Raw genomic sequence first — 115,343 nt, 5'->3', positions numbered from 1 at the left:
CTGCTCGACCTCGCCCCGCCGGAGCGACGCCTGCGCGCCCAGACCGTGGCACTCGCCGCCAACATGGGCGGTCTGGCCGGCGGCACCCTGCTCTCCGGCCTGCTGACCACCTGGGTCGACACCGACGCGCCGCTGCGCCTGCCGTGGACGGTGACGCTCGCCCTGACCGCTGTGGCCCTGATCGCGCTGCCGGCCGTGCCCGAGACCGTGGGCTCGCCGGCGGGCTTCCGCCTGCGCTTCCAGCGGCTGCGCGTCCCGGCCGACATCCGGCCCGCCTTCCTGCGCGCCGCGCTGACCGGCGGTTCGGGCTTCGCCGTGCTCGGCGTGCTGACCTCGGTCAGCGGCCTCTTCCTGGCCACCGTCCTGGACATGCACAGCCCCGCGCTCACCGGCCTGGTCGTCTGCCTGGCGTTCGCCACCACCGCCGTGGGCCAGCTGCTCGCCCGGGTGCTGCCCGCGCCCCGCGCGCTGCCGACCGCCTGCGCCGGACTGGTCCTGGCGTCCGCACTGATCGCGACCGCGCTGCTCACCTCGACGCTCGCGCCGCTGCTGATCGGCGCCTGCGTCAACGGCCTCGCCACCGGCACCGCCGTCGGCACCGGGCTCGGCGCGGTGAACACCGGCGTCGCACCGCAGCGGCGCGGCGAGGCGATCTCCACCTTCTTCGCCGTCCTCTACACGATGCTGTCGGTGCCGGTGGTCGGGGTCGGCATCCTGATCCAGGCCACCGACCTGCGCACGGCCGGCGTCACCTTCAGTGCGCTGGTCGCCGCGCTCGCCCTCGTGGTCGCGGCCGGCCTGCTCCGCCACCGGGCGCGGGCGGCGGCCGACGCCCCCCGGGCGTCATGAGTGGGGCGTGAGAGGATGGCCGCGACCGACCTGCCCGACCGCCGTGCCGACCCCGCACGGCTCGCACCCGAGGACGCCAGTACCATCGCCGCCCAGCCCAGCCCAGCCACCGGCAGCACCGGGAACGCCCGGACCACCGGCAGCCCCGCCACCGGTAGCACCGGCAGCCGCAGCGCCGGCAGCCGCCGGAGCGAGGCCGCGCGCCTGGCCGTGCTGAACGCCGCCGACGACCTCCTGGTCGAGCACGGCTTCGAGGGCCTCACCATCGAGGGCATCGCCGCCGCGGCCGGGGTCGCCAAGCAGACGATCTACCGCTGGTGGAAGTCCAAGGTCGACATCCTCTTCGACAACCTCGTCCTGGACGCCGGGACCGCCCTCGGCTGGCCCGAGCACCCGTCCGGCCCCGCCGACGTGCGCGCGTACGTCCACCGATTTGCGGCCTTCCTCGGCGAGGACCCGGCCGGCCGGGTCCTCCAGGCCCTCCTCGGCCACGCACAACTCGACCCGCGGACAGCGGAGTTGCTGCACAGCGGGTTCCTCGACGAGCTCCGCGCCCGGGACGTCGCGCACGTCCGCACCTGCCTGGGCCTGGCCGACGACGACCGGGCCGCCGTCGTCCTCGACGCCGTCCTCGCCCCGCTCTACCACCGCGCCCTGGTGCTGCGCCGCCCGCTCGACGCCGCGTTCGTCGACGCGCTGCTCGACCAGCAGCTCGACGAGCAGCCCGCGCGCTGACCCCTTCCCCTCCCACCTCCGGCCCGTGTCACCCCCGGGCCGGCTCTGGAGCGACCATGTTCAAACGCCCCCGTCCGACCTTCGACGTCGAGGTCACCGCGGTTGCCCCGCTGACCTCCACCCTCGTCCGGCTCACCCTCGCCGGCCCCAAGCTGGCCGAGCTCGCGATCGAACACCCCACCCAGTGGGTCAAGTTGGCGACCCCTGAGGGCCCGTCCCGGGCCTACACCATCCGCCGGCACCGGCCGGCCGAGGGGGAGGTGGACATCGACGTCGTCCTGCACGGCAACGGTCCCGCCGCCCGCTGGGCCGCGCGGACCCGCCCCGGCGAGCCGGTCCGGCTGGCCGGCCCGCGCGGCCGGCGGCCCACCTTCGACGGCGCCGCGCACATCCTCCTCGCCGCCGACGAGAGCGCACTGCCCGCCGCCTTCACCATCCTGGAGCAACTCCCGCCCGGCATCCGGGTGTCCGCCTACTTCGAGGTGTCGGAACCGGCCGACACCCTGCCCGTCGACACCGCCGCCGAGCTCACCACCACCTGGCTGCCCCGGTCGGGCGCCCACCCCAAGGGCGAGCTGCTCGCCGACACCGTCCGCGCCGTGGACGTCCCCGACGGGACCCACGCCTGGCTGGCCGGCGAGGCGGGCTCCGTCGCCGCCGTCCGCCGCCACCTCCTCACCGACTGGGCCCTCCCCCGCGAGCACGTGCAGGCGAAGGGCTACTGGAAGCACGGCGAGGCCGACCACAAGGGCTGAGGCCGGGGTCCGGGCCGACCGGCCCGCGGCGGACGGCCGTCGACCACGGGTCGGGCGGGGGTAGCCGGGCGCCGCACCTCAGCGGTCCGCCCGGCCCTCCTGCCGGGCCACCGCGTCGGTGTACAGATCGGTGGTGAAGTCGCCCTCCTCCAGGCCGAGTTCGGCCATCACCCGGCGGACGGCGGCGAGCGCGACCGGCAGCCCGTCCACCGCCTCGACGGCGGTCTCCACCTCCAGGAAGACCCCGTCCAGCCGCGCCACCCGGACGAGGGTCGCCAGCATCCGCCGGCCCTCGAACCCGAAGGCGTAGCTGCGGCAGCGCTTCTCGAACGCGAGCCGCTGGACGAACCCGAGGCCGCGCACGATCCCGTGCGCGGCCCGGACGTCCGCCACCTGGGTCTCGTGCTCCGGCTTGGAGGCGGAGGCGGCGTCCACCCGGGCGCCCTTGTACGTGAGCAGTGCGCGGCTGCCCCCGTCCGAGCCCTCCACCACCCGGATCCGCAACTCCCGGTCGGCGCCCATCAGTCCGCCGTCCGGCGCGTCGTAGTAGGTGTCCCGGTACAGCTCGGAGCACCCCGGCCCGTACGCCGCCTCCAACCGGCGCAGCACCGCGCGCGGCTCCCGCACCACGGCCTTCAGCTCGGCCTCGATCACCTCACGGCCTCCTCGGCGGCGCTCCCGGACCTGCCCCGCCGGCCCGCCCGGGCCGTCCCGGCGGCCGCGAGGCCCGGCATGACGCCACTTTAGCGGCGCCCGGCGCCGGAGCGGTGTCCGGCGACACGGCGCCGCCGCGGGGAAACCGGGTGCCGCGGAACGGCCGGCCTTCTACCGTGGCCGGCATGTGCATCCGCCCCCGGACCACCCGCCGTCACTTCGTCTGCCCGCCCTGCCGGGCGTCCTGGAAGCGGCGTCCCGCCCCCGGGCGGGACCGGTGCCCGCACTGCCGGGGCGAGTTGATCGACGCGGGACAGGACCTGGCCGTCCCCCGGAAGCAGGACGACGCCGGGTGGCGGGCGCTGACGGCGGTTCTGGCCGCCGGGGTGACGTTCCACTCGCGCTGCTGCTACGGCCCCGGGTGGCGCCCGCGGACCCCGCGTCAGGTGCGGGAGCGGCTGGCCCTGGCGCGCGACAGCGGGGTGCCGGTGGCCGAGGCCCTGACCACGCGGGACCTGGACGAGCTGCGGGCTTAGGTCCGAAAGAGAGGGCCCAGGTCAGTGCGCGGCGGGTGCCGGCGCCAGGCCGGTACAGCCGCGCAGGCCGTCGCGGCGCTTGAGCGCGGCCTCGGCGGCGGCGCCGGTCTGCGGGACGGGCACGCCGCGGTCGTCGACGGTCGCCGGGGCGAAGCTCTCGCCGGTGACCTTCCCCTCCTTGGAGACGGTCAGCGTGGTGACGCCGGTCTCGTTGGAGAAGGCGTAGTTGGACGTCCCGTACCAGAGGAAGTTCCCGAAGCCGTAGCCGACGTAGGTGTTCCCGAGCATGCCCGAGCCGAGCATGGTGTGGGCGTGCGTGCCGACCACGGCGGTGGCTCCGACCGCCGCGAGCTTCTTCGCCACGGCGGTCTGGGCGCCGGTCGGACAGGCCTTGCCCTCCTCGCCCCAGTGCAGGTAGACGAGCACCACGGGGGCCTGCTTCTTGGCCGCCTCCACCGCCTTGACCAGGGCGGGGGCGTCCAGGGCCGAGGCGATGCCCGGCTTGTTGGCACCGGCGCGCCACTTCTGGTTGGTGAGGTCCTCGACCTGGCTGGCCGCCACCACGGCGACCTTCACCCCGCGCACCGTGGTGACGTACGGGGCGTACGCCTCCTTGGCGTTGCGGCCGAAGCCGACGACCGGGATCGGCGAGGACTCCTTGGCGGCGAGGGTGTCGGCGAGGCCGTCGGCACCGAAGTCCACCGCGTGGTTGTTGGCCATCGAGACGACGTCGACGCCGGAGTCCTTGAGGGCGTCGAGCGCCTTGGGGGAGGTGCGGAAGGTGTAGGTCTTCGGCTCGGGGGCGCCGCGGTCGGTGATCGCGGTCTCCAGGTTGAGGACCGAGAGGTCGGCGTCGGCCAGTGTCCCGGCGATCGGGCCGAGCGCCTGCTCGGGGGCCTTCACGGCGAGCCGGGCTTCCGTCCGGCCCTCGAAGTGGACGTCGCCCGCGAAGGCCACGGTGATGCTGCCGTCCGGCCGGGGCGCGGCCGCGGCACCGCTCGGCGCGCCGGCCCCGGTGGGACCGGTGGCGGCGCCCGTGGCCGCGGCGGTGGGGGCCGGGGCGGCGTCGCCCGCCTTGGCGGGGGCCGGGTCCGGGTCGTCGGGACCGCAGGCGGCGAGCGGGACCAGCCCGAGCAGCAGTGCGACGGCAGCCGCGGCACGGCGCATGAGTGTTCCCCCCGAGGTCGGTCCAAGAGCGGTCAGCCTACGCCACTCCCCCGCGGCTCCTTCGCCCCGCGTCCACACCGCGTTCGACCGCCGGGCGGCCACCGGACGACCGCCGGACGGCCATGGACGACCGCCGGACGGCCACCGGGCGGGACCGCCCGGCCCAGCAGTGACATGCTGGTCCCGGACCCACCGCTGCCGGCCGGCCGCAACGGCCCCGGCGACGGCCCGGGACTGCCCCGGCCGCGCGGCCCCGGCCCGCCGGCAACGGACGACGAGCAGATGACGGGTGACGGACAGCAGATGACAGACTCGGCCGGCCCGGCTCCGGGCGCCGCTCCCCCTCCCACCCCCGCGACGCCCGCCACCGGCGACTTCACCCCCGCCGAGCGCGCCCGCGGCCGGGCACTGCGCCGCGCCCAGCTGCCGTGGGCCCTGGGCGGGCGGCTGGCCGGGCTGGCGCTCGTGCTGCTGCTCGGACTGACCCCGGCCGGCGCGGCACTGGTGACCGCGGTCGGCGGCTGGTTCGGCGGCTCCCGCACCGCGGAGGTGCTGGCCGGGGCGGCCGCACTGGTGGTCCTCGGCCAGGCGGTGCAGTTGCCGTTCGGCGCCGGCGTCCGCACCGTCCGGACCCGCTTCGGCCTGGTGACGCAGGGCTGGGGCGGCTGGGCCGTGGACGCGCTGCGCGGTCTGGCGCTGGGCCTCGTCCTGGCCCTGCCGGTGGCGCTCGGCCTGTTCGCGCTGACCGCCCGGTCGCCCCGGTACTGGTGGATCCCGGCCGCGGGCGCGGCGGCACTGCTCACCGCGGCGCTCTCCTTCCTCTACCCGCTGCTGGTCGAGCCGGTGTTCAACCGGTTCAGCCCGATGCCGCCCGGCCCGCTGCGCACGGCCCTGCTCGGGCTCGCCGAGCAGGACGGCGTCCGGGTCCGGGACGTCCTGGTGGCGGACGCGTCGCGGCGGACGACGGCGCTCAACGCCTACGTCTCCGGTCTGGGCGCGACCCGCCGCATCGTCGTGTACGACACGCTGCTGGCCACCGCCGAGCCGCGCGAGGTGGAGCTGGTGGTGGCGCACGAGCTGGGTCACGTGAAGCACCGGGACGTGCTGACCGGCACGGTCCTGGGCGCGATGGGGGCGGCCTTCGTGGTGGCCGTGCTCGGGCTGCTGGCCGACTGGGAGCCGCTGTTGTCGGCCGCCGGGGCCACGGACGCCGCGGATCCGCGCGCGCTGCCGCTGCTGGCCGCCTGCGCGGCCCTGCTGGGCGCGCTGTCGGGCCCGGTCCAGTGCGCGGTGAGCCGGAAGGTCGAGGTCCGGGCGGACCGGCACGCCCTCGAACTCACCTCGGACGCCGAGCAGTTCATCGCGATGCAGCGCAGACTGGCAGTGACCAACGTCTCGGACGTCGACCCGCCCCGGGTGCTTGGGCTACTGTTCGCCACTCACCCGAGCGCGACCCGCCGGATCGCAGCCGCCCGCACCTGGCAGGCGTCGGCGCCCGGCCCGGCCGCCGATCCCGGCAAATCCGTTGTATAGTGCAACAAATTTCCGAGGAGGCAGGAAGCCGTGCCCGGCCGCGAGACGTCGATCGACACCATCCAGCGCGAGCTGACCGCCTTCGCCCGGCGAGCCCGCCACAAGGCGAGCCAGCTGCACCCGGACCTCTCCCTGGTCACCTACAGCATCCTCGACCTGATCAACGAGCGCGGCGGCTGCCGGGCCGCCGACGTCGCCTCCCACTTCATGCTGGACAAGTCCACCGTGAGCCGCCAGGTCACCGCGCTGGAGAAGCTCGGCCTGCTGCGCCGCGAGACCGACCCGGACGACCAGCGCGGCCAGATCCTCGGCACCACCGAGGCCGGCCTCGCCCTGCTCCGCGACGCCAACGAGCAGCGCCGGGCGGCCTTCACCGCCCGCTTCACCGACTGGTCGGACGAGGACGTCGCCCGGTTCGCCGACTACCTCGCCCGCTACGGCGCCGAGGGCTGACCACCCCCGCGCCGGGGTGTCCGTCGGGCGCCCCGGCGCGGCCGGGCCCCGCCCGGGGCCGCCGAAGTGCGCCCCACCTCCCGGACGGTGTACAGAGGAGAGGTGCCACTTCGGCAGCGCCCCCGCGACCGCCGCCCGTCGTGGCGGCCCGGCCGCCGCGCGCTGACGGTGCTGCCGCTCGCGCTCATCGCGGTGATCTCGATCGTCGACGTCCTCGCGCCCTCGAACATCCACCTGGGCCCGCTGCTGATCGTCGCCCCCGCCATCACCGCCTCCTTCGCCGGCGCCCGCGCCACCACCGTCGTCGCCCTGCTCTCACTGGCCGCGCTGACGGTCATAGGGCTCCTGCGCGAAGGCATCACCACCGCCAACCACGAGACCCAGCTGGGCGCCCTGATCGCCGTCTCGGCGCTGATCATCGGCCTGCGCGTGCTGCGCGACCGGCACGAACGCGAGCTGGCCCAGGTCCGGACGGTCTCCGAGGCGGCCCAGCGCGTCCTGCTGCGCCCGCTGCCCGAGCGGATCGGGCCGCTCCACCTCGCCTCCGTCTACCTGGCGGCCGAGGCCGAGGCGCAGGTCGGCGGCGACCTGTACGCGGCGGCCCGCACGGCCGGCGGCACCCGGCTGCTGGTCGGCGACGTCCGCGGCAAGGGCCTCTCCTCACTGGGCGACGCGGCGCTGCTGCTCGGCGCCTTCCGGGCCGCCGCCCACCTCCACGCCGACCTCCCCGAGCTCGCCGGATACCTCGACGGCAGCGTCTGCTGGGACCTCGACCAGCTCGGCGAGCAGGACCGGTACCAGGACGGCGGCCGGGACGGCGGACCGGCCCACGGCCGGGAGCGGGGGCACGGCCTGCAACGGAGCCTGGACCGCGGGCTGGACCTCGGCCTGGAGAAGCTGGGCCGGGGGCTGGAGCGCAGCGCGGGGGCCGCCGCCGGCCTCGGCCGGGACGAGTCCGGCCCGGACGGCGGCGGCGCGGCCGCGGACGACCGCGGCGAGTCCTTCATCACCGCCGTCATCCTGGACATCCCGGACGACGGCCCGGTGCTCCGCCTCATCGACTGCGGACACCCGCCCCCACTGCTCCTGAACGCCGACGGCATCACCGTCCTGAACGCCCGCCACCCGGCGCCGCCGCTCGGCCTCGGCGAGCTCGCCCCCACCACGTACGAGGTGGAGGACTTCCCCTTCCTGCCCGGCGACCGGCTGCTGATCTACACCGACGGCGTGATCGAGGCCCGCGACCCGGAGCGTCGCTTCTACCCGCTCACCGAGCGCGTCGACGCCTGGCGCTCCGAGCGCCCGGAGGTCCTGCTGAACCGCCTCCGCCGCGACCTGCTCGCCCACGTCGGCGGCCGGCTGGACGACGACGCGGCGATGGTCGTGGTGGAGCGGCTCCCGCGCCGCGGCTGAGGCCGGCGACGACCCGGGACCGCCTCCGGCGGACCGGGCGGCCGGTGGCCCGTGGCACCCCCGACAGGCCGGGCGGCCCCGTCACGGCCGGTACGGCAGCTGCGGCACCTCGAAGCAGGTGGAGGTCATCGACGCCACCTGGGTGACCCAGCCGCCCTTGCCACCCTGCCCGGAGTCCTGCCAGCGGGCCGCGTTCAGGCAGGCCCGGGTCGGCCCGCTCGGCGGGGGCTGCGGGACGAAGGAGGCGGGCAGGATCTGCCCGTGCGCGTCGTACGGCTCCGGGCGGTTCATGAACCGCTCCACGCAGGCCCGGGTGAGGTCGGCGCCGCAGGAGTCCATCGCGTCGGTCAGCCACTGCGCGCCCGCCCAGCCCTCCAGCTCCCAGGCCGAGAGCAGCGGCTCCCGGTCGGGGTAGTACTTGGCCATCGCGGCGCGGAACTCCGCCACCGGCGGGTGGTCGACGTCCTCGTAGTTGAGGCTGGACGAGGTGGCCCAGAGCACGTTCCGGCAGTTGGGCGAGGCCTGGTAGTCCGTCCGCACGGTCTCGGACCAGTTCTGCACGTTGGTCACCTTCGCCTCGACCCGCACGCCCGCGTCGTCCAGCGCCCGGCAGAGCGCCGCGTTGCCCCGGGTGTCCATCGCGTCGAAGAGCAGCTGTGAGCCGTCCGCACGGACGGCCGCGGCCACCGCCTGGAAGTTCGGCAGCGCGAAGTCGACCGTCTGGGTCAGCACCCGGTAGCCCTCCGCCTCCAGCCCTTCCCGCAGCTGCGCGGCGTAGCGCGCCGAGTCGGCCTGGTTGTAGGCGACCACGGCGGCGCTGCGCGCGCCCAGCCGCTCCTTGAAGAAGCGGTACACCTCGGTGGTCTGGTAGAGCATGCCGTTCCAGCCGACGGCGTTCCCGTCGCGCGGCGCGCTGTTGCCGTAGATCTCGTACAGGTGCGGCCAGCGGTCGTACGCCGTGCCGATCGGCTGGCCGCCGACGTCCGGCACGCCCTTCTCGCTGACGTACGGGGCGCCCGCGTAGTCGAGGACGCTGCCGGAGACGAAGGCGAAGACGTGCGACTGGTCGATCAGCCGGTGGACGCAGTCCTGGTTGCCGATGCCGCTGCCGCCGTCGTCGCAGGTGACCACCTTGACCGTGCGCCCGTGCAGGCCGCCGCGGTCGTTGAGGGCCTGGACGAAGGCCAGCGCGCCGTAGCGCGGGCCGCTGAACACCTCGCTGCCGACCGGGCTGGTCAGCGAGGTGACGATGCCGATCCGGATCTCGGAGGCGGTGACACCGGTGTCGGAGGCCGGGTTGCCGCCCGCGGAGGTGCCCGGGCCGGAGGCGGGGCGGGAGGTGAACGCGCTGTCCGGCAGCCGGGTGCCGCAGCCGGTCGCGAACAGCACGACGGCCGCCAGCAACCCGGCGACGAGCCGTGCGGCCCCGCGCCGCCGGGCGTCGGGGCGCCGGGCCGGCCCCGGGCCGACGGCGTCGGGGCGGCGCGGGCGGGCGGGCCGCCGACGACCGGACGCGTCGGCGGCCCGGGGGAACGGCCCCGCGGTCAGCTGCATCCGGGGATCGGGGTGCCGCTCGCGCCGCCGGCCTGGGTGAGCAGGCCGCAGAGGGTGGAGCGGGACACCTTCCAGGTGCCGTTCTCCAGCACCGCCTGGCCGGTGGCGCTGGGCTCGACCACGTTGCCCTGGAGCGAGAGCTCGTACGTGACGGTGGCCTCGGTCGCCGAGTTGAACGACACGTCCGTGACCCTGGCCTTCACCTGGCCGACCCGCGGGTCCTGGGAGAAGCCCTGGAGGACGGGCAGCAGCTGATCACCGTTCTGGAGCAACGAGGCCTTCTCCGGGATCGGGGTGGTGGGGTCGAAGAACTTCTCCCAGTTGGCGGTGACCTCGTTCTTGGCGGTGGCCACGTCGGCGGGCGCGGTGGCACCGGCGGTCGGACCGGTGGTCCCGCCGGCGGTGACGGTCGCCGAACCGGTGACGGCCGTGGGGAGGGTCGGCGAGGGGGACGAGGAGGAGCCGGACCCGCTGCTGCACGCGGCCACCACGCCCACCAGGAGCAGGGCCAGCAGGACGCTCACCCAGCGCCGGACCGGGCCGCCGCGCCGGACCGGGCCGCCGTACCGGACCGCGGCACCGTGCCGGACCGCGGCGCCATGGGTGTCGTGGGGGTCGTGAGTGTCGTGGGGGGCGCTCTTACTCACGTGCATGGTGTTCCTCTCGACGGCGGCGGGTGGAGTCCACACGGCCCGCTCTGCCGATGTCCGGATGCTGTTCCAGGCCGATGCTGGAAATGTCGCAAGTGACACCATCAAGGCGGATCCATGGACGAATCGCAATCCGAGGGGGAAATCCCCCACCGCGCCGCACCGGGAACGCCCGGCGGACGCGGCTCCGGGCTGCGGCGACCGGCCGCGCGGATCGTCCGGGACGCGCGCGAGTGGTTCGGCTGGATCGTCGCGGCCGCGGGTGCCGCGCTCTGCGTCCTCGGCTGGTACGGGGTCTCCGGGGAGAGCTTCGCCGAGCAGCAGATCCCCTACCTGGCGTCGTCCACGATCCCGGGCGCCGCACTGATCGTCGCGGGCGCCGTCCTGGTCGCCCTGCGGCCGTCCGGCGGTCCCGCGCAGGAACCCCGGGAGCCGCCGGAGCCGCAGGGACCGCGGGGCACGCCGTCCGCGACCGGCCGCCCCGACCTGACCGATCTGCGGGTGGAGCGGCTGTACGCCCTGCTGGTCGAGCCCGCCGACGGGACCACCGCGGACGGGACTGCGGACGGGACTGCGGACGGACCGGCCGACGCGGCGGCCCCGCGTCCGTCCGGCGCTGCCGCACCGCGCGGCGCCGTTCTGCTGGCCGTGCCCGAGGGAACGCTCTACCACCGGCCGGGCTGCCCGCTGGTGGCCGGCAAGTCGCGGGCCGGACCGGTCGACGCGGCCACCGCGCGGGTGCGCCGGCTCACGCCCTGCCGGATCTGCGAGCCCGGCGACCCCGGCGACCCCCACCGCCCGGACGGGCCCGACGCCCCGCCGGCCGGCTGAGGCGGTCCCCGTGCCGAACGTCCCCGCCCTCGACTCCCTCGGCCTCACCGTCGACCTCGCCCTCGCCGGGCTCACCGTCGGCAGCGCGGCCGCGCTGAGCGGTATCGGCCTGGTGGTCTGCCACCGCGCCACCGGCGTGCTCAACATCGCCCAGGGCGCCCAGGCCATGCTCGTCGCCTACCTGCTGCGCGACCTCGTCGTGGTGCGGCAGTGGCCGGTCTGGCCGGCCGTCGCGTGCTGCCTGCTGCTGGTCGCGCCCGCGCTCGGGGTGCTCCTGGACGTCCTGGTCTACCGGCCGCTGCAGCGGCGCGGGGCGGGGGTGGCCGAGACGACGGTGGCCGGGATCGGCGTGTTCGTGCTGCTCATCGGCCTGGTGGTGCTGGTCTGGGGCAGCGCCCCGCTGAGCGGCGCGCCCTCGCCGTTCGGCGGCACGCCGATCCCGCTCCCCGGCGGCCACGGCCTGCGCCCGGACACCGTGGCACAGCTCACCGCCATCGCCGTCCTCTGGCTCACGGTGGCCGCGATCACCCGGTTCACCCGGTTCGGCCTCCGGCTGCGCGCGGTGGTGGACGACCGCCGGCTCGCCGGGCTCGCCGGCGTGGACGCCGACCGGGTGTCCGCGGCCGGCTGGGCGTTCGGCTCGCTCACCGCGGGCCTGGTCGGCATCGCCCTCGCCCCCTACCTGCTGCTCGACCCGTACGGGCTGCCGCTGCTGGTGATGGAGACCATCGCCGTCGCGGTGGCGGCGCGGCTGCGCAGCATCCCGGTCGCGGTGGCCACCGGTCTCGCCCTCGGGATCGCGCAGGCCGAGCTGACCAGGGTGCGCCCGTCCGGGCAGCTGCTGCCGCTGGTCCAGGCCCTGCAGGCCAACCTGTTCGTGGTGGCGCTGCTGGCCACCGCCCTGCTGGCCGGGCCGGGGATCGCGGGCGAGTACGGCGACCGCGCCCCGCTGCCCGCCCGCCGGGCCGGGCGGGACGGCGCGGCCGCCGGGGGCCGCGCGGCCGGGGCGGTCTGCCTGGTGCTGCTCCTGCTGCCGCTGGGCTTCCGCGGCAACGACCTGCGCAGCGCGCTGCTGGTGCCGGCGCTGGCCCTGGTGCTGCTCTCCATCGTGGTGGTGACCGGCTACGGCGGGCAGATCTCGCTCGGCCAGGCCGGGTACGCGGGGCTGGGCTCACTCGGGACGGCGCTGCTGATGTCGGGTCGGATCCCCGGTGTGCCGCCGCTGCCGGCCGCGCCCGCGCTGCTGTTCGCCGTCCTGGCCACGGCGCCGCTCGGGCTGCTCACCGGCTGGCCGGCGATCCGGCGCCGGGGGCTCGCCCTGGCGCTGGTGACCTTCGCCGTCGGCACGGCGATGAGCCGGTTCGTGTTCCAGCAGCCGTACGCGACCACCGGGCTGACCCTGGACCGGCCCGGCTTCCTGGCGGGCGACCGGGCCTTCTACCTCGCCGAACTGCTGTTGCTGGGGCTGGGCCTGGCGGTGGTGCACGGGCTGCACCGGGGGCGGCTGGGTCGGGCGCTGACGGCGATGCGCGACCACGAGCCGGGCGCGGTCGGGGCGGGGGTCAACGTCCCCGGGCTCAAGCTGTTCGCCTTCGTGGCGGGGGCGGCGCTGGCGGCCCTCGGCGGCGGCCTGATGGGCCTGGCCGGGCGGGCCTTCGACGCCGCCTCGTTCGACCCGGTGCGCGGGCTGCTCTGGTTCGCGGCGGTGGTCGTGGCCGGCGCGGACAGCGCGCTCGGGGCGGTGCTGGCCGCCGCGCTGCTGATCGGGCTGGACGCGGGCACGACGGCCGGGGTGTCGGCGGTCGCGGTGGGGCTCCTCGCGGCGGCGATCGGTCGGCTCCCCGGCGGCCTCGCGGGCCTGGCGGAGCGGCTGGCGGTCCGGCGGCCGCAGCCGCCGCCGGGCACCGCCGGGGCGGCACTCGCCGGGTCCGGGGCGGCACTCGCGCCCGGGCGGCTCACCCCGGCGGGGCGTCGGGTCCGCGCGCTGATCGCGGCGCGGCAGGCGGGCGGGCCCGCGGAGGGGGCCGACCCGTGAGCCGGGGCGTCGCCCGTCCGGCCGCCGGGGCCCGGCCCGGCGCCGCCGCCCGGCTGACGGCACGCGGACTGGTCCGCCGCTACGGCGGCATCGAGGCCGTGGCCGGCGTCGACCTGACCGCGCCGCCGGGGCGGATCACCGCCCTGATCGGGCCGAACGGCGCCGGGAAGAGCACCCTGTTCGACTGCCTGGCCGGAACGGTCCGCCCGGACGCCGGCCGGGTGCTGCTGGGCGGCCGCGAGGTGACCCGACGGCCGGCCCACGCCCGGGTGCGGCTCGGCCTGGCCCGGACGTTCCAGCAGATCGCCGTCTTCCCGACCCTCTCGGTCGCGGACAACGTCCGGGTCGGCGCCGAACAGCGGCCCGGCGCCCGGCGGGACGCCCGCGCGGTGGACGCGGCCACCGGACGCGCCCTGGCCCTGGTCGGCCTGCAGGAGCTCGCCGCGCAGCCGGCCGGCGAGCAGCCGACCGGGGTACTGCGCCTGGTCGAGCTCGCCCGCGCCCTGGCCGGCGACCCGCGCGTCCTGCTGCTCGACGAACCGGCGGCCGGCCTGGACACGGCGCAGACCGCCCGGCTGGTCGCCGTCCTGCGCGGGCTGGCCGACCGCGGCATGGCGCTGCTGCTGGTCGAGCACGATCCCGACCTGGTCGCCGAACTCGCCGACACCGTCTACGCGATGGCCGACGGCCGGGTGGTGACGCACGGCCCGGCCGGCGCCGTGCTCGCCGATGCCCGGGTGGCCCGGGCCTGGGGGCCGGACCGGCAGGGAGGGGACCCGCACCCGTGACCGTCGAAGCCGCCCTGCACGGCGCCCGCGTCCGCTACGGCCCGCTCGAAGCGCTGCACGGCGTGGACCTCCCCTTCCCCGCCGGCGCGGTGACGGTCCTGCTCGGCCGCAACGGCGCCGGGCGGACCAGCGCGCTGCACGCGCTGGCCGGGGTGATGCGCCTGGCCGCCGGGCGGGTCGAGTGGCAGGGGCGGGACGTCACCGCGCTCTCCGTCCACCGGCGCGTGCGGCTGGGGCTGGCGCTGGTGCCGGCGGAGCGGGCCGTGTTCGCCTCGCTGACGGTGGCCGAACACCTCGGCCTCGCCGGGAGCGGCACCGGGCCGGCCCCCGTACCCGCCGCCACCGACGAGGCGCTGGAGCTCTTCCCCGAGCTCACCGCGCTGCTCCCCCGCCGGGCCGGTACGCTCTCCGGCGGGCAGCAGCAACTCGTTGCCGTGGCACGGGCGTTGAGCACCGGCCCGCGCCTCCTGCTGCTCGACGAGCCGGACCGCGGGCTGGCACCCGCCGTCACCGCCCGGCTGCACGCGCACCTGCTCGCGCTGGCCGCGGCCGAAGGCCGGACGGTCGTCCTCACCGCGCAGTCGCTGCCGCACGGCCTGGCCGGAGCGGCCGTCGTCCACGTGCTCCACCGGGGCGAGGTCGGCTTCTCCGGCGAGCCCGCCGAGCTGGGAGCGCAGCAGGCCGCGGAGCGGCGACCGACCGGCCCGGGGCCGTGAGCCCGCCCGGGGCCGGTGCTCGGGACCGCCGCTACTGGGCCGGTGCTCGGGACCGCCGCTACTGGGCCAGGTAGCCGCCGTCCACCGGCAGGACGGCGCCGGTGATGAACGAGGCGTCGTCGGAGGCCAGGAAGAGCACCGCGGCGGCCACCTCCGCGGGGTCGCCCAACCGCCCCATGGGGTGCAGCTTCTCGATCGCCGCCAGGTACTCGGGGCCGCCCGGCTCGTCCTGCAGCCGGCGGACCCGCTCGGTGGTGATGGTCCCGGGAGCCACGGCGTTGACCCGGATGCCGCGGGAGGCCCACTCCACGGCGAGGTGCTTGGTCAGCCCCGACGCGACGAACTTGGCCGGCCCGTAGACCGCCTGGCCACGCTGGCCCGCCTCGCCGGAGATCGAGGAGACGCAGACGATCGCGCCGCCGACACCCCCGTGCCCGGCGGCGCCCGATCCGTCCGCCCCGACCATCGCCTCCACGGCGTACTTGCAGGTCAGGAACATCCCGCGGCCGTCCACGGCCATCACCCGGTCCCAGTCCTCGGCGCTCGCCTCGGTGATCTCCATCAGGGGGATCACGCCCGCGTTCGCCACCAGGACGTCGAGCCGGCCGTGCCGCTCGACGGCGGCCTCGATCATGCGGCGGGCGTCGTCGTCCCGCGAGACGTCGCCGACCACCGTGGTGACGGCCTGCGGCAGCCTGTCCGCCAGCCGCCCCAGGCCGTCCCGGTCGACGTCGGTGGCCACGACCGCCGCTCCCTCGGCGGCGAAGCGCTCGGCCACCGCCCGCCCGATGCCGCTCGCCGCACCCGTCACCACGCACACCTTGCCCGCCAGCCGTCCGGCCGCCGGCGCACCGCCCTGCGAGACTCCGCTCAGCTCAGTCATGGCACCGGACCATACCGACCGGGCATCAGAAAGGCGCGTAGGCAGCACAGTTGGTGCGCACGCCGAGCCGGCCGGCACCGATCTGTTCGGCGAACCGTTCGGCCGACCCCCGTTCGGCCGAGCCGTTCACCCGATCGCGAGGACGATCTTGCCCCGCAGGTGCCCGTGCTCGCTCACCCGGTGCGCCTCGGCCGTCTCGGCCAGCGGGAACACCCGGTGCACCGGCAGCTGCAGCTCCCCCGCCTCGTGCAGCGCGAGCGCGCCCGCCAGGGCTTCGCGGTTGTAGTCCTTGGCTTCCGTCCCCCCGCTGAACCGCACCCCGTAGCGGGCGGCTCCCTCGAAGTCGGCGATGGAGAGCACGTTCTCCGCCCCGCCGGCCAGCTCGATCGAGAGGGGCAGGACGTCCCCCTGGCCTGCGCCGTCCAGCACCCGGTCCACCCCCTCCGGCGCGACGGCCCGCACCCGGTCGGCCAGGCCCTCGCCGTAGGTGACGGGCACCGCGCCCAGCGCGCGCAGGTGCTCGTGGTTGGCCTCGCTCGCCGTGCCGACCACCCGGATCCCCCGCGAACGGGCGAACTGCAGCAGCACCGTGCCGACCCCGCCCGCCGCGCCGTGCACCAGCAGCGTCTGCCCGCTCTCGACACCGAGCAGGTCCAGCACCCGCCAGGACGTCTCGGCCGCCACCGGGATCGCCGCGGCCTCCGCCCAGCCCAGCCCAGCCGGCTTGCGGGCCAGCTTCTCCGCCTCCACCAGCACGTGCTCCGCGTGCGCGCCGCCCCAGGTCGGGCCGAACACCTCGTCACCGACCCGCCAGGCGGTGACGCCCTCGCCGACCGCCTCCACCACACCGGCCGCCTCGTAGCCGGTGACGACCGGGAAGGTGACCGGGATGAGCTCGGTCATCGCACCGGCGCGCAGCTTGTGGTCCAGCGGATTGACGCCCGCGGTGCGGACGGTGATCCGGACCTGGCCCGGGCCGGGGGCGGGCAGCTCGACCTCCATCGGGCGCAGCACCTCCGCGCCGCCGAACTCGGAGAAGCCGATGGCCCTGGTCGTGAGGGTGCCGGAGCTGCCGTCGGTGCGTGCGTTCGTGGTCATGAGGATCCCACCGTCCTTCGTGTATCGGGGAGTTCGCCGTGGCGACGGGTTCCATCCTGGGGTGGTGGCGGACCGGGACCGGCCCGCCGTTCGGCCGGTTCCACCTGTCCGAACGGCTGGGCCGGTCCGGTGACCGCGCCACTACGCTGGACGCCATGGGCGGCACCACGGACACGACGAGCAGCGCAGACACCACGGACACTACGGACGGGGCGAGCGGGGCGCACGGGGCGGGCGGGACGGACTCCGGACGGCCGCGGCCGTCCTGGGAGCGGGCCGAGGACGCCCTGGCGCACGCCGTGGAGGTACTGCGGACGCCTCGGCCCGGCATGCTGCCCCGGCTGTCCGAGGTGCTCGCGGACCTCGTCCCGCACACCGCGGCCGCCCAGCTCAGCGGCGTCTGCACGTACTCCCCCACCATCACCTCCGGGCCCGCCGACCTGGCCGGCCGGATCACCGCTCTGGAGCTGGCCCACCTGGCGGAGAGCGTCGAGCCCGGCCGCCCCTGGCAGGGCGAGGCGGTGCTGGCGGGGCGGCCCCGGCCCGCCGTGGCGGTCGCCGCGGCACCGGCCGGCACGAGCGGCGCGCTGCTGGTACTGGTCCGGGAGGCCACCGAGCCACCGGGTGCGGCACCCGGTGCCCGGCGCCGACCGGGCCGGGACGCCCGGCCCGCACCGCTGCCCGCGCCCCCGTCCGCGCCGCTCCCCGGCCGCACGCTCGCCGTGCTGCAGCGGTTCTGGGAGCTGGTCACCATCCACTCGCACCACCGCGCGACCGACGCGGCCCCCGTGCACGCCGCCGCCTCGCGCGCCTCGGCCGGCGCCCGCGCCCGCGCGATCGCCGAGCTCAGCGGCGCGCACGCGTCCGCCCTCACCGCGATCCTCGCGCCGCTGCGCTCGACCGCCCTGGACGACGCCACCGCCCGCCGCAGCGCCACCGAACTCGCCGTCGACGCCCTGCTCGACCTCCGCGCCGGCGCCGAGCTCGACCGCGAGCTGAGCGAGGAGCCCGCCGCCACCGCGTTCGCCCGGCTCGCCGACGAGCTGCGCCCGCTGCTGCGGCACAGCCCCGTCCGGCTCGATCTGCTGCCCCCTGCCGCCGGCGAGCGCTCCGTGCCGGCCGACACCGCGCACACCGCCCGGGCGGCGGTCCGCTCCGCGGTGCTCGTCATGCTGGAGCAGGACGCCCTGACCCGCCTGCACGTGAGCTGGCAGTGCACGGCGGACTCCGTGCGCGCCGTGGTCCGCGACGACGGCCCGGGCCTGCTCGCCCCCGACGCCCTCGCCGTCCACCGGACCACCGACCGGGTCACCGCCCTGGCCGGCCGGCTGACCGTGGAGCCCGTCCCCGGCTGGGGCACCACGGTCACCGTCGACCTGCCGCTGCACCTGCCGACGGCGCCCGTCGCCGTCGACCCGCTCGCGGCCCTGCAGCCACGGGAGTTGGACGTCCTCGACCAGCTGGCCCGGGGCCGCCGCAACCGTGAGATCGCCGGCGCCCTGCACATCAGCGAGTCCACGGTGAAGTTCCACGTCGCCAACATCCTGGCCAAGCTGGACGTCACCTCGCGCGGCGCGGCGGCCGCCCTGGCCCACCGCGCCGGCATGCCGTCCTCGCCGACCCTCCACGCGGCCTCCTGAGACCACCGACCCGCGGACCCGGCCGGTGAACGGGACCGGACAGGACAGGACCTGGCTAGTAGAAGTGCCGCAGCCGGGGCCAGAGGACCGACCAGGGCGCGGTGGGGCCGGAGCAGAGCAGGACCGGCGCGTGCTGCTCCTGGTTGCGGACCCCGTGGCCGTTGTCGACGCGGGCGACGACCCGGCAGTCGGTGAAGTAGGCCTCCACGCCCGCGTGCCCGTCCGGGTGGACCAGCACCACCGGGCCGTCGTGGGCGTCGTCCGGCGGGCCCCAGTCGGCGAAGCTCATGTGGCCGGAGTACGGGCCCGGCAGACCGAGCCGCGGGCCGTACTCGGCCAGGGCTCCCGCCTCGCCGTAGTTCGAGGCGAGGACGACCGCGCGGTCGCGGCGCTCGGGCGGGACGGCGGCCCAGCCTTCGGTGACGGCTGCGGCGAGTTCGGGCCAGCCGACCTGTTCGGCCTGCTCCCGGTAGATCCAGGTCACCGCCGGGAGCAGCCGGGGCGGCAGCACGGGGAGGGTGATCACGACGTTCACCGCCGCGCCGAACGCCAGCCAGGCCGCGAAGCGGATCCATCGGCGGCCCGGCCCCTTCGGCGCGCCCGGCCCCGTCGACATGCCCGCCCCCGCGGGCTCGGAAGCCCCCGCTCCGCCCGCCCCGGAGAGGCGTCGCACGGTCGGCTCGCAGCCGGCCGCCGTGAGCACCAGGAGCAGCGGCATCGCGTAGTACGGCTTGCCGCCGGCGACGACCACCACCAGGCAGAGGGCCGGGTAGGCGACGGCGATGCCGCGGGCCCAGCGCAGGCCCGGGTCACGCAGTAGTCGCCGGATCCCCTCGACCCAGACCGGCACCAGCACCGGCGAGAGGTAGAGGAGCTGCATCGGCACGAACATCAGCCGGTTCTCCGGGCCGTCCTGATCGCTGATGCCGCCCGCCACCGTCAGTTCGGGCCAGCCGTGCGCCGCCTGCCACCACAGGTTCGGCAGCGCGATCCCCACCGCGACCAGCAGCCCCGCCAGCGGCCACCGCCCCCGCAGCGCGCGCCGGGGACCGACGGCCGACACGGCGGGGACGACGGTCCCGACGAGCAGCAGGACCAGGTCCTTGTTCAGCAGCGCGACCCCGGCCGCCGCGCCGATCGCGGGCCACCAGCGGCCGTCGCCGGTGCGCAGCAGCCTCAGCGCCAGCAGGGACACGGCCAGCCACGCGAGCAGGTCGAACGTACTGGTGAGCAGCATGTGCCCGGTCGCGAGCACGAACGCCGAACCGGCCGCGGCGCACGCGGCGAGCAGCTGGCCGCGCCGCCCGGCCCCCAGCTCCCGCGCGGTCAGGGACACCAGGGCGGTGCACGCCGCCGTGATGAGGGCCGGGAGCACCCGCAGGCCGGTCGGGCCGGCACCGAACAGCGCGGCCGACGCCCGGCCGAGCAGCGGGGTGAGCGGCGGCTGGTCGGCGTAGCCCCAGGCCGGGTGCCGGCCGGCGGCGAGGAAGTACAGCTCGTCGCGGTGGAAGCCGTAGCGGCCCGCCAGCAGCACCAGCATCCCGGCGACCGCTGCGGCCACGGTCCCGACCGGGCCCCACGCGAACGGTTCGAGCGGGTCCGGCCCCCGCCCTGCCGGCTCGGCCACGGCCGGCCCCGGTCCCGCCGACTCCCTGACAGCCGGCCCCGGCACGGCGGCAGGCGGGTCCTCCGGTCCATCCCCCCGAATGTCCATGCGACGAGTGTGGCACTCACCACGCCGGAGAGCGCCCGGCCGGGAACGGGAAGTCGGCACCTTCGACGTCCTGCCTCCCCGCGGAGCCGGCGCCGGCCCGGACACCGGTGTCCTGGCGGCGCCGGCCCCTTCCGCGTCAGGACGTCGGGCGCGCCCCGCCGTCGGTCAGCGGGGAGAGGCGGAAGTCGACGGCCCGCCAGGCCGTCTCCGCCCGGGTGACGGCCTCCTCGCGGTCGGCGCCCACGGCCAGGACGTACCCCTGGCGGCTGCCGGATCCAGTCAGCGGGCCGAGCCGACGGCCGGGCTCCGCCGCGGCCTTCACGGTGACGACGCCCGGGAGCCCCCGGGCGGCGTCGATCCCGTCGACGGCCAGCACCTCGGCGTTCTCGTGGGCGAAGAACCTGATCGCGGCGGCGGCCCCGGCCGGCGTGCGGCGCACCTGCCCGTCGAGGCCGAGCATCCCGGCGGCCGTGGCGGCGGCCAGCGGCACGCCGGTGACCAGTTCCACCATCTCCCAGATCTGGTCCCCGCCGAAGCGGGTCTGGGTCTCGATCACGACCGGCGAGCCGTCCGACCGCAGCATCACCTCGGTGTGGGCGGGCCCCCAGCGGTGGCCCAGCGCGTCGAGCAGCGCGACGACCGTGCCCTCGACGGCCTGGGCCGCGCCGGTGCCGAGGCCGGCCGGGAGCTGGTGACCGGTCTCGACGAAGGAGGGCGCGCCCGAGGTCAGCTTCTCGGTGACCGCCACCAGCTCGTGCTTGCCGTCCAGGGTGAGCGTCTCGACGCTCAACTCCCGTCCGGTGACGAACTCCTCGGCGATCACCGCACCGCCGGCCGCCGCGGCCCGCCGCCACGCCTCCGCGGCCTCCTCGGGGCTGCGGGCCAGGGTCACGCCGCGGCTGCCGGAACCGTCCGCGGGCTTGACGATGACGGGGGCGTCGAGCTCCCGCTGGAAGGCGGCCGCCTCCTCGGCGGCGCCGCACGCCCGGTAGCGCACGGACGGCAGGCCGTGCTCGGCGAGCAGCCCGCGCATCCGGGTCTTGTCCCGGCTGCGCTCGACCGCCGGCACCGGGTTGTGCGCGATGCCCAGGCTCTCCCCGATCCGTGCGGCGGTGAGCAGGTGCGGCTCGGCGAAGGAGACCACGGCGTCGAAGGGGGCGCCCGCCCCGTGCAGGAGCTCCGCCAGCGAGCGGGCCCAGGCGTCGTCCAGCTCCTCCTGGACGAACAGCCCGTCCGCCCGCTCCCGTTGGAGCCCGCTCAGGTTGGCGCGCTGCTGGAGGAGCGTGATCCGCGCGTCGAGCCCGGCCATCGAACGGAAGCCGGAGTCCTTGCCGCCGATGACCAGGAGGTGCGGCCGGTCGCGTCGGCGCTCCGCGGCTCCCCCCTGCGGGCGGGTCAGGACGAGGTCGGCCATCTCCCAGACCGCCTCGATGTCCCGCTGCAGGTCGTCCGCGCCGTCCGCGGTCAGCTCGGCGGAGAGGACCTGCCAGTGGCCCTCCGCCGCCGTCCCGGCGATCACCCCGGGGGCGTGGTAGAGGCTGTGCCGGGCGTACGTCGGCAGGGCGGTGACCCGGTCGAACCCGTTCAGCCCGGTGAAGACGCCGGTGACGCGCGGGAACGGGGTGACGATGCCGAAGGGCCGGTCGAAGCGGGCCTCCAGGTCCGGCCGCTCACCGCGCAGCACCGCCGCGTAGGCGGCCATGAAGGAGATGCCGTGGGCCTGGTGGAGCACCCGCGCCCGGTGGCCACCGGGCCGGACGCCGACCTCCAGGAGCCGGGGCCCCTTCACGGTGAGGATGAACTCGACGTGCGCCGCGCACAGCCGCAGGCCCATGGCCCGCACGGCGGCCACCGCGAGGTCGGCCATCGTCCGCCGGTGCTCCTCCCCGGCGAGGCTGGGGGCGAAGCGGGCGAAGTGGTGGAAGTCGTCGCCGCCCAGGTCCGCCCCGGTGAGGACGTCGACGACCGGGCTCGGCCACGGCGTGCCCTCGCGGTCGACCACGAGGTCGACCGAGTGGTTGCTGCCGGCCAGGAACTCCTCGACCTGCAGGGCCGTGAACCGCTCGGGCAGCCCCTTGCCCCGGACGTGGTCGGCCACGCCCCTGCGGATGTGCTCGAAGGTCTCGGCGGCGGCCTCCGGGCCGGGCACCGTGAGCACGAACAGGCTGGAGTAGAGCGCCGCGGGCTTGACCACGACCGGCCACCCGTGCGCCTCGCCGAAGTCCAGGACGTCCTGCACCGACCCGGCCGGGCCGAACCGGCCGGTGCTGTCCGCGCCGATCCGCTCGGTGAAGAGCCGGCGCATCAGCTCCTTGGAGCGCAGGCCCGCGACCTCCTCCTCCGGGAGCGCGGGCAGCCCGAGCACCGTCAGCAGCCGCGCGTAGGGCTCGACGTACGCCTCGCGCAGGTTGAGCACGCAGACCCCCGGCTCCTCGCCGAGCCGGGCGGCGAGCGGCTCGACGCCCTCGGTGGGATCCCACGGGACGACGACGTCGAAGGCCTCGTCGTCGGCGCACCAGCCGTGCGAGCGCACGTCGCGGATCAGACCGACCCGGTAGCCGGCGTCCCGGAGCGGCTCGAACTCGCCGTACCGGGCGTTGCCGAGGAAGAGCACCAGGTCCTGTGCGGTCATCGGGCGACCTCCATCGCGTCCGCGTCGTCGAATCCGTAGGCCACCGAGGAGAACGATCCGGCCAGGACGGCCACCTCCTCGGCCGTCTCGCGGGCCGCGCCCCCGGCCGAGGCGCGCGCCATGAGGTCCGCCAGTCGCCACATCTCGGCGGGCCCCATGCCCCGGCGGGTCACCTCCTGGACCCCCAGCCGCAGCACGATCCGCCCCTCCACGGGCCGGGCGTTGAGCATCAGCCCGGCCCGCATCAGCGCGCCGGCGAGCTCGTAGCCGCCCGCCCGCCCCGGCCGCTCCGGCGCCTCGACCAGGAGGACGTGGCTCGCGCTCTCCTGCTCCCGCCCCGGCGGGCGGTACACGGTGAAGCCCGACTCGCCCAGCGCGCGGGCCAGCGCGGCCCGGTTCGCCAGCATGTCCCGCGCGTACCCGGCGGCGTGCACGCCCATCTCCAGCGTGGTCACGTAGTTGGCGAGGGTCGGCCCGGTCTGCTGGGACGAGATCAGGGACGTGCCCAGGCGGTCGGAGAAGTCCCGGCCGGCGGCCGCGTCGGCGAAGGCGACCAGGCCCTTGTGCGCGCCGGGGAAGCTCTTGTGGGTGTTGCCCTGGACGATGTCGCAGCCCTCGCCGATCGGGTCCTGGAACTCTCCGCCCGCCACCAGGCCGAGGGTGTGCGAGGCGTCGTACACCAGCAGGGTTCCGGGGCCGACGACCGCCCGCAGCTCGCGCAGCGGCAGCGGCGCCAGCGGCACGCCGTGGTCGAGGAAGACCATGGCGCCCGGGTTCTGCCGCCAGAGCGCCGCGAAGGCCGCGAGGTCGACGGTCCCGTTCTCGCGGGACCACGGGAGGCAGGCGCTGCGCCGGCCCATCGACTCCAGCAGCGGTCCGGTCGCGAAGTGGCCGCCGTTCTCCGGGGCGATGGACCAGACCGTCCCGCCCGGCTCGGTGAGCAGTGCGAAGACCGACATCGTGGCGTGCAGCCCCGACAGCGGCCGGAAGTCCACCCAGGCGGCGCCGAGCAGCCGCTGGGCCGTCTCGGCGGCGGCCTGCTCCAGCCGGTCGACGCCGGGGTAGGCGGCCGACAGCAGACCGGAGCGCAGCAGCGGGTCCATGCCCCGGCGCTCCCGCTCGTGGCCGATCAGGTAGCGGTTCGCCAGGGGGCTGTGCAGCATCCGCTCGGCGGTGCGGGAGAGCACGTTCTCGAACGCGGCGAGGTTGACGGTGGAGGAGATCCGGTCGGCGTCGGCGCGCACGGCGGCGAGCAGGCCGGCCGCCGGGGCGGCGGGGGCGCCGGACCGGCGCGCCTGCGGCGCCGGTCCGGCGACGGCCAGGGAGGCCGTCATCCCTCGCCTCGCAGCCGGGCGCCCTCGGCGTCCCAGCGGCTGCGGAACTCCAGGGCCTTCTCCAGGTAGTCCTCCGGCTTGTAGCCCTTGGCGAACTCCTCGACGATCGCGGCGCCGCCGAAGCCGTACTCGCCCAGCTTCTCCAGCGACCCCCACAGGTCGAAGTCGCCCTCGCCGATCGGGATGTGGGTGTGGTCGGCGCCCTTGATGTCGGCGATGTGGGCCGTCTGGACGTACGGCGCGACGGTCGCCAGCGCCTCGTCGTAGTCGCCGCGCGGCAGGTGCACGGTGGCCAGGTGCGGCACGTCCAGGGTCAGCCAGGTGCCGGTGCTGCGGCACAGCTCGACGTGCTCCTCGGGGGAGAACACCACGTAGCGCGGGCGGTTGGCGCCCATGTTCTCGATGCAGAGCTGGATGCCGGTGCTGGAGATCAGCGGCTGCACCTTGTCCAGCGAGGAGCGCAGCACGTCGAGCAGCACGTCGTTGCTGCGGCGGGACATGTAGCCGGGGTGGTAGGTGACCCGCTCCACGCCGAGGTCCGCGGCGAAGTGCACGGCGCGGCGCAGGTAGTTGACCGACTCCGCGCGCTCGTCCTCGTCCGGCGAGACCAGGTCGGTGTGCGGCCCGTACCAGGCCGCGTGCACCGACACGTCCAGGCCGTGGGTCGCGATGACCGAGCGCATGCCGTCGACGATCTTCTCGTACTCGGGCGCGGTCGCCCCGAAGAGGACCTCCTGCGCCTCCTCGGCGATCTCGAACTCGATGTCGGTGAAGTGCCCGGCCAGGAACTCCATGTGCTCCACGATCTCGGCCGGGTTGTCCCAGATGTTGGTGGAGAACCCGATGCGCGGGCGGACCAGCGCCTTGCTGTCGAGGATGTCGGTCACAGGGCTACCTCTTTCGTGGAGTCGAAGCTGGCGAAGAAGTCGACGAGCAGCATGTCCCGGACGCCGATCGCGGCACCGGGGGCGGAGGTGATCGGCGAGACGTCGTGCAGGACCCGGCGGTCGTCGAGGACGATCGACTCCAGCGGGTCGGTGAGCAGCGCCCGGTGGATCTCGCACCGGTCGAGGTCGTACAGGCGCGACTGCGCGCCTTCGACCCCGTCGCGGCGGATGAGCACCTGGGCGACGTAGCTGTGGCCGTCCTGGTGGATCCCCTCCGGCGCCGGGTCACCCTCGGCGTCGGGCAGGGCGACCACCCGGATCTGGTGGACGCCGCAGGTGTCGACGGTGTGCCGGGGGCCGGGCAGGCGGTCCCGGAAGGCCCGGACGACCGCGCGCAGCGCCGGACCGGCGGCGACGGCGTCGTGCAGCGGCGCGAACAGCCGGGGCACTCCCCCGACGAGGCTGTTCACCGCCCGGTCCTGGAGGAACGTGCCGTGCGGCAGCGGCTCCAGGCCGTCGTCCAGCAGCCGGAACCTGCCGTACCGGCGGAAGCGGTAGGGCCGATCGGTCCCGAGGTACTCGTCGGCCGGGAGGTCGTTCCAGGAGTCCAGGAAGGCCGCCAGGGCCGGCGCCGGGACGCCGTCGAGGGCCTCCCGCAGGACACCGGAGGGGAAGTGGGTGAAGGGGGCCGGCTCCGGGGCCCCGGCGGGCACCGGGCTCCGGCCGTCCGCCGGCAGATCGGGCGCGACGGCGGAGTCCGGCGTGGTCATGGGTGTGGTGGGCATGGTTCCTCGCTTGTCGTGCTGCCTCAGGTCTGGCTTTCCGGCAGTCGGACGACCAGGGCGCCGAGCCCGTCGCCGACGGTCAGCTGGCAGCTCAGACGGCTCTCGGGGCGGCGCTCCACGGCGGTGTAGTCGAGCATCTCGTCCTCGTCGTCGTCGGGCTCGGGCGGTGACTCGCCCTCGACCTCCTCGACGAACACGTGGCAGGTCGCGCAGACCATGCGTCCGCCGCACTGGCCGACGATGCCGCCGATTCCCTCCTCGACCGCGGCGTCCATGACGGTCACGCCGACCGGCACGTCCAGCACGGATCGGGATCCGTCGGGTTCAACATAGGTGATCTTGGCCATGATGCCGGCAATTCACTCTCGGTATGACGAATCGTCAAATGACTTTCCCCCGGCGGGCGAGGGTGCCGGGAGTACCGCGACGCGGCACCGGCGAAAGGGACTTGCAGGCCGGCCGCGGCCGGCCCGCGTGAATGCACACCCGGCCGCCGGAGTCCGGCTTCTGACAGGCAATCGGTAATCAGGAACGACTGGCGGCATCGCCCGCCCCCACGGGACGACACCCGGCCCGGTGCCCGAGGATTCGACACCGGCCTCAATCACGCGAGAAGCGGCGCCAATTCGGCACCGACTCCATCAGGCGTCATCTCACGGACCCCCCGGTTCCGCTCGGTAACGCGGCGCCACGCTAACCGCCCCTGAACTGGCGTGTCAACGGTTCCACGACGGGTAATTGACGATCCGCCAGACAACGGTGGGCACGTACCGGTCGGACCCGATCGGTGTCAATTGTCGGCTGCGTCACAGCCATTTCGCAGGGGTCGGGGCGGCGGTTCCGGGACTACTTCGGGTGCGAAGCGGCCCGCTCGGCCGCCGCCCGCCCCCCGCCCGCCGGAGCGGCCCCGTCGGCGGGCGCCCCCTCGGCGGCCCGGCCGTCGGCGGGCACCGCCACGACGACCGGACCGTCGGCGGGCGTCCCCTCGGCGACCGGCCCAGCCACCGGCCTCCCGGACCACACCGCGCCCACCGACGCCGCCGCGAACAGCGCCGCCAGGACCACCCAGGCCCAGGACCCCAGCGGCAGCAGGGCCGACACCAGGAGGGTCGGCCCGACGATCCGCTGGGCCGTCATCCCCATGCTGAAGGTGGCGAGGTAGCGCGCCCTGGCCGCGGCCGGGGAGAGCACGTACGACAGCTCCCAGCCCGCCACCGACTGCAGGTTCTCGCCGACCGTCACCGCCACCACCGCGCCGATCGTGCACACCAGGCAGACCCACACCGGCACCCGCTCGGCGACGGCGAACAGCCCGCAGCCGACCACCAGCGACAGCGCCGTGGCCCGCAGCAGCCGCACGGAGCCGTCGACGCTCGTCGCGAAGCGGTGCACCCACGCCTGGAGCAGGACCGTGAGGACGGTGTTGACGGCGAGCAGGAGGGAGAGCCAGGCATGGGGCAGTTCGGTGCGCTGCACCACCCAGATCGGCAGCAGCACGACGATCAGCGAGTCGAAGAGCGAGAGCACGCCGTTGGAGACGGTGAACACCATGAACCGCGGGTCGCGGTACGGCGCGGCGCCGGACCGCACGTCCGCGGCGGGCGCCGTCGGGATCCCGTCCGAGGCCCGCACCGCCCACAGGGCCATCCAGGCGATCACCAGGAAGGACACCGCGTCCACCAGGAACACGGCCCGGAACGCGGCGGTCACGTGCAGGCCGAGCACGAGCCCGGCCACCAGCAGACCGCCGGTGAGGCCGGCATTGCGCACCGCCCGGATCGAGGCGAGGGTGCGGGTCCGCTCCTCCTGCCCGGCCACGCCGGAGACGATCACCTGGAGCAGGGGCGAACAGGCACGCTCGGCCGCGAGGAGTGCACAGGTGAGAACGGCGTACCCGGCGAAGCCGTGGATCAGCGCGTAGGCGGCGAATCCCGCCCCGCGCAGGCACATCAGCGCGACGTAGGTGCGGACCACGCCCCACCGGTCGGCGACGTGCCCCAGGGGCAACGGACTGAGCAGACCGAAAATCGCGGCGACCGAAAGGGTCGTCGCGACCTGCGCCGCGGGAAATCGAAGCACGCCCACGAAGTAAAGCGTGGACGCGGCCAGGAAAAGCCCGTTGCCGAACGAGTCGACCAGCGCCCCGGCAACCAGCATGCGGCTTCCGCGCTTTGCGGGGACGACCTCCGCCACGACACGAGCGACAATTCCCACCAGCCCGAACCCCCGTCGCCGCGCACACCCCCGTGACCGCGGCCAACCCTAGTGGACCGCCCATCGACCGGCAAGTGACCGGAAGGCCGCCGATTTCACATAATTCGGAAAGGAGTTGACGTCCCGTCTGGTCCGCGCGGTTCCCGTCGATTCCACCGTTGACCGCTGCCGACCCCGTTGTGCAGACTCTTCGAAAACCGATCCCGATGTTCCGGAGAGTCCGTTGCCCAGCACCACACCACCGCCCCGCGCCCTCCTGGTCGGATGGAAGCCGGTGGCGATCGAGGCCCTCCGGGCGGAGGGCTGCTCGGTCGTCTGCGCGGTCAGCGCGACCGACGCGGACCGGGCCCGCAGCGGCACGGACGCCGGCATCGTGGTGGCCGACCAGGCCGGGGACGTCGAGTCGGTGCTCTTCGCGCTGGGGCGCGCCGGGCTCTCCCCGAGCGGCTTCGACCTCGTCACCAGCGGCCAGGAGTACTCGCTCGTGGCCGCGGCGGCCATCGGCGCGATCGGTGGCGCGCGGTCCCTCCCGGTCGACGTCGCGATCGCGCTCCGGGACAAGTTCGTGCAGAAGGAACGCGTCCGCGCGGCCGGCGTCGCCACCGCCCGGTGCGAGGCCTTCGACGACCCGGCGGGCGTCGAGCAGGCGGCCCTGCGGGTCGGCGGGTTCCCCGTCGTGGTCAAGCCGCTGGCGGGCGCCGGAGCGCGGAACACCGCGCGGCTGGCCTCGCCGGGCCAGGCCCGGTCCTGGGCCGCCTCCGCCGCGGTCGGCCCCTGGCTGGTCGAGGAGTTCGTCCCCGGAGCCGAGCTGCACCTGGACGGCGCCGTGCGCGACGGGCGGATACGGCTGCTGGGCGCCTCCCGCTACCTCCGCAACGTGATCGACGTGCACAGCGGGGCGCTGGTGGGTTCGGTCTCCGTCACCGCCGCGGAACAGCCGGAGCTGTACGAGCGGTCGCACGCCCTGGTCGAGCGGGTCCTGACCGCCCTGGGCCACGCCGACGGCGTGTTCCACATCGAGGTGTTCGAGCAGCCCGACGGTTCGCTGGTCTTCGGCGAGTGCGGCGGCCGGGTCGGCGGCGGGCGGATCGACGAGGTCACCCGCCGGGCGTTCGGCGGCGACCTGCACCGGCACTGGGCCGCCGCGACGCTGGGCGCACCGGCACCCGGGGCGACGGAGACCACCGGCGGGTCGTTCGGCTGGGCCTTCCTCACCGCCCCGGCCGGACTGGTGCGCTCGGTACCTTCTCCGGACGAGGTCCGCACCCGGCCCGGCGTCGTCGACGCCGGTGTGAAGCTCGGCCCCGGCGAGCTCTCCAAGCCCGCCGTGAAGTCCTTCGACCGCGCCGGGGACGTCGTGGTGACGGGTGCCGACTCCACGGAGGTGGCCGCGCGGCTGACCGCCTGCGCGGAGTGGTTCGCCTCGTCGGTCGCGATCGCCGCGGACGCCGAAGCCGCCGGATGAGCGCCCCCGGCGCCGCCTGGGACCCGGCAGCGCCCGGGGTGCTGCCGCTGCCCTCCGGCCGACTGGTCCGGGGGCGCGGACTGCGCCGGCCGCCGCTGCCCGGGCCCGAACCCGGCTTCGGGCTCTACCTGCTGGGCCGCCGGCCCGCGGGCCAGCCGTGGGAGAGCCGCTGGCTCTGCTGGCCGGACTTCCGGCTGCCCGCCGACCGGGTCGAGGCCGCCAAGGCCCTGCGCGACGCCTGGGAGCGGTCGGCCCGGCAGCGGGTGGAGGTCGGCTGCGCCGGCGGCCGCGGCCGGACCGGAACGGCACTCGCCTGCCTGGCCGTCCTGGACGGCGTGCCGGCCGGCGAGGCGGTGGCGTACGTCCGGGAGCACTACGACCGGCACGCCGTCGAGACGCCCTGGCAGCGCCGGTTCGTGGAGCGGTTCCGCTGACGCCCACGGCCCCGACTCCTGCCCCGGCCCCGGCCAACGGCGCCGCACCGACGCCCCGGCCCACGGCGCCGCCCCGGTCGCACCGGCGGCGACGGCCCACGGCGCGGCACCGGCCGCCCCGGCCGCACCGCCGACCCGGGAAATCTCCTGCGCCCCGCTCGGCGGCCGTGTTACGGTCGGCCCGCCCTTGTGCGACCGGAAACCGAGAGAGACGGGGAAGGTGAGATGGTGGCCGCGGTGAGATCCGCTGCGCCGGCGATGCCGCGCGGCGACCGGACGGCTGTTCTCCGTTCCCGGGCCCTGGTCTGACCTTTCCGCACCTGCCGCGCGCTCGTCGCGCCCGCGGTGCGCCGGGGCCCTTCCTCGAAGGGTTTCACCATGCGTTCCACTTCCTCCGCCCACGCCCGTTCCTGGCTCACCCGTGCCGAGACCGCCGCGGACGTTCCGACCGTCCGGGCGCTGACGCTCGCAGCGTTCGGGCGGCTCCACGAGGCCGACCTCCTCGACGGGCTGCGCCGGGACGAGGCCTGGATCGACGGCCTCTCCGTCGTGGCCACCGACCCGGCCGACCCCGCCGGCACGCCCGTCGGGCACGTCGTGCTGACCCGCGCCTTCATCGGGGACGTCCCGGCGCTGGCCATGGGGCCGGTGTCGGTGCACCCGGACCACCAGCTGTCGGGCGCCGGGTCCGCGGCCGTGCGGGCCGGACTCGACGCCGCCCGGAGCATGGGCGAGCGGTTCGTCGTCCTGCTCGGGCACCCGACGTACTACCCGCGGTTCGGCTTCGTCCGGGCCTCCGCCCACGGCATCCGCCTGAGCATCGACGAGCCCGACGAGGCCTGGATGGCGCTGGCCCTGGACGACCGGCACCCGCTCCCGTCGGGCCCGGTCCGCTGGGCCACGGCGTTCGGCATCTGACCGGCCGGTACTCCGGCGGCGCCCAGCCGCTCCCGTTGCTCGACGGGTCGGGAGTCGGGGGACGCCATGGTGGCGGGGCGGTCCTTGCCGGATCGTTCCGCCACTGGCCGACCGCGCCGCGAGGAGGTCGTCCGCCCTGCAGACGACGGAGATCCTGGGCTGGAAGGGCGCGGTCGCCCGCTTTCCATGATCAATCTATAGCCCACCACGGGGCTTGCGGCAAGGCCCCGGTGGTGCCGGAGAATCACCGCTCGTAGTCAGGACCTGAGGAAACGGGTGGGAGTTCTGATGATCGACGTGATCATTGCCGGCGGCGGACCGACCGGGCTGATGCTGGCCTGCGAGCTGCGGCTGGCCGGGGTGCGGACGGTCGTGCTGGAGAAGCTGACCGAGTCGGCCGGGCAGTCCCGCGGGCGCGGGATCCAGGTGCGCACGGTCGAGATGCTGGACCAGCGCGGCCTGTTGGACCGGTTCCGCGCGGTCAGCGAGCCCTACCGGACCGGCGACTTCGGCGGTCTCGTCAAACTGCGACCGGACCTCCTGGACACCGCGCACCCGTTCGGGCTCGCGGCTCCGCAGACCGTCACCGAGCAGCTGCTGGCCGAACGCGCCACCGAGCTCGGTGCCGAACTCCGGCGCGGGTGCGAACTGGTGGGGCTGAGCCAGGACGAGGACGGGGTGAGCGTCGAGCTCGGCGACGGAACACGGCTGCGTTCGCGCTACCTCGTCGGCTGCGACGGCGGCCGCAGCACGGTGCGCCGGCTGATCGGCGTCGACTTCCCCGGCGAGCCGGCGAGGGTCGAAACACTGCTGGGCGACATGGAGATGACGGAGGATCCGGCGACGGTCGCCGCCGTCACCGCCGAGGCCCGCAAGGTGCACGTCCGGTTCGGCACCGTCCCCATGGGCGACGGCGTGTACCGCGTCATCGTGCCCGCCCACGGAGTGGCCGAGGACCGGACGACCGGGCCGACGCTGGAGGAGTTCAAGGAGCAGCTGCGGGCCCACGCGGGTACCGACTTCGGCGTGCACTCCCCGCGCTGGCTGTCCCGGGTCGGTGACGCCACCCGGCAGGCCGAGCGGTACCGGGTCGGCCGGGTGCTGCTGGCGGGCGACGCGGCGCACATCCACCCGCCGACCGGCGGCCAGGGTCTCAGCCTCGGCGTCCAGGACGCGTTCAATCTCGGCTGGAAGCTCGCCGCCCAGGTCAACGGCTGGGCGCCGGAAGGCCTGCTCGACACCTACCACGCCGAGCGCCACCCGGTGGGCGCCGGCGTGCTGGCCAACACCCGCGCGCAGATGGCGCTGTTGGAGAACACTCCCGGCGCGGTGGCGCTGCGGGAGCTGTTCTCACGGCTGTTGGACTTCGAGGAGGTGAACCGGTTCGTGACCGGGATGACCTCCGCGGTCGGCGTCCGCTACGACTTCGGCGACGGACACGACCTGCTCGGCCGGCGGATGCGCGACGTGCAGCTGACGCGGGGGCGCCTCTTCGAGCTGATGCACGCCGGCCGCGGACTGCTCCTCGACCGGACCGGCCGGCTGTCGGTGACAGGCTGGGAGGACCGGATCGACCACGTCGTCGACACCGGCGAGGAGCTCGACGTGCCCGCGGTGCTCCTGCGCCCGGACGGCCACGTGGCCTGGGTCGGCGACGACCAGCAGGACCTCCTCACCCACCTGCCCACGTGGTTCGGCCCCGCCGCGGGGCACAAATCGGTGGACGGCCCCGGACGCGCTGGCTAGGTTGCCGAGCATGGCGACCACTTCGGACCCGACCGACTGGCGCGCGGCGAACCGCGCGAACTGGGACGAGCGCGTCCCGATCCACGTGACCGGCGCCTTCTACGACGTGCCCGGTTTCGTCGCGGGCGACGACTCGCTCCGCGGCTTCGAGCTCGCCGAGGTCGGCGACGTCGACGGGAGGACGCTGCTCCACCTCCAGTGCCACATCGGGCTGGACACCCTCTCCTGGGCCCGGCGCGGGGCCGCCGTCACCGGCCTCGACTTCTCCGCGCCCGCCGTGGAGACGGCCCGCGACCTCGCCGCGAAGATCGGCGCCGACGACGCCCGGTTCGTCGTCTCGGACGTGTACGACGCCGTCGAGGCCCTCGGCGGGCGGACCTTCGACGTCGTCTACACCGGCTTCGGCGCCCTGTGCTGGCTCCCGGACGTCGACCGCTGGGCGCGGACGGCGGCCGCCCTGGTCGCCCCGGGCGGGTTCCTCTACCTCGCCGAGTACCACCCGATCACCGACGTCCTCGGCGAGGACGGCCGCACGATCGAGGAGGACTACTTCCGGCGCGAGCCGACCGTCTGGGACGAGCCCGGCACCTACGCCGACCCGGGCGCCGCCACCACGGCCACGGTGACGGTCGAGTGGCGGCACGGCCTCGGCGACGTGGTCAGCGCGCTCGTCGCGGCGGGCCTGCGCCTGGAGTTCCTGCACGAGCACGACCACGCCCACTTCCGGCTCCCCGACGGCGGGGGCGTCCCGAAGGTGTACTCGCTCCGCGCCACGAAGCCGGCGTAGGGCGGGCGCCGGCGTACGGCGGGCGCCCGCGCAGGGCTGGCCGGAGCGGAGCACTGCGCAGGAAGTCGGGCGGGCCGACTTCCTGCGCGCGGTTGAGTATCCGTACTCATGCCCGGCACTCCACCGACCGGGCAGGCTTGCCGTCATGAGCGAGATCAACACGGCCGTGGCCGGCGTCGGGTGGTACCAGCGGATCCGCGACTGCGACTTCGTGGTGGCGACGCTGGTCGGCGTCGGCAACCTGCTGCTGGGCGGGATGCTGTTCATGATGTGCCTGAGCTCGTCGATCACCTTCGGCGGACCGACCGCGGCGGACACGGCCCGCATGCACGACACCAGCCGACTCGCCCAGTCGGTGTTCTTCGGCTGGCTGCTGGTGGGGCTGCTGCTCTTCGGCGTGTTCCGGATGACCCGCTCGGTGATCACCCACCTGGCCTGCATGATCGTTCCCCTGATCGGGCTCGTCGTGGTCTCGGCCGCGAGCAGGTAGGCACAGCCGCGGTCGGGCGGCGGCCGTACGCGTCAGAGGCGGACGCGCCGACCGAGGGTCGCGGCGCCGCCGACGGCGGTCGCGGTCGCCGTGATGGTGGAGGGGGTGCCGAGGGAGTCGCCCATGTCGACGCCGATGCGGCCGCCGGCGCCGCCGGCGCCCACGAGCCGGCCCTCGCGGGCGAGGTGGGCGGCGAGGCACGCGGTGCTGTTGGCGTTGGCCACGTCCTCGGGGACGCCGATCGACGGCGCGAACATCCGGGCCGCGAAGCGGATTTCGGCCGCGCCGGACGCACCGGATGCGCCGGACGTACCCGACGCGCCGCTTGTGCCCGACGCACCCGGCGCGCCCGTCTCGCAGTGGACGTAGCAGCCCAGCAGGCCCAGCCGGTCGCAGGCGGCGCGGAGCCGGTCGAAGTCCGGCGCCAGCGCGGCCAGGGCGGTCGGCGTGGTCACCGGGAGGAGGAGCCGCGGCCGGCCGAGGGTGGCGATCCGGCCGCCGGGGGCGACGGCGTCCGCCGGGATGCCCAACGCATCGAGGACAGGCTGCAGTTCGCCCGGAGCGGGCTCGCGCAGGGTGACCGGTCCCGGCTCGAACGCGGCCTCGTACTCGCCGTGCGCGCGGGTGACCCGGCCGGAGAAGGAACCGCCTCTCGTGCGGAGGGTGGCCCGGTAGTCGGACCGCCCGGCGCGTGCGGCGAGGAAGGTCAGGGCCGCGACGGTCCCGTGACCGCAGCCCGGGAGCTCCCCGGTGGCGGTGAAGAAGCGGAGCGAGACGTCGGCGCCGACCGAGACGAAGACGGCGTGCGAGGCCCCGGTGAGCCCGGGGACGGTACGGCGCTGTTCGTCGCTGAGGGAGCCGAGGCCGCGGAGGCCGCCGAGGGCCGACTCGTCGACGACGGCCGTGGGGCTGCCGCCCCGGCCGTCGCGTTGGCACGCGTGCACGAGGGTAACGGGCAGGCCGCTCACGTCCGCGGCGACGGTGGCATCGAACACGCGGCAATCCTAGGCCGCATATGCCCGTTGCGGGGAGCCCGAGTTGAGGCGGCGGGTGAGCCGCACCCGCCGCCTCCTGCCTGGGTCAGCCCAGGCGGTCGGGGAGCGGGGCGAGCGTGAAGTTGTCCCAGATGAAGTTGTCCATCTGGTGCTGGTCCCCGCTGAGGTTGATCACGCGGTCGATCTTGCCTTCGGCGTTGAAGTGCCACACCAGCGCCCAGAGCGTGTCGACCTTGCCGACGCCCTGCGTGCTGTAGCCCCGGTGGACGTCGACGACGTACTCGTCGTTGGTGCCGAAGAAGACCGGCTCGGCCTGGAAGCCGGCCTTGCCGAGCTGGTCGAAGAAGCTGCGGACCTCGGCGATCCCGTGCTTGGTGCCGGAGAGCGGGTGCCGGCCCGGAATGGTCCACGCGATGTCCTCGGCGAGGACCGCGCTCATGGCCTCGACGTCGCCGGCCGCGTAGGCGGCGAAGAAGCGTTCGATGACCTCGGCCTTCGGGTCCTTGGTGCTCATTTCCCGTTCCCCCCGTGAATGTTGAGCAAGTTGTGACGAGCCCATGAAAGCACGTTCGGGGCCGCGAAGCCCATCAGTGATCCGAAGTTTGAGATGTGGGAGCGCGCAGGAAGTCGGAGGGGCCGACTTCCTGTGTCGCCTTCAGTGGGAGGGAGTTGGGGCTGCGGTCGGGGTGGTGGTGGCCGGAGGAGGCTGCCAGTGGGAGTGGGTGCCGGACGGAAGGGCCCAGACGATCAGGGCGAGGAGGAGCGCGAGCGGGAGGACGGTGAGCGCGGCGGCCCTGGTGGTGTCGTCGTGGCGGCGCTCAGGCGACGTGGACGGCGGAGGTGACGGCGGGCAGGTCGATCTCGGCCCAGACGGTCTTGCCGCCCGGCGGACGGGGGACGGTGCCCCAGCGGTCGGCGAGGGCGTCGATGAGCATCAGACCGCGCCCGGACTGGGAGTTGGCGGAGGTGATGGCGGGCGGGGCGGGGTGGCGGTCGCCCCGGCAGTCCGAGACCTCGATGCGCAGCAGGGCGTCACCCGCGGTGGTGGGGATGAGGGCGAGGCCGAGCTCGAACATGCGCCCGGGGACGCGACCGTGGGTGATCGCGTTGGCGGCCAGTTCGGCGACGACCAGCCGGGCGGAGTGGAACGGCTCCGCGGCCGCGGATTCGAGTCCCCAGTCCGCGAGTTGGCGGCACGCGGTGCGCCGGCAGAGAGCGGCCCCCTTGGGGGTAGCGGGGAGGAGCGCGACGAGGGAGCGCGGCACTGGTGTGTCGAGGGCAATTTCGGACTTCATGAGCCAAAGCGTGGTGGGACGGACGTAGGCTGACCAGGCATTCGGCGAGTACGCACGGTATCTGTCCGAGTGCGGAAGGTGGCCTGTTCGGGCCGTTGGGCGTGACCTGGATTCAGGGGTGGTCGCAATGGGTGACGTACGGCGTGGCGGGGCGAGCGGTGAGGCCCGACCGGAATCGGCGGAAGACCTCACGGAGGTGTCGGACTTCTTCCGCGCCCTGGGCAAGCAGATCAAGCTGCTGCGCGAGCGGGCCGGGATGACGCAGAAGGAGCTGGCCGGCCACGTCGGCTACACCGAGGCCCTGATCGGCGCGGTGGAGCGCGGGAAGCGGACGCCTCAGCCGGAGTTGCTGGACGCGGCGGACAAACTGCTGGACGCAGGCGGGCTGTTGAGCATCGCGAAGGAGGACGTCCAGCGCGCGAAGGCCAAGGCCCGCGTGCGGCACCCGGCCTGGTTTCGGGACTATGCGGGGCTGGAGGAGGAAGCTATCGAGCTCCACGACTTCAGCATGGTCGACGTGCCCGGTTTGCTGCAGACCGAGGCGCACGCCCGGGCTGTCTTCGCCATGCGCCAGCCGCTGCTCACGGAGGAAGTGATCGAAATGCGGGTGGCTGCCCGCATGGCGCGGCAGGAGATCCTCACACGCTGGCCCCGGGCCATCTTCAGCTGGGTCATCGACGAGGGCGTGTTGCATAGGCCGCTAGGCGGCGCGGACGTGCACGCGGCACAGCTACGTCGACTGCTGGAAGTCGGTCAGACGCGCGGAATGGTGATCCAGGTGCTACCGCTCGACAGAACGGAGCACGCGGGAATGGACGGTCCATTCATCCTGATCACCCCCAAAGGGCGCCCCCAGAACGCCTACATCGAGGTTCAGACGAGCAGTAGGCTGATTTCGGATCAGGAGGAGGTACGTATCCTCAACGCGCGATACGGCACCCTCAGGGCCCAGGCGCACACCCCGCAGGAGTCCCTATCCTTGATCGAGAAGATGCTGGGAGAGCGATGAGCACGAAGCTGGACTGGTTCAAGAGCAGCTACAGCGGCAGCGAGGGCGGCGCGTGCATCGAGGTCGCCTGGCGCAAGAGCAGCTACAGCGGCAACGAGGGTGGCGAGTGCGTAGAGGTCGCCGATACCACCACCGCCATCCTCGTCCGTGACTCCAAGGACAAGAGCGGCCCCCACCTCACCTTCGACCCCACCGCCTGGCAGGCCTTCCTCACCTACGCCACCACCGCCAAGGTCTGAGCACCACCCCAAACGGCCCGCCGCTGTGCAGCGACGGGCCGTTGGCGTACCGTCTAACCGTTGTCCCCGAGCAGGGAGAGCCATGAGCCCCGAACTGGACTGGTTCAAGAGCAGCCACAGCAGCAACGAGGGCGGCGAGTGCATCGAAATCGCCTGGCATAGGAGCAGCTACAACACGAACGAGGATGCCAACTGCGTCGAGGTCGCCGAAACCACTACCGCCATCCTCGTCCGCGACTCCAAGGACAAGAGCGGCCCTCACCTCACCTTCGACCCCGCCGCCTGGCAGGCCTTCCTCACCTACGCCGCCTACGTCGCGATCTAAGCCGCCAGGCACAGCCAGCGCGGCGAGGTGACACCTCCCTACGCAACACCCGTGCGCGCGGCGAGCTCCCGCACCCCGGCCACGGTCACCGGTGCGTACAGCAGGTCCGCCGTCAACGCCCGTAGTGCAGGCCGACGCACCTCCTCCGGCGCCACCTGCTCGGTGAACCGCGGTCACCGCGTCCGCGCCCATCGACGCCCCGGCGCCCCGTACCCTGCTGGAGCGGGACGACGAGCCGAGCGCCCGCATCTGCCCGGTCTGCGGATCGGGCGCCACCTACCAGACGATGGACGGCCGGTGGGGCTGCACCCAGTGCGGTTCCACGTGGCCCTGACACCCGGGAGGACCCGATGGCGAACTGCGCGCAGTGCTACGTCGCACCTGCGGTGATCGAAGACCTCGACGTGCAGCCGCCCCAACCCTGGTGCCTCGGATGTGCCACCGCCCTCGTACGGGCAGGCGATCCCGTGCTCACCTATCGACCGCTCGACGGCCGGGATGAGTACGGGCGAGTCCTTGCCGGCGGCAGCACGGAGGCACTGCCCTTCCGCTGACACACAACATTGCGCCCCTGCTCGGCCGGAGCCGAGCAGGGGCGCGGTGTTCAGCGGGCCCTACGGGCCGCAGCCGACCTCGTGGGCCTGCTGTTCGAGGTCACCCGTGGAGCCGTACGGAGTGCTTCTGTACGGGGGCGACGGCTCACCGGTCGGGCTCTGTGCGGCTCGGTCGCCTGCGCCCCGGGGCGGGCCATCGCGAACGACAGCAGGGGCGGAAGTCGAAACCGACTTCCGCCCCTGCTCTTTGGAGCGCCGGGCCCGAATTGAACGAACCCCTCCCACTGAAAGTGGGCGTGCTACCGCTGCACCACCGACGCCTGACCGCCGGTCCTCGACCGCTTCCGCGCTCTCGTCCCGTCGACGAGGTAAACCTACCAACAGCTGATCAGTACGTGAAATCGGGCCTCGATCAGGTCCGGATCTCCCCCGCATTACCTGGCAGGTAATCGACGCTCACCTCCCCGTCCGCGAAGGTTCTGTCCGTGCCCGGGCAGCCCCGCCCAGGCCCCCTGACCAGCGCAGACGAACGAGGTATCACCATGCCCGCCACCACCGCCCGCACCAGCCTGATCGTCGCCGCCGCGGTCGCCGTAGGCCTCTCCACCGTCACCGCCGTCGCCACCGGGGCTTCCGCCGGCCCGCGGGACACCGGCGTGGAGTGCGCAGAGGTCCGCGCGAAGGTCGACCGCGTGGAGGGCCGGATCACTCCCAACGCCTGCGCCTTCATGAAGCGCCAGCTCGCCTTCGGCGAGGTCCCGACCGGTACCCCGCCGGCGCCCGGCGACCTCTCCCACCCCCGTGTCCAGGCCTACCTCGACATCTTCGACGACGAGGCCACCCTCTGGGAGGCCGGCAGTGCACCGCAGCGCGGCCGCACGGCGATCGGCACCTCGATCACGGGCTCCCTCCGCCTCGCGCCCGACTTCCGCTACCGGGGCACCGAGATCGTGGCCGAGGGCGCGTCGATGATGTTCGGGCAGTGGAACGAGGTCACGCTCAAGGGACACAAGGTGGCCTACCCGCAGGTCGCCCGCAACGTCCTGGGCGACTACGGCAAGACCATCCAGGCCCGCCGCTACTACGACCGGTACGAGCTCTTCCGCTACGCCGCCCCCGAGCTGCGCAGCCCGTTCGCCGACATCGCCGATGCCGCGCCGGCCCAGCCCCAGAACAGCCGCAACCGCACCCCTGAGCGGTTCCGCGCCGACGAGATCTCCGACCGCCTGACCGCCTGGAACGCCCACGACGCCAAGACGCTCGTCGCCCGCATGGCCGGGGCCTCGCTCACCGCGCCGGGACTGTCCACCCCGCTGACCACCACCGAGGCCAAGGCCGCCTACCTCCAGCGGCTGTTCACCGACGCCCAGGTCACGTTCAAGCCCGGCCAGGCCGCGTTCGGCAGGTCCACCACGTACCTGGAGTGGTACGGCACCGCCACCGTCCTCAAGGGCCGGCCCGACGCGCCCGCAGGCACCGAGATCCCGTTCGGGATCGTCGAGCGCATCGGCCCGGACGGCACCTGGGAGCTGTTCTTCGACTCGCTGCCGATGCTGGCGGACAAGAACCAGATCGGCGGCCTCTTCCAGCGCCTGATGCAGCCCTGACTCTGGGGGCACCGACCTCCACGCCCGTGCTGAACGGCCGCGCCGGAATGTCCCGGCGCGGCCGTTCGTGTCCGCCCCGCCCTCTATGATCACGGCCCGGGGGGAGGCCGCAAGGCCGTCGTGGCACTGCTCTGCCGCCATGCCCGCGCCCCGCCCCGGCGGCGCACCCCGCGTCCGCCGATCCGACGACCGGGAGACGAAGACTCGGTGATACTCACCCAACGACTGGGCCGGAGCCTGCTGGCCGCAGCCTCTGCCCTCGCGCTGGCCGCGGCGCTGCCCGCCGGCCTCGGAGCCGCGCCCGCCGCGGCCGCCGCGGCCGCCGACGGCGTTCCGCCCGTACCGGTGGACCTCAACACCTCGCGCGCCTTCTCGGACACCTTCCAGCAGGACACCTCCCGCAACACCGACCCCCTGTACGGGCTGAACGTCGGGCTCGACGCCCGGCAGGCGCTTCCGGCCGGGAAGCACGGGGTCTCCTACACCCGGGTTTCCGGCCGCTGGGACACCGTGGCGCCGCCGGCCCCGTGGTTCGTCCAGGCCAGCCACCCTGACCACCCCAACAAGCTGCTGTTCACCAGTGGCATCTCCGGCGTCATGCTCGGTGCTCCGGCCATCGCCGACGACACCGGGCACTACACCGTCTCGACCGTGATCGACCCGGTGGTGGGCGACACCGGCAGCGGCGACTGGGGATCGCTGGTCCTCAGCCGCAGCCACCGCAGCACGGGCTACGTCACCGGCGGCGACGTCGACCTCGGTCTCACCGTCACCTCGGCCGGCAAGCTCGCCCTCTTCCACGGCGGAGGCGGCGAAACGCCGTTCTGGACCGGCACCGTGGCGCCCACCGCCCAGTACGCCGTCTCGCTCACCGTCTCCACCGGGGCCGACCGCGCCGTCACCCTCACCGTGAACGGCACCCCGTTCACCGTCTCCGCGCCCGGGACCGTCAACCAGTGGCCGAGCAGCGCCTTCCTCTTCCTCGGCGCCTACCTGTCCGACTCCCACCGGGTGACCACCTTCGGCGACGGCGCCGGCCACGGCCTGAACGTCAGCAACGTCGACACCAGCTCCAACACCAGCGCCAAGCCCCTCGTCGACACCTTCGACGGCGCGCCCAACGCCACCGCCGACTTCGGGCTGAACCAGGACCTCAGCGCCCGCCAGCCCAGCCTGATCTCCGCCAACTACACCGCCGTCTCGGGCGTGAAGGGCGTGGCCGGCGACCCGGCCCCCGGCTCGGTGCAGGTCAACAGCCCGGCCCACCCGAACGTGCTCTCCTTCCCCAAGAGCACCGCGGCCGTCCGGCTCAACAAGCCTGCCACCGCCGACCTTTCCGGCCAGTACACCGTGCACGCGGCTCTGACCCCGGTGGTCGGCAGCACCAGCGGCCAGGACTGGGCCTCCCTCGCCGTCAGCAACGCCTCCGGGGCCACTGGCGCCGTGGACGCCGAGGACGTCGCCCTCGGCCTGCGCGTCCAGGCCGACGGCGGGCTCGCCCTCTACCAGGGCGGCACGCCGACCGCACTGCCGACCGTCCCCGCAGCAGCCTCGTACGACGTCTCGGTCACCCTCGCGACCGGCGACAGGCAGCAGGCGACCGTCAGGGTCAACGGCTCCACGGTCTTCGCCGGCCACACCGCCGCCCAGCTGCCCCGCGACGGCTACGTCTCGCTCGGCGCCCACCACTCGGCGCCCGGCCAGGTCACCACCGCGGACGACCTGCGGATCTCGATGCTCGGCGGCCTCGGCTACTACGGGTACTACGACATCCGCGACCCGGACCCGAACGACAACAACGGCGTCAACCACGCGCCCGAGGTGGCACCGTGGACCAACTTCAACGGCTACATCCGCGGCAATGACCCCCGGGTCGACTTCCTGGACAACTGCCTCCCGGCGTCCTGCACCATCGACGTCAACAACGAGGTGGTGATCCAACGAGCCACCGACCACGACAGGTTCGACCCGAACCCGGACGCAAGGACGAACCTCGACGCGCTGGTCGAGCGCATCGGCTCGAACATGGACAAGATCGCTGCCGTCGACCTCACCGACGAGGCCTACTGGCGGGGTCTGAGCGCCGCCCAGGTGCAGGCGCAGGCGAAGCTGATCAAGGACGTGTTCCCGGGCAAGATGCTGATCCTCAGCTATGCCTACACGGACATCTCGCCGGGGCATCCCGCCCCGCCGGAGGTCGACATCGTCGGCCTCGACGACTACTGCGTGGGCCGTGGCAGGATCCATGACGAGCTGGACGAGTTGAAGCGCCTGCTGTCCTCTCCGGACCAGCATCTGATGCTCTTCCCGGAGTCCATCCAGGTCTACACCTACTGCAAGACGGATGCGGACATCGCGGCGACCAACGCCGAGTACCGCGCGATCGCCGCGCAGGACCCGCGCATCGTCTACCTGCAGAACTTCCGGTGGCTCGGCCCGGACCAGCCGAACCAGTACCCCCGGACCGTGGCCACCGAGCGGGCGATCGGCACGGCCGTCGTCAACGCCACGCCCACGCCGCGGCCCGCCTCGGTCGGCGTGTACCGGCCGTCGGACGGCAGCTTCAGCCAGGCCGCCCACAACGGCGTGTTCACCGGCTCGACCGTCCTCCCCGGCACCCACCAGACCGACGACGTCCCGCTGACCGGCCACTGGAACGGACCGGGCACCGACACCCCCGGCGTGTACCACCCCGCCACCCGGACCTTCGAGCTCTCCAACGGCAACGGCACCACCGCCACCCACCAGTTCGGCGACACCGGTGACGTCCCGCTGGTCGGCGACTGGAGCGGACAGGGCCGGACCACGATCGGCGTCTACCGCCCCAGCGACCAGACCTTCTACCTCTCCGACGACAACGCCACCACCAAGTACCGGATGAAGCTGGGCAATCCGGGCTGGAAGCCGCTGATCGGCGACTGGGACGGCAACGGCACCACCACCGTCGCCGTCTACGACCCGGCGACCCAGAACTTCTACCTCAACGACTCCAACGAGACGGAGAACGTGCGGCCCGCGATCAGGTTCGGCAACCCGGGCGACGTCCCGATCAAGGGTGACTGGGACGGCACCGGCAAGGAGACCATCGGCGTCTACCGACCCGGTGACCAGACCTTCTACGGCGCCGCCGAGAACAGCAACCTGGTGATCTACAGCGCGAAGTTCGGCAACTGGGGCGACCGCCCGCTGGTGGGCAACTGGGGCTGACACCCCCCGACCCACTCCCGAACGAACGAGCGGCCGCGTCGGAATCTCCGGCGCGGCCGTTCGTATCCACCCTCTATGATCCCGCCCCGGGGGAAGGCCGCTGAGCTGGTGCGACACCGCCGTGTCCGCTCCCCTCGGCGATGCACACCCGTGCCGCCGACCCGACGACCGGGAGAAGAAGACTCGGTGACACTCACTCAACGCCTGGGACGCGGGCTGCTGGCCGGCGCCTCGGCGCTCGCGCTGGCCGCTGCGCTGCCCGCCGGCCTCGGAGCCACGCCGGCCGCGGCCGCCGACGGCGTTCCGCCCGTACCGGTGGACCTCAACACCTCGCGCGCCTTCTCGGACACCTTCCAGCTGGACCCGTCCCTGGACACCGATCCGCTGTACGGGCTGAACGTCGGGCTCGACGCCCGGCAGTCGCCGCCGGCCGGGCAGCACGGGATCTCCTACACCCGGGTCTCCGGACGCTGGGACACCGCGACGCCGCCCGAACAGTGGTTCGTCCAGGCCGGCCACCCGGACCACCCGAACCGGATGCTCTTCGCCAAGGGCGTCTCCGCGGTCATGCTCGGCGCGCCGGCCGTCGCCGACGCCACCGGCCGCTACACCGTCTCGACGGTGATCGACCCGGTGGTCGGGGACACCGGCAGTGCGGACTGGGGCTCGATCGTGCTGAGCCGCAGCCACCGCAGCAACGGCTACGTCACCGGCGCGGACGTCGACCTCGGCCTCACCGTCACCTCGGCCGGCAAGCTCGCCCTCTTCCACGGCGGGGGCGGGGAGACCCCGTTCTGGACGGGCACCGTGGCACCGACCGCCCAGTACGCCGTCTCGCTCGCCGTCTCCACCGGGGCCGACCGCGCCGTCACCCTGACCGTGAACGGCACGCCCTTCACCGTCTCCGCGCCGGCCGGGGTGACCCGGTGGCCGAGCAGCGCCTTCCTCTACCTCGGCGCCTACCTCTCCACCGAGGACCGCGTCACCACCTTCGGCGACGGCGCCGGCCACGGTCTGAACGTCAGCAAGGTCGACACCGGTGCCACCCACAGCGCCAAGCCGCTCGTCGACACCTTCGACGGCGCACCCAGCGCCACCGCCGACTTCGGGCTCAACCAGGACCTCAGCGCCCGCCAGCCCAGCCTGATCTCCGCCAACTACACCGCCGTCTCGGGCGTCAAGGGCCTGGCCCTCAACCCGCCGACAGGCTCGGTGCAGGTCAACAGCCCGGCCCACCCCAACGTGCTCTCCTTCCCCAAGGGCACCACGGCCGTCCGCCTGAACAAGCCGGCAACCTCGGACGTCCCGACCGGCGCCTACACGGTGCACGCCGTCCTGACCCCGGTGGTCGGCAGCACCAGCGGCCAGGACTGGGCCTCCCTCGCCGTCAGCAACGCCTCCGGCGGCACGGGCGCCGTGGACGCCGAGGACGTCGCCCTCGGCCTGCGCGTCCAGGCCGACGGCGGGCTGACGCTCTTCCAGGGCGGCACGCCGACCGCACTGCCGGCCGTCCCCGCAGCGGCCTCGTACGACGTGTCGGTCGCGCTGGCGACCGGCGACAAGCAGCAGGCGACCGTCAAGGTCAACGGCTCCACGGTCTTCTCCGGCCACACCGCCGCCCAGCTGCCCCGCGACGGCTACGTCTCGCTCGGCGCCCACCACTCGGCGGCCGGCCAGGTCACCACGGTCGACGATCTGCGGGTCTCCATGCTGGGCGGGCTCGGCTACTACGGGTTCTTCGACATCCGGGACCCCGACTGGCCGAACTACGGCGCCAACCACGCGCCCGAGGTGTCGTCGTTCACCAACTTCAACACCTTCAACCGCGGCACCGACCCGCGGCTGGAGTTCCTGGACCAGTGCCGACCGGCCTCCTGCGTGATCGACCTCAACCAGGAGACCGTCCTCCCGCGCGACCCTGCGACGGACACGTGGACCTTCAAGCCGAACCCGAACGCCGCACAGAACCTCGCCGCCCTGGTGCAGCGCATCGGCTCGAACATGGACAAGATCTCGGCCGTCAACGTGAGTGACGAGCCCTACTCGCACGGTCTGACCCCCGCCGAGGTCCAAACGCAGGCGGACCAGATCAAGGCCGTCTTCCCGGACAAGCTGATGGTCATGAGCCTCGACCACTGGAACGTCGAGCAGACGGCGCCGATCCCCGCGGCCGTCGACATCGTCGGCTTCGACTACTACTGCGTGGGCCGGGGCGAGATCCAGCCGCGGCTCGCCAATCTCAAGACCTTCCTGTCCTCGCCCGACCAGCACCTGATGCTCTTCCCGGAGTCCACCAACCAGCAGGGTGTCGCCGACGGCTGCTACGGCGGCAAGACCGACGCCGAGGTCGCGGCGTTCAACGACGAGTACCGCGCGATCGCCGCACAGGACCCGCGCGTCGTCTACCTGCAGAACTTCCGCTGGCTCGGCCCCGACCAGCCGAACAAGGTGCCGCTGACCGTCGCCGCGCAGCAGCGGATCGGCAAGGCCGTCGTGAACGCCACGCCCACGCCGCGGCCCGCCTCGGTCGGCGTGTACCGGCCGTCGGACGCCAGCTTCGGCGAGGCCGCCCACAACGGCTGGTTCACCGGCCGGACGGTGTTCGGCGGCGGCGGCAACGCCGTCCCGCTGACGGGCCACTGGAACGGACCGGGCACCGACACCATCGGGGTCTACCACCCCGCCACGGCGACCTTCCAGCTCTCGAACGACAACGCCACGGTCGCCGCCACCTTCCCGTTCGGGGTCCCCGGTGACGTCCCGCTGGTCGGCGACTGGAGCGGCCAGGGCCGGACCACCGTCGGCGTCTACCGCCCCAGCGACCAGACCTTCTACCTCTCGGACGACAACTCGTCCGTCAAGTACCGTATCCCGCTGGGAAATGCGGGCTGGAAGCCCCTGGTCGGCGACTGGGACGGCAACGGCACCACCACCGTCGCCGTCTACGACCCGAGCACCCAGCTGTTCTACCTGAACGACTCCAACCAGGCGGAGAACGTGCGGCCCGCGATCAAGTTCGGCAACCCGGGCGACGTCCCGATCAAGGGCGACTGGGACGGCACCGGCAAGGAGACCATCGGCGTCTACCGACCCGGTGACCAGACCTTCTACGGCGCCGCCGAGAACAGCAACCTGGTGATCTACAGCAAGAAGTTCGGCAACCCGGGCGATATCCCGCTCGTGGGCAACTGGGGCTGACGCCCCGCCCGACCGTGCACCCGCCCCACCGTGCGCCCTCCCGATCGCGTCACGGCGATCGGGAGGGCGCTCCTCGTCCGGGTGGGCCGCCGCTACTCGGCGACCACCGTCGTGGGCGTCCCGCCGGTCAGCCTCAGCAGCTCGTCGTAGGTCATCGGCACCACGGTGTGCGGGTGGCCGGCGGCCGCCCAGACCACCTCGTGACCGGCCAGCGCGACGTCCACGACGGTGCGCAGCGGGGCCGGGTGGCCGGTCGGGGCCACGCCGCCGATGGCCTGGCCGGTGGCCTCGCGGACCTGGTCGGCGCCGGCCCGGGTGATCGGGCCGGTGCCCAACTGCCCGGCCAGGTGGGCCGGGTCGACGCGGTGGGCGCCGCTGGTCATGACCAGCAGGGGCGCACCGTCGCACTGGAAGACCAGGCTGTTGGCGATGGCGCCGACCTCGCAGCCGAGAGCGGCGGCCGCTTCGGCGGCGGTGCGGGCGGAGTCCGGGAGGACGCGGATCCGGCCGGTCAGGCCGGCGGCCGCGAGGGCGTCGGCGACGGCCCGGCTGCGGGCGGGCAGGTCGGAGGGGCTGGACGTCATGCCGCCATCCTGCCCCGGGCCGGTGTACGGGATCGACTTCTTCCCCGTGTTCTTCACGGTGCCCGGCGCCGTGCCTGCGGCCGGAGCCGGGCCGGACCGCAGTGCAGCTGACCGCGCGCGCCCGACGGCACTCAGGACCGCCCGTACCCCGGCCGCGAGGACGGAGGAGTCGCGTCCGGCGCCCCAGACCACCTGGCCGCCGACCCCGCCACCCCCGCCGGCCCCACCTTCCCCGCCGACCCCGCCGGCGCCGCCGACCCGGGCCTCCACGTAGGCGACGGCATCCGCGTCCGGTCCGGTGCGGACGGCGTGCTCGGTGAAGCGCAGGATGTCCACGGGCGTCCCGGCCGCGGCCAGGGCCGCCGTGACGGCGTCCAGCGGGCCGTTGCCCCCGCCCCGGTGGACCGGGCCGCCCGCCAGGGACAGCTCCGCCCAGTGCCGGCCGGGCCCGTCCTCCCCGGTGCGCCAGACCGCGGGCGGCGCCGCGTCCAGGTAGGCCGCGCGGAACAGTGCGTACAGCTCGTCCGCGGTGACCTCGCGCCCGCTGTCGTCGGTCGACTCCTGGACCACCCGGGAGAACTCGATCTGCAGCCGCCGGGGCAGCTCCAGGCCGTGCCCGCTCTGCAGCAGGTAGGCGATGCCGCCCTTGCCGGACTGGCTGTTGACCCGGATCACCGCCTCGTAGCCGCGGCCCAGGTCGGCCGGGTCGATCGGCAGGTAGGGGACGTCCCACGGGGCCCGGTCGGCCGGGACGCCGAGGTCGGCGGCGCGCTTGGCGTGGTGGGCGAACCCCTTCTTGATGGCGTCCTGGTGGGTGCCGGAGAAGGCGGTGTGGACGAGGTCGCCGACGTAGGGGTGGCGCTCGGGCACGGGCAGGCGGTTGCAGTGCTCGACGGTGCGGCGGATCTCGTCGATGTCGGAGAAGTCGATCATCGGGTCGACGCCCTGGGTGTGCAGGTTGAGGGCGAGCGTCACCAGGTCGACGTTGCCGGTCCGCTCGCCGTTGCCGAAGAGGCAGCCCTCGATCCGCTGCGCGCCGGCCAGCAGGGCGAGTTCGGCGCAGGCGACGCCGGTGCCGCGGTCGTTGTGCGGGTGGACGGAGAGGATCACCGAGCCGCGGCGGTCCAGGTGGCGGTGCATGTACTCGATCTGGTCGGCGTAGACGTTCGGCGTGGCGATCTCCACCGTGGCGGGCAGGTTGTGGATGACCGGGCGGTCGGGGCTCGCGTCCCACAGGGCGGTGACGGTGTTGCAGACCTCCAGGACGTAGTCCGGCTCGGTCAGGTTGAACACCTCGGGCGAGAACTCGAAGCGCAGGCCGGGGCGATGCTCGGCGCGCCGGGCGATGTGCTCGGCGGCCCCGGTCACCAGCGCGCGCACCTCGGCGCGGTCGCGGCCGAGCACGACGTCGCGCCAGGCCGGGGCGGTGGCGGTGTAGAGGTGGACGACGACGCTGGGCAGGCCCTCGACGGACTCGAAGGTGCGGTCGATCAGGTCCGCCCGGGCGGCGGTGAAGACCACGACGGTGACGTCCTCGGGGACGGCCCCGGGGGTGGTGGCCAGGCGGCGGACGAAGTCGAAGTCGGTGCGGCTGGCGGAGGGGTAGCCGACCTCGACCTCCTTGAAGCCCATGGCCAGGAAGAGGTCGAACATGCGCTGCTTGCGCGCCGGGTCCATCGGCTCGGCCAGCGCCTGGTTGCCGTCCCGCAGGTCGACCGGCACCCAGAGCGGGGCCCGCTCGATCCGGCGGGAGGGCCACTGCCGGTCCGCCCCGGACGGCAGGGGGACGCGCTCGTGGGCGGGTCGGTAGCGGTGGCTCGGCATGGCGCTGCCGCGCTGCGGGTTCCAGGCGGGCGCGGCGTCCGGGACGGGGCCGGCGGGCGTGCGCAGGGTGGGGAATCGCATCGGTGGGGTCCTTCGTACGAGGTGGTACCGAGGACGGACCGGCAGCACGGCGCCCCGCAGCGGGGCGCCGATCCGGTCAGACCCCGCTGCGGCCACCAAGGAGGAGACGCCACGTCTGCATGGGCGTACCGTACCCCGGGCCCGTCGCCGTCCGTACCGGCTTCCACGGAGCGGACACACCCTCCGGCGGTGACTACCACATCACCCGTACATGATCACCAAGGTTACGCCCCGTCACGCCCGCACCGGTCGATACCTGGCCCCCGTATGAGTTTTTGACGTGCCGTGGGCCGCCTCAAGGGTGCTTCGGAGGCGGACGATTAACCGGAGCATGACATTCTGTCAAGGAAGTGTGTGCACCTCGCCCAGACACCGAACAGGCTTTCACTCCTATCACACGGTATGACTAGTATCGCCTCGTCATATAGCCCGTGCCCGGACGGTCCGGCTCCACCAGGCCGACCGCCAGCCCCTAGGAGTCTGCTCTGCGCGCGCGTGCGAATCGGCGTTCCCGGACGCCGAAGGCCCCCCGCAGGCGTCCGCGCCTGTCACTGCGGACGGCACTGCTCGTTCTGGCCATCGTCCCCAGCATCGCCCTCACCGCCATCTGGGCGGCCACCAGCGGCCACACCTTCCTGGACTTCCGGAGACAGGCGGACCAGGGCACGCTGGCCAAGAAGGCCGGAAAGCCGTCCAACCACGTCTACTACAACCTCCAGGAGGAACGCCGACTCACCACCGAGGCGCTCGCCCGGCCCGGCAGCGTCACCGACGCGTTACGCCGCCAGCGCCAACTCACCGACGACGCGGTGCGGGAGTTCCGACGGGTCTCCGACGAGATCGCCGACGGCGCGCCCGCCGAGATCCGCACCGCCGCCGCCGAGGCGCGGCAGGCGATGGACAAGCTGGCCGACCAGCGCGCGGTGGTCGACCGCGCCGCCGTCGACCAGCAGGCCGTCTACACGTACTTCACCGACCTGATCGCCGTCGACCTGCGGATGTTCACCGAGCTGAGCCGCATCGACAACGGCGAGGTCACCTGGACCTCCAGGGCGCTGGTGAGCTCCCTCTGGGCCAAGGAGATGCTCTCCCGCGAGGACGCGATCCTGGCCCGCGGCTGGCCCTCCGGCAAGCTCGCCGTCGCCGACTACCAGCAGGTGCAGCAGGCCATCAGCACCCAGGACTACCTCTTCAACCTGCAGATCGTGCCGTTCGTCCCGGCCCAGGAGGTCGACGCCTGGCACGAGGTGATGAACAGTCCGGTCTGGCGCAACAAGATCGCCGTCGAGCAGGCGCTGCTCCGCCCGGTCACCGCCGACGCCTCCGGCTCGGTCAAGCTGCCGGCCTCCCAGGAGCAGTGGCGTCAGGCCGTCGACCAGATCAACCCGCAGCTGGTGATCGTCATCGACACCCGCACCGACGACGTGGTCGAGGTCAGCAGGAGTTCCTTCCTCTCGCTGCTCTCCCGCTTCGTGCAGACCACCATCGCCGGCCTGCTCGCCGTCATCGTGGTGGTCATCACCAGCTGGCGGCTGACCCGCTCGATGCGCCGCCGGATCAAGGACCTCCAGGGCCAGGCCCAGGAGCTGGAGCTCACCCTGCCCGAGGTCGTCGAGCGGCTCTCCAGGGGGGAGCAGGTCGACGTCGAGGCCGAGACCCGCGCCATCACGGCCGGGGAGCACGGCAAGGGCAACGACGAGCTCGCCCGCCTCGGCCAGGCGCTCAACCTGGCCCGCACCTCGGCGCTGGCGACCTCCGTCCGGCAGGCCGAACAGCACCGCGGCTTCGAGCGGCTGCTCCAGCGCATCGCCCGCCGCACCCAGCTGCTGATCGGTCAGCAGCTGCGCAAGCTGGACGAGTTGGAGCGCAAGTACGACGACCCAGAGGTGCTGGAGGGCCTGTTCGACCTCGACCACCTCACCTCGCGCCTGCGCCGGTACGAGGAGAACCTCGTCATCATGGCCGGCGGCCAGCCGCAGCGGAAGTGGCGCAAGCCCGTCCCGCTGCTGGACGTGCTGCGCGCCGCGCAGGGCGAGGTGCAGGACTACCGGCGGATCATGGTCGACGTCGAGGGCCACCCGTGGATCTCGGAGCGGGCGGTCGGCCCGGTCGCGCACGTGATCGCGGAGCTGATGGAGAACGCGGCGACCTTCTCCAAGCCCCCGACCCCGGTCGAGGTGCGCGCCGCCATGGTCGGCCGCGGCCTCGCCGTGGAGATCGAGGACCGCGGGCTCGGGATGGACCCCGAACAGTACGACGCGGCCAACGAACTGATGAGCCGTCCGCCCCGGATGGACGTGCTCGCCCGGGCGAACGACATCCGGCTCGGCTTCTACGTGGTCGCCCGGCTGGCGGCCAACACCGGGCTGCAGATCGAGTTCCGGCCGTCGGCCTTCGGCGGCACCCGGGTGGTCGTGCTGGTCCCCGCCGAGCTGGTCATCGACGGCGATGCGGGCCTTCCGGACGCCACACCGGTGGAGCCGATCCCGCTCGCCCGGCGCACGCGCAAGGCGGCGCTCGCCGCGCTGACGGCGGGCGCGGACGCGCCGGCGGCCGGCGGTGAGCCGATGGGGAGCCTGGCAGCAGGTGCTGCGGCGGGCTCCGAGGCCGGCACCGGTCACGGACCGCTGGGCGGACCGGGCGACGGCCGGCTGTCCGACTCCGCGGTCGAGCCGCCGGAGACCGTGCTGGGCCCGTCGGCCGCCGCGGTGGCACCCGTCGAGGCCTTCGCGCACGTCGAGTACATCCAGCCGCTCGACTCCGAGCCGGTCGAGCACCGCTCCCCGGCCGACACCCCGGCCGCGGGCCCGCACGGCGGGTACGACCGGGTGGACGGGTTCGGCGGTGACAGGTTCGGCGGTGACGGATTCGACGGCGACGGGTACGACTCGGTGTTCGACGCCAGGCGCGCCCCCGTCCCGGCCCTGGCCGGGCACGACACCCCGTCCGACGCCCTCGCCGGCTACGGCGGGACGGCCGGGCAGTCCGTGGAGCCGGACCGGTCCGGGCAGTCCGAGCAGGGGTTCCTGCCCGCTCAGCCCGGGTACGCCGGCACGGACCACGCCACCCCGGTCCACGCCGGCCCCGAGCACGCCGCACCGGCCCACGGCGCCCCGCCCACCCCGGGCGCGCCCGCGTACGACGCGCCGGCCTACCCGGACATCGCCTACGCCAAGGTGACCGCCGCCGAGGCCCCGTACGCCGACGAGCAGTACCGGCCGGCCGAGCACTACCGCCTCGCCGAGCGGCGCGAGTACGCCCCGTCGGTCCCCTACAGCGCGCCGGCCGACGGCCAGCCGCCGCTGCCGCAGCGGGTTCGCCAGGCCAGCCTGGCGGCCGAGCTGCGCGTGCCGCCGCCGGCCCGGGCCGACACCGCGCCCGCCGCCGGCTACGGCGGCGTGCACGGCACGCTGCCCGGCACGGCCGGCACGGCCGGTTCGTCCGGCGACGCGGTGGGCCCGGTCGGGCGCCCCCGCCCGACGCGCTCCGGCGCGGCGATCGGCGCCTTCCAGCGCCAGTCCCGCGCGGCCCGCGTCCAGGAGCCCGGCGAGACCCACCTCCCGGCCGCCGCCGGCCCCCGCCGCCGGTCCCTCCCGGCGCCCCCCGGCCCGCCCACCGACCCCCCGACCTCCGCGCCGGGCCCCTCGCCCTGGGCCCTGCCCGCCGCGGATCCCCGAACCACCAGGACGGATGACCAATCATGAATCGCACGATCGCCACCCACCAGGACCTGGACTGGCTGCTGGACGGACTCGTCGACTCGGTGGCCGGGACCAGAAGCGCCGTCCTGCTCTCCGACGACGGCCTGGTCGTCAGCCACTCCCGCACCATCGACCGGGCCGACGCCGAGCGCCTGGCGGCCGTCGCCACCGGCCAGCAGAGCCTGGCCCGGGGCGTCGGCCAGCTGTTCGACGGCGGGCCGGTGCACCAGGTCATCGTCGAGCTGTCCGAGGTCTGGCTGTTCGTCATCACCGCCGCCCAGGGCACCCACCTGGCCGTCGTCGCCTCCCAGGAGGTCGACGCCGAGGTGATGTCGGTGGCCATGCACACCCTGGTGCAGCAGGTCGGCCAGAAGCTGACCACCCCGGTCCGCGGCGAGTTCGACGCCTTCGCGGCCAGGAACCGGGGTTGATGACCCGGTGATCCCGCACTGGAGCGAGGCGGTCGACGAGGACGGGGACGACGGCGCGGAGTCGATGGTGCGCCCGTACACCATCACCCGCGGCCGGACCACCCCCGAACGCGACGACCTCACCCTGATCACGGTGCTGACCACCGTCGAGGACGAGGCCCGCGCGGCCCTGGCCCGGGGCTCCCGTCCCGGGTCGCGCGGGCTGCAGCCCGAGCACCGGCTGATCCTGGAGCGCTGCCGCCGCCCGGCCGCCGTCGCCGAGGTGGCGGCCGGGCTGGACCTGCCGGTCTCGGTCACCAAGATCCTCCTCGGCGACCTGGTCTCCCACGGCCTGCTGCTGGCCCGGGCCCCGCTCGCGGTGGCCCGGGCCGGCGGGGGCGTCGACCTCGGCCTGCTGACGGCCGTACGCGAAGGACTCCGGAGGCTCTGAACCATGGCACCGACCGCACCCCTCTCCCCGACCTCACCCCTCCCCTCGACCGCGCCGCTCCCCTCCGCGGCGTCCGGCGCCCCCAGCGCACCGGCGGCCGTCAAGATCCTCATCGCCGGCGGCTTCGGCGTCGGCAAGACCACCCTGGTCGGCTCGGTCAGCGAGGTCGCCCCGCTGCGCACCGAGGAGTACCTGACCCGCGCCAGCGTGGGGGTGGACGACCTGTCCGGCGTGGACAGCAAGGACACCACCACCGTCGCCCTGGACTTCGGCCGGATCACCGTCAACCCCGACCTGGTGGTCTACCTGTTCGGCACGCCCGGCCAGGAGCGCTTCTGGTTCATGTGGAACGACCTGGTGAACGGCGCGCTCGGCGGGATCGTCATCGCCGACACCCGCCGGCTGGAGACCAGCTTCGCCTCGATCGACTTCTTCGAGAGCCGGGGCATCCCGTTCGTGGTGGCGATCAACTGCTTCCACGGGCAGAACACCCGCACCCTGGACGAGATCCGGGCCGCGCTCGACCTCGACCCGCAGGTGCCGATGCTCCTCGGTGACGTGCGCGAGCGCGCCTTCGGGCGGGACCTGCTGCTGGCCCTGGTGGACCACCTGATGGACCTCGCCGCCGTCCGGGCCGAGCCGCTCGGCTGAGCGGCCCGGACTCCCCGCCCGGGCCGTCGACCGGTCCGGCCCCGCGTCGGTGGCCGCGCGGGGCCGGGGCGGGCCGGTGGGGATCAGCCCGCTCGACGCGGCGGCGCCGGAGCGGGCGGCCGGGTCGGCGGCGGCGGAGGGGCCGGCAGCGGCCGTGCCGTGGCGATCGCGTGCCGGCGCTCCCAGACCGCGGCCGAGATCCGGGCCAGCAGCCGGGCCGCCGGATCGTCCTCGTCCTGCCCGGAGGCCAACGGCCCGGTGTAGCAGACCGCGAGCAGGTACGGCGGGCAGTCGGGCGGGTGGACCAGGCCGACGCCGTGCCGCGCGCCGGGGATCCAGCCGTTCTTGAAGGCGATCCGCGTCCCCGGCGGCAGGCCCGCCGCCAGGTCCACCCGGAACGCGTTGCGCTCCAGCAGCGCGGTCAGCTCCGGCTCGTCGGCGACGGACTGCATCAGCCGGACCAGGTCGCGCGCGCTCACCCGGTTCTGCACGCCCGCGTCCCGCGCCGCGTAGTCCTCGATGCCGCGCGGACTGCCGCTGCCGCTCGCCCCTGCCCGGCGCCAGACCTCGGCGACGGCCTCGGGCCCGACCCGGGCGAGGCAGAGGTTGGTGGCGAGGTTGGACGAGTGCGTGATCATCCGCTCGGCGAGGGTGCGCAGCGGCGCCGACCCGCCGAGCAGACCCCAGGGCACCGGGTCGCTGTCCCAGTCCGGGTCGTTGGCGAACTCGCCGCCGACGGCCGAGGCGAAGCGGTTCAGGACGGGGATCTCGGCGTCGAGGTCCGCCCCGCTGCGGTGCAGCGCCGCCAGGACGGCCACCTTCATCGTGCTCGCCGCGTCGTGCAGCTCGTCTCCGGCCCGAACGAACACCGGCTCGCCGTGCCGGGGTGCCACCACCACAGAAACCATGCCCGCCCCCGTTCCCGAGCGGCACGCCGCGCAAACCGCCCCGGCCCCGGCAGTGCCCCCGCCCGCCCCTCGGCCGGGCACCGCCTCGCAAGGTGTCCGCACGTTCGCACCGTGCCCGTACCGTCGCACCGTGCCCGCACGCTGAACCGCGGTGGCCGTGCCTCCGGGAGGGGGAGGCACGGACGCCGTCACCGCCTGCGCCGCCTCCGCCCCGCGCCGCCGTCCGGCCCGCCGGTACGGCCTCGGTGCCCGCCACCGTGTCGGCCACCGTTCCCGCCCCCCGACCGGCTGAGGCGGGCGGCCGGGAGGGCGTCCGGGGCGGGCGGGCGGACGTCGTCCGCCGGGGCGGCCAGCTCGGCGAGGTAGCGCCGTCGTTCGACCGGGACGGCGCCGAGCGCGCGGACGTGGGGGGTGTCCCACTGGGCGTCGAGCAGGCGGCCGCCGGCCGCACCGAAGCGGGCCGCGAGATCGGCGACCGCGACCCGGGCCGCGTCGGGGCGGCGGTGGAACATCGAGTCCAGGCTCAGCACCGGCCCCGCGCGGACGCCGAAAACCCCGCCGATCAGCTCCTCGCCCTCCCAGACCTCCGCGCTGTGCGCCGCACCGCAGTCGTGCAACGAGCTCAGCGCTTCGCGCAGCTCGGGGGTGAGCCAGGCCGGCTCGCGGCCGTCCGCGCAGGCGTCGACGACGCGTTCGAAGGCGCGGTCGGCGCTGGTCCACCAGTGCAGGCCGTTGCGCAGCCGCCGGGACAGCCGGCTGCCGATGCGCACCCCGTCCGGGGCGATCACCGGGCGCGGGTCGGGCGACCACCAGGCCAGCGCGTACGGGTCCTCCTCCGGGGAGGCGGTGCCGGGCAGCAGCACCACCTCACCCGCCGCCACGGCCTCCTCGAACCGGGCCTCGTTGAAGGCGCTCGCCACCTCGTCGGCGGCGGGCATCGGGAAGAGCCCGCGCCGGTAGGCGGCCAGCAGCGCATCGGGGCCGAGGGCTCCCCCGAAGGCCACCGGGGCGTCCCCGGGCGCCCGCGTCAGGTCCAGGCCGTCGAACTCCCGGCCGTGGGACGGGCCGTGGGACGGGCCGTGGGCGGCCCCGCTCGGCCCGCTCGTGCCGGGTGCCCCGCTCACCGCTGCACCATCCCGACCGGCGGGGCCAGGAAGCCCTCCGCCGTCAACTGGTCCAGGTAGTGGTCGAGCAGCGCGTCGTCGACCGCCGGCAGGGCGATCCCGCTTCCCGTCAGCGCCCGTTCGGTGTTGGCCCGGTCGAACAGCGGGAAGGTCGGGCGGAAGTACATCTCGCTGATCGAGAGGTCCGTGCCCGGGCTCCGGTCGACGAACAGCGGCACGAACGGCGTCATCGGGTGGGTCGGGTGCCGGGCGGCGAACCGGACCAGGTCCTGGACCCAGGCGTCGTACGGGACTTCGTCCACCGGGTGGCCGCGCGCCCGCAGCCGCTCGGCGAGGTCGGCGAGGACGGCGGGGCGCGGCGAGGTGATGTGGTAGACCTCGCCGATCGCCGGGGCGTGGGCGGCGATGTGGGCGACCGCCCGGCTGAACCGGTCGGCCGGCACGAAGTCGAGCAGCAGCCGAACGTCCGGGCAACTCCCGCTGTCCACCATGTACTTGATCAGGGCACAGATCTCCGTCCCGGTGTTCATCACGCCGGTGGTCAGGTCGCCGGTGACGTCGTTGGTGCGCAGCACGGTGACCGGCAGCCCGGCCGCGGCCGCGTTGTGCAGCAGCTGCTCGGCCACCCACTTGCTCTCCACGTAGCCGACGGCGAGCTTCTCCGGGTAGGCGAGCGGCGTCCGCTCGGTCACCTCGGCGACGCCCGCGGGGCCGAAGCCGGCCAGCACGGCGAGGGTGGAGAGGTAGTGCACCGGGATGCCGCGGCTGTGCCCGGCCAGCCGGACCACCTCGCGGGTGCCGCCGACGTTGGGCCCGCGCAGCTGGTGGTACGGGTAGATGAAGTTGACCTGGCCGCCGAGGTGGTGGATGGCGTCCAGGCTCTCGGCGAGCGCCTCGAAGCGGTGCTGGCCGAGGCCGAGCAGCGGCTGGGCGAGGTCGCCGACGACCGGGACGACCCGGGCGTTGGCGAGGTCGTGCCGCAGGTACCGCTGCTGCGCGGCCCGGATGCGCTCCAGGCCGTGCTCCTCGTCGGGCGCGCGGACCAGGCAGTGGATGCGGGCCCCGGTGGTATGGAGCAGCTCGTTCAGCAGGTGGGCGCCGCAGTAGCCGGTGGCACCGGTGAGCAGGATCTCGGCCGGCTCGGCCCGCGAGGGGGCCGGGCTCCAGGACTGCCGCACGGGGGTGCCGAGTTCGGCCTCGGCGGCCCAGTCGACGACGGCCTCGCCGAGGCCGTTGCGCCCGGCCGTGCCCGCCCGGGCCGCCTGGGTGGCGGCCGCGAAGGCGCGCAGCGTGGAGTCGCGCAGCAGTGAGCGGGTGAGGAAACGGATCCGGGTGACGTCGATGCCGAACATGATCCGGGCCCGCGCGAGCATCTCCATGGCCAGTAACGAGTTGCCGCCGAGCACGAAGAAGTCGTCCGCGGGGTGGACGTCCTCGACGCCGAGCAGTTCGGACCAGAGGTGGGCGACGGCGGGCTCGATGGCGCTGCCGCCCCCGTCCGGGCGGGCCCGGGCGCCGTCGGCGCTGCCGCCGTCGGGGTCGCGGTCGCGGTCCGCCCCGGCGCGGTCACCGTCGACGGCGGCCCCGTTTCCGTCGAGGGCTCCGTCGTCGTCGAGGACCCCTTCGTCGTCGAGGGCCCCTTCGCCGTCGAGCGTGCGGTCCGTGTCGGCGCGCGCTCCGCCCGGGGCTCGCTCCCCGGTGGCACCACGGCCCGCGCCGCGGGTTGCGCCGCGAGGTGCGCCGGCGGAGCCGCCGGCTCCGGTGGCGTCGGCGGCCCAGGTGTCCTCGGTGCCGGGAGCGCGGCGCTGCAGCCGCGGGGTGGCGCGGGGCAGCCGGCGCCGGTCGATCTTGCCGGCCGGCGTGAGCGGCATGGTGTCGAGCAGCACGAAGTCGGCCGGGACCATGAAGTCCGGCAGGCGTTCGGCCAGGTACTCGCGGATGTGCGAGCGCCGGGCGTGGGCGCCCGAGCGTCCGCGCCCGGTGAGCGTGTAGTACGCGGTGAGGACGTGGGCCCCGTCGGCGCTGCCGTCGGCGGCGACGCGGGCCTGCCGGACGGCCGGGTGGCCGGCCAGCACGGACTCGACCTCGGCCGGGTCGACCCGGTAGCCGCGGACCTTCACCTGGTCGTCGAAGCGGCCCAGGATCTCCAGGTTTCCGTCGGCCCGCCAGCGGCCGGCGTCGCCCGTGCGGTACATCCGCTCGCCGGGCGAGGCGGCGTACGGGTCGGGGAGGAAGCGCTCCGCGGTGAGCCCCGGTTCCCGCCAGTAGCCGCGGGCGAGGCCCGGCCCCCCGAGGTAGATCTCGCCGCGCTCGCCCGGACGCACCGGGCTGAGCCGGGCGTCCAGCAGGTGCACCCGCACCCCCGGCAGCGGCCGCCCGATCGGCACCGGTGCCGCGCCGACGCCGCCCCCGGCGGCCGCGTCCAGCACCGCCGGGGTGACCTCGCAGAGCGTGGACGTCACGGCCGCCTCGGTCACCCCGTAGGCGTTGACCAGCCGGACCCCCGGCAGCCGGGCCAGGCAGGTCCGGCAGTCGTCCGTGTGCACGGTGTCACCGCCGACCACGACCAGCCGCAGTCCGGCCGGCGGCGGACCGCCCTCGGGGAGCAGGGCGAGCACGTGGTGCCAGTAGGCGGGAGTGAGGTCGGCGACGGTCAGGCGCAGCTCCTCCAGGCGGTGCACCAGCTCGGTCGGCGCCCAGGTGCGGGCCCCGCCGAGGATGAGCGTGGCGCCGCTGACCAGCGCCGCGAAGACCTGTTCCAGCGAGGTGTCGAAGCCCAGGGCGGCCAGCTGCAGCACCCGGTCCCGCGAGGTCAGCCCGTAGGCGCGGACCACCCGGTCCAGGGTGAAGACCAGGGAGCGGTGGGTGACCGGCACGCCCTTGGGGGTGCCGGTGGTGCCGGAGGTGTAGATCAGGTAGGCGAGGTCGTCCGGGTCGGCGGCGCCCTCCGGCGGTCCGTCCTGCGCGTCGCCGCCCGCGTCGGGGCGGGGCGCGTCCGGGCCGCCCACGGCGGGGCCGCCCGCATCGGCGCCGCCCACGTCCGGGCCGCCCACGGCGGGGCCGCCCGCATCGGCGCCGCCCACGTCCGGGCCGCCCACGGCGGGGGCGCCCTGTGCGTCGCCGCCCGCGTCCGGGCCGAGCACCACGACCCCCGGATAGCTCTGCCCGCGGCCACCCACCGCCACCCGGGCCCGGCAGTCCTCGACCAGCTGGGCCAGCCGCCGCTCCGGGTGCGCCGGGTCCAGCGGCAGGAAGGCGCCGCCGGCCTTGAGCACGGCCAGCCAGGCCGTCACCAGGTCCGGTCCGCGCTCCAGGCAGACCGGCACCACCTGCTCCGGCCCGACCCCGCAGGCCCGCAGCGCCCCGGCCAGCCGGTCGCTGCGCCGGTCCAGCTCGCGGTAGGTCAGCCCGCCGTCCTCGGCCAGGATCGCGACCGCCTCCGGGTCGTGCGCGGCGCGCGCCCGGAACAGCCCGTGCACGGTGTCGGCGAAGCCGGCGCGCGCGGGCCCGCGAACGGGCCCGGCCGGCCCGGAGAACCCGAGCCCGCCCCAGCGCCATTCGCGCTCCACGTACGCGCGGCACTCCGCGTGCCCGGCCGGGCCGAACACGGTGGCCCAGCCGCCCGGAACGGTGGAGTCACCGGACCAGATCGCATACTTACCGTCCTCGTTCCGCACCACGGCGTGACGACCGGAACTCGCGTCCCCGCGTGCGCCGTGTGCGCTCTCGGCTGCATCATCCACCGGCTTGACCTCGTGCTGTGGCGGCAGAATGCTGGGAGGTGCGACATTTCCGACTATACGCACTCATGGCCCGTTTCGATCGTCCGGCCGGAACCAGCCGGGCGGACACGGCCGCTGCCCGAAACCCCGGTCACGCACCGCGTCCGGCAGGCACGGGAGCTGACCGGCCCGGGGTCTGACAGGCAACCGCCTGGCAGCCACCGCGCCCGGCAGCGACCGCACCTGACGGGCACCGCACCGGGTGAGAGGAGCTCCGCTCCGCTTCCCGACCCGTCCCGACCGGGCGGGTGGTCCGAGGACCGGCGGAGTGGTGTCGCGGAGGAGGTAGCCTCGTTGACACGTCGGCGACAACGCCTGATGGTCTGTTACCTGTCGTGGATGGTGCTGTTCACCTGCATCTACTACATCAACCCGACCCAGCGGATCATCTGGTGGACCGGCATCGGCCTCGGCAGCGTCGCGGCCATCGTGGTCGGTGTGCACCTCAACCGCCCGGCGCACGCACTGCCCTGGTACCTGCTCGCCCTCGCCAACCTCAGCTTCACGGCGGGCGAGGTCGTCCAGGTCATCCAGATGCAGTTCCTGCACCTGGGCAGCCCCTTCCCCTCCGTCGCCGACGGCTTCTACCTGGCCGAGTACCTGCTGTACGCGGCAGGCGTGCTGGCCTTCATCCGCTGGCGGACGGCGGATCAGGACCGGGCCGGAGTGCTCGACGCGCTCATCCTCACCATGGGCCTGGCCCTGCTGGCCTGGATCTACCTGATCCTCCCGTACGCCCGGAACCCCGACCTCACCTGGTTCCAGAAGGCCGTCTCGATCGCCTACCCGCTCGGCGACGTGGTCGTGCTCGCCCTGCTGCTACGCCTGCTGGTGCCACGCGGCGGCGGCGGCCGCGCCCTGCAGCTGCTCACCGTCGGCACGGTCGGCCTGCTGATCTCCGACATCCTGTACGGGCTGATCCTGCTGCACGGCAACTGGCACATCGGCACCCCGGTCGACCTCGGCTGGGCCGCCTTCTACACCGCCTGGGGCGCGGCCGCCCTCCATCCGTCGATGGTCGAACTGACCAGACCCGTGCCCAGTCAGCAGGTCGACATCACACCCGGCCGGCTCACCCTGCTCACCCTCGCCTCGCTGATCGCGCCGACGATCCTGATCATCGAGTCGATCAACGGCAACACCAGCAACGCCGGGGTGATCGGCTCCTTCTCCGCCCTGATCTACCTGCTGGTGCTGGCCCGGCTCGCGGTCGTCGTGGTCGCCCGCCGGCAGGCCGTCGCCCGTGAACGGGTACTGCGCGAGGCCGGCGCGTCACTGACCGCGGCCGTCACCGTCGAGGAGGTCGCCGACGCCGTCCAGGCCGCCGCGTCCACCCTGATGCCCACCGAGCCCGGACACGTCGCCCTGCTCGCGGTCAGCGAGGCCGGTGTCCTGCACGTCCGGCACGCCGAGCGCGGCCCCACCCAGCACACCCTCGGCAACGGCCCCGGCCCGGGCTCCGCCTCGGACGCCGACTCCGACGAGGTGCTCGCCCTCGCCGCCGTCCGCGAGACCCGTTTACTGCCCGTCGAGGAGATCGGCACCGACCTCGCCGTCCGCTTCGACGGCATGCCCTCGGCCCTGCTCTGCCCGCTCACCCTGGCCGAACGCCCCTCCGGCGACCCGCTGATCGGCGCGCTCATCGTCACCGGCACCGAGCAGGAGCTCACCAACCTCTGGGGCTCACTGGAGATCCTCGCCGCCCAGGCCGCCCTGGCCGTCGAGCGCGTCATGCTGAGCCAGGAGGTCACCCGCCGCAACAGCGAGCTCTACTTCCGCACCCTGGTGCAGAGCGCCAGCGACGTCATCCTGATCCTCAACGCCGACGACGGCGTCCGGTACGCCTCCTCGTCCGCCGAGCGCGTCCTCGGCTACCCCGACCTCGACGGCGTCCTGATCACCGACCTCGTCCCGCCCGAGGACAGCCGCGCCGTCGGCAGCGCGCTCGCCCGGATGCGCGGCCTGGACGGCGCCACCGACGGCCGCGACCAGCAGCGCGAGCACTGGCGGCTGCTGCGCCACGACCGCACCCCGATCGAGGCCGAGGTGCGCTGCAACGACCTGCGCGGCGATCCGACCGTCGGCGCCCTCGTGCTCACCCTGCGCGACGTGACCGAGCAGCGCCAGATGGAGCGCGAGCTCACCCACCGCGCCTTCCACGACTCGCTCACCGGGCTGGCCAACCGCGTCCTCTTCCAGGACCGGGTCGGCCACGCCCTCTCCCGCAGCGAGCGCAGCGGCGCCGTCACCGGCGTGCTCTTCATCGACCTGGACGACTTCAAGGTCGTCAACGACACCCAGGGCCACGCGGTCGGCGACGAGCTGCTGGTCGCCGTCTCGCTGCGGGTCTCCACCGCGCTGCGCACCTCCGACACCGCGGCCCGGCTCGGCGGCGACGAGTTCGCCGTCCTGGTCGAGGACGCGATGCGCCCGGCGGACGTCGGGGCCATCGCGGACAGCGTGCTGGCCGCCTTCGCCGAACCGTTCAAGCTGAGCGCGGGCGCCGTCCGGGTCGGCGCGAGCATCGGCGTCGCCACCACCGAGGACAGCGTGGACGCGACCGAACTGCTCAGCCACGCCGACCTCGCGCTCTACTCCGCCAAGGCCGCCGGGAAGCGCCAGTGGTGCCACTACCAGCCCGCGCTCCAGGCCGGCCTGGTCGAACGGCACGAGCTGAACGAGAACCTGGACACCGCGATCGCCGAATCCTCGTTCAAGCTGTACTACCAGCCGATCGTCGACCTGGCGAGCGGCGCCCTGGTCGCCTTCGAGGCCCTGGTCCGCTGGCCGCACGACCGCCGCGGCATGGTCCTCCCGGACGAGTTCATCGCGCTCGCCGAGGAGAGCGGCCAGATCGTCCCGCTCGGCGCCTGGGTCCTGGAACGCGCGGCCCAGGAGGCGGCCGCCTGGCACCGCCTGAGCGCCGCGCCCCGGCTCGCCCAGGGCCTGCCCCCGCTGCGGGTCAACGTCAACGTCTCGGCCCGGCAGTTCCGCGACGCCGGCTTCGTCGACGTGGTGCGCGGCGCCGTCCGCACCTCCGGGATCACCCCGGACGTGCTGGTCCTGGAGCTGACCGAGTCCGTCCTGATGCGCCGCGACGAACGCGTCCACACCGACATGCGCACCCTGAGCGAGCTCGGCGTCGGCATCGCCATCGACGACTTCGGCACCGGCTACTCCTCGCTCTCCTACCTGCGCGAGTTCCCGATCTCCATCCTGAAGATCGACAAGTCCTTCATCGACGGCCTGGGCCTCTCCCAGCAGCAGTACGCCCTGGTCGAGGGCATCACCCGGATCGCCGACACCCTCGGCGTCCAGGTCATCGCCGAGGGCATCGAGAACACCGAGCAGCGCGACCTCCTCGCCGCCATGGGCTGCCCCCTCGGCCAGGGCTACCTCTTCGCCCACCCCCTCACCCCCGACCAGGCCCGCCGCCTCATCACCGACCACTCCCCCCTCATCACCCCCACCCCCCACCCCACCTGACCCCGGGCGCCACCCGGCCGGGCGCGGGTAAGGGGGCCACCCGTCAACTTCGGTCCAACTCCGTTGTCAGTTCAGCCACCTATGCTCAGACGGAGTCCTAGACCGAGGAGACGTGTGAGCATCGACGACCTGACTGACGCGGACGCCGTTCTGACCGCACTCAAGGAGTTCGACGGCCTCGGCCAGAAGGCCTTCCTCAAGCGCTACGACTACCCGGAATCCGCCCAGCACTTCATCCAGCACGGTGATCGCCTCTACGACGCCGAGGCCATCGCCGGGGCAGCCCACGGCTACCAGCACCCCGAGCACGGGCCGTTGACCGAGCAGGAGTTCCACGGCGACGCCGCACCGGTCACCGTGACCCTGCAGCAGCTGGGCTTCACCGTCGTGGACGGGCAGCCGTCCACGCTTGAGGAGGAGCTGGCCTGGCGGCTCACCATGTGGCGCAATCTCCAGGCTCGCCAGGACGCTGACGGTCTGCTGACCGCGGGCGAGATCCGGGCGGTCCGGGCCTACAGCGGGCAGCAGGGCATCTGGGTCGACAAGAAGCGGACGCGTCGCATAGACCCGCAGGGGCTGGCAGTCAGCCTCAAGCACACCGGTGTCGACTACCCCGATGAGATCACCGACAGCGGAGCGCTCTACCGCTACCCCGACACCGATCGCCTGGGCCAGGACAGAGCCGAGATCGATGCGGCGAAGGCGGCCTCCCGGCGTTCGCTGCCGGTGTTCCTGATCTCCGAGCGGGGCACGCGCCGCGAGGTTCGCCTCGGCTGGGTCGCCGGCTGGGAGGACACCAGCAGCCAGTTCTACGTCAGCTTCGATGCAACGCCCCCGCAGCAGCTCGTCGACCGTGACCGTTCCGACGAACACCCTTTCCAGCTGGAAGGGAATCGGCGCCGAACGCGCGCGGGACTGATCACGAGCCGCCCCGATCAGGCGAAGTTCAAGGTCGAGGTCATCCATCGCTACGGCTCCCGCTGCCCCTTCTCGGGCATCGCGGTGTCCGCCATGATCGAAGCGGCCCATCTGCGCCCCGATGCGGAGAACGGGAGTTCCGACGCCCGCAACGGCCTCCCGATGAACGCAGCGCTTCATCGGGCCTTCGACGCCCACCTGTTCGCCATCCACCCGGACACGCTCCAGGTGATGGTCCGCCCTCAGGGCCCCAGCCTGGTCGAGCTCGGGATCACCGAGCCGCAGCTGATACTGCCCAAGCTGCCCCACAAGGCAGCCCTGGAGTGGCGCTACGCGAAGTGGCTGAAGGCGAACAAGATGACCGCAACCGAGGCCGTCCCGCCCGCCGCCGCCATGGCCTGACCTCCTGGTCCGACCGCTTCGGCCCGACTACCAGGGGGTCGGGTGGGGGTGGCCGAGGTGGGGGAAGGTGGGGAGGAGGTCGGTGTGCGGGGGGATGTGGTCGGAGGTGATCTTGCCGCCGGAGACCATGGTGAGGCGGGCGGAGGTCACGTCGTCGCTGAGGGTGCGGCCGTTGGGGTAGGCGGCGGGGCGGGAGCGGTCGTAGCGGAGGACGTCGGGCAGGACGAGCTTGAGGGTCTCGGTGGCGGCCGCGGTGGTGTAGTCGCCGGTGTGCTGGAGGACGGCCGTCCAGGGCTCGCGGTAGGTGTCCCAGTCGTCGGCCGGCTCGCCGGCGTTGTAGGCGTCCTTGACCTCCTCGGCGTTGAAGTAGGCCGTCAGGGAGGGGTGGGCGCCGCGGTCGACGGAGACCAGCTGGCCGTCCTGGTGCAGGCTGACGCGGGCCCAGACGCCGATCACCGGGTCGGGGCCGAGATCGGCGTCCGGGACTTCGAGGGCGATGCCGAAGACGTTGGCCTCGGCCATCGCGTCCTTGCCCGTCCAGGTGAAGTTGTTGACGATCCCTTCGAGGTCTGCGAAGAAGGGGTCGCTTCGCAGGCCGACGGAGAGCTTGCGGTCGCCCGCGTCCACGACGTCGGGCGCGTCACCGAAGGCCACCGGAACGTCCGCGAAGACCACCTCGCCGGTCGCCTCGTGCTTCTGCGCGGCGGCGCCGGTCGCACGGTGGACGGTGACGGTCTGTCCACCGGTCCGGGAGGCGGCGAAGGTGAAGGAGTAGGCGACGTCCGCGCGGTTGTCGCCGTCGTTGTCGATGTTGATGCGGTAGACGGCGTCCGGGTGGAACTCGGCGGCCTGGGTGGGGGCGTAGGGGTTCACGTCCATGATGAGGACGGTCCGGCCGGGCGCGTCGGCCGCGGGGAAGGCGAACAGGTCGGTGAGGTCGAGCCGGGCGTCGCCCCGCGGGGAGCGGAGGTTCGGACCGCTGAGGTGGTGGGACATGGCGCTGCGCTACCTCGTCTCTGTGGCCCCCCTGGGTGAGTCGGCACGCACTGTGGTACCAGCGCGGCCCGTCCGGGAGGCGGAGGCGCGCTTGATCGTCCGCCCGCCGGCCCCGTCCGCGGCGGTCTGCGGAGGGCGGCGGGGCCGGCGAGGGCGACGAGCCCGACACGGGCGGAGGGCGACGGGCGTCGCGGCCCCGCACGGGTCGGCCCCCGACCGACCGGCCGACGCTCCCCCCGGTCAGACCGCCACGGCCGAGCCGGTCTCGCTGCCGGCCGGGACGTTGAGGGTGCGTTCGGCCTTGGCGACCGCGGCCCGGTAGTACAGCGAGGCGAGTTGGGAGGAGCCGGAGTCGCGCTGGAAGAAGCCGTAGGAGAGGGCGGTCGGCCCGAAGCGCTCGATGCCGATGTAGCCGTTGAGTTGGACGCCGGAGAGGATGCCGTCGAGGCGGACGGCGGGGGCGTCGTGGCGCTCGCCGAGGGTGATCGGGGTGACCGTGAAGGTCACCGCGGTGCCGGTGCCGTCGTCGAAGGTGAGGCTGTGGCAGTTCGCGAACGCCTCGGTGACGGTGGCGAAGTCGCCGGTGAGCTTGGCGGAATCCTCGGCGGTGAGCGACTCGGTGACCATCGGGTTTCCGCCCGACCCCTCGAACTCGGCCTCCTGGTGCGGCTGTTGCGGCGTCGGCTCGGCCGCCTGCCGGTTGAGCAGGGCGCGCAGGGCGTCGCAGCCGGAGACCGGGGAGGCACCCTCGCTCGGTGCCGAGCCGGTGCTGGGCGGGACTTCGGTGAATTCGGGCCCGAGTTCGGCCGCCGTGAGCAGCGCCGTCTTCAACTGGGCGTCCGTGGGCAGCTGCTCGGCCGGCGCCGCTTGCGCCGCCCCGGCAACCGGCGCGGCGGCGGCTCCGGCGGCCTGGACGGTGACGGCCGGCGGGCGGGGCGCGCCGGAGGCGAGGTCCGCGGTGCCGAGGGTCGCCACGGTGACGACGGCCGCCGCGGTGAGGGCGAGGAGAGGCCGCGAGTGGGACATGCGGGCCCCCGATCAGGAGTCGGGCACGGACAGGCGTCCAGTGTCCCACCGGGCCCGCCCGACCGCCCGCCCGAGCGGAGGATCCGCAGGTCAGGAAGGGTCTCCGGGGGCAGCCGGGAGCGTGTCCAGGGTCTCGGCGAGCCACTGCACCCAGAAGGCCTCCAGGCCGATCCCGGCGCGCAGCACGGCGTGCTGCAGGCGGTTCTCGGTGTCCGCCCGCTCCGGCGGGAAGTCGCGCCGCTCGATCTCCTCGTAGTCGGCCAACTGCGCTCGGTGCAGGGCGAGATGGCGGGACAGTTCGGCGTCGAGGCTGGCCGTGCCCACCACGGCGGCCGCGCGCAGGCGCAGCAGCAGCGGTTCGCGCATGGCCCGGGGCTCGTCCCCGTCGGCGGTCCACCGTTCGAGTTCGGCGCGGCCGGCGGGCAGGACCTCGTACTCCTTCTTCTGGCCGCGCACCGGGCCGGACTGCGGGAGGGTGCGGATCAGGCCGGAGGTCTCCAGGCGGCCCAGCTCGCGGTAGATCTGCTGGTGGCTGGCGGACCAGAAGAAGCCGATCGACTTGTCGAACCGCCGGGTCAGCTCCAGCCCCGAGGACGGCTTCTCCAGCAGGGCGGTGAGGATGGCGTGCGGCAGCGACATGCTCACGATCCTAGGCGCCCCGGCCCGCAACCCGCCGCGCGCCGGCGCACGCCGCCCGGCGGGGTGCGCCGGACACCGTGCGCTGGCAGCGTGCGCCGGGCAGGACGCGCGGGCCGGGGCGGGGGCCGCGGCATCGGTGCGGCGGTGTGGCGGTGTAGCGGTGTGGCGGTGTAGCGGCGGGCAAGGCCTGCCCGGCCCGCCGCCACACCCCGCACCACCCCACCCCGCCGTCAGAGCGCCGCAGCCAACTCCGTCCCCTGCTTGATCGCACGCTTCGCGTCCAGCTCCGCGGCCACGTCGGCGCCGCCGATCAGGTGCGGCGTGAGGCCCCGCTCGCGCAGGGCGGCGTCCAGGTCGCGGCGCGGCTCCTGCCCGGTGCAGAGGACGACCGTGTCGACGGGCAGCAGCTGCCGCTCACCGTCGACGGTGATGTGCAGGCCGGCGTCGTCGATCAGGTCGTACGTCACGCCGGGGACCATCACCACGCCGCGGTGCTTGAGCTCGGTGCGGTGGATCCAGCCGGTGGTCTTGCCGAGCCCGGCGCCGACCTTGCCGGTCTTGCGCTGGAGCAGGTGGACGCTGCGCGGGGGCTTGGGCGCCACCGGGCGGGTGAGGCCGCCGCGCTCGCGGTACTCCGGGTCGATGCCCCACTTGGCCTGGAACACGGGCGGGTTGAGGCTCGCCGCGTCGCCCTGGTCGGTGAGGTACTCCGCGACGTCGAAGCCGATGCCGCCCGCGCCGAGGACAGCCACGCGCTCGCCGACCGGCGCGCCGTCGCGCAGCACGTCCAGGTAGCCGACGACCTTGGGGTGGTCGATGCCCGGGATGTCGGCCGGGGTCCGCGGGGTGACGCCGGTGGCGAGGACGATCTCATCGAAGCCCTCGGCGGCGAGCTGCTCGGCGTCCACCGGAGCGCCGAGCCGCTGCTCGACGTCCGACTCGGCGAGTCGGGTGCGGAAGTAGCGGAGGGTCTCGTCGAACTCCTCCTTGCCGGGGATGCGCCGGGCGACGTTCAGCTGCCCGCCGATGGTGTCGGCGGCGTCGAACAGCGTGACGGCGTGGCCGCGTTCGGCGGCCGAGACGGCGAAGGCGAGGCCGGCCGGTCCGGCGCCGACGACGCCGATCCGCTTGCGCAGCCTGGTCGGTGCGAGGACGAGTTCGGTCTCGTGGCAGGCGCGCGGGTTGACCAGGCAGGAGGTGATCTGCCCGCTGAAGGTGTGGTCCAGGCAGGCCTGGTTGCACCCGATGCAGGTGTTGATGGCGTCGGCGCGGTCGGCACCCGCCTTGGCGACGAAGTCCGCGTCGGCGAGCAGCGGCCGGGCCAGCGAGACCAGGTCCGCGCAGCCGTCGGCGAGCAGCTGCTCGGCGATCCCGGGGGTGTTGATGCGGTTGACGGCGACCAGCGGGACGCCGACCGAGCCCATCAGCTTCCTGGTCACCCAGGCGTAGGCACCGCGCGGGACGGAGGTCGCGATGGTGGGGATGCGGGCCTCGTGCCAGCCGATGCCGGTGTTGATGATCGTCGCCCCGGCCGCCTCGACGGCCTGCGCCAGCTCGACGACCTCGGCGAGCGTGGAGCCGCCGGGGACGAGGTCGAGCATGGAGAGGCGGTAGATCAGGATGAAGTCGGGCCCGACCCGCCCGCGCACCCGCCGGACGATCTCCACCGGGAAGCGCATCCGGTTCTGGTACGAGCCGCCCCACTCGTCCTCCCGCCGGTTGGTGGCGGCGGCGATGAACTCGTTGATCAGGTAGCCCTCGGAGCCCATGATCTCGACGCCGTCGTAGCCCGCCCGCTGGGCGAGCGCGGCGCAGCGGGCGAAGTCCTCGACGGTCTGCTCGACCTGCTCGGCGGTGAGCTCGTTCGGCACGAACGGGCTGATCGGGGCCTGGAGGGCGCTGGGGGCGACCAGCTCCGGGTGGTACGCGTAGCGGCCGAAGTGCAGGATCTGCAGCGCGATCCGGCCGCCCTCGGCGTGGACGGCGTCGGTGATGAGGCGGTGCCGGTCGGCCTCGGCCTCGGTGGTGAGCATGGCGCCGCCGCCCCAGGGCCGGCCCGCCTCGTTGGGGGCGATGCCGCCGGTGACGATCAGGCCGACGCCGCCGCGGGCGCGTTCGGCGTAGAAGGCGGCCATCCGCTCGAAGCCGTCGGGGGCCTCCTCCAGGCCGACGTGCATCGAGCCCATGATCACGCGGTTGGGGAGGGTGGTGAAGCCGAGGTCGAGCGGGCTCAGCAGGCGGGGGTAGGGCTGCGGCGGGGTGCTGGGCATCGGCGTCTCCTGGGTGTCCGGCTGGACGCGGGCGGTCCGGTGATCCGGCGATCCGGCGGCCCGCGGGCGCGGACGCGGGTGCGGACGCGGGTGCGGGTGCGGGGCCGTCCGCCGGGCGGTGGGCGGTGAGCGTGGTTACCCAACGGTAGGGGACGGGCCGACCCATATGCAACCAGTTGCACAAGGGGCCGTGCGTGCGCCAGAACCGGACCGCTTCGTGGCCGAATCTTGTCGACACCCTGGAGTCGTTCCCTTACTGTTCGTTAGGGTCGGAGGTGGCAGCGGGGCGAAGGGGCCCCGGTGACAGCGGGGCAGTGCGGCCCCGGGAACGTCGCGGAAGGGGCAGCCGTGCGAGGTGGATCCATAGCCGTGGTCGGCGGCAGCATCGCCGGGTGCGCGTTCGCGCGGGCGGCCGTCCGCGCAGGTGCGGAGCAGGTCGTGGTGCTGGAGCGCAGCCCCGGCCGGCTGGAGGACCGCGGCGTCGGGCTCTGCGTCCTGGACCCCCGTTACGAGGAGCTGGTCCGGGCCGGCCACCTGGACGACGGCATCCGCCACCACCGCCTCGTCCTGCGCCGCTGGCTCACCCGCGAGACGGCGCCCGCCGACGGGCTCGGCGCCGCCGATCCGCGCGGGCGGGTGCTCTGGGTCCAGGACCTCGGCTTCCGCTCCTACCACTGGGGCGTCCTCTGGCAGGCGCTGCGCGAACGCGCCCCGGAGGGCGTGGAGTTCCGGCTCGGCGAGGCGGTCACCGCCGTCGACGCCGCGGCGCTGGACGGCGGCGACGGACCCGCCCGCGTGGAGACGGCCGCCGGCGGACGCGAGCCGTACGACCTGGTGGTCGGAGCGGACGGCTACCGCTCCCTGGTCCGCGAGGCGCTCTGCCCGGAGGCCGCCGACCCGGCGTCCCGACCCGCGTACGCCGGCTACGTCTGCTGGCGCGGCAGCTTCGACGCCCGGCTACTGGAGGACCTGCCCGGCGGCGCCGGGCCCTGGCCGGAGGACGAGATCATCACCGTCTGCTACCCCGGCGGCCAGGTCGTGCTCTACCGCATCCCAGGCCTGGAACCCGGCTCCACCCAGGTCAACTGGGTCTTCTACGCCCCCACCCCCGCCTGGCTGCGGCTGGACGGCCCGACCAGCGTGCCGGCCGGCGCACTCAGCGGCGCCCAGTTCGCGGAGCTGGCCGCCCTGGCGGAGCGGCACCTGCCGCCCTACTGGGCCGCCGTGGTCGCCGACCTCACCCCGCGCGAGCGGACCTTCATCCAGCCGGTCTACGACCTGGACGTCCCGCGCCGCACCGCCGGCCGGCTGCTCCTGGCCGGGGACGCGGCCAGCGTGGTCCGACCGCACAACACCAGCGGCGTGGTCAAGGCGCTGCAGGACGCCTGGGCCTTCGAGGAGGCCTGGCGGTCGGCCGACTCCTGGACGGCGCTGCTCTCCGCGTACGAGCGCGACCGCGGCCCGGTCGGGCGGGAGACGGTGGAACTGGGCCGGCGGCTCGGGCGGGCGCAGGTCACCGAGGCGCCGGACTGGGCGGTCATGGACGGGCCCGCCATGGTCGACTGGTGGCGCCGGCAGCTCGGCGGCGGAGGCGTGTTCGGCGGCCACGCACTCGCGCAGCCGCCGAACGGGCGTCAGGCCTCTTGAGCCGTCCCCCGGCTCAGACGTTCACGCCGTAGTCGGTGGCGATCCCGCGCAGGCCGGAGGCGTACCCCTGGCCGATGGCGCGGAACTTCCACTCGGCGCCGTTGCGGTAGAGCTCGCCGAAGACCATCGCGGTCTCGGTCGAGGCGTCCTCGGTGAGGTCGTACCGGGCGATCTCCTGACCGTTGGCCTGGTTGACGACCCGGATGAACGCGTTGCGGACCTGGCCGAAGTTCTGCAGCCGGGCGTCGGCGTCGTAGATCGACACCGGGAAGACCACCTTGGCCACCTCGGCCGGCACGGCGGCGAGGTCGACCTTGATCTGCTCGTCGTCGCCGTCGCCGCCACCGGTCAGGTTGTCGCCGCTGTGCTCGACCGAACCCTCGGGGCTGCGCAGGTTGTTGAAGAAGACGAAGTGCTGGTCCGACATCACCTTGCCGAGCGCGGTGCAGAGCAGCGCGCTCGCGTCGAGGTCGTAGTCGGCACCCGTGGTGGTGCGCACGTCCCAGCCGAGCCCGACGATGACGGCGGTCAGCCCCGGCGCCTCCTTGGTCAGCGAGACGTTCCCACCCTTGGCCAGCGAAACTCCCACGATGCCCTCCTCTGTCGCTCTCCCTGGCGGAGAATCTACAGCACTGTAGAGATCACGAGAATCCGCCCGACTCGGTTCCCGGAGCGCACCCGACTCATCGTGCGCCGGGCACTCACGGCCTCATTCACTGCACGCCGGCGCTCAGGTCGCGCCGGGCACTCGCGGCGCGTCGGCCACTCACGGCGCGTCGGCCACTCACGGCGCACCCGCCGCGATCAACTCCGTGACGTGCGGCGGCAGCAGACACGCCCGCCGGGCCAACAGCTCGACGAAGGCCGCCGTCAGCGGGTCCGGCCGGGTGCGGGTGTACGCCACCAGCGGGCGCCGCACGGGTGGCTCGGGGCGCCGGACCACTCCGTCGAACCCCACCGGAACGATGTTGGCCGGCACCAGCGCCGGCCCCAGCCCCGCGGCCGCCAGCAACGGCGCGGCGGCCGTCTGCTCGGTCCGCACGGCGGCCCGCGGCCGGAACCCCGCCTCCGCACAGGCCCCGTCCACCAGGTCGGCGAGGCCGTTGCCCGGCGCGTAGTGGACCCAGTCACGGTCCGCGAGGTCGGCCAGCGGGACGAACCGACGGCCGTTCCCGTGCCCCTCCCCCGCGGGCAGCGCGAGCACGAACTCCTCGACCCCGAGCTCCCTGATCGGCCCCTCCCAGTCCGGCGGCGGCGTCCCGACCGCGACGTCGGCTTGACCGGCCGCCATCGCCGCGCGCAGCTCGTCGTTGTGCGCGAACTCGCGCAACCGGATCCGCACCCCCGGATGGTCCCGCCGCCACGCCCGCAGGACCGGCGGAAGGATGCCGAGCCCGACCGAGTACACCGTGGCCAGCTCCAGCTCACCGCCGTCCAGCCCGGCCGTCAGGCGGGCGGCGGCCCTTAGCCGTTCGGCATCGGCGAGCGCCGCCCGGGCGTGCGGGAGCACGGCGCGCCCCATCGGCGTCAGCCGGACGGCCCGCGGCAGGCGCTCCAGCAGTGTGCCGCCGACGGCCTTCTCCAGCGCGCGGACCTGGTGCGAGAGCGCCGGCTGGGTGACGTGCAGCAGCTCGGCGGCACGGGTGAACGAACCGGTGTCGACGACGGCCACCAGGTATTCGAGCTGTCGAAGCGTGGTCATGCAGGGAGTTTATGGCTCCAGGTGAAAACAAGCCTTGGACGCATCACCGCTGGTCGACGGAGGGTTGTGCCCATGACCACTGCACTCCCCACGCCCTCTCCCCTCCCCCTCCCCCGCTCCCTCGACGGCCGCCGCATCGTCGTCGTCGGCGCCGGTTCGAACACCGGCCGCGCCCTCGCCCACGCGGCGTCCGAGGCCGGCGCCGAACTGGTCCTGGCCGGCCCCGACCCGCGCAAGCTGGAGTGGACGGCCGGCGAGCTGTCCGGCAAGGCCGAGGTCGTCCCGGTCGACCTCACCGACGAGACGTCGATCGCCGCCCTCGCCACGGCCACCGGCCGCTTCCACCACCTGGTCTCCACCGCCGCGATGCCCGCCAACGGCCCGCTCGCCGACCTCGACCTCGCCGACGTCCACCGCGCGTTCGCCGCCAAGGTCTACGGCCCGCTGCTGCTCGCCAAGCACCTCGCCCCGCAGGCCGCGACCGACACCCCCGAGGGCGCGTCCTTCACCTTCTTCTCCGGCGTCGCCGCCTGGCGCCCGGCCCCCGCCCGCACGGTGATGGCCACCACCAACGGCGCCCTGGCGTTCCTGGTCCGGGCACTCGCCGTCGAGATCGCCCCGGTCCGCGTCAACGCCGTCTCCCCGGGCATCGTCGACAGCGGCGCCTGGGACCGCCTCGGCGCCGACAAGGACCCGTTCCTCCGCTCCGTCGCCAACCGCAACCCCGCCCGCCGCACCGGCACCCCCGCCGACCTCGTCCACGCCACCCACTTCGCCATGACCAGCCCCTTCGTCACCGGCACGGTCCTCCACGTGGACGGGGGTGGGCGGTTGGTGTGAAGCCTCAAGCGCTCATGACGACGAGACGACCGAGCAACGGGTAACTGTGACGGCCCCATCCGACCTGGCCGGCAAACCCACCGGTCAGGTCGCCTCCGGGGAACGGCGTCACCCCTCCAGCCCGGCCACCAGGCCTTCGGGAAGAAGCCTCGAGGCACCGATCACCTCGATGGCGAGAATCCTCCCGCTTGCATCGAAGTCGAGAACGAGCTCTCCGGGCCCCGGCACGTCGTCCACCACTACCTGTTCGACAGCCTCGCCGGGCTTGATCAAATCCACCAGGTAGATCATCGCCGCATCAGCCTCCGGGTCACAGCTGATTCGCACGGGCTGCGGCCTTCCCTATGAGTCCAACCCTGGAGCCGGTGACGCCCCAGGTCCGCGTACGGACGGGCTCCGCGCCGGGGCCGGCGTACGCTCAGTCGCCGATGAAGCGAACGATGTAGCCGGGGTGATCCAGCGCCTGCTGGATCAGCAGGCTGAGTTCGGAGAGGAAGGAGACCGTCGCCGCGGGAAGGTCTCGGCCTGCGATCCGGTCGAGCTCGGCAAGAGCCAGTTCACAGAAGTAGTGGTCGAATTCGGTGTCGGCATAGGGATCGATACGCGCCAAGGTCGGAAGGCGCTCCCGGCCGACCACAGAGAGCGCCGAGTCAACCTCCCCGTCCTCCAGAAGGTAAGCCACGATGTCCGAAACTACAGACTGCCCTTTCTTCCCCTTCTTCTTCGCCTGGCGATTCATCTCCACCGTCAGGGTGGTGTCCACCAGTTGGATGTCTAGCCCCATGTCACTACCTCCTCGAACAGCCGGATCCGAGCTTTGGCGGCCTTGACAGACCGTTCGGGTGAAGGAGTGAGGCTAATCGCCCTTCACCACGATCCAGGAACCGGCCCCGCTATCGCGGAGTGCCCAATAGCCCTTCCTGAGGCCAGGAACCGCCACCGCGAGTTCGGACCGGCCGGGCACGTGCTCGAAGTGGAACAGCACGGGGCCTTCCGGGCCGGACTTGTCCTCCTCGGAGAAGAACTGCCACGAGCCGTCGCGATCCCTGCAGACACTGACCACTTCGTTCCCCTGCGAGATCGAAGTGGAGACGTAGACCTTTCGCATCGGTTCGACCTCACCAAGGCTCTCCAATTCCAGCCTGACGTGGGTACTGGAACATCCGCGGCAACCCGATTCTGTCGCTGGGGTGGATCGGAGAGTTTCCCACGTTCGGCGGTTTGCCGATCACAGAGACCATCGAGCGAGCGGCTCCCCCGGGCATCGGTCCGGGAGAGCAGTCAGGGGGTTCCGGGATTTGCTGGTACCGCCTTCCACGGCCAGGTGGCGCTACTCCGCAAGTTGGTCGATGAGTTGCCAGGCCAGCCGCGTACCGGCCGCCTCGAAGCCGTGGCGGAGCTTGTCCAGCGCAGCGTAGATCTCCTGCCATGACAGTTCACTCTCGGGCCAGCAGTCCAGATAGTACGTGGAGCGCTCAATACCAGGCTGCCAGGTGGCATCGCCCCTGAGGTCGGACGTCGTACCGACCTCGATCTCCCAACCATCGGCGAACACGACGAATGGATTGTGGCTGAAGGAGTCCAGGGATGTCGCCGCAATCTCGGGAACCTGCTCTCCATCGATATCACCGATGATGAGCGCCCGGATGAACAGCTTCATCTTCATTCTCCTGGTTGACCCGTGCGATCCCGTCAGCCGCCGGAACCCCGCCTCCGCTTGTCGATCCTACTGGCGATCCTTCCATGAAGCGCCGCTGCTTCGCTGGGAACCCCTTGCAGCCGCAGCAGGGCCGCCTGCCCGCCCGCGCCACGGATCGCCGCGGCGTTGAGCCGGGCGATTTATGCAGGCATCACCCGCCACAGACTTTGCCCTGCGTCCCACACCGCCCAATGCTCCAGCGGCAGCCTGGGAAGCTTAGCCAGGTGAGGATTCCGTTGAGCGATGTGCGAGTAATGGACCAGCCTGGGCTCGGATCCCTCTCCGTCTCCACTGAACGCCTGAATGTCGCCCTCGTCATCCAGGAAGACCGATTCCACCTGCGCCCCACCGAACACGCCCTCGGACACGTACGCGACGTCGCCATCTTCCGGTAGATAGAAGGGGCCAAGCCCTTCCGGGATTCCGATATCAGAGTCCAAGAATTCAATCATTTCATGCCCTCGCCCATCAGGCACAGAAGCAACCTAGTCGCCATTCACTACGGCCCAGGAACCATCATTGCTGTCGCGAAGTGCCCAATAGCCCTTCCTGAGACCAGGAACCGCCGCAGCAAGGTCGGACCGACCGGGCACGTGCTCGAAGTGGATCAGCACGGGACCCTCCGGGCCTGACTTGTCCTCCTCGGAGAAGAACTGCCACGAGCCGTCGCGATCCCTGCAGACACTGGCCACTTCACTCCCTTGCGAGACCGAAGTGGAGACGTAGACCTTTCGCCTCGGTTCGACCTCGCCAAGGCTCTCCACTTCCAGCCTGGCGTGGCGACTAAACAGGAACCTCATACCGGCTTCCGAAGATCACGCGAATTCTGACAGGTCCGACCTGCCGGCGGTCTCGTTCCAAGCCCGCCCGACGATCCTATCGCCACCGGAACGGGCAAGCGGCCCTGCTCCGGATGAGTAACTCCGGAGCAGGGCCGCTCGTCATCCCGCGTCATGCCGTTCCCGGCACCTCCTGGGCAAAGATGTTCAACTCGGCGGCGCCCACCGGATCCTCCCCGGCCACGTATTCCGCAACGATCTCCTCGATCCGAGAGACGAACCGAAGACGGATCCTGAACGGGATCGCCCCCCTGTCTCCCGAGACGAAGGACATCCTGAGCTGACCGGCCTGCCCGTCGAACCAGGCATAGACGACACCCGGCCGACCGCTTCCGTCCGACCGGGCGTCCGCCACCCATTCGTCCATCGCCCGACTCAACGCCGCGGCGATCCGCACCGCATCGCCGTCGCGGAATCCGTCCGCCGGCCGGACGAAGTACTCAAGATTCTCGATGGCCTCTTCGTGGACGTTGGCGTCTCCACGCCAAACACCGAACCCGGCCACCTCGTCGATGCGCTCCAGCACCTCCGCGCGGTCCATGACATCCATACCTTTCTTCGTGGGATCGTTCTGGTCATTCGTAAGATCAGGGCACCCAGGGATGCCGGGTGTGGCTGCCATGTTGTTGCCGCGTCTGTGGCTGAGGAGGATTGGCCGCCCGCATCCCGCGACGACTCGACCGCTAATTGGGATGCGCGGAACAAGATCGCTCGTATGGACATGTCGGCGAGGTCGTCTGCTGGGACTGTGAACATGCACGTCGAGCGAGGAGGACCGGGTACCCGAACTGTGGGCGGGGACGGATGCGGGCAAAGCCGAGCACCACTGCACGGCGATCGACACGGACGGGAAGACGGTGCTCCCCCGCCGGGTACCGAACAACGAGACGGAACTGCTGGAACTGCTCGGCGACGTCCTGGAGCTGGCTGACGGCGCCCCGGTGACCTGGGCGGTGGACCTGAACGCGGGCGGGGCCACCCTGTGGATCGCGCTCCTGGTCAACCACTCGCAGAAGCTGCTCTACATCCCGGGCCGGACCGTCCACCATGCCTCGGCCGCCTACCGGGGCAGTGGGAAGACTGACGCGAAGGACGCCTTCGTCATCGCCGACACCGCCCGGATGCGCCGGGACCTGCAACCGCTGGACCAGGCCGGCGAGATCGCGGTCGATCTGAAGATCCTGACCGCCCGCCGCATGGACCTGTCCGCCGACCGCACCCGCGCCATCAACCGGCTCCGCGCCCAGATGCTGGAGTACTTCCCGGCCCTGGAACGGGCCTTCGACTACAGCACCTCCAAGAGTGCCCTCGTGCTGCTGACGGGCTACCGGACGCCGGCCGCGCTGCGGCGCACCGGCCGGGCCCGGCTGGCGGCCTGGCTGAAGAACCACGGCGTGCGCACCGCGCCCACGGCGAGGAGTACGGCTGATGCCGCGGTCACGGCCGCCGAGGCCCAGTTCACCGCTGTTCCCGGGGAGAAGACCGCCGCGAGGATGGTCCACACCCTGGCCAGGGAGGTGATGTCCCTCGACCAGGAGATCGCCGAGCTCGAAGCCCTGATCGAGGGCCGGTTTCGCGAGCACCCCCACGCCGAAGTGATCAAGAGCATGCCGGGCATCGGCGACATGCTCGGCGCCGCGTTCATCGCTGCCACGGGCGGTGACATGGCCGCCTTCGGCAGTCCCGACCGGCTCGCCGGGGTCGCCGGCCTCGCCCCCGTGCCCCGGGACTCCGGCAAGGTCAGCGGCAACATGCGCCGACCTCGCCGTTACAGCCGGCGGCTCCTGCGGATGTTCTACCTCTCCGCCCAGACCGCCGCCGTCCACTGCCCCGTCTCGAAGGCGTTCTACCGGCGCAAGCGCGACGAGGGGAAGTCCCACAAGCAGGCCATACTCGCCCTCGCCAGACGCCGTCTCAACGTGCTCTGGGCCCTCATACGCGATGGCCGAACCTTCGACACGGCCGTTCCCGCGCCCGCTGCCACAGCGCACTGGGACCATCACAGGACGTCACCACCCCAACTTGACAGCTTCATTGGGAATCCTCCTGACGGATAGCGGCCTCACTGAGCTCAATCGCCGACTAGGTGTACTGACCACGGAGGTTGGTGACAGGGCTCACGGCGTGGTGATCTTGAAATGAGTGAGGGCCTTCTGGCTCGGTGTGGATTGCGACATCTGCACCTCAGCCAGAAAGGCCCTCATGCCACACCGTAACGCACCGCTGACCGAGACCGGACGCCTGCGCCTGGCCCGCTGCGTGGTCGACGACGGCTGGCCGTTGCGGCGGGCCGCCGAGCGCTTCCAGGTCTCGCCCACCACGGCCAAGCGCTGGGCGGACCGCTACCGGGCGCTGGGCGAGGCCGGTATGAGCGACCTCTCCAGCCGCCCGCACCGCAGCCCCCGGCGGACCCCGTCGCGCACCGAGCGGCGGATCATCAAGGTCCGCGTCCTGCGCCGCTGGGGCCCGGCCCGCATCGCCTACCTGCTGCGGCTCAACCCAGCGACCGTGCACCGCGTGCTGACCCGCTACCGGCTCGCCCGCCTGGCCCACCTGGACCGCGCGACCGCTCGCCCGGTGCGGCGCTACGAACGCGCCGCACCGGGCGAGTTGGTCCACGTCGACATCAAGAAGCTCGGCAACATCCCCGACGGCGGCGGCCACAAGATCCTGGGCCGTGAGGCCGGCCGCAAGACCCGTTCCGGCGCGGGCTACAGCTACCTCCACAACGCCGTGGACGACCACTCCCGCCTGGCCTACAGCGAGATCCTGCCCGACGAGCGCAAGGAGACCGCCACCGCCTTCTGGGCCCGGGCAAGCGAGTTCTTCGCCCGGGCCGGGATCGCCGTCCAGCGCGTGCTGACCGACAACGGCTCCTGCTATCGCTCCCGGACCTGGCGCGATGCCCTCGCGGCCGAAGGCATCACGCACAAGCGAACCCGGCCCTACCGGCCCCAGACCAACGGCAAGGTCGAACGCTTCAACCGCACCCTGCTCGACGAATGGGCCTACGCCAGGCCCTACCGCACCGAACAGGAACGCCGCGACGCCTACCCCGCCTGGCTCCACACCTACAATCACCACCGCGGACACACAGCACTCGCAGGCAAGCCACCCGCCAGCCGCGTCCCCAACCTCACGAGTCAGAACAACTAGGGCGCGTATTCGGTCGTGATCAATCTGTGCGATTCACCCTCGCGACGGGTCCCGATCCGGTAGACCGTGGTGTGTGACGCGAGCGCAACTGACGGATGCGGAGTGGGAGTTCATAGGGCCTTACCTGCCGATCGGCGAGTACGGCCCGTACCCGGAGCGGCTGCGGCAGCAGTTCGAAGGGGTGATCTGGCGGTTCCGGACGGGCGGGCAGTGGCGGGAGATGCCGCAGGAGTTCGGCGCTTGGTCGACCGTCTCCAATCGGTTCCGGCAGTGGAGGGACGCTGGTGTCTTCGAAGCCCTGATGGAGGGCCTGATCGCGGAAGCTGCGAAGCGTGGCGAGGTGGACTTGTCCCTGGTCAGCGTGGACTCCACCACTGTGCGGGCCCATCATGACGCCGCCGGGATGCACCTCGACTCCGACACCATGGACGCCCTGGAGAAGGCCGCCGAGGAGGCGGAGAAGGCCAGACAAAGGGGGGAGGCCCGGAGGAACAAGACGGGCGGGACGCCTCAGAAAGTGTTGGGTAATCGGATGATTACTGGTTCTTGAGGTCGTCGGCGAGGCGGCGGGCTGCTTCGGTCTCGATGGGGCCGCGCGGTTCGACCTCCTCGCCGGCGAGGCGGGCGGCCATGAGCCGGATCATCGCAACCTTGATCATCGCTTCGGCGTGCGCGGTCTTGCGCTCGTAGTCCCGTGCCAACCGTCTGCACCGTCCCAGCCAGGAGAATGTCCGCTCGACCACCCACCTGCGGGGCAGCACCTGGAACCCTTTCACATCCGCATTGCGCGGCACCGCGACGATCTCCAGGTTCTCGTGCTCGGCCGCCCAGCCGACCAGGCCCGCGTCGACCACATTCACGTAGCCGCCGTCGACCCAGACCAGCCCGACCTGCGGAAACAGGTTCCGGATCCCGCTGAGGACCAGCTTCGCGCCCGCCCGGTCCTGCACCGAGGCCGAGTGCACCACCGCCCGCAGCACGAGCCCGCAGGTGTCCACCAGCAGGTGCCGCTTACGGCCCCGCACCCGCTTGCCCGCGTCGTAGCCGATCGCCTGCCCGCCCTGGTGGCTGCGGGCCGACTGCGAATCCAGCACCGCCGCCGAGGGCTGCGGGTCCCGGCCGTCCGCCACCCGGACCCGCTCGCGCAGCGTGTCGTGAACCCGGTCCCAGGTGCCGTCCGCCGTCCACGCGCGAAACCAGCGGTAGGCCACGTCCCACGGGGCGAGATCATGCGGCACCAGCCTCCACGCACAGCCGCTGACCAGCACGTACAGCACAGTGTCCACGACCAGCCGACGCGGGAACTTCAACGGACGGCCGGCCCGGCGCAGATCCCGCACCGGCAGCAGCGGCTCGATCGCCGCCCACTGAGCGTCCGTCAACGACGAGTCATAGGACGGCTTGCACGCACAGACACACATGGCGGTGATCTTCGCGGACAGGGCAACGCAAAGATCACCACCAGTGGATCACGCCATGAAGTTGATCAATTACCCAACACTTTCTCAGGCGGCGCGGAGCGGGAGGAACGGCGACGTATCCGGCGTCGGCGCAAGCTCCGGCTGAAGGCCGCTCTGCTCGGACGCTCCAGGGGCGGGCAAACCAGCAAGGTCCATTGCGCCGGCGACCGGAAGTGCCGCCCGCTGGTGTTCGTCCTGACCGAGGGCCAGGCCGCGGACAGCCCGCAGTTCATCCCCGTACTGAAGAAGGTCCGGGTCCGCGGGCCCGTCGGCCGTCCCCGCACCCGGCCGGACGCGGTCGCCGGGGACAAGGCCTATTCGTCCCGCGGCAACCGCGCCCACCTGCGAAAGCGCCGCATCAAGGCGGTCATACCGGAGAAGAAGGACCAGAGCGCCAACCGGAAGAAGAAGGGCAGCAAGGGCGGTCGGCCCGTCGGCCACGACGCCGAGCTCTACAAGGAGCGCAACACCGTCGAGCGTCTGATCAACAAGCTGAAGGCTTGGCGGGGCATCGCCACCCGGTTCGACAAGAGCCCGGAGAGCTACCTCGCCGGCCTCCACCTCCGCGGCGCAATGATTTGGATCAAAGACCTCACCCGAGCCTATTGATCACGACCGAATACGTGCCCTAGCAGCGGACGAAGCGACGGGGTGCGGCCACACCCGCCCACACGACCCCGAGGGCGCCCTCTATGAGGACGCCCTCGACGCTTCCGAATGACCACCGAACGCGAGCCACCCGGCGAACCCACTTCAGCTATGTCGCGTATGGCGACTCAAACTCGTCGACATAGAGACCGGCGCGCCGGATTGACGCCACGATCCCCTCAGCAGGATTCGACACTCCGACATACATGTAGAAGTCATAGCCGAAGTGAACGAAGAACTCACTACCGGCGAACAGCCTGCACCAGACGAAGTCCTCATGAAGGATCGACCTCGACAGCTCGATCGCCTCGTACAGCGACAGACTGTCGCCTTCACTGACGCGCTGCCACCATGAGCTCTCCGGGTACATCTCCAGTCCATCGACCTTGAGAGCCGTGACGCCCTGCACCGCTGCAAACTGGCGGATCGCAGAAAGGTAGCCTTCCTCCGTTTCTGCATACGCCGCTTCCGTGAGCTGCTCCCCACCGAAGGACTCGCCGATGTCGGAGAAGCTCGTCCAGGACGGCGTCGCCCCGGCCCTCTGCTCCGGCGAGTGCTTCGTGATCCGATACTGCGTCATCGACCAGCCCCCGATCCGACACAAGCGCTAGCCAGGGCTGTGATGGTGTCGGCTGCAGCGGGCTTCGCGCCACCGCGGCCGACGTGAGTAGCAGTGGGAGCTGTGCAATGGGCAACCTCAATGTCAGCGTAGTTCAACAACGCTCTTCTCCCAGTCAGAGAGATCATCGCGGAACCGGCGCCGATCGCTCCAGGCACCCTCAAGCAAGATCACCCTCAGGCCCGATTGTCGCTTGAATCGCGTGAGCGAGAGGCCCAGTAACCTCAAGGGTGCAGTCACCGGTCCAGATACTTGCCGCTTTCCACCATGCGCCCAGGCCTGCAACCAGCGAATAGAACCGAGGGCGATCCCATAAGCTTGGATCGCCCCCGGTCGGCCGAAGTATCACATTGCCGCACCGTAGATCAAGTTACTCCAATCTGACCGGCCACCGCTATGCCGGCATCACCCGCCATAGGCTTTTCCCTGCGTCCCACACCGCCCAATGCTCCAGCGGCAGCCTGGGGAAGCTTAGCAAGGTGAGCATTCCTTTGGGAAATATGCGAGTAGTGGACGAGCCTGGGATCGGCAACCCCTCCCTGATCCCCTTCGCTGAACGCCTGGATGTCACCCTCATCATCCAGGAAAACCGACTCTACCTGAGCTCCGTCGAATACACTATCGGAGACGTATGCGACGTCGCCACCCTCTGGGAGATAGAAGGGGCCGAGACCTTCCGGGATTCCGATATCGGAGTCCATGAATTCGATCATTTCATACTCTCGCAGACATCAGGTTTTGGTACTCTTCCCGATATTACATGATCGGCACCTCAATGCGCCGTTACAAGGGCAGCCGTTTCCGCCTTTCAACTTGGGCCAAACTTCACAGGCCCTACCAAAGGCGATTTCCCTGGGAGTCCCAGACTCGCGACTTCGCGTTGAGCGGCTCGGACAGGGTGATGGAATCGGGCGTGTGGCGAATCTCACCGCGCCCTTCGTCGCCGTTCGGCCATTCCACGACGATCCAGTGGCCCGGAGAGAGAGTCCATTCCTCCCCCGATGGCTCGTACACCACAACTAGGGGGCGATCCCCGTCTACCTCTACGAGGAACTTCATTACGGCCGCGCCTTCCGCCAGTTCTTGACGTAGTAGTGCAGAAGATCCGCACGGGGCTTTGCGCTGGGATTAGTTGTCCCCCGGGCCTTGACCCAGTAAACGGCCCTAAAATAGGTCCGCGCAACCCTGATATCCCTCTTACTGTACCCCATCGATCGAACATGCCTCAGGTTGGCGAGATTATGCATGGCATGGTTCGCCTCTTGATTGTCCCAGAGGTGATGATTCCCAGGGAGTCGCTTCGTCGGCTTCCCAAGCCCACTAATATTCGAATGCCCATGCTTGCGCGTCATGGCATCCAGGGCCTTCTGCTCCTTTTGGATGTGATCATTGACCGTTCCGGTACGCCACACAGTCTTCTGTATCGCCTCAGAACTCGTAACACGATCTTGGTGATCGTTGCTGGTGGGGCGTGACCGATGTGACGATCCGTCCGTTCGTGATGGAGTGAGCAACAAGCCGTGGATCGTGGACGACGAGCTGTGGGCCCGGATCGAGCCGCTGCTGCCGGCCTGGCCGGAGCGGTCGCCGGGCCCCCGCCCGGTAGATGACCGGCGTTGCCTGCAGGGCATCCTGTTCGTGCTCTACACCGGCATCACCTGGCAGCAGTTGCCGCCCGAGTGGGGCTTCGGCTCCGGGCAGACCTGCTGGCACAGGCTCGGCCGCTGGCAGGAGGCTGGAGTGTTCGAAGCCCTGCACCGCATACTCATGGCCGAGTTGAACGCGGCCGGACTGATCGACTGGACGCGCGCCTGCGTGGACGCCTCCCACATACGCGCGAAAGAGGGGGCGAGGCCACCGGCCCGTCACCGGTCGACCGCCGCAAGACCGGCAGCAAACACCACCTGATCAGCGACGGCGGCGGCATCCCGTTTTATTCAACGCCCATCAGTCCGGTGAGTCATCAGCCGCGGGAGCGACGCCAGTCGCCCTTCACCACGCTCCAGGAGCTGTCGCCGCAATCGCGGACGCCCAATAACCCTTCCTGAGACCAGAACTTCCGAAGCAAGTTCGGAACGGCCGGGCGCGTGCTCGAAGTGGACCAGCACAGGCCCTTCCGGGCCAGACCTGTCAACCTCGGAGAAGAACTGCCACGAGCCGTCACGATCCCTGCAGACGCTCACCACCTCGTACCCCTGCGTGACCGAAGTGGACACGTAGACCTTGCGCCTCGGTTCGACCTGGCTCAGGCTCTCCGATTCCAGCCCGGCGTGACGACTGAACAAAACCCCATCCCGGCTCTCGCAGATCTGTGGATTCCGACAGGCTCGAAGATGCCGGGTGTCTCGCCTTAAGTGCACCCGACGATCCCTACCACTGCCAGAACGAGTGACGGCCCTGCCCCGGACGGGAACTCCGAAGCAGGGCCGCTCATCATCCCGCGCCATGCCGATCCCGGCACCTCGCGAGCAAAGATGTTCGACTCCATGGCACCCACGGGTCTTCCCGACGGCGCACTCGGCAACGCTCCTCGATCCGGGAGACGAACATAGACTCTGAACGGGATCATCCCAGGGGGCTGAGTCCGACAAACCGAGTAGTCATACCCAAAGTGAACGAGGAACTCACTGCCACAGAGGGAGCCAGCCACGGCTCGGGTCAACATTCGGGGCATGTGATACCTGAGGCCAGAGATTGAGGACCCTGGTCGCCGTGATCACGTGAGTCGGACCTCGTCGGCGTCGACAACGACAATGTCCCCATCAGGGGGAACATGGATCGCGTAGGTCAGGGCGATGCCTTCGGGCGAGACGCCCACACCAACGATCTCCAGAGTCTCGCCGGGGCCGATGGGAACATCGGGAATCGCTTCAACGATCTCGACCGAACGGCCGAGGAATTCATCGACCACAGCCAGGGGGTCGGTCGGACTGAGCTCTCCCGCCGACTCGAGAAATTCGGCACGAAGCCCCCAAAGCGAACCGTCCTCAACGAGGTAGACGGAGTAGGTGACGTCGTCGCCCGCCCCCGTCGCATCAACGACTACACCGCCCGAGCCAATGAGCTCATCCCCGATGAAGAGCTCAGAATGACCGGGCGGGTTCCGCAACCGAACCAGCTGGCGCCGCGAGAAGGCAGCGCCCCCTGGCCAGTTGGATCCCGCGCCGACCGTGTGGCCATTTGCCATTGTTCTGACCTCTGATTCCTCTACGCCCGCTCCTCCGAGCATGGTACGGCAGGCCCCGCTGATCGAAATCAGCGGGGCCTGCCAGCCAGTGCTGCACTAGCTACTTCTTAGTGATGTGCGTGATCTTTCCCTTGAGGCTCACATTGAGGTGGTTCACCATCTTGCCGAAGTACTTACGATGACGCTTGAGCTGGACATCCCACTCGTAGGGCTCTCCCTTGGTGCGGGATGGCCCCTTCGTCCAGGCGTTGCCGTGACGGTCGAGAATGCCCTTCTGCCCGTTGACGCGACCGGTCGGCAACGGCTGGTGCGGTTGCCAATGACCCGGCGGGACGTACCGAATCTTGCCACGAGTCGGCAGGCCTGCGGCCTTGATCGCCGCCTTCTTGGTAATCGGACAAACCGCACTGGTGTTGTGGACCAGCGCGTCGCCGATACCAGCGGCCACAAAGTAGGTGTGCGCGTCGCCGACGTTGAGGTTGTAGACGAGTTGGTCAGCCACCTCGCCTTCGTCCTCGATGACCAGCACCTCGGCCGACGCACCGTCGGAACCGATCAGATGGTCGCCGATCCTAACGGCGCCCGCGTCGATCCAACCGCGCTCCTCGACAAATACGGGGTGATAGGCAGTCGCGCGAATCCCCGGCGTACTCGGATCAAGGTCGGTGTCGATCTTGACCATGTGTTTCGTTGCAAAGGTTACGAAGACCTCGACGACTGGGGCCGAAACCGTCTCACCAGTATCCGGGTCGGCAGCTGCAACGCGATCGCCAACAGTTACCGCACTGATCGGACGGTAGCTTCCGTCCGCCATCAGAACCGGTGTTTCCGGGTCGAACGAGTTGCACGAGCGGAATAGATTGCGAGCGACAGAGGCCACCCGCTGTACACGGGCGGCCGCTCGGGTGGACTTCGCAGCCACCGCCGCCGCCACCTTGACCACGGGGCCGGCACCGACTGTCTGCGCGACGGCCGTCACTGCCATCTCGGCAGCCTTGGCCCAGTTGCCCGTCGCCGCGTAGGACACCGACGAGACCGCCGCTGCCACCGCGCCGATGGGGCCGGGGATCATGGACGCGACTTCGGCGACGACCGCGACGACCTGGACCGTCTTCTTCAGCCACTTGGGCATGCCCCAGTTGCCGTCGAGGTCGGTGCAGTTGACCGGGTCGCCGGTGCAGTAGTCGTACGGGCTGGCGTTGCCGCCGGGCATCGGGTCGATCTGCAGGAAGCGGCCGAGGGCCGGGCTGTAGAGGCGGGCACCCATGAGGATGTCGCCGTCCTGGGCCTCGGCGGAGCGCTGCTTGCCGCCGAGCCAGCCGTAGCGGACGTTCGCCTGGCCGTCCTGCGGGATGCCGAACTCGTCGAAGTCCAGCACGACCGGCTTGGTAAGCGCGGTGTCGGTGGTGATGACCACCGAGCCGAACAGGTTGGTCAGCTGGAGCTGGACGTCACCGGTCTTGCTGGTGGTGGCGGCCAGGTCCGCGTCCGGGCCCGAGACGTTGCGGGTCAGCGTGCCCTGGGTGGTGTCCTCGATGGTCCAGCGGACCTCGTCGGCGTCGTCACCGTAGTGGTTCAGCTTCGACGTGGCGTTGGCCCAGGAGCCGTCGGCCTGCTTCTTGCTGGTGGTGAACGCGGTCAGGCGGTGCGCCGCGTCGACGGCCCACTCCTGCTTGGTGTCCCCCTTCTCCTGCGCGGCGACGCGGTCGTTCGCCCAGTAGGTGTTCGTGGCACCGGTCGCGGTCTTCACCGTCCGCCCGAAGGCGTCGTAGGTGAAGCCGTTGTCGGTGAGCCGGTCGGCGCTGTCGTAGGTGTGGTTCTCCGCCGTGGCCCCACCGGTGCTGCACTCGCCGGCCGCCCCGTGCGGGGAGGTCTGCTTGGACAGCCGGTTGGAGTGCGCGTCGAACGCGTACTGCCGGGTGACGCAGCCGGTGGCGACCGTGGTCTGCTCGGCCTTCACCAGCCGGCCGAGCCGGTCGTACTGGTAGGAGCGGGTGGCGGTGGAGCTGGTGTCCTTGGCCACCTGGCCCTGGGTGGAGATGTCGGTGGTCTGGGCCCAGATCACCTTGTTGTCGGACGTGCGGGTGTAGGTGCGGCTGGTCGCCTCGCCCACCGCGTTGGTGGTGTCCTTGCGGACGATGCCACCGGGGTAGGTCTGCTCGACCAGCTGGCCGTCCGGACCGTACTTGGCGGTGAACTCGCCCGCCACGCTGTCGGTCACCGAGGTGACCAGGCCGCGCGGCTCCTTCGCCCGGTCGTAGGCGTAGGTGGTGGACCCGGTCGGGTCGCTCACCTTCACCGGCTTGCCGTACTTGTCGAACTCCGTGGTGGTGGTACCGCCATCGGCGTCCGTGTAGGAGATCAGCCGGCCCAGGACGTCGAGCACGCGCACCAGCGACTTGCCGCCGGCGTTCGTCTTGACGATGTCACCCGTGGCCGGGTCGTACTCGGTGGTGACCTTCGGCAGCGCCTGGCCCTCGTCCGAGGTGATCTCGGTAGAGGTGATCCGGTCCGCACCGTCAAAGGTGGTGACGGTCTTGCGGGACTTGCCCGCGTTGGACTCGGTGGTCTCCTCCGCCTCGCCGAACGGCGAGTAGCGGGTGACCCGCTTGACCGGCAGGGTGGTCGGCATCCGCGAGGCGTCCGCCCCGGTCACCGCGCCGCCCGGCATGGTCACACACGGCAGGCCCGCCCACTCCGGACGGTTGGCGCACGCCGCGTCATCGGCGTTGGCACCGGCGGTGTAGAACACCGACTTGACCGTGCCCGCGTCCGCGCCGTTCGAGCCCGGCTTGCGGGACTCCAGCGCGCGGCCCGACGCGTCGTACTTCACGTACGACGTCAGGTTGGCGCCGCCCTGCGCGGCGTCGGTGGTGACCGACGTCGCCGTCTTCAGCGTCCACCCGGAGGTGCCGCCGATCGGCGTGCCGTAGCCGGTCTTGGTGACCCGCTTCTCCACGTCCTCGGCGTAGCCGTCGATCCGGGCGCCGTCGGTCGCGGTGGTGACCAGGTGGTAGGCCTGGCCGTCCGGCTTCCCCTCGTCGTAGGTGTTGGTGTTGTGGTCCCGCGCCACCACCGACGTGCCCGCCGGCAGCGTCGGGTTGAGCGTCGCCTTGGTCAGGGTGACCGTGTCGATGCCCGCGTGGAACCGCTCGCCGACCGTGTTGGCGTTGGTGCCCGTGATGGTGAGCTTGAGCTCGTGGTCACCGCGGGTCAGGTGGACGGGCTGGCCCGTCGCGTACGGCGCCACAGTGCCGGTCGCGGCGTAGGTGTCGATCGGCTGGCCGACGTTCTGCCCGTCGATCGCCCACTGGATGACGCCGTGGTCGTTGAACTTGGTCAGCTGACCGCTGAGGAGGTAGTCACCCTCCTCCGGCACGCTGACGCGGACGCTGTCGAACGCGCCTGCCTGGGTGCCGCGGATGCTCAGGTGAGCGCCGCCCGACCAGGTCAGACCACAGCAGTTGTTGTCGACCTGGACCCGGGTGTTGGTGCCCAGCTGCGGGAGCTTCTCGGCCTCCGACGTCACCGTGACCGGCGCGGTCTGCCCGGCGACCTCCTCGGCGAGCGAGGCCCGATAGGCCGGGGCCAGGGTCTCCAGAACGTCCAGGCCGTCGGCCGAGTACGTCGTCCGCGAGTCGAGCAGACGCGCCCGGGACACGGAGTCCGAGGGCAGGTTCAGCTCGGCCGCGAACCTGTCCGCGTCCGGGTGGGTCCCCAGCGCGACCGAACGGTTCGTCGCCTCCAGGATCCGGACGGCGTGGCCGTAGCGGTCGTACTCGGTGGTGTCGATGTCACCGCCGGGGGTGACCGACGGGGTCGCCGTGTTGACCTCGTTGCCGGAGGCGTTCAGGTAGTGGACGGTGGCCGGCTTGTAGCCGTCCGGACCGGGCTTGACCGCCGAAGCGGTGTTGGCACCCGGGTCGTCCTCCGGCCCGAACACGGCGGTGGCATCGGTCGGCGCATCGGTCTGCGCCCACTTGGCGACGTCCGCACCGGCCAGGTCGTACGGACCGCCGGCGCCGCGGGTCAGCGGCACCTCGTAGACCACGTTCGTCGCGATCTCACCGTTGACCTGGTTCTTGCTGCCGGGCACCAGGGTGCTCCGGCGGACCTTCAGCAGCCGGCCCGGATCCTGGTCCGCAGCCGCCTTGCCGTAGTCGAAGCTCCACGGCAGCTCGCCGGCGGCGGCGATGCCGGTGACCCGGCCGTCCGCGTCGTAGCTGTACGTGGTCTTCAGCGGCTGTGCCAGGCGCGGGTCCCAGACCTGCGCCAGCCGGCCCTTGTCGTCGTACGCGTAGTGCGCGACCTCGACGGCCTCCTGCTTGGAGGTCACCGGGTTCCACGACCAGACCTTCACCGAGCGGATCCGGTCGAGGTAGTCACCCGGGGTCGCGGCCGTGGCGGTGGTCGCCTTGGCGTAGTCGTACTCCGAGACCTCGCAGCCGCGCGGCAGCGGGTCGACCGTGCAGCCGTTGACGTCGTCCACGCCCGGCTCGACCGCCGGGATGACGCGCTTGACCAGCGATCGGCCGTCGGTCGTGTCGTACTGGTAGCGGGTGGTCGACGCGGCCTCCGGCCCCGTCTCGCTGACCACCTGGTAGATGCTCGAACCTGCCTGGCGGGCGAAGACGGTCTTGGAGCCGTCCAGCTCGCTCAGCTCGTACGTGGTGCCGGCGGTCTGGACGTCCCAGATCTGCCACGCTCCGGCCCAGCACACCCAGATCGAGGCACCCTGGTCGGCGTCGAGGCACTTGCCCGAGTGGCGGTTCATCACCGTGCCGTCGGTGCGGACCTCCCACTGCTGGTTGTCGCCGCCGTTGCAGCCCCACAGGATGAGCGGCGTGGCGTTGCCCGTCTGGCCCCAGGGGTTGTCGAGGCAGTAGCCGAGCAGGCGCAGGGTGAGGTCGTCGCCCCTGGTCCACTGCTGGTTCGCCGCTCCGGTGCACGCCGCAGGCTGCAGCCTGGCGCCGTTGCCGGCCGCGCCGTTCGGCACCTCCAGACACTGGCCCGTGGCCGGCAGCACGATGGCGCCGGACTTGGCGGACACGGCCTTGAGGGCGAGCGACTCGGCGCCCGGCTCGGGGAAGAAGGTGCCGTCGGTGCCCTTGGCGAAAGTGAGCGAGGTGTCGTCGTTGCCCTTGATCTCGACCAGGTCGGACTGCGGGAACGACAGCGAGCGGTAGTCGGAGCCGGTACCGGCGTCCGGGCCACCGGCCCACTGCGGACCGTACGGGGCGACGATCTCCTTCAGCGACAGGTCGTCGAAGTAGACCTCCTTGCCGCTGCCGCCCGCGTTGCCGTTGTAGAGGCGGAACCACGCCTCGGTGGCGTCGTTCGGGACGACCATGTCCAGCGTCAGCTGCTGCCAGCCGTCGGTGAACGCGGCCTTCGGGGAGGCCGTCTCGCCGTAGCCGGCACCGGTCCGGTAGACGCCGACCAGGCGCAGACCGCGGTTGGCCAGCGGGTTGCTCAGGCCAGTGGCGCCGGGGACGTAGATCCAGCCGGTCAGCCGGTAGGTGCGCCCGGGCTTCATGCCGTTGCCCATGGTGTACTCCGGGCCGAGCGCGGCGAAGGAGTCCCAGGTGCCGGAGCCGCCGGGAACCACCAGCAGCGAGTCGGTGGAGCTGTCGTGACCGCGGGCGGTCGAGCGCGAGAGCGTGGCCTCGCCGGCGGTGAAGCCGGTCAGGTCGGTGCCGATCTGGCGCTGGTTGACCGTCAGGCGCTCCCCCTGCGGCTGCCAGCCGCGGCCGAGGTCGCGCGAGGAGGTGGTGCGGGCCACCGACATGCCGAACTCGTTGGCGTCCGTCACATCGGTGGAGTAGTCACCGGTCAGCAGGTTGACCGAGCCGGGACCGACGGAGGTGCCCGCCGCGCCGTCGGCGTTGCGGTCCACCGTCATGGTGTTCCACACCGTGGCGTAGCCGTTGCCGGAGCCGTCCTCGGGGAAGAGCAGGGCCCGGACCTGGACGACACCGCCGATGTTGCCGAGGGTGTCGAGCACGTTCCAGTTGGCGTGCGTGCCGAGGTCGGCCAGCCGCGGCTTGTCCTCGGCGACCGGCGTGTTGTCGGCCTTGGTGAGGTTGGTGCGCGGCACGTTGTACTCGGTCGCGCCCGGACCGCGGCGGTACTGGTAGACCACCCGCTTGAACTGGGACTGCGCGTCGACGGAGAGCTTGACGCGCTTCGCGGCCTGGGTGCCGTTGACCGGCGAGCTCATGCCCGCCTGGCCCACCTGGAAGGTGTGCGTGGCCGGCGGGGACAGGTTGCCCGCGCGGTCCTTGGACTGCACGCTGAGCACGCGCCGGCCCTCGGTGGTCGGCGTGATCGACGTGGTCAGCGCCCCGGTGGCCGCGACCGTCACCGGCGTGCCGCCGTCGAGGGTGTAGACGTAGGCTGCGGTGTCGTCGGTGCCCGCGGCGGGCGAGAAGGTGAACGAGCCCGGCTGGTTGGCCGTGCCGTGCCACAGGCCATCGGCCGGATAGTCGGCCGAGCTCACGAACGGCGCGCCGGGCTTGGTGGTGTCGGCGACGACGTTGGTACCGACCCAGTTGGAGCGGGACTTGCCGTCGTCGAGCATGGCCCAGATCGAGTACTGCACGCCCTCGTCGAGCTTGGCGATGCCGTAGTCGGACGGGCGGACGGTCGCGATGGCGCCGTTGGGCACGTCGCGGGCGATGCTGCCGAGGAAGGTGCCGCCGCGCCACAGGTCCATGTAGACCTTCAGCGCGTCGCCGTCCACGTCGGCGGCCTGCACCTGGAAGCGCGGGTTGGCGTCGGAGGTGTAGCGCGGGTTGCCGGGCTGGGACGGCTGGACCTCGACACCGGCCGGGGTGGCCGGGATGGTGTTGTAGGTGATCGACAGGTACGGCGGGGCGTCGCCCTCGGCCGAGCTGAAGCGCTTCCAGGACAGGTTGCTGGACTCGTCCGCCGCCTTCAGGCCGATGCCGTAGTCGTGGTAGCCGAAGCCGGCCCAGTACTTGACCAGGTCGGTGACGTTGGCACGGGCCCAGGCGGTGCCGTCGGAGCCGGAGCACTCGTGCGAGTCGGCTCCGCCGTCGGCGTCCCAGGTGTCGTTCGAGGTGGCGTACTTGGTGCCCCAGGACGGCTGGTTGTTCCAGCGCGTCCACCAGGCTGCACCGCCGGCCTCCCAGACCTCCCACTGCTTCGCCACGCAGGACGAGGAGTGGTAGTTGTACAGGTTCAGCGTCGCGCCGAGGATCTGCTTGCCGTTGAAGTCCGCGCCCGGGAAGGTCAGGAACGAACGGGCCGCGACGCTGCCGTCGTAGCTGCCCAGCTTCAGGTCCTCGGAGCCGGAGGCATCGAAGTTCTCGTTCGTCTGCACGTACGTGTCATACGTGGGGTCGACGTTGACGATCGGGTCGATCGTGACCGGGAACTGCGTCTTCGGCGCGGCGAGGAACGCCGCGTCCGGGGTGAAGACCAGCTCGGTGTCGGCGCCCTGGCCCCGCACCTCCATGGTCACCGGAGCCCGGTTGAGGTGCTCCTGCGAGGCCGGGTCGACCACGGCGTCCCACATCACCGGAGCCGGGATCTTCACCGCGGGCTTGCCGGACGCCTTGTCCAGCAACTGGATCGAGCCGTCCTGCTGCGGCGCCACCGTCATGCCCGTGGTGTCCAGCGGAACCGTCAGGGTTCCGGCCTGGGACACCGCGGAGCGGTCCTTGACGACCAGGAACTGCTCGAAGCCGGTGCGGGTCGCCTGCAGGACCAGGTCCACACCCGGACGGGCGTCGACGTAGGTCGCCTTGTTGCCCTCCAGCTTCGGCTTCGGCAGCTTGCCGAGCCAGCCGAAGCGGACCTGTTGGTCACCGGTGCCGATCTTCACCAGCTCACGCTCTGCGGGAGCCTGCGGCTGCGCCGGCTGCGCCGGCTGCGGGTCGGCGGCCGGAGCGGCGGCGCGGGCGCCGGCCCGGGAGGCGCGCTCGGTGGCGCCGTCGGTGGCGGCCGCCGAAGGCGAAGGGCTCGCCGAGGCGGTCGGCGCCGCAGTCGGCGTCACGGACGTAGCCGCGGGCGTCGGCGTCGCACCGGCAACGGCGCTCGGGGTGGCCGAGGCGCTCACGCTCGGCGCGGCGGACGTCGAGTCGCTGGCGCTGGGCGCGGCGGACGGGACCGCGGACGGGCTGGTGGCGGCGGACGGCGTCGGCGCGGCGGACGCGGACGTCGGGACGCTCGGCAGGCTGTCGCCCACCGTCACGCCGGCGTCGCCGCCCTCGAAGACCAGGCCCTCGGGGTGGGCCTTCGGGGCGACCTTGCCGTCCGGCGTCTGCACCAGGGTGGTGTCGACCGGCACCCAGGCCTCGCCGACCTTCATCCGGATCGGGCCGGTGGACCGGTCGGAGGTCAGCGTCCCGTCCGCGTTCGCCCACAGCGTGGTGAACTCGGTCCGGGCGTTGGTGACCTCGATCCGGCGGCCCTGGAGGCGGGCCGCGAGCAGCGCGGAGGCCTCGTCGGGCGCCTCGGTCGAGGGGGTGGCGGGCGGCGTCTGCGGATTCGGTGCCGCCTGCGCCGCCGGCGCCGTCATGGCGTCGAGCGCGACACCGGTCTGAATGAGCAGACCGAGCGTCAGAACCGCCGATATTCGGCGCATCCAGCGCGAAGAAAAGGCCCCGCCGGAAGAACCGGACGAGGCCAAGGAGCGTCGTGACATCAAGACTCTCTCAAGAGATTGCCAAGGCTTCTAATGGCATGTTCGAAGCCGAATGACAATCTCTCATTCCCAGGCAATGCTCATTTACCAATCAGGATGACAATTCCGTAACGGATCACACACGCGCCGCAACTGGCACCCATTTGTCACGATTAGCCGCCTTTAGCAGGATTGCGGTGCATGACCCTCAATCAGGGCAATTACTCGCACCCCGGCGTAGACTGACGGGGCGGCGGCACGCGCCGCCGCCCACCGCCAGCCCCGCTCTCGCGCGACGCCCCCCGGGAGGTTCTCCATGCGCCAGCGGCACAGCTTCCACCTCGACCGGGGCAACCACTCGGTCACGGTGAACGTCCGCTCCGGCTGGATCACCGAGACGGAACTGCTGGTGGACGGCAAGGAGCTCGCCTTCCACCGCGTCCACGGGCACGGCGTCTACCCGCTCACCCTCTCGGCCCAGCTGACCGGGGAGCCCCCGGCGCCGGTGTCCGTCAGGCTGGATCGGACCGGAGTCCCGGAGCATCCGCTGGCCTGCGTGTTGGAACTGGGCGACGCCACCCACCCCATGCCGGAGCGGACCGACCACTGAGTCCTCGGATCTGCCGGGAATCCGCGGCGGGACTCCGGGGCGCAGCGCTTTTCCTCACGTGATTCCGCGATTACCGGAAGCACCACCGCGCGCCCAGGCTGCCTAATTCGAAGTCACATTGACTGTCGATCAGGGATATCTGACGGGCATTCGTACACACCTAATTCGGCGGCGCGAGACTCATTCCCCGCGGAATTACCGCGCGGTAGCCGCCACGAGCTCTTCCACCGCCGACCGGGCCCGGCCGGCGTCCTCCGCGACCAGGCCGATGCGGGTCCGCCGGTGCAGGACGTCGTCGGCGTCCAGGGCGCCCTCGTGGGTCATCGCGTAGGCGATCTCGGCGCGGGTCACGTCCAGGCCGTCGGCGATCGGCGCCAGGTCGCCCGCCGCGAGGACCTCGTGGGCCGCGCCGCCGTGGCGGGCGCGCAGGGAGTCCGGGGCGTCGGCCGGGGCGGGCCGGCTGTCGCGGTGGGCGGGCGCACCGACCAGGGGCAGCCGGGACGTCCAGCAGGCGCGGGCGGACAGTCCGCGCAGTCGGGCGGCGGTGTCCACGGCGTCCTGGGCCATCTTCCGATAGGTGGTCAGCTTGCCGCCGACCACGGTGATCACGCCCTCCGGGGACTCCAGCACGGCGTGCTCGCGGGAGAGGTCGGCCGTGGCGCCGTCGCCGGTGTCGATCAGCGGCCGCAGGCCGGCGTAGGCGCCGCGCACGTCCGCCTTGGTCAGCATCGTCCGCAGGGCCGCGTTGACGGTGTCGAGGAGGAAGGCGATCTCGCCGTCGGTCGGCTGCGGCTCGTCCGGGATCGGGCCGGGCGCGTCCTCGTCGGTGAGGCCGATCGCCACCCGGCCGAGCTGCTGGGGCAGGGCGAAGACGAAGCGGCTGGTGGAGCCGGGCACCGGGACGGTGAGGGCGGCGGTCGGGTGGCCGAGCGCGGCCGCGTCGACCACCAGGTGGGTGCCGCGGCTCGGCCGCAGCCGGATCGACGGGTCCACCTCGCCCGCCCAGACGCCGCTGGCGTTGACCACGGCGTGGGCGTTGAGCGTGAAGGACTGCCCGGTGAGGCCGTCCGTCAGCCGGGCCGAGGTGCCGGTGACCTGCTCCGCCCGCACCCGGGTCAGCACGGTGGCGCCGTACTGCGCGGCGGTCCGGGCGAGGGCCACCACCAGCCGGGCGTCGTCGACCAGCTGGCCGTCGTGGGCGACCAGGCCGCCGGACAGCCCGTCGGTGCGGACGCCGGGCACCAACTGGCGGGCCCGCTGGGCGTCGACGCGGCGCACCCGCGGCAGCAGGGCGCCGGGCGTCCCGGCGCTCAGCCGCAGGGCGTCGCCGGCGACGAAGCCGGCGCGGACCAGCGAGGCCTGCCCGGGCCGCATCAACCCGTTGATCAGCGGCACCAGTTGGGGCATCGGGCGGACCAGGTGCGGGGCCGTACGGGTCATCAGCACCCCGCGCTCGACGGCGCTCTCCCGGGCCACTCCGATCCGGCCGGAGGCGAGGTAGCGCAGGCCGCCGTGGACCAGCTTGGAGCTCCAGCGGCTCGTCCCGAAGGCGAGGTCGCGCGCTTCGACCAGGACGGTGCGCAGCCCGCGGGCGGCGGCGTCCAGGGCGGCTCCGGCGCCGGTGACGCCGCCACCGATCACCAGCAGGTCGACGACGGGCGCGTCGGCGAGGGCGTCCAGTTCCAACGCCCTGCGGCGGGCGTCGAGTCGGGTGGTTCCGGCGTAGGGCCCGGCGGTGGTCGTCATGGCGCGGGGTGTCCGTTCGTTCGGCGGATGCGGTGGGGTACGACGGATGCGGTGGCGGATGCGACGGGTGCGGTGGCGGTGGCAGGGGCGGGTGGGGCGGCGGTCCCGGCTTTCGGGGCCCGGCGGTCAGGGGGCGAGGTAGCCGTCCAGGGCGCGGGCGAGTTCGCGCCGCCAGGCCGCCTCCGGCAGCAGGGCGGCGACCATCCGGTGCGACTGGACGGTGGACTGGGCGATCAGCAGCACCATGGCGGCGAGCTCGACCGGCTCGCCCTCCCGGATCGAGCCGTGGGCCTGCCCCTGCTCGATGCCGGCCTGCAGCGCCTCCAGCAGCCCGCGCTGGCTGGTGCCGAGCCGCTCCACCACGTACTCGAAGAGCGTGTCGGAGTCGGCCGAGCGCAGCAGCGCGCCGAGCACCGGGTGGTCGCGCAGCCGGACGGCCACCTCGACCACGCCGTCGACGAAGGCGGCCCGGTCCTCGCCGGCCAGCCGGACGGTGGCCTGGGTGGCGCCGATCTCGCGGGTCAGCAGGGCCCCGATCACCGCCCGGACGTCCGGCCAGCGCCGGTAGACGGTCGGGCGGCTGACCCCGGCCCGGCGGGCGATCTCGGACAGCTGGGTCCGGCGCACGCCGAGGTGGACGATCAGCTCGGCGGCGGCGTCGAGGATCGCGTCGTCGGTGCTGCGGGGCTGCGGCTGCGGCTGCGGCGAACCCTCGCTGTCGTCGTGGCCATCGCGGCCACCGTGGTCGTCGTGGTCGTCGTTACTACTTGACATGATGTGTGAAACTGTAACGCATGGAATCCGAGACGCAAGCGGGACCGGCCGGCGCCGCGCTGCCGCTCCCCCCGATGAAGTGGGACGCCTGGGGCGACCCGGCCCTCGCCAAGGAGCTGTCCGCCGACGTCAAGGCGCTGCTGGCCGCCGCCCTCGGCGTCACCGGTGACGCGGCGCCCGGACCGGGCGCCGACGAGGTCCTGCTGCACCCCTCGCGGCTGACCGCCGAGGACCTCAAGGCCCTGGCCGCCGTGGTCGGCGAGGCGCACGTCAGCGCCGCCGACGCCGACCGCCTCCCCCGGGCCGGCGGCAAGTCCACCCCCGACCTGCTGCGCCGGCGCAGCCGCGAGCCGCAGGACGCGCCGGACGCCGTCGTGCTGCCCGGCAGCGAGGACGAGATCACCGCCCTGCTGGCCCTCTGCGCCGAGCGCCGGATCGCCGTCGTGCCGTTCGGCGGCGGCACCAGCGTGGTCGGCGGCCTCGACCCCGAGCGCGGCGGGCTCGCCGCCGTCGTCTCGCTCGACCTGCGCCGCTTCGACGCCCTGCTCGACCTGGACGAGACCTCCGGCGAGGCCGTCCTGGGCGCCGGCCTGACCGGCCCGGCGGCGGAGGCGCTGCTGGCCGAGCGCGGCTTCGAACTCGGCCACTACCCGCAGAGCTTCCGCTTCGCCACCATCGGCGGCTTCGCCGCCACCCGCTCCTCCGGCCAGGACTCCGCCGGGTACGGGCGGTTCGACGAGATGGTGCGCGGCCTGCGCGTCGTCACCCCGGCGGGCGTGCTGGACCTCGGCCGCGCCCCCGCCTCCGCCGCCGGCCCCGACCTGCGCGAGCTGTTCCTCGGCTCCGAGGGCACGCTGGGGATCATCACCGCGGTGCGGGTGCGGATCCACCCCGTCCCGGCCGCGAAGGCCTACGAGGCCTGGTCCTTCCCGGACTTCGCGACCGGCACCGCCGCACTGCGCGCGGTGGAGCAGCAGGGCACCGGGCCGACCGTGATCCGGCTCTCCGACGAGGCCGAGACCATGGTCAACCTGGCCATGACGGAGAAGATCGGCGGCGAGCCGGCCGTCACCGGCTGCCTCGCGGTCACCGTGTTCGAGGGCACCCCCGAGCAGGTCGCCGCCCGCCACGAGCTCACCCGGACGGCGCTGCTGGCCGCCGGTGGCACCTCGCTCGGCGAGGCGCCGGCCCGGGCCTGGGAGCACGGCCGGTTCAACGCGCCGTACCTGCGGGACTCGCTACTCTCCGCCGGTGCGCTGTGCGAGACGCTGGAGACGGCCACCGACTGGCGCCGCCTCTCCGACCTGCGGTTCGCCGTCACGGCGGCGCTGACCGAGGCGCTGCCCGGCGCGCTCGTCCTCTGCCACATCTCGCACGTCTACCCGACCGGCGCCTCGCTCTACTTCACCGTGGTCGCCGCGCTCGGGTCGGACCCGCTGACCCAGTGGGCCGGTGCCAAGCGCGCCGCGTGCGACGCGATCGCGGCCCAGGGCGCCACCATCACCCACCACCACGCCGTCGGCGCCGACCACCGGCCGTGGATGACCGACGAGGTAGGCGAGTTGGGCGTGCGGATCCTGCGCGCGGTCAAGGCCGAGCTGGACCCGGCGGGCATCCTCAACCCGGGCAAGCTGATCCCGTGAGCGGCCGGAGAACCATCGCCCGCGTCGTTCTCCTCACCAATCCGGCCGCGGCCGCCGGCCACTCCGAGCCGGCGGCCCGCCGCGCCGAGGCCCGGCTGCGCGCCCTGGGCGTCGAGGTCGACGCCCGGGCGGGCGGCTCGGCCGAGGAGTCGCTGGACCTCGCCCGCACGGCGGTCACGCAGGGCGCGCACGACGCGCTGGTCGTCGTCGGCGGCGACGGCATGATCAACCTGGGCATCCAGGCGACGGCCGGCACCGACCTCCCGCTCGGCGTCGTCCCGGCCGGCACCGGCAACGACCACGCCCGCGCGTACGGCCTGCCGCGCGACGAACCGGAGGCGGCGGCCGAGGTGATCGCCGCCGGCCACACCCGGACGGTGGACCTCGGGCGGGTGACCGGCCCCGACGGCACGGCGCACTGGTTCGGCTCGGTGCTCGCCAGCGGCTTCGACTCCCTGGTCAGCGACCGCACCAACCGGCTGCGCTGGCCGCGCGGCCGGATGCGCTACAACCTCGCCATCCTGGTCGAGTTCGCCAACCTCCGCCCGCTGCCGTTCCGGATCACCCTCGCCGACGGGACGGTCGTCGAGCGCGACCTCACGCTCGCCGCGATCGGCAACACCAGCAGCTACGGCGGCGGCATGCTGATCTGCCCGACCGCCGACCCCGCGGACGGCCTGCTCGACGTCACCCTGGTCGACGCCATGCCGCGGCGGCGGATAGCCCGCTTCTTCCCCACCATCTTCAAGGGCACGCACGTCGAGCACGAGGAGGTCACCACGCACCGCACCGCGTCGCTGCGGATCGAGTCGCCGGGCATCACGGCCTACGCGGACGGCGAGTTCATGGCGGCCCTGCCCGTGGACGTGGCGGCCGTGCCGGGCGCGCTCCACCTGCTCACCCCGGCCGCTCCACCCGCCTGAGGGCGCGCGCCCGAGTTCGACCGCCCGAGGTCAACCACGTGAGGGGCACCGGTCCGAGGGCACCCCGCCCGACGCCACCCGCCCGAGGTGACCGGTGCTCACTCCCCCCGGATTCCGCCGACGGCACGGCGGGCCTCCCCCGGTGACAGTATGCTGACGGGCCTCAACTCCGTCCGCTCCCGGGCCACTTCCGGCCCCGGAGCCGGGTCGGGTTCCGGACCGCACCTGGGGAGCTCCGTGGACGTGCAGATCGTGGTGACCGGCGAGGAGACCGCCGCCGAGGCCGAGTCGCTCGCGGACTGGCTGCGCGGCGAGCCCGGGCTCGCGGGCGTCGGCCTCGCCGGGCAGCCGCCCGCGCACGGCGAACTCGGCTCCGTCCTGGACACCTTGACGGTCGCCCTCGGGGCCGGGGGCGCCGTCTCGGTCCTGGCCGCTTCACTGCGCACCTGGTTCGCCCAGCCGCGGCGCAGCGACGTCCGGCTCAGGATCCGGCGCCCGGGCGGCGAGTCGGTCGAGATCGACGCCAAGCGGGTGGGCGCGACCGAGCTGGAGGCCGTGCTGCGCCGGGTGCTCGACCGCGACGAGCCCGGGCAGGGGTGAGATGCGCCTGCCGGATCCCGAGCGGTCCCGGATCGTCCTGATCGGCGCGGGAACGTACACCGATCCACAGCTCCCGGACCTCGACACGGTGCCGCGGACCATCACCGACCTCGCGGCCCTGTTCACCGACTCCGCGCACGGGCTGGTGCCCGAGAAGCACTGCACCGTCCTGCTGGACGACGGTGACCTGCGCACGGTCGGCCGGCGGCTGCGCGCCGCCGCGCAGGAGGCCGAGGACCTGCTGCTGGTCTACTTCGCCGGGCACGGCCTGGTCGGCGGCCGCCGCCACGACCTCTACCTCGCCCTGACGGACAGCGAGTTCGCGGCACCGGAGTTCAACTCGCTGGAGTACGCCCGTTCTCGGCCGCCCGGGCGTCCGGGTCGTCGCGGCCTGCACCACCGCGGCGTACCGGCTGCGGGACCCGGACGCCGGCCTCGACCGCCTGCTCCAGGTGCTCCCGGTGGACGAGCCCGCGCTGGAGGAAGTGGTGGAGATCCTCCGGCAGGCCGCCCCGCGGCTGGCGGAGCACCACAGGGTCGAGATCCCGGACGACCTGCTGGAACAGGCCGCGCTCCTCGCCCGGGAGCTGCTGCCCGACCAGGCGCCGCCCGGATCGGCGATCGCCCTGCTCGACGAGGCCGGCGCACTGGCCCGGCTGCGGGGCACGGACCTGCGCGAGGTCACCGCCTCCGACCTTGCGGACGCCCTCGCCGTCCGTAGGCCGACCTCGCCGCCCGCCGAGCGCCCCCGGCTCGCCCCCCCCCACGACCCGTCGGTCTGGGCGATGAGCTGAGCGCTCAGGGAGCCGGCACGCCCTCCGGCCCGACCGTCACCAGCCGCCGCGGCGGCGGTCGAGGACGGCCTGGAGGCGGCGGACCTCGGCGACCAGCCGGGGCACGTCCTCGCGGGCGGCGGCGATGAATTCGAGGTCCGCGTGGAGCCGCGGGTCCCGCGACACCACCTCCTCGTCGTCGACGTACCGGCGCACGTACAGCTCGTCGTCGACGTCGGCGCGGGGCTGGATCCGGATGAAGCTCTCCCCGCCCAGGCCGCGCCCCTCGCCGTCCGGCGAGGCCAGCCACGGGCCCGGCGCGGCCGCTGCCGCGCGCCGTTCGATCGCGGTGAGTTCGTGGTCGGTCAACGGTCCGTCAGAAGCCATACCGCGATCCTCCCGGCCGGTGGTCCGGATGTCCATGGGCCCTCTCCGCAACGGTCCGTGAACCGGGCGGGGCCCGGAGGTGCCGCCCCCGCCACCGCGACCAACGCGGAGCGCCCCGGCTCGGTGCGGGCGAGCCGGGGCGCTGGACGGGGTGGAACGGGGTGGTACGGACGGACCGCGGCGGGTACGGACGGACCGCGGTGGGTCAGGACTTCGACGCGGCCGGGCTCGGCAGGGAGCCGGAGAGGATCGGCCACTCGCGGTGGAAGGGCGGCAGCGGGAGCTTGCCCTCGATGATCGGGGTGCCGAAGATCTTGAGGTGGGCGGTGAGGGCGCCGTTCAGGTCGACGCCGCCGAGGAGCGCCCAACTGCCCTTGACCTGGGGCTTGCCGCCGGGCAGGTCGACGGCGAGTTCACCGTCGGCCTGGGCGCGCAGGTAGGGGGCGACGGTGGCCTCGACGCCGACCGTGTCGTAGAGGCCGACGCTGACCTCGGCGCCGAGCGCGGCCCGGACGGCGGCCTTGCCGGTGACGCGGACGTGGACCGGGGAGACCTTGGTGTCGGCGGCGTCCGTCACCGGGGACCAGCCGCGGCCGCCGGTGTAGTCGGAACGGACCGACCAGGTGCCGGTGATCTCCTGCTCGGCCTCGACGTGCACCTGGCCGTCGGCGCCGATCTCCAGGTAGCAGGTGAGCCCGAGGTTGACCACCACCGGCAGCCCGGCCACCGTCACGACCGGGCTGGCCTGGAGCTTGGCGAACGGCAGGCGGATCGGGGCGGCGCCGGTGCTGCGGCGGAGGTCGCCGCTGACCTTCCACTGGGCGTGGGCGCCCAGGTCGAAGCCGATCGACGCGGTGCGCGGGGTGCCGACGCCCGCGCCGTGGTACGCGAAGTGCAGCGAGGGGTGCAGCTGGACGGACGCGGAGGCGTCGGCGCTCAGGCCCTCGGGCAGCGGGATCGGGGCCTTGACGTCGACCTCCAGGGTGCCGGAGGCGTCGGCGGTGGTGGTGCCGTTCTCCCGGGCGACGGTCGCCTTGAGGTCCTTGACCAGCGGGGTGACCTTGATGCCGTTCGGGTCGACCGGGACCTGCCCGTCGGCCTCGGCCTTGCCCAGCAGCTCGGAGAGGGTCGCCGGTCGGGTGGACAGGGTGACGGCCCCGCCGTTCGCGGACTTCACCGCGGTGACCGCGACCAGCGCGCCCTGCGGCGCGGCCTCGGTCGGCGGGCTGGCGATCAGCTGGCCGGGCTTGACGGCCTCGGCGGGCGAGGGACCGGCCGAGGGGGTGGCCGACGCGGTCGCCGCGGGAGCGGCGGACCGGGCGGCGGACGGCGTGGCGGACGGCGTTGCCGACGGCCCGGCAGCCGGTTCCGCCGTCAGGACCGCCGTGCCGGCGGCCGGGTCGTAGGCGGTGAGCTGGAGGTTCTTCGCCTCCGGGGCGACGGCCGCGCCGTCCTTGCCCGGTGCACCGATCGCAGCCTGCTGGGCGCCCGGCTGGGCGGCGGCCACCGGAAGGGTGCCGGGCGCGGGCTGCCCGGCGGCGGGCGAGGCCGGGGCGGACCCGGTCGGCGCAGCGGCCTGGGTGGTGGCGTGGGCGTGCGGGGCGCCGGACGGCCGGGAGGCCGCCGGGCTCGCCGCGGCCGCGGAGGGGGAGGCCGAGGCGGCGACGGGGACCGCGCCGGGACCGTCGACGGTGATCGAGGTCGCCTGCTGCGTGCCCGAGGTGGGCCCGCACGCGGCGACACCGAGCAGCAGCAGCGAAACGAGGGCAGGGCGGACCGCCGTGCCGAGGGGACTCTTCAACGGAACTCTTTCGAAGCGGCGGACGCGCACACGACTGCCCGGGAACCAATGGCTTCAACGGCGGCCCGAACGGCCACACGAGCGCCATGTTACTGACGGGGAATAAGCTTGTCGAAGACATGCAAATGACGCGGGTGCCCCGCGGGGGGTTCAACAACTTCCCGGTTCAGTACGAGAGTTGACTGGACGTCCGAACCCACCCCCGCCCTTCGGCGGGTGGTCGGCGCCCCGCCGATCCACCGACCGGCGGGGCCGTACCCCCGCCGTTCGACCGGGCTGGGACGGGCGGTTCCGCGCCGGGGAACGACACCCTCACCCGGCCCCCGCAGGATGGGTTCCGGCCGAACACAGCACCGCCACAACACTCGGAGCAGCGCCCCGCAGGCACGTCGCCCAGCCCCCGGACCCCCTGGGCGCCGGTCCGCTACGCCCGGCCGCCGAGGATGTGGCCGGCGGTCGCGCCCACGGGAGCGAGGTCCGGGCCGTCGAGCGGACCCCCACCCGGCCCGAGCCGCTTCCGACCGCCCGTCAAATGCCCTTCCTGGCCGCCACCTCACCGGAGTCGACGGCCGCCAGCAGCGCCGCGTGATCGGCCTCCGTCCGGTCGGCGTAGCGGACCGAGAAGTCGGCGATCGCCTCCGCGAAGGTGTCGGCGGAGCCCAGGTAGCCGGCGATGGCCAGCCGGTCGCCGGAGCGGGCGTGGGCGCGGGCCAGGGCGCGGCCGCAGAGGTCGGCGTAGTCGCGCAGGACGGCCGGGGGCATGTCGGCGATGTCCGCCGATCCCTTCATGTCGCGCAGCTGGCGGCCGTAGAAGTGCCGGCTGGCCGGGCCGGTGGTCCAGCCGAGGAAGATGTCGCTGGCGGCCTGCATCAGGCGCTGGCCGGTGACGACGCGCTCGCCGCCGTGGACGACCGGCGCCTCGGCGTGCGGGCGGGAGGCCGGCAGGTAGTCCTCCAGCACGGACCGGCCGGCCTCCTTGACCTGGAGGAACAGCGGGTCCTGCGCGTCCCGGCCCTCCAGCAGGACGATGAAGCAGCGGGTACCGACGCTGCCGACGCCGACCACCTTGCGGGCGGCGTCCACGAACCGGAACCGGTCGAGCAGCACCCGGCGGTCCTCGGCCAGGGTGGCGCGGTAGTCGCTGAAGATCTTGCCGAGCCGCCGCAGCTCGTCCCGCGGTACCGGCTCGATCAGCGGCGGGTCGCTGATGATGCGGCGGTGGCCGTCCTCCGTCGTCTCGGTGAGCTTGCCGAAGGCCTGCAGGCTGGTGCGGCGGCGGGCGCGCTCCAGGCCGGCCTCCAGCTTGGCCCGGCGCTTGCGCTTGCGGACCAGCGGGAGGAGGGCCTCGGTGTCGATCCGGGCGTACCAGACGTCGAGCTCGGCCATCGCCGCCAGCCGCCGGATCGCGGTCGCGTAGCCCTGCACGGCGGTGAGTGCGGCCCGGCGGACGTCGCCCGCGCCGTGCCCGTTGTCCCGGGCGGCGACGGCCACGCTCGCCGCCAGGCGTTTGACGTCCCACTCGAAGGGGCCGGGGTAGGTCTCGTCGAAGTCGTTGAGGTCGAAGAGCAGCGACCGCTCCGGCGAGGCGTACACACCGAAGTTCAACAGGTGTGCGTCGCCGCAGAGTTGGACGGTGATGCCGGTGTCGGGCAGGGCCGCCAGATCGGCGGCCATCACGGCGGCGGCGCCGCGCAGGAAGGCGAACGGGGAGTCGGACATCCGGCCGTAGCGGATCGGCAGCAGCTCGGTGAGGCGGTCGGCACCCTGCCGCTCCAGCACGCGGATCGGATCGGGCCGGTCCGCGTCGGGGATCCAGCGGCCGTGCGCGGAGCGCGAGACCCGCTCGCGGGCGGCCCGGCCGCTCCGGCGGCGTTCGGCGGGACTGGTCATGCGCTCCTCCTGGTCATGCCGGGCGATGCTCCTGGTCGTGCCGGGCGGTGACTCCTGCTCGCGACGCTAGGTCACCGGCCCGCGCCCGGCACGTCGGGGCGCGGGCGGGCCGTTCGCGGGCCCGCCCGCGCTGCGCCGCCCGGGTGACGGCCCGGCCGGCGGCCGCGGCCCGCCCGGGGTGGCGGCCGCGCTGTCCCGCCCGCGCCCGGCCGTGCCGCGACCCGCGGCCCCGACCCGCCGCTCCACTCCACGACCCCTACTCCACGACGAAGTCCGCCATCATCGCCATGTCCTCGTGCTCCAGGTTGTGGCAGTGCAGCATGTACGTGCCCGGGTAGTCGGTGAAGCGGACCAGCACCTCCACCGACTCGGCCGGCCGCAGGTCGACGGTGTCCTTCCACCCGGCGTCGTACGGGCCCGGCGCGGCACCGTTGCGCGAGAGCACCTGGAAGTGGTCCAGGTGGAGGTGGACGGGGTGGTGCACGTCCGTGAAGAACCTCCAGATCTCGGTGCTGCCGAGGGCCGGGTTGGCGACGGCGCGACCGGGCTCGTAGCCCTGGTTGTTGATGGTCCAGCCGGAGCTGCGGCTGCGCCGGAAGCCGAACCGCCGGGTGGTGACGGCGAGCTCGGGGTCGAGCCGTTCGAGGCTGCAGAGCCGCTCCGGGACCGTCGAGTCGTCCGTGACCGTGCGGGAGGAGACGTCGAAGCGCATCACCTCGGCGGTCCGCTCGCTGCCGAAGCGGTTCACCAGCCGGACGGAGGTGCCCGGCGCGAAGCGGGCGAAGTCGACGACGATCTCGAACCGCTCGGCCGGGGCGATCTCGACCGCGTCGTGGGCCACCGGGGCCTCCAGCAGGCCGCCGTCGCCGGCGATCTGGACGAGCGCGTCGCCGCCGGCGGGCTGCGGGTCGAGTTCGAGGCGGTAGAGGCGGGCGTTGGAGGCGTTCAGCAGGCGCAGCCGGTACCGGGCGCGGTCGACCTCCAGGCGCGGCCAGGGCGCGCCGTTGACCAGGATCACGTCGCCGAGGACGCCGTTCATGTACTCGTCGGTGACGCCGGGGACGGCGAGCGCGGAGTCGACGGCCGGGTACAGGAACGAACCGTCCTCGGCGAAGGAACGGTCGGCGAGCATCAGCGGCAGGTCGCGGTCGCCGCGCGGCAGCGGCAGGGCGTCGTCCTCGTCGTCGAGCACGAGGTGGAAGCCGGCCAGGCCGCGCCAGATGCCGGGGCCGGTGAAGCCCATCCGGTGGTCGTGGTACCAGAGGGTGGCTGCGCGCTGGCGCCCGGGATAGGTGTAGGTGCGGTCGCCGTCCGTCGTCCGGCCGAACGGCATCCCCGGCATCCCGGCCGTCCCCGGCATCCCGGCCATGCCCGCCGTCCCCGTCCTCCCGGACCGGTCACTCGCCCCGACCGCCCCGGCCGGGTGGGCCGCACGGGACGTGCCGGGCGCCGGCCCCGCGCCCGACGGGTGGCCGGTCGCCGCCGGCAGGATCAGGTCGATCGGGTAGCCGTCGCTCTCCGCCGGGGTGTGCCCGCCGTGCAGGTGGACCACCGAGGGCACCGGCAGCTCGTTGCGGTGGCGCACCACCGCCTGCCGGCCGGACCGGACGGCCACGGTCGGCCCGGGGTAGCTGCCGCCGTACGTCCACATCTCGGTCCGCAGGCCGGGCAGGATCTCCAGCCGGGCGACCTGCTGGGTGATCTCGTAGTGGTCGGTGGTGCCGTCGGTGCGCACCGGGCGCAGCACCTGCGGCACCGGCAGCGGCACCTGGAACGGCTGCGGCAGTTCGACGGCGCTGTCCAGCAGTCGGCCCGGGAGGCCCTCGGCGAGCAGCCGGGCGGCGGCCGGGAGCGTGAACGCCCCGAGCGCACCCGCGCCCATCACGGCCGCGCCGAGCCCGAGGAACCGGCGGCGCCTCACTGGGCCACCTCCATGGGCCCTCCCGGCCGGGGCAGCAGCCCGCCGCCGTCGGGCCCGGCCGCCGCGTCCGGGGCCGGCCGACCGACCGGCAGCCGCCGGCGCCACGCCCCGACCAGGGTGAACAGCGTGCCGCTCACCAGCAGCACGCCGAACAGCACGTGCAGGCCCACCGCGCGGTGGTAGCCGAGGGCGATCTGCGCCGCCGTGGCGACCGTCAGGAGGACCGAGACGCCGAACGGCCAGAGCGGGCCGCGGCCGATCCAGCGGACCAGCAGCCCCACCACCGTCTGGGCGAACGCGACCACCGCCAGCGCCGTCCCGCCCGCCGCGTGCAGCCCGAGCGACTCGTAGTGGCCGTTGAGGAAGCTGCCGGCCAGCGCGGTCTGCACCACGGCGAGCACGGCCAGCGCGGTGGCGGTCGCCCGCAGCAGGATCAGCGGCCAGCGGGGGGCGGGGGCCACGGGAGGACTGCTCATGGTGGGCTTCTCTCTGCTCGGCCGGGCGGGGAACGGGAAAGCGCCCCCGGAGGCGGCTCGGGCCCCGGACGGCGCGGCGGAGAGCGTAGCTGATCATTTGTCACGATCGGCACCGATAGGCATCGTTCGCCCCGGTGTCCACCCCGTTGGGCCGATCCGGTCGGGGCCGTCACCCGAACGGGCGGTGCGCCGTGGTGGCGCACCGCCCGTCCGTCGCCGCCGCCGGATCACCGGCACCGGGTCACTGCCGGATCACCGCAGCCGGATCACTGCCGGCCGCCGCCCGCCGCCACCGGGCGGGTGCGAAGCAGCGCACGGCCGGGGAGGCCGGTCGCGGCCAGGCAGAGCAGCACCGCCCCGGCGGCCAGCGGCAGCGCCGTCCCGGCCGGGATGTGCGGGGCGGCTCCGGCGATGCCCCGGGTGATCGGCACGAGGGTGATCCAGGCGATCACGCCGCCCACCAGCAGCCCGGTGGCGGCCACCAGCAGCGCCTCCCAGCGCAGCATCCCGCGCACCTGACGGCGGGTCGTCCCGGCCAGGCGCAGCAGCGCGACCTCGCGGCGCCGGTCCAGCACCGTCATCACCAGGGTGTTGGCGGCGGTGACGGCCGCGAAGCCGCCCAGCACGCCCGCCATCACCGTGTTGGCCCAGGCGCCGATCTCCCGGTCCCGGTCGGCCTGGGCCACGTAGCCCGACCGGTCGGCGACGGTGACCGCGCCGGCCCCGGCCTGCGCGCCCCCGCCCGCCTTCGCGCCGCCCTGGCCGGCCTGGCCGCCCGACGGGGCGCCGAGGGCCGCCAGCCGGGCCGCGACGGCGGACCGGTCCGCGCCCGGCGCGTCCGCCACCAGCACCTGGCTGTCGTAGCCGGCGGTGACGTGCTCGGCGACGGCCGCCCGCGGCAGCAGCAGCTGCCCGAAGCCGAGGCCGCGCTCGTACGTGGCGACCACCGTCGGCCGGACGGCGGTGCCGTCGCCGAGCCAGAGCGGGGCCCGGTCGCCCACCTTGACGCCCAGGTCCGCGGCGAGCGCGGCGTCCAGGGCGACGGTGTCGGCCGAGCGCCCGAGGTCGGCCAGCGAGCCGCTGCGCACCCCGAGGTCGATCACCCGGGGCAGCTCGGCCGGGTCGCCGTCGATGCCGAGGGCGTTGGCGGTGGCGAGCGTGTCGCCGCTGCGGTAGACGGCGCCGGTGCGCAGCACGCCGACGGCGGCGTCCACGCCGGGCACCTTGGCGGCCTGCTCGGCGGTGCCGGCCGGCAGGCCCGGGCCGGCCGAACCGACCACGTGGTCGGCGGTGATGCCGTTGCGCAGCTGCTCGCCCGTGACGTGGCCGATCGTGGTCTGGAGGAAGAGCAGCGTCCCGCAGAAGGCGGTGACCATCACGATCGGCGTGATCGCGGAGGCCAGCCGGCGGGCGTTGGCCCGGCTGTTGTCGGCGGCCAGCGAGCCGGACGCGCCGGCCCCGAGCCGCAGCGGGGCGCCGAGCAGCCCGGCGGCCGCCCGGGCCACCCAGGGGCCGAGCAGGGCGGTGGCCAGCAGGAAGCACATCACCACGCCCAGCGCGGTGTTGGCGGCGTCGGCCCCGTCCAGGCCGGCCGCGACCCCGGCGAGGGAGACTGCCCCGGCGGCGAACAGCAGCCCGGCGACGGTCCGCACCTTGCCCGGTCGGCCGGGCTCGACGGCGGCCTCGCCGAGCGCCTGGCTCGGCCGCAGCCGGGACGGGCGGCGGGCGGCGAGGAAGCCGGCCCCCAGCGCGGCCAGCGTGCAGGTGACGACGGCGGCGAGCATCGGCACCGGGCCGACGGAGAGCCCGACCGTGCCGGGGACGGCGCCGCGGTCCGCCATCTCGCCGAACCACCAGCGGGCCAGGGCCAGTCCGGGCAGGATGCCGAGGGCGGCGGCGACGGGTGCCACCAGCACCGCCTCGGTGGCGATGGTGCGGCGGATCTGCCGCGGGGTGGCGCCGATCGCCCGCAGCAGGGCGAACTCACGGGCCCGCTGGCCGGTGGCCAGGGCGACGGTGCTCATCACGGCGAAGACGGCGGTCATCGCGGCGACGCCGCCGAACGAACCGCCGAGCCCGGTCAGCATGGCCCGGCTCTCGGTGAGCGCGGGCGTCTCGGCGGTGCCGCGGGCGGCGCCGGTGAGCACCTCCGCGGAGTCGCCGACGGCCTGGCGGACCTGCGCGGCCAGGGCCTTGGGCTCGACGCCCGCACGGGACTGGACGGCGATCGCGTCGACCTTGCCCGGGTGGCCGGAGATCCGGTCGGCGACCGGGTCGGCGAACCAGGCGGTGGGGTGCGGGTGGGCGGCCCCGGCGGGGGCGGTGGTCGCGGCGGTCGCGGTCGCCGGCTGGGCGACCAGGCCGGAGATCCGGTAGCCGCCACTGCCGCCGGGCGCGGTGAGCGTCACCACGGCGCCCGGCGCGAGGTGCGCGGCACGTGCGGTGTCCGCGTCGAGGACGACCTCGCCCGCACCGGGGGCGCGGCCCTCGACCAGCTTCTCCTCCGGCCCGGCGATGCCGACCGAGGCGAAGCCGCGGCCGGTCAGGACGGGCAGCCCGGAGGCCGGATCGGCCGGGACCGGGAAGGCGGTGTCCGGCCGGGCCGCGGCCACGCCGGGCTGGGCGGCGATCCGCCCAGCCAGTGCCGCGTCCACCCGGGCCCGCTCGGGCAGGGCCTGCTCGACGTCGTCCCGGTCCTCGCCGATCTCGACCTCGATCGAGACGGCGGGGTCGCCCGCGACCACCACCGGCGCCGCCGCGTACCGGACCGGCGGCACGCTCGCGGTGATGCCGGTCTGCAGCAGGGTGCCGCAGGCCATGATGACGGCCGCGCCGAAGAACAGGGCGAGGAAGGTGCCCGCGAAGGACGCGGGCCGGAAGCGCACCGAGGCGCGGGCCAGACCGTTGCTCACGCCGCCACTCCCACCGGGCGCGCGGTCAGCGCGACCATCCGGTCCGCGACCCGCTGCGGGTCCGGGTGGAGGAGCTCGCCGGCGATCGCGCCGTCGGCCAGGAAGAGCGCGCGATCGGTGAACGAGGCGGCCACCGGGTCGTGCGTCACCATGACGACGGTCGCCCCCATCGAGTCCACCGCCTGCCGGAGCAGGCCGAGCACCTCGTGGGCGGTCCGGGTGTCCAACGCACCGGTCGGCTCGTCGGCGAAGACCACGTCCGGGCGGGTGATCAGCGCGCGGGCGATCGCGACGCGCTGCTGCTGCCCGCCGGAGAGCTGGCCGGGCCGCCGGCCGGCGTGCTGGCCGAGGCCCACCTGGGCCAGCAACTCCTTGGCCCGGGCCCGGTCCTGGCGCTCGCCGGCGAGGCGCTGCGGCAGCAGGACGTTCTGCAGCACCGTCAGCGACGGCAGCAGGTTGAAGGACTGGAAGATGAAGCCGATCCGGCTGCGGCGCAGCTTGGTGAGCTTGTTCTCGCTCAGCCGGCTGATCTCCTCGCCGCCCAGGTACACCTCGCCGGCGTCGGGCCGGTCCAGCCCGGCCGCGCACTGCAGGAAGGTGCTCTTGCCCGACCCGGAGGGGCCCATCACGGCGGTGAAGGTGCCGTGGTCCAGCGCGAGGTCGATGCCGCGCAGCGCGTGCACGACCTCGTCGCCCCGGCCGTAGGTGCGCCGGACGCCCCGCAGCTCGATCGCGGCGCGGGAGGCGGACTGGCCGTACTGCTCGGCGGCTTGGCGGTCGCGGCGGGGTGCCATGGTGGGGCCTTCCTTCGGGAGTCGTCGCTGGTCGTCGACGTGTTCCAGGCTAGGAAGGTGGCGCCGGCGCAACCATGGAGGCCGCTGGCGGACGCGGGGTGGGGTTTTCCCCACCCCGATCGGGGGGCGGCCCCGGGCAGCGCTCGGACCACGCCGGACCACGCCGGACCGCACCGGCTCGTACCGCGGACAGCCGCGGACGGCGGCGGCTCAGACCGCCTCGGCCCCGATCCCCTCGTACGCGGCGCGGAGCCCGGCCAGCCCCGGGTGGGCCGGGTCGAAGTCGGTGCCGTCGATCGCCGCGATCGGGCGGACGCCGACGCCCGCGTTGAGTGCGAAGGCCGCCGCGTAGCGGGCCGGGCCGCTCCCGGCGTCCACGCGCTCGCGCCGCTGCGGCCCGGGGTGGACGCCGGCGAGCAGCGCGGCCGTGACCCCCGGGAGCGCGTCGCCCTCGGGCCAGACCAGCTGCCCGTCCGCGTCCAGGAAGCCGAGGTTCCAGGTGGCGCCCTCGGTGATCCGGCCGTCCGGGTCGGTGAGCAGCGCATCGTCGTAGCCGTCGAGTTGGGCCAGTCGGCGGTGCCGGATCAGGCCGAAGAGGCCGACGTGCTTCACCTCCGGCAGCTCCCGCCGGTACGCCGCGGTGCGCACCCGCAGCGGGCCCGGGGCCGCGGCCGGCGCCGGGCGGGTGGTGACCAGCAGCCGGGGTCCGGCCGCCGCCCCCGGGCGCTCCAGACCCAGCGCCGGGTCGAACACGGTGACGCGGACGATCACCGGCGCGCCGTCCGCGGGCAGCGCGCCGCGGATCCGGTCCCGGACGGCCTCCCGGTCCAGCTCGGCGGCGAACACCGTCCGGCAGTCCCGCACCAGCCGGTCCAGGTGGAGCGCGAGGCCGCGCACCCGGCCGGCCTCGGCCCGCAGGGTGGTGAAGTGCCCGTAGTTGAGCAGCCCCAGGGCGGCCAGCTGCGCCGCGCTCGCCGGCGCGCCGTCGATCTCGATCTCGGTCTCAGCCATCCTCCGAGTCTCCCAGCCGCCCGCCGACCGCGCCGAAGCGGCGGTCGGCCGGAGCCGGGACCGCGAAGGTCGAGGCCGCCGGGGCGGCCGAGATCTCCGGGGCGCCTGTGACCACCGGGGCCGGGACCACCGGAGCCGGGACCACCGGGCGGCGGCCGGCGTCGCGGGCCGACCGCTCGAAGTGCTCGATCCGGTGGGCCAGCCCCTCCGGCTCACCGATGTCCGCCCAGCGCTCGGCCTCCGCCCACCACTGCGGGCCGCGCACCAGCGGCAGGCCGGCCAGCGCGAGGTGCAGCGCGAGCGTCGGCCGGGCGTAGCCGTGCACCCAGCCGCCGGCCTGCCGGTAGGCGGCCGTCTCGTCCAGCCGCAGCCAGCGGCCCTCGCGGCCGGCGGCGAGCAGCGGCACCCAGCCGCGCGGCCCGTCCGCGATCGCCAGCACCAGCCTGCCGCCCTCCTCCCGCACCCGGTAGGGCGGGAGTTGGGGCATCCGGGACAGGCCGATCGCGCGCTTCCAGGACACCACCCAGAGGCCGCGCCGCAGGTAGTACCGGACGGCGTGCCGCCAGGTCCAGTGCGCCTCCAGGCGGTAGCCCGGCAGGCCTTCGGTGGTCGCCGCCCGGTAGATCTCGTCGAGGGCCGCGGCGGCCAGCCCGCGGCCGCGGGCCGAGGGCCGGAGGTAGAGCGAGGAGACGGCCAACTGGCCCGGCCCCCTGGTCCAGTTGTCCACCGCGACGGTGCCGGCCGGCAACCCGGCCGGGGCATCGGGGTCGAGCACCCAGTACCGCCGCCGGTACAGCTCGCCGCCCGGCCACTCACGGCCGCCCTCGCCGAGCCGCTCGCGCAACTCCCGCTCGGCCGACGGGTCGAGGGCCTCCGGGTCGACGTGCTCCGCCAACTCCCCCTCCGCCAGCGACGCGAGGTCCCAGCAGGCGAACCGCCGCACGTCCCCCGCGGCCACCGCCCGCAACTGCAGCCCGCCCGCCAACCGCTCCTGCGCCCGTTCCACCGACGCGTCCCACGACCTCACCACGGCACCAACGATAGCGAGCGCCGGACACCGAACGTGACTCGCTCGGCACCGAACGTCAGCGCGAAGGTGCGCACCGGGCTCACCCGACCCAGGCGCACCACCGGTGCCGTGCGCCGCACGCGCCCGCGCACCGCCGCCACGCCCCCACCGCCGCGTCGCGCGTCAGCCGACCACCCGGCGCGAGCGCCGCCGCGCCCACCGGCGCCGCGCGGGCGCGGCCGGGGGCCGGGTCAGGGCGACCGCGGCGATCACCGCGGCGCCGCCGAGCAGGGCGTTCCAGCCGACGGGCTCACCGAGCAGCAGCGCACCGAGGGCGGTCGACCAGAGCGGTGTCACATAGGTGACGGCGGCGGCGACCGCCGTCCCGGCGGTGCGGACCAGGTCGAGGTTGATGATGTAGGCCACCCCGGTACCGACGGCCCCGAGCACCAGCAGGGCGGCGGCCGGGCCGGCGCCGGGCCAGTGCGGGAGGCCGGCGGCGAGCGGCGCGACCACCGCCGACTCGGCGGCCCCGCAGACGATCTGCGTGGCGGAGAGGGCGGTGGCGGTGTACGGGCGGGCGGAGAGGTGGCGGCGCAGGTAGGCGAAGCCGGCGCCGTAGCAGCAGGTGGCCGCCAGGCAGGCGAGGCCGCCACCGGCCTCCCCCGAGCCGAACCCGCGCCAGACGCCCAGGACGGTCAGCACCCCGGCGAAGCCGAGGGCGAGCCCGGCCAGTCCGCGCGGCCCCGGCCGCCGCTCCCCCGGCACCGCGGCGACGGTGAAGAGCAGGGTGAACAGCGGGGTGGCCGCGTTCATCACCCCGGCGAGCACCGAGCCGACCCTGGTCTCCCCGTAGGAGAACAGCGCGAACGGCACGGCGTTGAGCAGCACGGCGGCCACCGCCGAGTGCCCCCAGACGGCGGGGTCGCGCGGCGCCGGCTCGCGGCGAACCGCGAGGATCGTCCAGAGCGCCGCCGCACCGAGGACGCAGCGCCAGCACGCCACCCAGACCGGCGGCACCCCCGCGTCCACCGCCACCTTGATCAGCGCGAAGCTTGCGCCCCAGATCGCCGACAGCGCCACGAACCCCGGCCACCAGCGCCGGCCCCCGGCCCTTCCGACCGCACCCGCTGAGCGCACCGCACCCGACGCACCTGTCGCACCCACGGGACCGACCACCCCGACCACCCCGTCCTCTCCTCGCTCGCACCGGCCCCCGCGCGGCCGGCCCCGCCGGGCGCAGCACGCCGGGCGGGACCGGCCGGACGGGACCCCCGTGGACAGAGCGTGGCGCCGAGGCGGATCATGAGTCCAACAAGTGGTCGGCGTCGACGGATGAGGAAGTCTCATGGCATCCGAGGTCAATCTCGCCCAGCTCAGGGCCCTGATCGCGGTCGCCGACGCGGGCGGCTTCGGGGTAGCCGCCGCCGAGCTGGGGATCAGCCAGTCCGCCGTCTCGCACGCGGTGGCCGCGCTGGAGCGGGCCCTCGGTGCGCCGGTGCTGCTCCGCACCTCCCCGGCCCGGCCGACCCCGCTGGGCGAGCAGATCCTGCCGCACGCCCGGGCGGCGGTCGCCTCGGCCGCCGCCGTGAGCGCCATCGCCACCCGGCACTCGGGCGGCCTCACCGGAACCGTCCGGCTCGCCGCCCCGACCACCGTCTGCCAGGGCCTGCTGCCCGCCCTGCTGCAGGACTGGCGAGCGGCCCACCCCCGGCTCACCGTCCGGGTCTTCGAGGGGGAGGACGACGAGCTGCCGGTCTGGCTGGAGGCCGGCACGGTGGACGCCGCCGTGCTGGTGGACGCCGGCCCCGTGCCGCCGGGAGCGGTCGGGCTCGGCGCGGACTCGATGCACGCGCTGCTGCGCCGCGACCACCCGCTGGCCGGTGAGTCCGCCGTCGACGTCGCCGATCTGGAGGACGACGACTTCCTCCTCTCGGAGGGCGGCTGCGAGCGCCACATCCGCGAGTCCTACCGGCGGGCCGGCGCCCGGTTCGCGCCGCGGCACCGGATCCGCGACCTGAACACCCTGATCGGCATGGTGCACGCGGGCGTCGGCGTCTCGGTGATGCCCGCGCTGGCGCTGACCATGCTGCCGGCCGACTGCGTGCTCGTCCCGATCCGGCCCGCCGTGCACCGCACGCTCACCCTCACCGGCCCGGCGACCCGCCCGTGGTCCCCGGCCGTCACCGGGCTGTTGGCCGCCGTCCGGCGCCGGGACGGCGCTCTGCGCCCTGCCGCCGCGGAGACC

89 protein-coding genes, 1 tRNA gene and 4 pseudogenes (2 of these 94 only partly in view) are annotated in these 115,343 nt (G+C 73.4%); 43 read left to right on the top strand and 51 right to left on the bottom strand.

Features of this window, described 5'->3' with window-relative positions; translation table 11 throughout:
• The 3 genes in view from RMN57_RS29000 to RMN57_RS28990 are tightly spaced (at most 56 nt apart) and all read left to right on the top strand, a layout consistent with a single transcriptional unit that may run on beyond the window.
• Nucleotides 1-849, top strand: the 3' portion of a protein-coding gene (locus RMN57_RS29000; protein ID WP_313766231.1) for an MFS transporter. It extends 462 nt beyond the left edge of the window; the window shows 849 of its 1,311 coding nt (coding positions 463-1,311); its start codon lies off the left edge, out of view; its stop codon occupies nucleotides 847-849.
• Nucleotides 850-864: 15 nt separating this feature from the next.
• Nucleotides 865-1,584, top strand: coding sequence for a TetR/AcrR family transcriptional regulator (locus RMN57_RS28995; RefSeq protein WP_313766230.1), 720 nt, complete (start codon nucleotides 865-867; stop codon nucleotides 1,582-1,584).
• Between the two features lie 56 nt (nucleotides 1,585-1,640).
• Nucleotides 1,641-2,339, top strand: a complete 699-nt coding sequence (locus RMN57_RS28990; protein WP_313766229.1) for a siderophore-interacting protein — start codon at nucleotides 1,641-1,643, stop codon at nucleotides 2,337-2,339.
• Nucleotides 2,340-2,417: 78 nt separating this feature from the next.
• Here RMN57_RS28990 and cyaB read toward each other — a convergent pair whose 3' ends face one another.
• Nucleotides 2,418-2,993, bottom strand: coding sequence for a class IV adenylate cyclase (cyaB, locus tag RMN57_RS28985; RefSeq protein ID WP_313766228.1), 576 nt, complete (start codon nucleotides 2,991-2,993; stop codon nucleotides 2,418-2,420).
• Nucleotides 2,994-3,178: 185 nt separating this feature from the next.
• Here cyaB and RMN57_RS28980 point away from each other — a divergent pair, with 185 nt between their 5' ends.
• On the top strand, nucleotides 3,179-3,529 hold the full coding sequence (locus RMN57_RS28980; protein ID WP_313766227.1) for a hypothetical protein: 351 nt from the start codon (nucleotides 3,179-3,181) through the stop codon (nucleotides 3,527-3,529).
• A gap of 21 nt (nucleotides 3,530-3,550) precedes the next feature.
• On the opposite strand, the gene RMN57_RS28975 is transcribed toward RMN57_RS28980, so the two are convergent.
• Nucleotides 3,551-4,696, bottom strand: a complete 1,146-nt coding sequence (locus RMN57_RS28975; protein ID WP_313766226.1) for a CapA family protein — start codon at nucleotides 4,694-4,696, stop codon at nucleotides 3,551-3,553.
• Between the two features lie 303 nt (nucleotides 4,697-4,999).
• Between RMN57_RS28975 and RMN57_RS28970 the strand changes: the two genes are divergently transcribed.
• The 3 genes from RMN57_RS28970 to RMN57_RS28960 all read left to right on the top strand — a co-directional run bounded on the left by RMN57_RS28970 (nucleotide 5,000) and on the right by RMN57_RS28960 (nucleotide 8,095).
• The gene (locus RMN57_RS28970; RefSeq protein WP_313766225.1) at nucleotides 5,000-6,229 is read left to right on the top strand and encodes a M48 family metallopeptidase; all 1,230 of its coding nucleotides are present in this window, start codon (nucleotides 5,000-5,002) and stop codon (nucleotides 6,227-6,229) included.
• 30 nt (nucleotides 6,230-6,259) lie between these two features.
• A complete protein-coding gene (locus tag RMN57_RS28965) occupies nucleotides 6,260-6,682 on the top strand; it encodes a MarR family transcriptional regulator (protein WP_238862314.1) in 423 nt (140 codons plus the stop codon).
• A 102-nt stretch (nucleotides 6,683-6,784) separates the two neighbouring features.
• Complete coding sequence (locus RMN57_RS28960) at nucleotides 6,785-8,095, top strand: PP2C family protein-serine/threonine phosphatase (protein WP_313766224.1); 1,311 nt, start codon at nucleotides 6,785-6,787, stop codon at nucleotides 8,093-8,095.
• A gap of 81 nt (nucleotides 8,096-8,176) precedes the next feature.
• Here the strand turns inward: RMN57_RS28960 and RMN57_RS28955 are convergent, their stop codons facing one another.
• Both RMN57_RS28955 and RMN57_RS28950 read right to left on the bottom strand, forming a co-directional pair.
• Nucleotides 8,177-9,649, bottom strand: coding sequence for an ABC transporter substrate-binding protein (locus RMN57_RS28955; protein WP_313766223.1), 1,473 nt, complete (start codon nucleotides 9,647-9,649; stop codon nucleotides 8,177-8,179).
• Nucleotides 9,640-10,302 carry a hypothetical protein gene (locus RMN57_RS28950; protein ID WP_313766222.1) on the bottom strand — a complete coding sequence of 221 codons (663 nt, stop codon included), beginning with the start codon at nucleotides 10,300-10,302 and terminating at the stop codon, nucleotides 9,640-9,642. The genes RMN57_RS28955 and RMN57_RS28950 overlap by 10 nt, the downstream gene beginning before the upstream one ends.
• Before the next feature lie 114 nt (nucleotides 10,303-10,416).
• Between RMN57_RS28950 and RMN57_RS28945 the strand changes: the two genes are divergently transcribed.
• The 4 genes from RMN57_RS28945 to RMN57_RS28930 are packed head-to-tail and all read left to right on the top strand — an operon-like array spanning nucleotide 10,417 to nucleotide 14,669.
• Nucleotides 10,417-11,130 carry a hypothetical protein gene (locus tag RMN57_RS28945; RefSeq protein WP_313766221.1) on the top strand — a complete coding sequence of 238 codons (714 nt, stop codon included), beginning with the start codon at nucleotides 10,417-10,419 and terminating at the stop codon, nucleotides 11,128-11,130.
• 10 nt (nucleotides 11,131-11,140) lie between these two features.
• A complete protein-coding gene (locus tag RMN57_RS28940; protein WP_313766220.1) occupies nucleotides 11,141-13,165 on the top strand; it encodes an ABC transporter permease in 2,025 nt (674 codons plus the stop codon).
• Nucleotides 13,162-13,953, top strand: coding sequence for an ABC transporter ATP-binding protein (locus RMN57_RS28935; RefSeq protein WP_313766219.1), 792 nt, complete (start codon nucleotides 13,162-13,164; stop codon nucleotides 13,951-13,953). The genes RMN57_RS28940 and RMN57_RS28935 overlap by 4 nt, the downstream gene beginning before the upstream one ends.
• The gene (locus tag RMN57_RS28930) at nucleotides 13,950-14,669 is read left to right on the top strand and encodes an ATP-binding cassette domain-containing protein (RefSeq protein WP_313766218.1); all 720 of its coding nucleotides are present in this window, start codon (nucleotides 13,950-13,952) and stop codon (nucleotides 14,667-14,669) included. The genes RMN57_RS28935 and RMN57_RS28930 overlap by 4 nt, the downstream gene beginning before the upstream one ends.
• 58 nt (nucleotides 14,670-14,727) lie before the next feature.
• On the opposite strand, the gene RMN57_RS28925 is transcribed toward RMN57_RS28930, so the two are convergent.
• Nucleotides 14,728-15,552 (bottom strand): SDR family NAD(P)-dependent oxidoreductase, encoded by an 825-nt coding sequence (locus RMN57_RS28925; protein ID WP_313766217.1) that lies wholly within the window; start codon nucleotides 15,550-15,552, stop codon nucleotides 14,728-14,730.
• A gap of 126 nt (nucleotides 15,553-15,678) precedes the next feature.
• Entirely contained in the window at nucleotides 15,679-16,650 is a 972-nt protein-coding gene (locus tag RMN57_RS28920) for an NADP-dependent oxidoreductase (RefSeq protein ID WP_313766216.1), read from the bottom strand.
• Between the two features lie 38 nt (nucleotides 16,651-16,688).
• Between RMN57_RS28920 and RMN57_RS28915 the strand changes: the two genes are divergently transcribed.
• Nucleotides 16,689-18,290, top strand: a complete 1,602-nt coding sequence (locus RMN57_RS28915) for a LuxR C-terminal-related transcriptional regulator (RefSeq protein WP_313766215.1) — start codon at nucleotides 16,689-16,691, stop codon at nucleotides 18,288-18,290.
• Nucleotides 18,291-18,345: 55 nt separating this feature from the next.
• On the opposite strand, the gene RMN57_RS28910 is transcribed toward RMN57_RS28915, so the two are convergent.
• From RMN57_RS28910 to RMN57_RS28880, 7 genes are all read right to left on the bottom strand, one after another.
• Nucleotides 18,346-19,851, bottom strand: coding sequence for a glycosyltransferase family 39 protein (locus RMN57_RS28910; RefSeq protein WP_313766214.1), 1,506 nt, complete (start codon nucleotides 19,849-19,851; stop codon nucleotides 18,346-18,348).
• 289 nt (nucleotides 19,852-20,140) lie between these two features.
• Entirely contained in the window at nucleotides 20,141-22,636 is a 2,496-nt protein-coding gene (locus RMN57_RS28905; RefSeq protein ID WP_313766213.1) for an ATP-grasp domain-containing protein, read from the bottom strand.
• A complete protein-coding gene (locus RMN57_RS28900; protein WP_313766212.1) occupies nucleotides 22,633-23,970 on the bottom strand; it encodes a hypothetical protein in 1,338 nt (445 codons plus the stop codon). Before RMN57_RS28900 ends, RMN57_RS28905 begins: the two co-directional genes overlap by 4 nt.
• Nucleotides 23,967-24,857: a sugar phosphate isomerase/epimerase family protein gene (locus RMN57_RS28895; protein ID WP_313766211.1), complete on the bottom strand. Its 891-nt coding sequence runs from the start codon at nucleotides 24,855-24,857 to the stop codon at nucleotides 23,967-23,969. The genes RMN57_RS28900 and RMN57_RS28895 overlap by 4 nt, the downstream gene beginning before the upstream one ends.
• Complete coding sequence (locus tag RMN57_RS28890) at nucleotides 24,854-25,642, bottom strand: 2OG-Fe dioxygenase family protein (RefSeq protein WP_313766210.1); 789 nt, start codon at nucleotides 25,640-25,642, stop codon at nucleotides 24,854-24,856. Before RMN57_RS28890 ends, RMN57_RS28895 begins: the two co-directional genes overlap by 4 nt.
• A gap of 23 nt (nucleotides 25,643-25,665) precedes the next feature.
• On the bottom strand, nucleotides 25,666-25,989 hold the full coding sequence (locus RMN57_RS28885) for a 2Fe-2S iron-sulfur cluster-binding protein (protein ID WP_313766209.1): 324 nt from the start codon (nucleotides 25,987-25,989) through the stop codon (nucleotides 25,666-25,668).
• A gap of 499 nt (nucleotides 25,990-26,488) precedes the next feature.
• On the bottom strand, nucleotides 26,489-27,799 hold the full coding sequence (locus tag RMN57_RS28880; RefSeq protein ID WP_313766208.1) for an MFS transporter: 1,311 nt from the start codon (nucleotides 27,797-27,799) through the stop codon (nucleotides 26,489-26,491).
• Nucleotides 27,800-28,079: 280 nt separating this feature from the next.
• On the opposite strand from RMN57_RS28880, the gene RMN57_RS28875 reads away from it, so the two are divergent.
• The 6 genes from RMN57_RS28875 to RMN57_RS28850 all read left to right on the top strand — a co-directional run bounded on the left by RMN57_RS28875 (nucleotide 28,080) and on the right by RMN57_RS28850 (nucleotide 33,696).
• Nucleotides 28,080-29,321 (top strand): ATP-grasp domain-containing protein, encoded by a 1,242-nt coding sequence (locus RMN57_RS28875; protein ID WP_313766207.1) that lies wholly within the window; start codon nucleotides 28,080-28,082, stop codon nucleotides 29,319-29,321.
• A complete protein-coding gene (locus tag RMN57_RS28870) occupies nucleotides 29,318-29,755 on the top strand; it encodes a protein phosphatase (protein WP_313766206.1) in 438 nt (145 codons plus the stop codon). The genes RMN57_RS28875 and RMN57_RS28870 overlap by 4 nt, the downstream gene beginning before the upstream one ends.
• A 378-nt stretch (nucleotides 29,756-30,133) precedes the next feature.
• Complete coding sequence (locus tag RMN57_RS28865) at nucleotides 30,134-30,673, top strand: N-acetyltransferase (protein ID WP_313766205.1); 540 nt, start codon at nucleotides 30,134-30,136, stop codon at nucleotides 30,671-30,673.
• Nucleotides 30,674-30,961: 288 nt separating this feature from the next.
• Entirely contained in the window at nucleotides 30,962-32,419 is a 1,458-nt protein-coding gene (rox, locus tag RMN57_RS28860; protein WP_313766204.1) for a rifampin monooxygenase, read from the top strand.
• A 10-nt stretch (nucleotides 32,420-32,429) separates the two neighbouring features.
• Nucleotides 32,430-33,206, top strand: a complete 777-nt coding sequence (locus RMN57_RS28855) for a class I SAM-dependent methyltransferase (protein ID WP_313766203.1) — start codon at nucleotides 32,430-32,432, stop codon at nucleotides 33,204-33,206.
• A gap of 145 nt (nucleotides 33,207-33,351) precedes the next feature.
• The gene (locus RMN57_RS28850) at nucleotides 33,352-33,696 is read left to right on the top strand and encodes a hypothetical protein (RefSeq protein ID WP_313766202.1); all 345 of its coding nucleotides are present in this window, start codon (nucleotides 33,352-33,354) and stop codon (nucleotides 33,694-33,696) included.
• Between the two features lie 32 nt (nucleotides 33,697-33,728).
• Here the strand turns inward: RMN57_RS28850 and RMN57_RS28845 are convergent, their stop codons facing one another.
• From RMN57_RS28845 to RMN57_RS28835, 3 genes are all read right to left on the bottom strand, one after another.
• Nucleotides 33,729-34,691: a PhzF family phenazine biosynthesis protein gene (locus RMN57_RS28845; RefSeq protein WP_313766201.1), complete on the bottom strand. Its 963-nt coding sequence runs from the start codon at nucleotides 34,689-34,691 to the stop codon at nucleotides 33,729-33,731.
• 85 nt (nucleotides 34,692-34,776) lie between these two features.
• Nucleotides 34,777-35,205: a nuclear transport factor 2 family protein gene (locus tag RMN57_RS28840; protein ID WP_238862293.1), complete on the bottom strand. Its 429-nt coding sequence runs from the start codon at nucleotides 35,203-35,205 to the stop codon at nucleotides 34,777-34,779.
• A 304-nt stretch (nucleotides 35,206-35,509) separates the two neighbouring features.
• Entirely contained in the window at nucleotides 35,510-35,986 is a 477-nt protein-coding gene (locus tag RMN57_RS28835) for an ATP-binding protein (RefSeq protein ID WP_313766200.1), read from the bottom strand.
• Between the two features lie 127 nt (nucleotides 35,987-36,113).
• Here RMN57_RS28835 and RMN57_RS28830 point away from each other — a divergent pair, with 127 nt between their 5' ends.
• The 3 genes from RMN57_RS28830 to RMN57_RS28820 all read left to right on the top strand — a co-directional run bounded on the left by RMN57_RS28830 (nucleotide 36,114) and on the right by RMN57_RS28820 (nucleotide 37,559).
• Nucleotides 36,114-36,995, top strand: a complete 882-nt coding sequence (locus RMN57_RS28830) for a helix-turn-helix transcriptional regulator (RefSeq protein ID WP_313766199.1) — start codon at nucleotides 36,114-36,116, stop codon at nucleotides 36,993-36,995.
• The gene (locus tag RMN57_RS28825; RefSeq protein ID WP_313766198.1) at nucleotides 36,992-37,234 is read left to right on the top strand and encodes a DUF397 domain-containing protein; all 243 of its coding nucleotides are present in this window, start codon (nucleotides 36,992-36,994) and stop codon (nucleotides 37,232-37,234) included. The genes RMN57_RS28830 and RMN57_RS28825 overlap by 4 nt, the downstream gene beginning before the upstream one ends.
• Before the next feature lie 82 nt (nucleotides 37,235-37,316).
• On the top strand, nucleotides 37,317-37,559 hold the full coding sequence (locus RMN57_RS28820; RefSeq protein ID WP_313766197.1) for a DUF397 domain-containing protein: 243 nt from the start codon (nucleotides 37,317-37,319) through the stop codon (nucleotides 37,557-37,559).
• An 802-nt stretch (nucleotides 37,560-38,361) separates the two neighbouring features.
• On the opposite strand, the gene RMN57_RS28815 is transcribed toward RMN57_RS28820, so the two are convergent.
• A tRNA-Glu gene (locus RMN57_RS28815) sits at nucleotides 38,362-38,433 on the bottom strand.
• Nucleotides 38,434-38,655: 222 nt separating this feature from the next.
• Between RMN57_RS28815 and RMN57_RS28810 the strand changes: the two genes are divergently transcribed.
• The 3 genes from RMN57_RS28810 (at nucleotide 38,656) to RMN57_RS28800 (ending at nucleotide 46,125) form a co-directional block, all read left to right on the top strand.
• Nucleotides 38,656-39,720, top strand: coding sequence for a hypothetical protein (locus RMN57_RS28810; RefSeq protein WP_313766196.1), 1,065 nt, complete (start codon nucleotides 38,656-38,658; stop codon nucleotides 39,718-39,720).
• 207 nt (nucleotides 39,721-39,927) lie between these two features.
• Nucleotides 39,928-42,927, top strand: coding sequence for a hypothetical protein (locus RMN57_RS28805; protein ID WP_313766195.1), 3,000 nt, complete (start codon nucleotides 39,928-39,930; stop codon nucleotides 42,925-42,927).
• A gap of 186 nt (nucleotides 42,928-43,113) precedes the next feature.
• Entirely contained in the window at nucleotides 43,114-46,125 is a 3,012-nt protein-coding gene (locus tag RMN57_RS28800) for a hypothetical protein (protein ID WP_313766194.1), read from the top strand.
• A 92-nt stretch (nucleotides 46,126-46,217) separates the two neighbouring features.
• Here the strand turns inward: RMN57_RS28800 and RMN57_RS37125 are convergent, their stop codons facing one another.
• Together RMN57_RS37125 and RMN57_RS28795 are read right to left on the bottom strand one after the other, a co-directional pair.
• Nucleotides 46,218-46,709 (bottom strand): YbaK/EbsC family protein, encoded by a 492-nt coding sequence (locus RMN57_RS37125; RefSeq protein WP_380233526.1) that lies wholly within the window; start codon nucleotides 46,707-46,709, stop codon nucleotides 46,218-46,220.
• A 111-nt stretch (nucleotides 46,710-46,820) separates the two neighbouring features.
• Nucleotides 46,821-48,614: pseudogene (locus RMN57_RS28795) on the bottom strand (2-isopropylmalate synthase); the annotation flags it as partial.
• Between the two features lie 668 nt (nucleotides 48,615-49,282).
• Between RMN57_RS28795 and RMN57_RS28790 the strand changes: the two are divergent.
• The 4 genes from RMN57_RS28790 (at nucleotide 49,283) to RMN57_RS28775 (ending at nucleotide 53,827) form a co-directional block, all read left to right on the top strand.
• The gene (locus RMN57_RS28790) at nucleotides 49,283-52,318 is read left to right on the top strand and encodes a nitrate- and nitrite sensing domain-containing protein (protein ID WP_380233525.1); all 3,036 of its coding nucleotides are present in this window, start codon (nucleotides 49,283-49,285) and stop codon (nucleotides 52,316-52,318) included.
• Nucleotides 52,315-52,746 carry a roadblock/LC7 domain-containing protein gene (locus tag RMN57_RS28785; RefSeq protein ID WP_313766192.1) on the top strand — a complete coding sequence of 144 codons (432 nt, stop codon included), beginning with the start codon at nucleotides 52,315-52,317 and terminating at the stop codon, nucleotides 52,744-52,746. Before RMN57_RS28790 ends, RMN57_RS28785 begins: the two co-directional genes overlap by 4 nt.
• A 64-nt stretch (nucleotides 52,747-52,810) precedes the next feature.
• Nucleotides 52,811-53,176: a DUF742 domain-containing protein gene (locus RMN57_RS28780; RefSeq protein ID WP_313768004.1), complete on the top strand. Its 366-nt coding sequence runs from the start codon at nucleotides 52,811-52,813 to the stop codon at nucleotides 53,174-53,176.
• 3 nt (nucleotides 53,177-53,179) lie between these two features.
• Nucleotides 53,180-53,827 (top strand): ATP/GTP-binding protein, encoded by a 648-nt coding sequence (locus RMN57_RS28775; RefSeq protein WP_313766191.1) that lies wholly within the window; start codon nucleotides 53,180-53,182, stop codon nucleotides 53,825-53,827.
• Between the two features lie 83 nt (nucleotides 53,828-53,910).
• On the opposite strand, the gene RMN57_RS28770 is transcribed toward RMN57_RS28775, so the two are convergent.
• From RMN57_RS28770 to RMN57_RS28760, 3 genes are all read right to left on the bottom strand, one after another.
• On the bottom strand, nucleotides 53,911-54,735 hold the full coding sequence (locus tag RMN57_RS28770; RefSeq protein ID WP_313766190.1) for a serine hydrolase: 825 nt from the start codon (nucleotides 54,733-54,735) through the stop codon (nucleotides 53,911-53,913).
• Nucleotides 54,736-54,923: 188 nt separating this feature from the next.
• Nucleotides 54,924-55,859 (bottom strand): leucyl/phenylalanyl-tRNA--protein transferase, encoded by a 936-nt coding sequence (locus tag RMN57_RS28765; protein WP_313766189.1) that lies wholly within the window; start codon nucleotides 55,857-55,859, stop codon nucleotides 54,924-54,926.
• Complete coding sequence (locus tag RMN57_RS28760; RefSeq protein WP_313766188.1) at nucleotides 55,856-59,602, bottom strand: amino acid adenylation domain-containing protein; 3,747 nt, start codon at nucleotides 59,600-59,602, stop codon at nucleotides 55,856-55,858. Before RMN57_RS28760 ends, RMN57_RS28765 begins: the two co-directional genes overlap by 4 nt.
• A gap of 333 nt (nucleotides 59,603-59,935) precedes the next feature.
• Between RMN57_RS28760 and RMN57_RS28755 the strand changes: the two genes are divergently transcribed.
• Both RMN57_RS28755 and RMN57_RS28750 read left to right on the top strand, forming a co-directional pair.
• Nucleotides 59,936-63,127, top strand: coding sequence for an EAL domain-containing protein (locus RMN57_RS28755; RefSeq protein WP_313766187.1), 3,192 nt, complete (start codon nucleotides 59,936-59,938; stop codon nucleotides 63,125-63,127).
• 114 nt (nucleotides 63,128-63,241) lie between these two features.
• A complete protein-coding gene (locus RMN57_RS28750) occupies nucleotides 63,242-64,447 on the top strand; it encodes an HNH endonuclease (RefSeq protein WP_313766186.1) in 1,206 nt (401 codons plus the stop codon).
• 27 nt (nucleotides 64,448-64,474) lie between these two features.
• Here RMN57_RS28750 and RMN57_RS28745 read toward each other — a convergent pair whose 3' ends face one another.
• The 4 genes from RMN57_RS28745 to RMN57_RS28730 form a co-directional block, all read right to left on the bottom strand.
• Nucleotides 64,475-65,443 carry a DUF4331 family protein gene (locus RMN57_RS28745; protein WP_313766185.1) on the bottom strand — a complete coding sequence of 323 codons (969 nt, stop codon included), beginning with the start codon at nucleotides 65,441-65,443 and terminating at the stop codon, nucleotides 64,475-64,477.
• Nucleotides 65,444-65,683: 240 nt separating this feature from the next.
• A complete protein-coding gene (locus tag RMN57_RS28740; RefSeq protein ID WP_313766184.1) occupies nucleotides 65,684-66,469 on the bottom strand; it encodes a hypothetical protein in 786 nt (261 codons plus the stop codon).
• 90 nt (nucleotides 66,470-66,559) lie between these two features.
• Nucleotides 66,560-67,108 carry a PadR family transcriptional regulator gene (locus RMN57_RS28735; RefSeq protein ID WP_313766183.1) on the bottom strand — a complete coding sequence of 183 codons (549 nt, stop codon included), beginning with the start codon at nucleotides 67,106-67,108 and terminating at the stop codon, nucleotides 66,560-66,562.
• Between the two features lie 230 nt (nucleotides 67,109-67,338).
• Entirely contained in the window at nucleotides 67,339-69,378 is a 2,040-nt protein-coding gene (locus RMN57_RS28730) for an NADPH-dependent 2,4-dienoyl-CoA reductase (RefSeq protein WP_313766182.1), read from the bottom strand.
• 348 nt (nucleotides 69,379-69,726) lie between these two features.
• On the opposite strand from RMN57_RS28730, the gene RMN57_RS28725 reads away from it, so the two are divergent.
• The gene (locus tag RMN57_RS28725) at nucleotides 69,727-71,025 is read left to right on the top strand and encodes an FAD-dependent monooxygenase (protein ID WP_313766181.1); all 1,299 of its coding nucleotides are present in this window, start codon (nucleotides 69,727-69,729) and stop codon (nucleotides 71,023-71,025) included.
• Between the two features lie 13 nt (nucleotides 71,026-71,038).
• Here the strand turns inward: RMN57_RS28725 and RMN57_RS28720 are convergent, their stop codons facing one another.
• Together RMN57_RS28720 and RMN57_RS28715 are read right to left on the bottom strand one after the other, a co-directional pair.
• Nucleotides 71,039-71,614 (bottom strand): TerD family protein, encoded by a 576-nt coding sequence (locus RMN57_RS28720; protein ID WP_313766180.1) that lies wholly within the window; start codon nucleotides 71,612-71,614, stop codon nucleotides 71,039-71,041.
• A 195-nt stretch (nucleotides 71,615-71,809) separates the two neighbouring features.
• Nucleotides 71,810-72,727, bottom strand: coding sequence for a LysR family transcriptional regulator (locus RMN57_RS28715; RefSeq protein WP_313766179.1), 918 nt, complete (start codon nucleotides 72,725-72,727; stop codon nucleotides 71,810-71,812).
• Between the two features lie 72 nt (nucleotides 72,728-72,799).
• Between RMN57_RS28715 and RMN57_RS28710 the strand changes: the two genes are divergently transcribed.
• Entirely contained in the window at nucleotides 72,800-73,567 is a 768-nt protein-coding gene (locus RMN57_RS28710; RefSeq protein WP_313766178.1) for an SDR family oxidoreductase, read from the top strand.
• A 108-nt stretch (nucleotides 73,568-73,675) separates the two neighbouring features.
• Here the strand turns inward: RMN57_RS28710 and RMN57_RS28705 are convergent, their stop codons facing one another.
• The 6 genes from RMN57_RS28705 to RMN57_RS28680 all read right to left on the bottom strand — a co-directional run bounded on the left by RMN57_RS28705 (nucleotide 73,676) and on the right by RMN57_RS28680 (nucleotide 76,655).
• Nucleotides 73,676-73,894: a DUF2283 domain-containing protein gene (locus tag RMN57_RS28705; RefSeq protein WP_313766177.1), complete on the bottom strand. Its 219-nt coding sequence runs from the start codon at nucleotides 73,892-73,894 to the stop codon at nucleotides 73,676-73,678.
• A gap of 91 nt (nucleotides 73,895-73,985) precedes the next feature.
• Nucleotides 73,986-74,351, bottom strand: coding sequence for a hypothetical protein (locus RMN57_RS28700; protein WP_313766176.1), 366 nt, complete (start codon nucleotides 74,349-74,351; stop codon nucleotides 73,986-73,988).
• 72 nt (nucleotides 74,352-74,423) lie between these two features.
• A complete protein-coding gene (locus RMN57_RS28695; protein ID WP_313766175.1) occupies nucleotides 74,424-74,675 on the bottom strand; it encodes a hypothetical protein in 252 nt (83 codons plus the stop codon).
• Nucleotides 74,676-74,897: 222 nt separating this feature from the next.
• Nucleotides 74,898-75,227, bottom strand: coding sequence for a hypothetical protein (locus tag RMN57_RS28690; protein WP_313766174.1), 330 nt, complete (start codon nucleotides 75,225-75,227; stop codon nucleotides 74,898-74,900).
• Between the two features lie 179 nt (nucleotides 75,228-75,406).
• Nucleotides 75,407-75,706 carry a hypothetical protein gene (locus RMN57_RS28685; RefSeq protein WP_313766173.1) on the bottom strand — a complete coding sequence of 100 codons (300 nt, stop codon included), beginning with the start codon at nucleotides 75,704-75,706 and terminating at the stop codon, nucleotides 75,407-75,409.
• A 511-nt stretch (nucleotides 75,707-76,217) separates the two neighbouring features.
• Entirely contained in the window at nucleotides 76,218-76,655 is a 438-nt protein-coding gene (locus RMN57_RS28680; protein WP_313766172.1) for a hypothetical protein, read from the bottom strand.
• 238 nt (nucleotides 76,656-76,893) lie between these two features.
• On the opposite strand from RMN57_RS28680, the pseudogene RMN57_RS28675 reads away from it, so the two are divergent.
• From RMN57_RS28675 to RMN57_RS28665, 3 genes and pseudogenes are all read left to right on the top strand, one after another.
• Nucleotides 76,894-78,087, top strand: a pseudogene (locus RMN57_RS28675) (IS110 family transposase); the annotation flags it as partial.
• 220 nt (nucleotides 78,088-78,307) lie between these two features.
• Complete coding sequence (locus tag RMN57_RS28670) at nucleotides 78,308-79,261, top strand: IS481 family transposase (protein WP_313766171.1); 954 nt, start codon at nucleotides 78,308-78,310, stop codon at nucleotides 79,259-79,261.
• A gap of 73 nt (nucleotides 79,262-79,334) precedes the next feature.
• A pseudogene (locus RMN57_RS28665) lies at nucleotides 79,335-79,783 on the top strand (transposase); the annotation flags it as partial.
• A 14-nt stretch (nucleotides 79,784-79,797) separates the two neighbouring features.
• Here RMN57_RS28665 and RMN57_RS28660 read toward each other — a convergent pair.
• Nucleotides 79,798-80,682 carry an IS5 family transposase gene (locus tag RMN57_RS28660; RefSeq protein WP_313761644.1) on the bottom strand — a complete coding sequence of 295 codons (885 nt, stop codon included), beginning with the start codon at nucleotides 80,680-80,682 and terminating at the stop codon, nucleotides 79,798-79,800.
• Nucleotides 80,683-80,730: 48 nt separating this feature from the next.
• Between RMN57_RS28660 and RMN57_RS28655 the strand changes: the two are divergent.
• Nucleotides 80,731-81,330, top strand: a pseudogene (locus RMN57_RS28655) (IS5 family transposase); the annotation flags it as partial.
• Nucleotides 81,331-81,478: 148 nt separating this feature from the next.
• Here the strand turns inward: RMN57_RS28655 and RMN57_RS28650 are convergent.
• Both RMN57_RS28650 and RMN57_RS28645 read right to left on the bottom strand, forming a co-directional pair.
• Nucleotides 81,479-81,949, bottom strand: a complete 471-nt coding sequence (locus tag RMN57_RS28650) for a hypothetical protein (protein WP_313766170.1) — start codon at nucleotides 81,947-81,949, stop codon at nucleotides 81,479-81,481.
• Nucleotides 81,950-82,353: 404 nt separating this feature from the next.
• Nucleotides 82,354-82,701: a hypothetical protein gene (locus RMN57_RS28645; RefSeq protein WP_313766169.1), complete on the bottom strand. Its 348-nt coding sequence runs from the start codon at nucleotides 82,699-82,701 to the stop codon at nucleotides 82,354-82,356.
• Between the two features lie 793 nt (nucleotides 82,702-83,494).
• Here RMN57_RS28645 and RMN57_RS28640 point away from each other — a divergent pair.
• Nucleotides 83,495-83,896, top strand: coding sequence for a transposase (locus RMN57_RS28640; protein WP_380237816.1), 402 nt, complete (start codon nucleotides 83,495-83,497; stop codon nucleotides 83,894-83,896).
• Nucleotides 83,897-84,704: 808 nt separating this feature from the next.
• Here RMN57_RS28640 and RMN57_RS28635 read toward each other — a convergent pair.
• Nucleotides 84,705-85,175 carry a hypothetical protein gene (locus tag RMN57_RS28635; RefSeq protein WP_313766168.1) on the bottom strand — a complete coding sequence of 157 codons (471 nt, stop codon included), beginning with the start codon at nucleotides 85,173-85,175 and terminating at the stop codon, nucleotides 84,705-84,707.
• 100 nt (nucleotides 85,176-85,275) lie between these two features.
• The gene (locus RMN57_RS28630; RefSeq protein ID WP_313766167.1) at nucleotides 85,276-93,786 is read right to left on the bottom strand and encodes a DNRLRE domain-containing protein; all 8,511 of its coding nucleotides are present in this window, start codon (nucleotides 93,784-93,786) and stop codon (nucleotides 85,276-85,278) included.
• A 355-nt stretch (nucleotides 93,787-94,141) separates the two neighbouring features.
• On the opposite strand from RMN57_RS28630, the gene RMN57_RS28625 reads away from it, so the two are divergent.
• Nucleotides 94,142-94,435 carry a hypothetical protein gene (locus RMN57_RS28625; RefSeq protein ID WP_313766166.1) on the top strand — a complete coding sequence of 98 codons (294 nt, stop codon included), beginning with the start codon at nucleotides 94,142-94,144 and terminating at the stop codon, nucleotides 94,433-94,435.
• 195 nt (nucleotides 94,436-94,630) lie between these two features.
• Here RMN57_RS28625 and RMN57_RS28620 read toward each other — a convergent pair whose 3' ends face one another.
• Together RMN57_RS28620 and RMN57_RS28615 are read right to left on the bottom strand one after the other, a co-directional pair.
• A complete protein-coding gene (locus RMN57_RS28620; RefSeq protein ID WP_313766165.1) occupies nucleotides 94,631-96,181 on the bottom strand; it encodes a glycerol-3-phosphate dehydrogenase/oxidase in 1,551 nt (516 codons plus the stop codon).
• A gap of 126 nt (nucleotides 96,182-96,307) precedes the next feature.
• Nucleotides 96,308-96,955: a TetR/AcrR family transcriptional regulator gene (locus RMN57_RS28615; protein WP_313766164.1), complete on the bottom strand. Its 648-nt coding sequence runs from the start codon at nucleotides 96,953-96,955 to the stop codon at nucleotides 96,308-96,310.
• A gap of 20 nt (nucleotides 96,956-96,975) precedes the next feature.
• Between RMN57_RS28615 and RMN57_RS28610 the strand changes: the two genes are divergently transcribed.
• The 4 genes from RMN57_RS28610 (at nucleotide 96,976) to RMN57_RS28595 (ending at nucleotide 100,915) form a co-directional block, all read left to right on the top strand.
• A complete protein-coding gene (locus RMN57_RS28610) occupies nucleotides 96,976-98,598 on the top strand; it encodes an FAD-binding oxidoreductase (protein WP_313766163.1) in 1,623 nt (540 codons plus the stop codon).
• Nucleotides 98,595-99,521: a diacylglycerol kinase gene (locus tag RMN57_RS28605; protein WP_313766162.1), complete on the top strand. Its 927-nt coding sequence runs from the start codon at nucleotides 98,595-98,597 to the stop codon at nucleotides 99,519-99,521. The genes RMN57_RS28610 and RMN57_RS28605 overlap by 4 nt, the downstream gene beginning before the upstream one ends.
• Nucleotides 99,522-99,758: 237 nt before the next feature.
• Nucleotides 99,759-100,121: an effector-associated constant component EACC1 gene (locus tag RMN57_RS28600; protein WP_313766161.1), complete on the top strand. Its 363-nt coding sequence runs from the start codon at nucleotides 99,759-99,761 to the stop codon at nucleotides 100,119-100,121.
• 461 nt (nucleotides 100,122-100,582) lie between these two features.
• A complete protein-coding gene (locus tag RMN57_RS28595) occupies nucleotides 100,583-100,915 on the top strand; it encodes a hypothetical protein (protein WP_313766160.1) in 333 nt (110 codons plus the stop codon).
• Nucleotides 100,916-100,951: 36 nt separating this feature from the next.
• Here RMN57_RS28595 and RMN57_RS28590 read toward each other — a convergent pair whose 3' ends face one another.
• The 10 genes from RMN57_RS28590 to RMN57_RS28545 all read right to left on the bottom strand — a co-directional run bounded on the left by RMN57_RS28590 (nucleotide 100,952) and on the right by RMN57_RS28545 (nucleotide 114,178).
• Entirely contained in the window at nucleotides 100,952-101,281 is a 330-nt protein-coding gene (locus RMN57_RS28590) for a hypothetical protein (RefSeq protein ID WP_313766159.1), read from the bottom strand.
• Between the two features lie 205 nt (nucleotides 101,282-101,486).
• Nucleotides 101,487-103,082, bottom strand: coding sequence for a hypothetical protein (locus tag RMN57_RS28585; protein ID WP_313766158.1), 1,596 nt, complete (start codon nucleotides 103,080-103,082; stop codon nucleotides 101,487-101,489).
• Between the two features lie 528 nt (nucleotides 103,083-103,610).
• Nucleotides 103,611-104,972, bottom strand: coding sequence for a DUF2252 domain-containing protein (locus tag RMN57_RS28580; protein ID WP_313766157.1), 1,362 nt, complete (start codon nucleotides 104,970-104,972; stop codon nucleotides 103,611-103,613).
• 256 nt (nucleotides 104,973-105,228) lie between these two features.
• Nucleotides 105,229-106,893 carry a multicopper oxidase domain-containing protein gene (locus RMN57_RS28575; protein WP_313766156.1) on the bottom strand — a complete coding sequence of 555 codons (1,665 nt, stop codon included), beginning with the start codon at nucleotides 106,891-106,893 and terminating at the stop codon, nucleotides 105,229-105,231.
• Complete coding sequence (locus RMN57_RS28570) at nucleotides 106,890-107,369, bottom strand: hypothetical protein (protein WP_313766155.1); 480 nt, start codon at nucleotides 107,367-107,369, stop codon at nucleotides 106,890-106,892. The genes RMN57_RS28575 and RMN57_RS28570 overlap by 4 nt, the downstream gene beginning before the upstream one ends.
• A 266-nt stretch (nucleotides 107,370-107,635) precedes the next feature.
• A complete protein-coding gene (locus RMN57_RS28565) occupies nucleotides 107,636-110,281 on the bottom strand; it encodes an FtsX-like permease family protein (RefSeq protein ID WP_313766154.1) in 2,646 nt (881 codons plus the stop codon).
• A complete protein-coding gene (locus RMN57_RS28560; RefSeq protein WP_313766153.1) occupies nucleotides 110,278-111,075 on the bottom strand; it encodes an ABC transporter ATP-binding protein in 798 nt (265 codons plus the stop codon). The genes RMN57_RS28565 and RMN57_RS28560 overlap by 4 nt, the downstream gene beginning before the upstream one ends.
• Before the next feature lie 210 nt (nucleotides 111,076-111,285).
• On the bottom strand, nucleotides 111,286-112,086 hold the full coding sequence (locus RMN57_RS28555) for an aminotransferase class IV (protein WP_313766152.1): 801 nt from the start codon (nucleotides 112,084-112,086) through the stop codon (nucleotides 111,286-111,288).
• The gene (locus RMN57_RS28550; protein ID WP_313766151.1) at nucleotides 112,079-113,116 is read right to left on the bottom strand and encodes a GNAT family N-acetyltransferase; all 1,038 of its coding nucleotides are present in this window, start codon (nucleotides 113,114-113,116) and stop codon (nucleotides 112,079-112,081) included. Before RMN57_RS28550 ends, RMN57_RS28555 begins: the two co-directional genes overlap by 8 nt.
• 162 nt (nucleotides 113,117-113,278) lie before the next feature.
• On the bottom strand, nucleotides 113,279-114,178 hold the full coding sequence (locus tag RMN57_RS28545) for a DMT family transporter (RefSeq protein WP_313766150.1): 900 nt from the start codon (nucleotides 114,176-114,178) through the stop codon (nucleotides 113,279-113,281).
• A gap of 265 nt (nucleotides 114,179-114,443) precedes the next feature.
• Between RMN57_RS28545 and RMN57_RS28540 the strand changes: the two genes are divergently transcribed.
• Nucleotides 114,444-115,343 carry the 5' portion of a LysR substrate-binding domain-containing protein gene (locus RMN57_RS28540; protein ID WP_313766149.1) on the top strand. The gene runs 21 nt beyond the window's last position, so only the first 900 of its 921 coding nucleotides appear in the window; its start codon is at nucleotides 114,444-114,446; the stop codon falls past the right edge of the window.

It is taken from the genome of Kitasatospora sp. CM 4170, from assembly GCF_032110285.1.
In the GTDB taxonomy this organism is placed as follows: domain Bacteria; phylum Actinomycetota; class Actinomycetes; order Streptomycetales; family Streptomycetaceae; genus Kitasatospora; species Kitasatospora aburaviensis.
The sequence above is the reverse complement of the archived record's forward strand: the minus strand, read 5'-3'. Positions and strand labels throughout refer to the sequence as shown.

Bases quoted from the DNA above. Each gene is read 5' to 3' on its own strand.
- RMN57_RS28660 (WP_313761644.1), bottom strand. From the start codon at position 80,682: ATGTGTGTCTGTGCGTGCAAGCCGTCCTATGACTCGTCGTTGACGGAC.
- rox (WP_313766204.1), top strand. From the start codon at position 30,962: ATGATCGACGTGATCATTGCCGGCGGCGGACCGACCGGGCTGATGCTG.
- RMN57_RS28925 (WP_313766217.1), bottom strand. From the start codon at position 15,552: ATGACTGAGCTGAGCGGAGTCTCGCAGGGCGGTGCGCCGGCGGCCGGA.
- RMN57_RS28850 (WP_313766202.1), top strand. From the start codon at position 33,352: ATGAGCGAGATCAACACGGCCGTGGCCGGCGTCGGGTGGTACCAGCGG.
- RMN57_RS28780 (WP_313768004.1), top strand. From the start codon at position 52,811: ATGGTGCGCCCGTACACCATCACCCGCGGCCGGACCACCCCCGAACGC.
- RMN57_RS28810 (WP_313766196.1), top strand. From the start codon at position 38,656: ATGCCCGCCACCACCGCCCGCACCAGCCTGATCGTCGCCGCCGCGGTC.
- RMN57_RS28580 (WP_313766157.1), bottom strand. From the start codon at position 104,972: ATGACCAGTCCCGCCGAACGCCGCCGGAGCGGCCGGGCCGCCCGCGAG.
- RMN57_RS28770 (WP_313766190.1), bottom strand. From the start codon at position 54,735: ATGGTTTCTGTGGTGGTGGCACCCCGGCACGGCGAGCCGGTGTTCGTT.
- RMN57_RS28710 (WP_313766178.1), top strand. From the start codon at position 72,800: ATGACCACTGCACTCCCCACGCCCTCTCCCCTCCCCCTCCCCCGCTCC.
- RMN57_RS28630 (WP_313766167.1), bottom strand. From the start codon at position 93,786: ATGCGCCGAATATCGGCGGTTCTGACGCTCGGTCTGCTCATTCAGACC.
- RMN57_RS28775 (WP_313766191.1), top strand. From the start codon at position 53,180: ATGGCACCGACCGCACCCCTCTCCCCGACCTCACCCCTCCCCTCGACC.
- RMN57_RS28840 (WP_238862293.1), bottom strand. From the start codon at position 35,205: ATGAGCACCAAGGACCCGAAGGCCGAGGTCATCGAACGCTTCTTCGCC.
- RMN57_RS28945 (WP_313766221.1), top strand. From the start codon at position 10,417: ATGGACGAATCGCAATCCGAGGGGGAAATCCCCCACCGCGCCGCACCG.
- RMN57_RS28975 (WP_313766226.1), bottom strand. From the start codon at position 4,696: ATGCGCCGTGCCGCGGCTGCCGTCGCACTGCTGCTCGGGCTGGTCCCG.
- RMN57_RS28560 (WP_313766153.1), bottom strand. From the start codon at position 111,075: ATGGCACCCCGCCGCGACCGCCAAGCCGCCGAGCAGTACGGCCAGTCC.
- RMN57_RS28680 (WP_313766172.1), bottom strand. From the start codon at position 76,655: ATGGATGTCATGGACCGCGCGGAGGTGCTGGAGCGCATCGACGAGGTG.
- RMN57_RS28870 (WP_313766206.1), top strand. From the start codon at position 29,318: ATGAGCGCCCCCGGCGCCGCCTGGGACCCGGCAGCGCCCGGGGTGCTG.
- RMN57_RS28950 (WP_313766222.1), bottom strand. From the start codon at position 10,302: ATGCACGTGAGTAAGAGCGCCCCCCACGACACTCACGACCCCCACGAC.
- RMN57_RS28570 (WP_313766155.1), bottom strand. From the start codon at position 107,369: ATGAGCAGTCCTCCCGTGGCCCCCGCCCCCCGCTGGCCGCTGATCCTG.
- RMN57_RS28830 (WP_313766199.1), top strand. From the start codon at position 36,114: ATGGGTGACGTACGGCGTGGCGGGGCGAGCGGTGAGGCCCGACCGGAA.
- RMN57_RS28635 (WP_313766168.1), bottom strand. From the start codon at position 85,175: ATGGCAAATGGCCACACGGTCGGCGCGGGATCCAACTGGCCAGGGGGC.
- RMN57_RS28820 (WP_313766197.1), top strand. From the start codon at position 37,317: ATGAGCCCCGAACTGGACTGGTTCAAGAGCAGCCACAGCAGCAACGAG.
- RMN57_RS28995 (WP_313766230.1), top strand. From the start codon at position 865: ATGGCCGCGACCGACCTGCCCGACCGCCGTGCCGACCCCGCACGGCTC.
- RMN57_RS28885 (WP_313766209.1), bottom strand. From the start codon at position 25,989: ATGGCCAAGATCACCTATGTTGAACCCGACGGATCCCGATCCGTGCTG.
- RMN57_RS28785 (WP_313766192.1), top strand. From the start codon at position 52,315: ATGAATCGCACGATCGCCACCCACCAGGACCTGGACTGGCTGCTGGAC.
- RMN57_RS28920 (WP_313766216.1), bottom strand. From the start codon at position 16,650: ATGACCACGAACGCACGCACCGACGGCAGCTCCGGCACCCTCACGACC.
- RMN57_RS28700 (WP_313766176.1), bottom strand. From the start codon at position 74,351: ATGGGGCTAGACATCCAACTGGTGGACACCACCCTGACGGTGGAGATG.
- RMN57_RS28590 (WP_313766159.1), bottom strand. From the start codon at position 101,281: ATGGCTTCTGACGGACCGTTGACCGACCACGAACTCACCGCGATCGAA.
- RMN57_RS28990 (WP_313766229.1), top strand. From the start codon at position 1,641: ATGTTCAAACGCCCCCGTCCGACCTTCGACGTCGAGGTCACCGCGGTT.
- RMN57_RS28670 (WP_313766171.1), top strand. From the start codon at position 78,308: ATGCCACACCGTAACGCACCGCTGACCGAGACCGGACGCCTGCGCCTG.
- RMN57_RS28855 (WP_313766203.1), top strand. From the start codon at position 32,430: ATGGCGACCACTTCGGACCCGACCGACTGGCGCGCGGCGAACCGCGCG.
- RMN57_RS28740 (WP_313766184.1), bottom strand. From the start codon at position 66,469: ATGTCCCACTCGCGGCCTCTCCTCGCCCTCACCGCGGCGGCCGTCGTC.
- RMN57_RS28695 (WP_313766175.1), bottom strand. From the start codon at position 74,675: ATGCGAAAGGTCTACGTCTCCACTTCGATCTCGCAGGGGAACGAAGTG.
- RMN57_RS28730 (WP_313766182.1), bottom strand. From the start codon at position 69,378: ATGCCCAGCACCCCGCCGCAGCCCTACCCCCGCCTGCTGAGCCCGCTC.
- RMN57_RS37125 (WP_380233526.1), bottom strand. From the start codon at position 46,709: ATGACGTCCAGCCCCTCCGACCTGCCCGCCCGCAGCCGGGCCGTCGCC.
- RMN57_RS28890 (WP_313766210.1), bottom strand. From the start codon at position 25,642: ATGCCCACCACACCCATGACCACGCCGGACTCCGCCGTCGCGCCCGAT.
- RMN57_RS28610 (WP_313766163.1), top strand. From the start codon at position 96,976: ATGGAATCCGAGACGCAAGCGGGACCGGCCGGCGCCGCGCTGCCGCTC.
- RMN57_RS28825 (WP_313766198.1), top strand. From the start codon at position 36,992: ATGAGCACGAAGCTGGACTGGTTCAAGAGCAGCTACAGCGGCAGCGAG.
- RMN57_RS28690 (WP_313766174.1), bottom strand. From the start codon at position 75,227: ATGAAGCTGTTCATCCGGGCGCTCATCATCGGTGATATCGATGGAGAG.
- RMN57_RS28835 (WP_313766200.1), bottom strand. From the start codon at position 35,986: ATGAAGTCCGAAATTGCCCTCGACACACCAGTGCCGCGCTCCCTCGTC.
- RMN57_RS28625 (WP_313766166.1), top strand. From the start codon at position 94,142: ATGCGCCAGCGGCACAGCTTCCACCTCGACCGGGGCAACCACTCGGTC.
- RMN57_RS28555 (WP_313766152.1), bottom strand. From the start codon at position 112,086: ATGGCTGAGACCGAGATCGAGATCGACGGCGCGCCGGCGAGCGCGGCG.
- RMN57_RS28735 (WP_313766183.1), bottom strand. From the start codon at position 67,108: ATGTCGCTGCCGCACGCCATCCTCACCGCCCTGCTGGAGAAGCCGTCC.
- RMN57_RS28980 (WP_313766227.1), top strand. From the start codon at position 3,179: ATGTGCATCCGCCCCCGGACCACCCGCCGTCACTTCGTCTGCCCGCCC.
- RMN57_RS28645 (WP_313766169.1), bottom strand. From the start codon at position 82,701: ATGATCGAATTCATGGACTCCGATATCGGAATCCCGGAAGGTCTCGGC.
- RMN57_RS28880 (WP_313766208.1), bottom strand. From the start codon at position 27,799: ATGCTGGTTGCCGGGGCGCTGGTCGACTCGTTCGGCAACGGGCTTTTC.
- RMN57_RS28970 (WP_313766225.1), top strand. From the start codon at position 5,000: ATGACAGACTCGGCCGGCCCGGCTCCGGGCGCCGCTCCCCCTCCCACC.
- RMN57_RS28745 (WP_313766185.1), bottom strand. From the start codon at position 65,443: ATGTCCCACCACCTCAGCGGTCCGAACCTCCGCTCCCCGCGGGGCGAC.
- RMN57_RS28650 (WP_313766170.1), bottom strand. From the start codon at position 81,949: ATGACGCAGTATCGGATCACGAAGCACTCGCCGGAGCAGAGGGCCGGG.
- RMN57_RS28900 (WP_313766212.1), bottom strand. From the start codon at position 23,970: ATGACGGCCTCCCTGGCCGTCGCCGGACCGGCGCCGCAGGCGCGCCGG.
- RMN57_RS28620 (WP_313766165.1), bottom strand. From the start codon at position 96,181: ATGACGACCACCGCCGGGCCCTACGCCGGAACCACCCGACTCGACGCC.
- RMN57_RS28615 (WP_313766164.1), bottom strand. From the start codon at position 96,955: ATGTCAAGTAGTAACGACGACCACGACGACCACGGTGGCCGCGATGGC.
- RMN57_RS28865 (WP_313766205.1), top strand. From the start codon at position 30,134: ATGCGTTCCACTTCCTCCGCCCACGCCCGTTCCTGGCTCACCCGTGCC.
- RMN57_RS28905 (WP_313766213.1), bottom strand. From the start codon at position 22,636: ATGACCGCACAGGACCTGGTGCTCTTCCTCGGCAACGCCCGGTACGGC.
- RMN57_RS28715 (WP_313766179.1), bottom strand. From the start codon at position 72,727: ATGACCACGCTTCGACAGCTCGAATACCTGGTGGCCGTCGTCGACACC.
- RMN57_RS28955 (WP_313766223.1), bottom strand. From the start codon at position 9,649: ATGCAGCTGACCGCGGGGCCGTTCCCCCGGGCCGCCGACGCGTCCGGT.